General features: G+C 45.7%; 92 protein-coding genes, 3 tRNA genes and 1 riboswitch (2 of these 96 cut by a window edge). Of the genes, 52 read left to right on the top strand and 43 right to left on the bottom strand.

From position 1 onward, the window contains the following. The 5 genes from LDX50_RS17625 to LDX50_RS17605 all read left to right on the top strand — a co-directional run. Positions 1–1,080 carry the 3' portion of an exo-alpha-sialidase gene (locus tag LDX50_RS17625; protein WP_225698624.1) on the top strand. The gene continues 108 nt to the left of window position 1, outside the view, so only the last 1,080 of its 1,188 coding nucleotides appear in the window; the start codon falls outside the window, past its left edge; the stop codon is at positions 1,078–1,080. Between the two features lie 112 nt (positions 1,081–1,192). Next, the gene (locus tag LDX50_RS17620; protein ID WP_225698623.1) at positions 1,193–1,966 is read left to right on the top strand and encodes a hypothetical protein; all 774 of its coding nucleotides are present in this window, start codon (positions 1,193–1,195) and stop codon (positions 1,964–1,966) included. Positions 1,967–2,146: 180 nt separating this feature from the next. Further along, the gene (locus LDX50_RS17615; RefSeq protein ID WP_225698622.1) at positions 2,147–2,566 is read left to right on the top strand and encodes a hypothetical protein; all 420 of its coding nucleotides are present in this window, start codon (positions 2,147–2,149) and stop codon (positions 2,564–2,566) included. Positions 2,567–2,640: 74 nt separating this feature from the next. Then, a complete protein-coding gene (locus LDX50_RS17610; RefSeq protein ID WP_225698621.1) occupies positions 2,641–4,455 on the top strand; it encodes a M13-type metalloendopeptidase in 1,815 nt (604 codons plus the stop codon). Between the two features lie 47 nt (positions 4,456–4,502). After that, entirely contained in the window at positions 4,503–5,387 is an 885-nt protein-coding gene (locus LDX50_RS17605; RefSeq protein WP_225698620.1) for a hypothetical protein, read from the top strand. Between the two features lie 216 nt (positions 5,388–5,603). Here the strand turns inward: LDX50_RS17605 and LDX50_RS17600 are convergent, their stop codons facing one another. The 4 genes from LDX50_RS17600 to LDX50_RS17585 are packed head-to-tail and all read right to left on the bottom strand — an operon-like array spanning position 5,604 to position 8,504. After that, positions 5,604–6,497 carry an SMP-30/gluconolactonase/LRE family protein gene (locus LDX50_RS17600; protein WP_225698619.1) on the bottom strand — a complete coding sequence of 298 codons (894 nt, stop codon included), beginning with the start codon at positions 6,495–6,497 and terminating at the stop codon, positions 5,604–5,606. Positions 6,498–6,556: 59 nt separating this feature from the next. After that, positions 6,557–7,171 carry a hypothetical protein gene (locus LDX50_RS17595; RefSeq protein WP_225698618.1) on the bottom strand — a complete coding sequence of 205 codons (615 nt, stop codon included), beginning with the start codon at positions 7,169–7,171 and terminating at the stop codon, positions 6,557–6,559. Further along, entirely contained in the window at positions 7,164–7,616 is a 453-nt protein-coding gene (locus LDX50_RS17590) for an RNA polymerase sigma factor (RefSeq protein WP_225698617.1), read from the bottom strand. Before LDX50_RS17590 ends, LDX50_RS17595 begins: the two co-directional genes overlap by 8 nt. 27 nt (positions 7,617–7,643) lie before the next feature. Next, positions 7,644–8,504 carry a TraB/GumN family protein gene (locus LDX50_RS17585; protein WP_225698616.1) on the bottom strand — a complete coding sequence of 287 codons (861 nt, stop codon included), beginning with the start codon at positions 8,502–8,504 and terminating at the stop codon, positions 7,644–7,646. 163 nt (positions 8,505–8,667) lie between these two features. On the opposite strand from LDX50_RS17585, the gene LDX50_RS17580 reads away from it, so the two are divergent. From LDX50_RS17580 to LDX50_RS17565, 4 genes are all read left to right on the top strand, one after another. Further along, complete coding sequence (locus LDX50_RS17580; RefSeq protein WP_225698615.1) at positions 8,668–9,372, top strand: porin family protein; 705 nt, start codon at positions 8,668–8,670, stop codon at positions 9,370–9,372. Between the two features lie 80 nt (positions 9,373–9,452). After that, positions 9,453–10,073 carry a hypothetical protein gene (locus tag LDX50_RS17575; RefSeq protein WP_225698614.1) on the top strand — a complete coding sequence of 207 codons (621 nt, stop codon included), beginning with the start codon at positions 9,453–9,455 and terminating at the stop codon, positions 10,071–10,073. Between the two features lie 125 nt (positions 10,074–10,198). Beyond that, the gene (bglX, locus tag LDX50_RS17570) at positions 10,199–12,478 is read left to right on the top strand and encodes a beta-glucosidase BglX (protein ID WP_225698613.1); all 2,280 of its coding nucleotides are present in this window, start codon (positions 10,199–10,201) and stop codon (positions 12,476–12,478) included. A 30-nt stretch (positions 12,479–12,508) separates the two neighbouring features. After that, positions 12,509–13,153: a DUF2461 domain-containing protein gene (locus LDX50_RS17565; protein ID WP_225698612.1), complete on the top strand. Its 645-nt coding sequence runs from the start codon at positions 12,509–12,511 to the stop codon at positions 13,151–13,153. Positions 13,154–13,155: 2 nt separating this feature from the next. On the opposite strand, the gene LDX50_RS17560 is transcribed toward LDX50_RS17565, so the two are convergent. From LDX50_RS17560 to LDX50_RS17550, 3 genes are read right to left on the bottom strand one after another with little or no spacing between them, the layout of a single operon-like run. Then, positions 13,156–14,730 (bottom strand): amidohydrolase family protein, encoded by a 1,575-nt coding sequence (locus LDX50_RS17560; protein WP_225698611.1) that lies wholly within the window; start codon positions 14,728–14,730, stop codon positions 13,156–13,158. 50 nt (positions 14,731–14,780) lie between these two features. After that, positions 14,781–15,377, bottom strand: a complete 597-nt coding sequence (locus LDX50_RS17555) for a hypothetical protein (RefSeq protein WP_225698610.1) — start codon at positions 15,375–15,377, stop codon at positions 14,781–14,783. A gap of 35 nt (positions 15,378–15,412) precedes the next feature. Further along, positions 15,413–17,641 (bottom strand): TonB-dependent receptor, encoded by a 2,229-nt coding sequence (locus LDX50_RS17550; protein WP_225698609.1) that lies wholly within the window; start codon positions 17,639–17,641, stop codon positions 15,413–15,415. A 104-nt stretch (positions 17,642–17,745) separates the two neighbouring features. Continuing rightward, a riboswitch (cobalamin riboswitch) is annotated at positions 17,746–17,931 on the top strand. Positions 17,932–18,016: 85 nt separating this feature from the next. On the opposite strand from LDX50_RS17550, the gene LDX50_RS17545 reads away from it, so the two are divergent. Then, positions 18,017–19,885, top strand: a complete 1,869-nt coding sequence (locus LDX50_RS17545) for a TonB-dependent receptor plug domain-containing protein (protein ID WP_225698608.1) — start codon at positions 18,017–18,019, stop codon at positions 19,883–19,885. Between the two features lie 374 nt (positions 19,886–20,259). On the opposite strand, the gene LDX50_RS17540 is transcribed toward LDX50_RS17545, so the two are convergent. Next, positions 20,260–21,816: an aryl-sulfate sulfotransferase gene (locus LDX50_RS17540; RefSeq protein WP_225698607.1), complete on the bottom strand. Its 1,557-nt coding sequence runs from the start codon at positions 21,814–21,816 to the stop codon at positions 20,260–20,262. A 171-nt stretch (positions 21,817–21,987) separates the two neighbouring features. Between LDX50_RS17540 and LDX50_RS17535 the strand changes: the two genes are divergently transcribed. From LDX50_RS17535 to LDX50_RS17520, 4 genes are read left to right on the top strand one after another with little or no spacing between them, the layout of a single operon-like run. Further along, positions 21,988–24,264 carry a patatin-like phospholipase family protein gene (locus tag LDX50_RS17535; RefSeq protein WP_225698606.1) on the top strand — a complete coding sequence of 759 codons (2,277 nt, stop codon included), beginning with the start codon at positions 21,988–21,990 and terminating at the stop codon, positions 24,262–24,264. A 34-nt stretch (positions 24,265–24,298) separates the two neighbouring features. Then, positions 24,299–26,719, top strand: coding sequence for a mechanosensitive ion channel family protein (locus LDX50_RS17530; protein ID WP_225698605.1), 2,421 nt, complete (start codon positions 24,299–24,301; stop codon positions 26,717–26,719). A gap of 37 nt (positions 26,720–26,756) precedes the next feature. Next, positions 26,757–29,141: a TonB-dependent receptor gene (locus LDX50_RS17525; RefSeq protein WP_225698604.1), complete on the top strand. Its 2,385-nt coding sequence runs from the start codon at positions 26,757–26,759 to the stop codon at positions 29,139–29,141. A gap of 54 nt (positions 29,142–29,195) precedes the next feature. Continuing rightward, positions 29,196–29,789 carry a hypothetical protein gene (locus LDX50_RS17520; RefSeq protein WP_225698603.1) on the top strand — a complete coding sequence of 198 codons (594 nt, stop codon included), beginning with the start codon at positions 29,196–29,198 and terminating at the stop codon, positions 29,787–29,789. A gap of 127 nt (positions 29,790–29,916) precedes the next feature. Here LDX50_RS17520 and LDX50_RS17515 read toward each other — a convergent pair whose 3' ends face one another. Then, on the bottom strand, positions 29,917–30,321 hold the full coding sequence (locus LDX50_RS17515; protein ID WP_225698602.1) for a hypothetical protein: 405 nt from the start codon (positions 30,319–30,321) through the stop codon (positions 29,917–29,919). A 2-nt stretch (positions 30,322–30,323) separates the two neighbouring features. On the opposite strand from LDX50_RS17515, the gene LDX50_RS17510 reads away from it, so the two are divergent. Continuing rightward, positions 30,324–31,133: a 5'-nucleotidase, lipoprotein e(P4) family gene (locus tag LDX50_RS17510; RefSeq protein ID WP_225698601.1), complete on the top strand. Its 810-nt coding sequence runs from the start codon at positions 30,324–30,326 to the stop codon at positions 31,131–31,133. Positions 31,134–31,636: 503 nt separating this feature from the next. Here LDX50_RS17510 and LDX50_RS17505 read toward each other — a convergent pair. Further along, positions 31,637–32,077 carry a cytochrome B gene (locus LDX50_RS17505; RefSeq protein WP_225698600.1) on the bottom strand — a complete coding sequence of 147 codons (441 nt, stop codon included), beginning with the start codon at positions 32,075–32,077 and terminating at the stop codon, positions 31,637–31,639. A gap of 29 nt (positions 32,078–32,106) precedes the next feature. Further along, positions 32,107–33,747 carry a S8 family peptidase gene (locus tag LDX50_RS17500; RefSeq protein WP_225698599.1) on the bottom strand — a complete coding sequence of 547 codons (1,641 nt, stop codon included), beginning with the start codon at positions 33,745–33,747 and terminating at the stop codon, positions 32,107–32,109. 418 nt (positions 33,748–34,165) lie between these two features. Between LDX50_RS17500 and egtB the strand changes: the two genes are divergently transcribed. The 6 genes from egtB to LDX50_RS17470 all read left to right on the top strand — a co-directional run bounded on the left by egtB (position 34,166) and on the right by LDX50_RS17470 (position 38,560). Then, positions 34,166–35,413 (top strand): ergothioneine biosynthesis protein EgtB, encoded by a 1,248-nt coding sequence (egtB, locus tag LDX50_RS17495; RefSeq protein WP_225698598.1) that lies wholly within the window; start codon positions 34,166–34,168, stop codon positions 35,411–35,413. 9 nt (positions 35,414–35,422) lie between these two features. Beyond that, positions 35,423–36,358: an L-histidine N(alpha)-methyltransferase gene (gene egtD / locus LDX50_RS17490; RefSeq protein WP_225698597.1), complete on the top strand. Its 936-nt coding sequence runs from the start codon at positions 35,423–35,425 to the stop codon at positions 36,356–36,358. 61 nt (positions 36,359–36,419) lie between these two features. After that, a tRNA-Leu gene (locus tag LDX50_RS17485) sits at positions 36,420–36,504 on the top strand. Positions 36,505–36,655: 151 nt separating this feature from the next. Then, positions 36,656–37,798, top strand: coding sequence for a hypothetical protein (locus tag LDX50_RS17480; protein ID WP_225698596.1), 1,143 nt, complete (start codon positions 36,656–36,658; stop codon positions 37,796–37,798). A 103-nt stretch (positions 37,799–37,901) separates the two neighbouring features. Then, positions 37,902–37,983: transfer RNA gene (locus LDX50_RS17475), tRNA-Leu, on the top strand. 106 nt (positions 37,984–38,089) lie between these two features. Beyond that, entirely contained in the window at positions 38,090–38,560 is a 471-nt protein-coding gene (locus LDX50_RS17470) for an Lrp/AsnC family transcriptional regulator (protein WP_225698595.1), read from the top strand. Here LDX50_RS17470 and LDX50_RS17465 read toward each other — a convergent pair whose 3' ends face one another. The 10 genes from LDX50_RS17465 to LDX50_RS17420 all read right to left on the bottom strand — a co-directional run bounded on the left by LDX50_RS17465 (position 38,561) and on the right by LDX50_RS17420 (position 51,350). Beyond that, positions 38,561–40,969, bottom strand: a complete 2,409-nt coding sequence (locus LDX50_RS17465) for a penicillin-binding protein 1A (protein WP_225698594.1) — start codon at positions 40,967–40,969, stop codon at positions 38,561–38,563. It abuts the gene before it with no gap. After that, positions 40,969–43,377, bottom strand: coding sequence for a leucine-rich repeat domain-containing protein (locus LDX50_RS17460; protein WP_225698593.1), 2,409 nt, complete (start codon positions 43,375–43,377; stop codon positions 40,969–40,971). Before LDX50_RS17460 ends, LDX50_RS17465 begins: the two co-directional genes overlap by 1 nt. Further along, positions 43,367–44,119, bottom strand: coding sequence for a hypothetical protein (locus LDX50_RS17455; protein ID WP_225698592.1), 753 nt, complete (start codon positions 44,117–44,119; stop codon positions 43,367–43,369). The genes LDX50_RS17460 and LDX50_RS17455 overlap by 11 nt, the downstream gene beginning before the upstream one ends. Before the next feature lie 65 nt (positions 44,120–44,184). Then, a complete protein-coding gene (locus tag LDX50_RS17450) occupies positions 44,185–44,760 on the bottom strand; it encodes a hypothetical protein (protein ID WP_225698591.1) in 576 nt (191 codons plus the stop codon). A 14-nt stretch (positions 44,761–44,774) separates the two neighbouring features. Beyond that, on the bottom strand, positions 44,775–45,317 hold the full coding sequence (locus LDX50_RS17445) for a nucleoid-structuring protein H-NS (RefSeq protein ID WP_225698590.1): 543 nt from the start codon (positions 45,315–45,317) through the stop codon (positions 44,775–44,777). A gap of 192 nt (positions 45,318–45,509) precedes the next feature. Further along, positions 45,510–46,415: a Cbp1 family collagen-binding glycoprotein adhesin gene (locus tag LDX50_RS17440; RefSeq protein ID WP_225698589.1), complete on the bottom strand. Its 906-nt coding sequence runs from the start codon at positions 46,413–46,415 to the stop codon at positions 45,510–45,512. A 22-nt stretch (positions 46,416–46,437) separates the two neighbouring features. Next, the gene (locus LDX50_RS17435) at positions 46,438–46,911 is read right to left on the bottom strand and encodes a response regulator (protein ID WP_225698588.1); all 474 of its coding nucleotides are present in this window, start codon (positions 46,909–46,911) and stop codon (positions 46,438–46,440) included. 134 nt (positions 46,912–47,045) lie between these two features. Next, a complete protein-coding gene (locus LDX50_RS17430; protein ID WP_225698587.1) occupies positions 47,046–48,386 on the bottom strand; it encodes a sigma-54-dependent transcriptional regulator in 1,341 nt (446 codons plus the stop codon). A gap of 52 nt (positions 48,387–48,438) precedes the next feature. Next, positions 48,439–48,846, bottom strand: coding sequence for a response regulator (locus LDX50_RS17425; protein WP_225698586.1), 408 nt, complete (start codon positions 48,844–48,846; stop codon positions 48,439–48,441). Beyond that, positions 48,843–51,350 (bottom strand): ATP-binding protein, encoded by a 2,508-nt coding sequence (locus LDX50_RS17420; RefSeq protein WP_225698585.1) that lies wholly within the window; start codon positions 51,348–51,350, stop codon positions 48,843–48,845. Before LDX50_RS17420 ends, LDX50_RS17425 begins: the two co-directional genes overlap by 4 nt. A gap of 132 nt (positions 51,351–51,482) precedes the next feature. On the opposite strand from LDX50_RS17420, the gene LDX50_RS17415 reads away from it, so the two are divergent. Then, positions 51,483–52,532 carry a M42 family metallopeptidase gene (locus LDX50_RS17415; RefSeq protein WP_225698584.1) on the top strand — a complete coding sequence of 350 codons (1,050 nt, stop codon included), beginning with the start codon at positions 51,483–51,485 and terminating at the stop codon, positions 52,530–52,532. A gap of 6 nt (positions 52,533–52,538) precedes the next feature. Further along, entirely contained in the window at positions 52,539–53,138 is a 600-nt protein-coding gene (locus LDX50_RS17410) for a carboxypeptidase-like regulatory domain-containing protein (RefSeq protein WP_225698583.1), read from the top strand. Here LDX50_RS17410 and crcB read toward each other — a convergent pair whose 3' ends face one another. From crcB to LDX50_RS17370, 8 genes are all read right to left on the bottom strand, one after another. Next, the gene (gene crcB / locus LDX50_RS17405) at positions 53,139–53,510 is read right to left on the bottom strand and encodes a fluoride efflux transporter CrcB (protein ID WP_225698582.1); all 372 of its coding nucleotides are present in this window, start codon (positions 53,508–53,510) and stop codon (positions 53,139–53,141) included. It abuts the gene before it with no gap. A 2-nt stretch (positions 53,511–53,512) separates the two neighbouring features. Continuing rightward, positions 53,513–53,959 carry a hypothetical protein gene (locus LDX50_RS17400; RefSeq protein ID WP_225698581.1) on the bottom strand — a complete coding sequence of 149 codons (447 nt, stop codon included), beginning with the start codon at positions 53,957–53,959 and terminating at the stop codon, positions 53,513–53,515. 33 nt (positions 53,960–53,992) lie between these two features. Continuing rightward, positions 53,993–55,009, bottom strand: a complete 1,017-nt coding sequence (locus LDX50_RS17395; protein WP_225698580.1) for a hypothetical protein — start codon at positions 55,007–55,009, stop codon at positions 53,993–53,995. A gap of 90 nt (positions 55,010–55,099) precedes the next feature. Beyond that, positions 55,100–56,122, bottom strand: coding sequence for a glutamine synthetase beta-grasp domain-containing protein (locus LDX50_RS17390; protein WP_225698579.1), 1,023 nt, complete (start codon positions 56,120–56,122; stop codon positions 55,100–55,102). A 135-nt stretch (positions 56,123–56,257) separates the two neighbouring features. Next, on the bottom strand, positions 56,258–57,295 hold the full coding sequence (locus LDX50_RS17385) for an outer membrane beta-barrel protein (RefSeq protein ID WP_225698578.1): 1,038 nt from the start codon (positions 57,293–57,295) through the stop codon (positions 56,258–56,260). 84 nt (positions 57,296–57,379) lie between these two features. Continuing rightward, positions 57,380–58,573 (bottom strand): ammonium transporter, encoded by a 1,194-nt coding sequence (locus tag LDX50_RS17380; RefSeq protein ID WP_420828565.1) that lies wholly within the window; start codon positions 58,571–58,573, stop codon positions 57,380–57,382. 525 nt (positions 58,574–59,098) lie between these two features. Continuing rightward, positions 59,099–59,485: a hypothetical protein gene (locus LDX50_RS17375; protein ID WP_225698576.1), complete on the bottom strand. Its 387-nt coding sequence runs from the start codon at positions 59,483–59,485 to the stop codon at positions 59,099–59,101. A 78-nt stretch (positions 59,486–59,563) separates the two neighbouring features. Continuing rightward, a complete protein-coding gene (locus LDX50_RS17370; protein WP_225698575.1) occupies positions 59,564–61,147 on the bottom strand; it encodes a hypothetical protein in 1,584 nt (527 codons plus the stop codon). Positions 61,148–61,287: 140 nt separating this feature from the next. Here LDX50_RS17370 and LDX50_RS17365 point away from each other — a divergent pair, with 140 nt between their 5' ends. From LDX50_RS17365 to LDX50_RS17290, 16 genes are all read left to right on the top strand, one after another. Then, complete coding sequence (locus tag LDX50_RS17365; protein WP_225698574.1) at positions 61,288–62,451, top strand: 2-isopropylmalate synthase; 1,164 nt, start codon at positions 61,288–61,290, stop codon at positions 62,449–62,451. Positions 62,452–62,454: 3 nt separating this feature from the next. Beyond that, positions 62,455–63,855 (top strand): 3-isopropylmalate dehydratase large subunit, encoded by a 1,401-nt coding sequence (gene leuC, locus LDX50_RS17360; protein WP_225698573.1) that lies wholly within the window; start codon positions 62,455–62,457, stop codon positions 63,853–63,855. After that, positions 63,848–64,435: a 3-isopropylmalate dehydratase small subunit gene (gene leuD, locus LDX50_RS17355; RefSeq protein ID WP_225698572.1), complete on the top strand. Its 588-nt coding sequence runs from the start codon at positions 63,848–63,850 to the stop codon at positions 64,433–64,435. Before leuC ends, leuD begins: the two co-directional genes overlap by 8 nt. Continuing rightward, entirely contained in the window at positions 64,432–65,514 is a 1,083-nt protein-coding gene (leuB, locus tag LDX50_RS17350) for a 3-isopropylmalate dehydrogenase (protein ID WP_225698571.1), read from the top strand. The genes leuD and leuB overlap by 4 nt, the downstream gene beginning before the upstream one ends. Before the next feature lie 201 nt (positions 65,515–65,715). Next, complete coding sequence (locus tag LDX50_RS17345; RefSeq protein WP_225698570.1) at positions 65,716–66,606, top strand: branched-chain amino acid transaminase; 891 nt, start codon at positions 65,716–65,718, stop codon at positions 66,604–66,606. Beyond that, positions 66,606–68,282, top strand: coding sequence for a dihydroxy-acid dehydratase (gene ilvD, locus LDX50_RS17340; protein WP_225698569.1), 1,677 nt, complete (start codon positions 66,606–66,608; stop codon positions 68,280–68,282). Before LDX50_RS17345 ends, ilvD begins: the two co-directional genes overlap by 1 nt. Further along, positions 68,275–70,008 carry a biosynthetic-type acetolactate synthase large subunit gene (gene ilvB, locus LDX50_RS17335; RefSeq protein WP_225698568.1) on the top strand — a complete coding sequence of 578 codons (1,734 nt, stop codon included), beginning with the start codon at positions 68,275–68,277 and terminating at the stop codon, positions 70,006–70,008. Before ilvD ends, ilvB begins: the two co-directional genes overlap by 8 nt. A gap of 16 nt (positions 70,009–70,024) precedes the next feature. After that, entirely contained in the window at positions 70,025–70,570 is a 546-nt protein-coding gene (gene ilvN / locus LDX50_RS17330) for an acetolactate synthase small subunit (protein WP_225698567.1), read from the top strand. Between the two features lie 42 nt (positions 70,571–70,612). Further along, positions 70,613–71,662, top strand: coding sequence for a ketol-acid reductoisomerase (ilvC, locus tag LDX50_RS17325; protein ID WP_225698566.1), 1,050 nt, complete (start codon positions 70,613–70,615; stop codon positions 71,660–71,662). Between the two features lie 3 nt (positions 71,663–71,665). Then, on the top strand, positions 71,666–72,928 hold the full coding sequence (gene ilvA, locus LDX50_RS17320; protein ID WP_225698565.1) for a threonine ammonia-lyase IlvA: 1,263 nt from the start codon (positions 71,666–71,668) through the stop codon (positions 72,926–72,928). A gap of 199 nt (positions 72,929–73,127) precedes the next feature. Further along, complete coding sequence (locus tag LDX50_RS17315) at positions 73,128–74,426, top strand: OmpA family protein (RefSeq protein WP_225698564.1); 1,299 nt, start codon at positions 73,128–73,130, stop codon at positions 74,424–74,426. Positions 74,427–74,490: 64 nt separating this feature from the next. Continuing rightward, positions 74,491–75,720, top strand: coding sequence for an OmpA family protein (locus LDX50_RS17310; protein ID WP_225698563.1), 1,230 nt, complete (start codon positions 74,491–74,493; stop codon positions 75,718–75,720). Then, positions 75,720–75,881, top strand: a complete 162-nt coding sequence (locus LDX50_RS17305) for a hypothetical protein (RefSeq protein ID WP_225698562.1) — start codon at positions 75,720–75,722, stop codon at positions 75,879–75,881. Before LDX50_RS17310 ends, LDX50_RS17305 begins: the two co-directional genes overlap by 1 nt. Before the next feature lie 90 nt (positions 75,882–75,971). After that, a complete protein-coding gene (locus LDX50_RS17300; protein ID WP_225698561.1) occupies positions 75,972–78,374 on the top strand; it encodes an ABC transporter permease in 2,403 nt (800 codons plus the stop codon). 295 nt (positions 78,375–78,669) lie between these two features. Beyond that, entirely contained in the window at positions 78,670–79,197 is a 528-nt protein-coding gene (locus LDX50_RS17295; protein ID WP_225698560.1) for a hypothetical protein, read from the top strand. 129 nt (positions 79,198–79,326) lie between these two features. Further along, the gene (locus LDX50_RS17290; RefSeq protein WP_225698559.1) at positions 79,327–80,448 is read left to right on the top strand and encodes a glycoside hydrolase family 16 protein; all 1,122 of its coding nucleotides are present in this window, start codon (positions 79,327–79,329) and stop codon (positions 80,446–80,448) included. 3 nt (positions 80,449–80,451) lie between these two features. Here the strand turns inward: LDX50_RS17290 and asnB are convergent, their stop codons facing one another. Both asnB and LDX50_RS17280 read right to left on the bottom strand, forming a co-directional pair. Beyond that, positions 80,452–82,353 (bottom strand): asparagine synthase (glutamine-hydrolyzing), encoded by a 1,902-nt coding sequence (gene asnB, locus LDX50_RS17285; RefSeq protein WP_225698558.1) that lies wholly within the window; start codon positions 82,351–82,353, stop codon positions 80,452–80,454. A gap of 4 nt (positions 82,354–82,357) precedes the next feature. Then, positions 82,358–85,282 carry an FAD-binding and (Fe-S)-binding domain-containing protein gene (locus tag LDX50_RS17280; protein WP_225698557.1) on the bottom strand — a complete coding sequence of 975 codons (2,925 nt, stop codon included), beginning with the start codon at positions 85,280–85,282 and terminating at the stop codon, positions 82,358–82,360. A gap of 111 nt (positions 85,283–85,393) precedes the next feature. On the opposite strand from LDX50_RS17280, the gene LDX50_RS17275 reads away from it, so the two are divergent. Next, a complete protein-coding gene (locus tag LDX50_RS17275; protein ID WP_225698556.1) occupies positions 85,394–85,864 on the top strand; it encodes a C40 family peptidase in 471 nt (156 codons plus the stop codon). On the opposite strand, the gene LDX50_RS17270 is transcribed toward LDX50_RS17275, so the two are convergent. Next, a complete protein-coding gene (locus tag LDX50_RS17270; RefSeq protein ID WP_225698555.1) occupies positions 85,861–87,540 on the bottom strand; it encodes a PQQ-dependent sugar dehydrogenase in 1,680 nt (559 codons plus the stop codon). The two genes, LDX50_RS17275 and LDX50_RS17270, sit on opposite strands and share 4 nt — an antisense overlap. A 132-nt stretch (positions 87,541–87,672) precedes the next feature. On the opposite strand from LDX50_RS17270, the gene LDX50_RS17265 reads away from it, so the two are divergent. The 5 genes from LDX50_RS17265 to LDX50_RS17245 all read left to right on the top strand — a co-directional run bounded on the left by LDX50_RS17265 (position 87,673) and on the right by LDX50_RS17245 (position 91,145). Beyond that, positions 87,673–89,061: an FAD-binding oxidoreductase gene (locus LDX50_RS17265; protein ID WP_225698554.1), complete on the top strand. Its 1,389-nt coding sequence runs from the start codon at positions 87,673–87,675 to the stop codon at positions 89,059–89,061. A gap of 35 nt (positions 89,062–89,096) precedes the next feature. Continuing rightward, on the top strand, positions 89,097–89,915 hold the full coding sequence (locus LDX50_RS17260; RefSeq protein ID WP_225698553.1) for a class II glutamine amidotransferase: 819 nt from the start codon (positions 89,097–89,099) through the stop codon (positions 89,913–89,915). Between the two features lie 64 nt (positions 89,916–89,979). Continuing rightward, positions 89,980–90,053: transfer RNA gene (locus tag LDX50_RS17255), tRNA-Ala, on the top strand. A gap of 432 nt (positions 90,054–90,485) precedes the next feature. Next, on the top strand, positions 90,486–90,752 hold the full coding sequence (locus LDX50_RS31095) for a GIY-YIG nuclease family protein (protein WP_420828563.1): 267 nt from the start codon (positions 90,486–90,488) through the stop codon (positions 90,750–90,752). A gap of 27 nt (positions 90,753–90,779) precedes the next feature. Continuing rightward, entirely contained in the window at positions 90,780–91,145 is a 366-nt protein-coding gene (locus LDX50_RS17245; RefSeq protein ID WP_225698552.1) for an energy transducer TonB, read from the top strand. 7 nt (positions 91,146–91,152) lie between these two features. Here LDX50_RS17245 and LDX50_RS17240 read toward each other — a convergent pair whose 3' ends face one another. Further along, a complete protein-coding gene (locus LDX50_RS17240; RefSeq protein WP_225698551.1) occupies positions 91,153–92,253 on the bottom strand; it encodes an acyltransferase family protein in 1,101 nt (366 codons plus the stop codon). 151 nt (positions 92,254–92,404) lie between these two features. Here LDX50_RS17240 and LDX50_RS17235 point away from each other — a divergent pair, with 151 nt between their 5' ends. Continuing rightward, on the top strand, positions 92,405–93,997 hold the full coding sequence (locus tag LDX50_RS17235; protein WP_225698550.1) for a sulfatase: 1,593 nt from the start codon (positions 92,405–92,407) through the stop codon (positions 93,995–93,997). Between the two features lie 39 nt (positions 93,998–94,036). Here the strand turns inward: LDX50_RS17235 and LDX50_RS17230 are convergent, their stop codons facing one another. The 3 genes from LDX50_RS17230 to LDX50_RS17220 all read right to left on the bottom strand — a co-directional run bounded on the left by LDX50_RS17230 (position 94,037) and on the right by LDX50_RS17220 (position 97,314). Further along, positions 94,037–94,891 (bottom strand): hypothetical protein, encoded by an 855-nt coding sequence (locus LDX50_RS17230; protein ID WP_225698549.1) that lies wholly within the window; start codon positions 94,889–94,891, stop codon positions 94,037–94,039. A gap of 113 nt (positions 94,892–95,004) precedes the next feature. After that, positions 95,005–96,276, bottom strand: coding sequence for a cation:proton antiporter (locus LDX50_RS17225; protein WP_225698548.1), 1,272 nt, complete (start codon positions 96,274–96,276; stop codon positions 95,005–95,007). A 111-nt stretch (positions 96,277–96,387) separates the two neighbouring features. After that, positions 96,388–97,314, bottom strand: a complete 927-nt coding sequence (locus LDX50_RS17220) for a DUF3078 domain-containing protein (RefSeq protein ID WP_225698547.1) — start codon at positions 97,312–97,314, stop codon at positions 96,388–96,390. 181 nt (positions 97,315–97,495) lie between these two features. Here LDX50_RS17220 and LDX50_RS17215 point away from each other — a divergent pair, with 181 nt between their 5' ends. Together LDX50_RS17215 and LDX50_RS17210 are read left to right on the top strand one after the other, a co-directional pair. Next, complete coding sequence (locus LDX50_RS17215) at positions 97,496–99,184, top strand: DUF885 family protein (protein WP_225698546.1); 1,689 nt, start codon at positions 97,496–97,498, stop codon at positions 99,182–99,184. Continuing rightward, positions 99,177–100,169: a ligand-gated ion channel gene (locus LDX50_RS17210; protein ID WP_225698545.1), complete on the top strand. Its 993-nt coding sequence runs from the start codon at positions 99,177–99,179 to the stop codon at positions 100,167–100,169. Before LDX50_RS17215 ends, LDX50_RS17210 begins: the two co-directional genes overlap by 8 nt. Before the next feature lie 4 nt (positions 100,170–100,173). Here the strand turns inward: LDX50_RS17210 and LDX50_RS17205 are convergent, their stop codons facing one another. The 4 genes from LDX50_RS17205 to LDX50_RS17190 form a co-directional block, all read right to left on the bottom strand. Further along, positions 100,174–101,262 (bottom strand): Sb-PDE family phosphodiesterase, encoded by a 1,089-nt coding sequence (locus LDX50_RS17205; protein ID WP_225698544.1) that lies wholly within the window; start codon positions 101,260–101,262, stop codon positions 100,174–100,176. A gap of 74 nt (positions 101,263–101,336) precedes the next feature. Continuing rightward, positions 101,337–102,281: a fatty acid desaturase family protein gene (locus LDX50_RS17200; protein ID WP_225698543.1), complete on the bottom strand. Its 945-nt coding sequence runs from the start codon at positions 102,279–102,281 to the stop codon at positions 101,337–101,339. 253 nt (positions 102,282–102,534) lie between these two features. Continuing rightward, complete coding sequence (locus LDX50_RS17195) at positions 102,535–103,632, bottom strand: Gfo/Idh/MocA family protein (protein WP_225698542.1); 1,098 nt, start codon at positions 103,630–103,632, stop codon at positions 102,535–102,537. Between the two features lie 10 nt (positions 103,633–103,642). Beyond that, entirely contained in the window at positions 103,643–105,256 is a 1,614-nt protein-coding gene (locus tag LDX50_RS17190; protein ID WP_225698541.1) for a sulfatase family protein, read from the bottom strand. 86 nt (positions 105,257–105,342) lie between these two features. On the opposite strand from LDX50_RS17190, the gene LDX50_RS17185 reads away from it, so the two are divergent. Both LDX50_RS17185 and LDX50_RS17180 read left to right on the top strand, forming a co-directional pair. Continuing rightward, positions 105,343–107,571, top strand: a complete 2,229-nt coding sequence (locus tag LDX50_RS17185) for a molybdopterin-containing oxidoreductase family protein (protein ID WP_225698540.1) — start codon at positions 105,343–105,345, stop codon at positions 107,569–107,571. Continuing rightward, a complete protein-coding gene (locus LDX50_RS17180) occupies positions 107,571–108,629 on the top strand; it encodes an SDR family NAD(P)-dependent oxidoreductase (RefSeq protein WP_225698539.1) in 1,059 nt (352 codons plus the stop codon). Before LDX50_RS17185 ends, LDX50_RS17180 begins: the two co-directional genes overlap by 1 nt. A gap of 1 nt (position 108,630) precedes the next feature. On the opposite strand, the gene LDX50_RS17175 is transcribed toward LDX50_RS17180, so the two are convergent. Further along, a complete protein-coding gene (locus tag LDX50_RS17175; RefSeq protein WP_225698538.1) occupies positions 108,631–108,837 on the bottom strand; it encodes a YgaP family membrane protein in 207 nt (68 codons plus the stop codon). Between the two features lie 267 nt (positions 108,838–109,104). On the opposite strand from LDX50_RS17175, the gene LDX50_RS17170 reads away from it, so the two are divergent. After that, positions 109,105–109,731 (top strand): NADPH-dependent F420 reductase, encoded by a 627-nt coding sequence (locus LDX50_RS17170; protein ID WP_338030004.1) that lies wholly within the window; start codon positions 109,105–109,107, stop codon positions 109,729–109,731. On the opposite strand, the gene LDX50_RS17165 is transcribed toward LDX50_RS17170, so the two are convergent. After that, positions 109,714–110,724, bottom strand: coding sequence for a Gfo/Idh/MocA family protein (locus tag LDX50_RS17165; protein ID WP_225698536.1), 1,011 nt, complete (start codon positions 110,722–110,724; stop codon positions 109,714–109,716). The genes LDX50_RS17170 and LDX50_RS17165 overlap by 18 nt on opposite strands. 100 nt (positions 110,725–110,824) lie before the next feature. Between LDX50_RS17165 and LDX50_RS17160 the strand changes: the two genes are divergently transcribed. Beyond that, complete coding sequence (locus LDX50_RS17160; RefSeq protein WP_225698535.1) at positions 110,825–111,889, top strand: AI-2E family transporter; 1,065 nt, start codon at positions 110,825–110,827, stop codon at positions 111,887–111,889. Here the strand turns inward: LDX50_RS17160 and LDX50_RS17155 are convergent. Further along, positions 111,886–115,343, bottom strand: the 3' portion of a protein-coding gene (locus tag LDX50_RS17155; protein WP_225698534.1) for an AsmA family protein. Its footprint extends 61 nt past the window's final position; only the last 3,458 of its 3,519 coding nucleotides appear in the window; its start codon lies beyond the right edge, outside the window; its stop codon occupies positions 111,886–111,888. The two genes, LDX50_RS17160 and LDX50_RS17155, sit on opposite strands and share 4 nt — an antisense overlap.

The following is a 115,343-nucleotide window of genomic DNA, read 5'->3' as shown; positions in this document are numbered from 1 at the left end:
TCCGACTCTCCCAGTGAGGCTCCCAACCTGTTTACTGATATCAGCGGTAATACGTTTCTATCCTGGACAACCACCCGTGGTGAAATTGCACAACTTCGGTATACACGTTACCTGGGCAACAAGCAATGGTCGGAAATACAGACTATTGCCGAAGGTGCTGACTGGTTTGTGAACTGGGCTGATTTTCCTTCCCTGGTTACGAGCCAGGGTGAGATTATTTTCGCGCATTATCTTCAGAAGACTGATCCGGGAACATATAATTACGATATATACCTGCGCAGATCGGCTGACGGTGGTATCAGCTGGAGCACCCCGTTCACGCTGAACGAAGATGGCGTCCCTGCAGAACACGGATTTGTTTCGATGGTACCCTCCGGTACTGATGTGTTCATCTCCTGGCTTGATGGACGAAATACTACAGGTTCCCACGGTGAAGGAGCAATGACACTCCGTGCAGCCATCCTGGGAAGTGATGGTACCAGAAAGGGCGAATGGGAATTGGATAATCGTGTTTGTGATTGCTGCCAGACGGCCGCTGCCATTACTGCCCGTGGTCCGGTAGTGGTCTATCGTGACCGTTCAGAAAATGAATTTCGTGACATGGCTATCGTTCGGTTTGTTAATAACAAATGGACAGATCCGGTTTTGATTTATCGTGACGGGTGGATGGTTGAGGGGTGTCCCGTAAATGGTCCGCAGATCAGTGCGCTTGAAAATACAGTGGCAATTGCCTGGTTCACCGCGGCCAATGACAAGCCTGAAGTGAAGCTTATTTTTTCGAACGATGGAGGTCAATCCTTTAATGCCCCCGTTCGAATCAATGAAAATTCTCCGATAGGGCGGGTTGATATTGAACTGATCGATTCTACCCGTGCCTTCGTAACCTGGATGGAAGGCGCGGCCATCAGGGGAGCCATAGTAACCGCTGATGGCTATGTGCAATCCCGCTATCTGATTGCTTCTTCTTCAGAATCACGAAGCAGTGGCTTCCCGCGCATTACCCGCCGAGCTGAAGAGATCATTATCGCCTGGACGGATCCGGATGACAACGTGATCAGAAGTGCGTTCATCCCTCTTTAAGGCGTTTCGTCGTTATTTTTTTAATTCTTGCGTCCGGTATGGTAGGAAAATCACCTGTCAGACGGTTTCATTATCAAACAGATTAAAAATTAAAATCAAAATGATAGTGAAGATGAGAAATATTGTAATGACACTGTTGGTAATCGCGATGCTGGTTTCTGCATGTGATGGAAATAACGATCCTGCACTGCCCTTCGCACAACTTGATCTTCAGATGAAGGCTGTTGCAGCGAATGGAAAGGTTAACGCTTCTGGCAGGGCAGCGGATGAGATTACCTTCAATGAGATTCTTATTGGCGTAACTGAAATTGAATTTGAACTGGTCGACAGTGACTGGGATGATGACGATGACAGTGATGATGATGATGACAGTGATGATGATTCAGATGATGACAACTCTTCCAACGATGATTCTGACGATAACGACGATGATTCCGATGATTATGAGGATGAAATAGAGTTTGAGGGAGCGTTTATTGTGGATCTGATCAATGGAACCAGTACTCCTGATTTTGGAGTGGCGGATGTAATTCCGGGCCGTTATGAAGAAATCGAAATGGAGGTTGCTCCGATTATGGAAGGTAACAGATCGGTATTTATTGCACTTACCTATAAAGACGCGAATGATGAGCAGTGGGATGTCGAATTTTCTACAGGAGCGTCTTTTGAAATTGAATTTGAAGATGAGGACGGACTTCAGCTGGACGGAAATTCATTGAACAGCGTGCTGGTATTATTTGATCTGGATCAATTGTTCGAAGGGGTGGATTTTTCCCAGGCGATCAAAGATGAAGATGGAGTAATTCGCATCAATGAAAATTCAAATACAGCCCTGGCTGTCCAGATACGCAATAATTTTGTTAAATCATTTGATTGCAATGACTGAGACGTTGGATTGAGCGTGGAGATAAGCCCGGCCATATGGCCGGGCTTTTTTTATGGCCCGCGTGACGATTTACCCCTTTTTGGGGATTGTAAATTATCAGTTTGTCGAGTAATATGCCTGCTTCATCGAGAATCTTTAAAATAGTATACCTTTCAGGCTTGCACCTGACGTTCTTAAAGTATGGCAAAGGCATATCATTTCAATTGCAGGCAATGTTCGTTTTCATATACTGGCCCTCTTGGTCATAAGCATGCATCACGGGACCAGGTCATTTCAGTGATTTGTCCGTCATGCCAGGTAGTCGAAGCCCGCAGGCTTAACTGGACGCAGATCCCCCCTGAGGCAAAGTATATCTCCGATAACCTGGAGGAGATTGTCATGAATCCTGAAATTTCCCAACTACAAAAGACAGAGCATCACAAAATGGAGAGTATGATCCGGGCGGTTGATAAAAATATTGAATGGCACGATTATTCACTCTATGCTGAGGATGTATTTAAGTGCTGGTCCTGTGAAGAAGAAATGTTTGTTTGGGATACCGCTGTATGCCCCTGCTGTGGCGATAAACTTCAGCGGGAGTTTGGTATAGATATGGATTAAGGTTTTGGGGGAAAAGTATTATTTTTTGTGTAAATGATTATATATTGAATTCTTAATTTTTCAATATTACGTCTATGAGGGCTTTTACAACTTTCTTCCTCGCCCTTTTGCTTGCTGCCTGCTCCACATCTGAAAATAAACCCGCATTGTATGTAAATACTACCATACTTCCGGGTAATGATTTCTATCACTTTGTAAATGGCAACTGGCAAGTTGATTCCTCTAAGGAGGTAGAAACTGTTAACCTTGAAATGCGGCACCGACTTCAGAAGGAATTGCTGGAGCTGTTGAAGGAGAATCACGAAACTGAGATGTATTCTAAAATCTACGATTTTTATCACAGCCTGGCCGATCCGATTAATGATAACGATGAAGGGGCATCATTGACAGCAGAGCTGGCCTTATTGGACAGCTTTCAATTGGAAAAGGATGTAATCCCCATGATGGCAGCTATGTTCAGGCGGGGTTATGGCGGACCCATTTCAGGAGAATTCTACGCAAGGTATGATCAGTCATATGTTTTACAACTCAAGCCTGGAAGTGTTCAGTTTGATCCTGTATCTCGTTCCGGTCCGAATTACAATATCTTTCTAAATGAGATAACCGAAGAGGTTCAGAAATTATTGGGCAGCAGTTGGACAGAAAAGGAATCGGGAGAAGTTGCTTCGATCTATCATAAGATTAATAAGATTGAACAGCAATACGGTAAGCCTTATAAACGTGCAGACAGTGCCTTTTATCACCAAATTCCTCATATCGGTGCGTTGCTCGGAGAACTCGGTTTGACCGACCATGAATACATTGAGCTGCCTGCCAATCCGCTGTCCTTTCAGATGGATAGCCTGATCGCCGAATATCCTCTATCGTCATGGAAAATTTTTTACACCTATACAATCATTAAGGAGAACGATAGACTGTTTCGGGTCTCGGATCAATATGCATTTGAGATTTTAATGAAATACTGCAATGATGCATTGATCAGGCTCCACAAGCAATATCACTATGATTCCAAAAAGGAGGCGGGAATCAAAGTTATGGCCGAAAATATACGCCGTGCGATGATAAGTAATTTAAGGCAGGCAGATTGGCTCGACGATCCAACAAGAGATCGATTATCCGTTTTATTCGATACTACACGAATTGAGGTTTCGTATCCTTCATTTTACGAAGACTATTCGTCACTTGTTATAAAAAAGAGCGATCCGGTAGGTAATTACCGAAGGGCCCGGGAATTTCAGATTTCGAAGGATATCGGATATCTGGGCGCGGGGAAAATTCCACCGGGAAAATGGCGGATTAATACCCTAGATGATAGTCCGACGAGCATCAAGAGCATGAATACAGTCTATCTTCCAATTGCTTTCAATCAGTACCCGCTCTACAGCCAGTCCTTTGATGAAGCCTATAATTACGGCGGACTGGGATTTTACATTGGTCATGAGATGGCGCATCTGGTGGATTTCAATTCCGAAAAAATACAGGATGTTAAGTTCTTTAATGAACTGGAGCAGAAACTAATTTCACAATATGGGAGCTATCTGACGACGGCCGGAGATACGTTGAACGGCCGGCAAACCATCAATGAAAATTTCTCCGACATTATGGGTCTTAGCGCTGCCTATAAAGCGTTTTCTGAATTGCCATCTTTCAATGATAGAAGAGACGGATATACCGGGGCTCAGCGATTTTTCATGGCATTTGCGAATTCGCAACGTGAATACCGAAATGATGTAAAATCCAGGGAATTCATCTCAAAATTCGAGCATTCCCTTTATTACCTTCGTGTAAACGGGGCGGTTAGAAATCTGGATGCTTTTTATGAGGCATTCGACGTGACCGAACAGGACTCCCTGTACCTGGTGCCGGATGCACGAATTCGGATTTGGTGATGGTATGTTCTCTGAATTTCGTAATTTCCATATCTAATTATTGAAGTATGAAGATTACCCCTGTCCTTATAATTTTTACTTTGTGCATTGCTACCGTGTCGGCACAAAATACCGATCGCATTAAACCCGGTGTACTTTATAAATCGGGTGAAACCATCAATTCACCCAAATATGGATTTACGGCCACCATACCTCAGGAATGGTCGGGTTTCCTGCCGCAGGGTACTGAAGTATTCGCGTTGGCGAAGAACGACGGCACGAGCGGTGAAGTTGTGCTTCTGGCCCGGGAGAACAGTAACCTTGAAACCCTCGAGGCAGCATGGGAACAGGGTGGTAATCTTACCGATGGCATCAGGATCAAAGCTGCTGATGTTCAAAAGGAGGGTGATATGATCTTTTCGGAAGTGACAGCGGAAGGTGAGAATATTAATAAATCCTACCGTGGATTTATCATTGGAAAATGCGGGGGATTCGGTCCGTGCGTTTCCCTTTTCATGATTACGCCTTCCCAGTTTTTTGAAGGGATCCGGGATGAGATGCTTTCGCTGATGCGATCGGGTCAGTTCTCGGAGCCGGGAGAAGCCAATATATATTCGGATTTTGACTGGCAGCGATTTCTGGCGAACAAAACGCTCGTAGCCTTTGAACTGATGGAGTTTTCCAAGAAACAGAATACGATCGACTTGTGTGTAAACGGAACTTTCCGATCGCAGGTAAAACAATCGGGGTGGTTCAAGCAGAATGGCAGTGACTACAAAGGCAAAAATGGAGGTACCTGGTCTGTCCGGGGAAAAGGTCCGCAAACGATTCTCAGGCTGGAATTCAACGACAAAAAACTATTGCCTCTGGAGATTGTCCTGCGCATCGAAGAGGAAAAAATCTATGCAAATGATGAGCGCTACTATGCTGGCTATTCCTTGCGCTGCAACTAATTTACCTGTATGGAAAATCACCCAATTTGGGTGATGTAAAGGGGTAAATATCTCTCTATATTGTTACATGCATTGGTGGAATCTCATCGGATTGAATGAATTGCTGCTCTTAGCCGTCCTGGCAGGGGTCATATTGGTTGCCATTCGCCATTTTGGCAGCAAAGAAAATACTACCCACTGATTGCCATTAACCACGGAAATAATCCTGCAGACCCCTTAATAATTGAGCCGATAAGCAACAACCTTGTTTTTGAAAAACGTTGGGACCAGAATAACATTCTGATCCGGAATGAATCCGATATCAGCCGTGTTAGCCTGCTGGGCTTTGGTATCCAGCAATAAATATTCGTGACCGTCTTTAATGAGGTAGATTTCACCCTGCCATCGGCTCGCTATATACGTGTTGGCATCCAGTACAATCAAGCCATCGCCACCTGTAACACCATCGTTGATCATAACGGGAGCTTCCTGAGCATATCTTCTCAATCCTTCGGCATCAAGGCCGATCAAAACACCATTTGTATCGATCGCTAGTCCGTTGATGCTTTCGAGCCCTTCAAGAACAGTGTCAACCATCCCATTTTCAAGCGAGTGTACTTTCCCGGTACTCATGTCTGAGAAATATATGATACCATTATGGGTGGTTACATCATTCAGGAATTCAGCACCTTCCACAGCATAGGTATTTACAATTTTCCCGCTGGCAAGTTCTATTTCTACAAGCGCATCGATATCGGTAACGTATAGTCTATTGCCCGTAATTGCCATTCCTTTGGGTGCATTAAGGCCTTTTACCCATTCCAATTCGATTATATCACCTGATTTCGACAATTTGGTTATAAACCCGATTCCGTCTTTTTCAGTAGGATTCCCGGAGATGTTGCTGGCATAAAGGATTTCGCTGCCCGGATCGAACAGAACAGATTCAACGGTAGTGAGTACAGTATCCGTTTCCCAAACCATTGTGAGGGAAGGTGAGAGGGGAACATCAATTTCCGATGTTATTTCTTCTGAATTATTAATTTCTTCCTGGTTTTCCTGTTTATCCGGGTTTCCGCAACCGGTAATGAACGCGATGAATATGCAAAATGTTAGTATGCCCTTTGTCATAATACTTTTAAGTAAAAATGGAACTGTTCACCGAAATTAACACATCAAATCATAACATGTTAGGTTGAGGTATCTAATTGTTGAATATTCTCTTCCAGCCGGTTGAGCAACTTCTTGAATGTGATCCTGTTCATCCATTTGGTAAGCCAGTGGCAAAGCGGGGTTAAGATGGCAATAACAACAAAAAAGATCACCCACTCATGCCATTCATTAAAGAAGGGATCAATATCAGGATCTGCATTCACACCTATTATGAAACCCGCCGAGGCCGAGAGCGGATACATTGTAAGGCCTATCATCTCTTCATAATGTATAACCCGGCGGATTCTTGCCGAGAATCGTGTCATAACATCCCTGGGGTTGGCAGTGATATCGATATCTTTTTTCAGTTCTTTATGTTCCTTATAGAAGAAAAATACACCGGCAAGCATGGCCAGTTCTACCACAGTCAGCAAAATGATTACGGCAAAATCGTCTGAAAGTATGATGAATGGAATCAGCAGCGCAAATGAGAAAACAGAGAACCACATTTTGTATAATACCGATTTGCGTAATTTATCCATAACGCCTCCGGATTTCCGTTTGATTGCTTCGTGAACGATTTCCCGGCTGATGATATCTTCAGTTCCGTGTCGCTCCTTGGCCGTTTCCCAAAGTAATTTCAGATCAGACATTTGAGAGTTGTTTTTCAAGTTGTTGCCTGATCCGGTGCAGTTTTACAGCGACGTGATTCTTGCTGATACCCAGGATTTCTGTTATTTCATCGTTGGAGTAATCCTCGAGATGCAAACTGATCAGTGTTTTATCGATATCTCCCAACTTCTTTATGGCGTTCCAAAGGAGATCTGATTTGTCACTTGGTTCAGGATAAAGGACAGATTGTTCATGAGATTCATTCATGGGTTCTTTTTTTAAACGACTGTTCTTGCGTTTGTGAGTCAGCACAGTATTCAGCGACAGACGGTACAGCCAGGTCGAGAATTTCGAATTCCCCTTAAACCTGTCGATTGATTTCCAGGCCTGATACAGGATTTCCTGGTGCAGGTCTGCCTGATCTTCAGGATTATCCGCGTACAGATACAGGATCTTGCGGATAATCCCGGAGTGTTGCTGAATCATTAAAAGAAACTGTGCTTCTTCCAATGTTTATTCGGTGATTGGGGTGACAGTATAACCTGCTTTCCGCAATAATTTGATCACGCCTTCCTCACCTCCAAGGTGGCCGGCACCTACGGCAAAGAATGTGCTTTTCTCTGAAGCAATCGCCGGGATACGATCGATCCAACGCTTGTTGCGATTGACCAGCATGATCTCATTGAAGTCCTCCATGCCCGATTCAGCGACTTGTTCATTCATGAATTCGAGCAATAATTCGGGGTCCTGTTTTTTGTAAGCAGCTACCATTTGTCCGAAATCCGCTTTCATATCATCGATATCAACGATGTATTCCATCAGCATATCTGCCATCTCATCCTGTGAAAATGAATCAATGGCGTCCATTTGCTCTTCTACCGTTTCCAATCCGATTACTTCCTGTTCGTTCTCTTTTGCGAGGCCAACAAGTGTCTGCTCATAGGAAGCCGGGGGGCATTCGAGCACCACGGGCATGATCATGCTCATCAGCATGAATGGTTTGATCTTTACCAGGTTGTCTGCCGGCATACCCATCCGTTCGGTAAAGAAAGATTTAAAGGCAATCATTTCCTCCTCTGTAAGCATATCGGCTAATGACTGATCGTCTTCAAGCATAATATACTTCTGGATATCTGCATACATGTTCGGGTCGTCGAAATCGAGCTCAAGGACCAGCTGTTCTGATGTGGCCAGGGATTGCTTTACCGTTTCCGGAAGGTAGAAATCATCCTGACAAAGCAGGTGTATGGTGCCGAAAAGGTAGGAATCCTTGATGTCCTTGCCTGTGATTTTCCATAAAAGTGATGTTTCCTGTGCGTGAAGGACGCTTCCGGCAAATGCCAGCAATATGCTGAATATTATTCTTCGTTTCATAAGGGTAGTTTTTTCTGATTAGTATCGAATGGGTTTCTGAAATTACAATTTCCCCAATTTTTTTTACCTGCCCACATTTATATGTGGTTGAAAGCCGGATATGGCATTTCTAACTTGAGTCCCATCTATCGACAATTCTTTTGATAACCAAAACAAGAAAACCATGAAAAGGATTATACTACTTACAATCGTGTTGGCACCAATACTGGCATTTTCGCAATTCCGTATCGGAGCGCGCCTGGGACCCAGCCTTGCCAACTTCACAGGAAGTGAAGTAAAAGAGTGGGGTGAGGCCAATGTAGACCCTACAGCCCAGATCAAATTTCACCTGGGTCTCTATCTGGATTATTATCTCCTTGATAATCTCAGCATTCAGCCCGGTATATTCTATTCTGCCAAGGGACCGAAGTATGAGGGACAAACTGAAATCTATGACTTTCAGACGAATGAGATCATGATGGCAGATATTACCTATAAAAAGAAGCTGGGCTATATCGACATACCCGTGTTAGTCCACTTTCACATCAATGGATCGATCTCCGTATTTGCCGGACCGCAATTCTCTTTCCTGCTGAGCGCCAAGGTTAAGAATGATGCCACGCAGGAAGTTCTTGATGCCCTCGGACTGGAGGAAGATGAGGATGTAAAGGATTTCTATCGTGGGTTCGATCTGGCACTTCCGATTGGAGTGGCCTATGAACTGGCCAATGGCATAAATCTCCAACTGGGCTATGATATAGGACTTATCGACATCGCCAAAGGATATGATTACGACGGTGGAGATGGAAATGACAAGTATTACAAGGTGAAAAATGGTGTTCTTAAGCTTTCCGTGGGATATGTGATTAAGGATAACAGGGACGACTGATCACTATATCGATTGGGCGAATTTTTGCTCGAATATCCGCCAAATCACCCAGCCATTGTTCATAATTAAACCCGAACACCATGAAAAAGATTTATCTTATCCTGCCAGCCATGGCATTGATCACGCTATTCACAATTGAAGCATGTAACGAAGACGATACACTCAACCTGACGCTGTTCGCCTTTGAATGGCAAACAGAGCAGGCTGGAGTAAATCTCAATGACCTTCAAAGCCAGCTGTGGAATCCATCTTCAACCATTACTTCCGGAGCACTGGAATTTAATAATGTATCCCCCGATCCAACCATTACCCTCAACAATGCGAACAACATTAATGTCTATGGAGCACCCCCGGGTAACATAGATATTTATATCACACGGGACCCGCAGCCAGCCGAGCAGAATGCACGCGCATTTCGGCTGTACCTTGTCGATGATTTGGAAGAAGGCAGGACTTACAGCAGCAAAGACAGTCCGCAAAACTATGCCGAAATGGTATTTGGCACGCAGATAGGCAGTGGCAATACTGTATTTTCAACACGGCCTGGCGGTGATACCTATTTTGAGTTAAAGATCACGCGGCTCAATACTGATACTCGCCGGATAGCGGGAGAATTCATTTTCGCATTGCGAAATGAGGATGATCCGAATTCGTCAAATTCAGTCATAGGCTTCAACGGGTCTTTCGACTGGATTTATTAGGCTATTCTTCAATTTGGTTTAGTTAGGAAGCCGGCGCATATGTGCCGGCTTTTTTATGTTGATGATTATCATTCCCAATTAAGGGGTGATTTCACTATATTGCTGCCTTCATCATCAGAAACAACATGATACCCGTAAAACGCACATTACTCACAGGCAGCCTGGTGTTCACATTGCTGATTGGCATTGTTGGATGTACAGGAGATTCGGCTCAGTCAGACACTGAAAAAAGTGCCAGAACCCAAAAGATAGATTCCCTGATCACAGTTATGACCCTTGAGGAAAAAGCAGGTCAGTTAAACCTCTATGTAGGGGATATGTTCAATACGGGGCCGACCCGCCGTACTGTGGAATCCGAGAGATTTGACAGCCTGGTTCGAAATGGAAGCATTACAGGTCTTTTTAATATTCACGGTGCCGCGTATACCGCAAGACTACAGCGCATCGCTGTTGAGGAATCACGACTGGGCATTCCGCTCGTTTTCGGTGCCGATGTGATTCATGGTTTCCAAACGGTGTTCCCTATTCCTCTTGCCTCTGCAGCGAGCTGGGACATGGAAGCAATTGAAACCGCAGAACGTATTTCTGCCATTGAGTCAACCGCAGTAGGCATTAATTTCAATTTTGCCCCGATGGTTGACATTACACGCGATGCCCGCTGGGGCAGGGTTGCGGAAGGGGCCGGCGAAGATCCATACCTGGGAGCCCAGGTAACCAAAGCCCGTGTGCGCGGTTTGCAGGGGACATCACTCGACGATGCCAGAACGATGGCTGCGTGTATCAAGCACTTTGCTGCTTACGGTGCGCCCGATGGGGGGAAGGAATACAATACCGTTGATATGTCGGAACGAAAAATGCGTGAGATATACCTGCCTCCCTACAAGGCCGGGATTGAAGCGGGAGCCGCAACCATTATGACTGCATTCAATGATGTGAACGGCATTCCTGCCACGGGAAATAAGAAATTATTGCGCCAGATTCTTCGAAGTGAGTGGGGTTTTGATGGAATGATTGTTTCCGACTGGAACTCTATCGGGGAATTGGTTGATCACGGCTATGCGGTAAATCCTGAACAGGCCACTGTGCAGGCAATTGAAGCGGGTGTCGACATGGATATGATGAGTGATTACTATAAGTTGTTCATTCCGGCACTTGTGCGTGAGGGACGTTTGGATGGAAAGCTGGTAGATCAGGCAGTTCGCCGGGTACTGGAACTGAAATGGGATCTCGGGCTCTTTGAAGATCCGTACAAGTATTCGCAAATTGAACGGGAGAAAAATGAGATTCGTACCCCTGAGCATCTGGCGGCTGCACGTGATGCAGGCAGAAAATCCATTGTACTCCTGAAAAATGAAAATAATCTGCTTCCGCTGCCAAAAACCGGTAAAAAGATTGCGGTCATTGGCCCGTTGGCCGATAGCCATGCCGATATGAATGGTACCTGGTCGTTCTTTGGAGAGCAAGAACATTCAGTGACCTTCCTCGACGGGATCAAGGAAGTGGCAGGAGAAAATAACGTAATCTATGCCGAAGGCTGCGGAATGTATGACGATTCAAAAGCCGGATATTCTTCAGCAATGAGTGCCGCCCGTCGTTCGGATGTTGTTGTAATGGTATTGGGTGAGAGTGCGGTGATGAATGGTGAAGCGGCATCACGGACGAATATAAAAATCCCGGACAATCAGCTTGCCCTGCTTGAAGAGGTTACAAAGACCGGTAAACCAATTGTTGTGATGGTGATGACAGGAAGACCCCTCGATCTTTCATGGCTCGATGAGAATATACCTTCAATCCTTTGTGTATGGACGCTGGGATCAGAATCCGGACATGCTGCAGCTGATGTCCTGTTTGGTGACTATAATCCTTCGGGCAAATTACCGATCACTTTTCCAAGAAATGTCGGACAAGTGCCGATTTATTACAATCACCCCCATACGGGAAGACCTTATTTGGGCGATTACTCTGAACCACCTACAGAGCGTATTTATCTGTCAAAATACAGGGATGTGGAGAATTCCCCGCTGTATCCGTTTGGATACGGACTCAGCTACACACAATTCGAGTACTCTGGAATTTCAGTAAGTGATGATACAGTACGGAGTGGAAACCATATAACTGTAAGTGTGATGCTCACCAACAAGGGTGACCGTGACGGTACTGAGATCGCACAGTTATATATTCGCGATCTGAAGGCGAGCATTGTACGGCCAATCAAAGAATTAAAAGGGTTTAAGAAAGTTACCCTGGCTCCTGGTGAAAGTAAGGAGGTAACGTTTGATATAACGCCTCAGATGCTGGCATTTTTTCATGCGAACCTTGAGAAAAAGGCAGAAAAGGGTGAATTCCGGGTGTTTATCGGCGGTAATTCAGATGTTGAGGAATTCGCAACGTTCTTTTTTGACTAGAAACTTTTTACAATCGGGGGCGTTCAGATCATGATGAAAGATCTGTATATATTCCTGGAAAAACTCCGGGTGAATAATAATAAGACCTGGATGGATGAGCATCGTGCTGAATACAATCAGGTTCGCGATGCATATATTCTATGGCTGGATGACCTGGATGCGCGGCTGGCGGAAATTGATCCGTCCTATGATCATACGGAGGGGAAACGCGCCATCCATCGCATCAATAATAACCTGATGTTCCATCCCGACCGGCCCACTTATAAGGAACACATTGGGGCAACCATGGATCGGGTTAAGGAGAAAAGTGACTTTTATATCCATATCGGACCGGAGGAGTCCTTTGTTGCCGGAGGCTACTACCATCCTCCTTCATCCATCCTGTCAAAAATTCGGGAGGCCATTGATTACGACGGAGATGTGCTCCAATCCATACTGGATGAGAAACGCTTTAAGGCAAATTTTGTGCTTGAACAGGATCTGTTAAAGACTTCTCCAAAAGGGTTTACGCAGGATCATCCGCACATCAAACTTTTGCGTTACAAAAGTTTCGCGGTGATGCATACAGTTACCCGGCAAGAGGTTTGCCATCCCGATTTTCAGGATAAAGTTGTGGAATTGTATAAGGTAATGATGCCGTTCAGGGATTACCTGAACCGTGCGGTATTATACTGAGTTCAGAAGCCAGGCTGTTTAATCTCAAAACCTTCTTCTTCCTTCGATGCATCCACAAGCTCTTTTACATCCTGAAGCAGCTTTTTGGCGTCATAGATAATACCATCCTTGATCGTGTATTTTACACCACCCACACGAACTACGTCGTTTTCATCTGTTAGCTTTATGGCACCAGTTCCATACAATACCTTCAGGTTTTGAAGTGGATTTTCTTCGACAATGACAAAATCTGCCAGTTTGCCAACTTCCACTGTGCCCAGATCCTTGTCAAGACCAAGCGCTTCGGCGCCATTCAGCGTAGCGGAGCGAATGACTTCCAAAGGATGAAATCCAGCTTCGCGCAGTAATTCCAGTTCGCGGATATAGGCAAATCCATATAGTTGAAAAATAAAACCGCTGTCAGATCCGGCCGTTACCCTGCCACCCCGGTTTTTATATTCATTGATGAAGGTCATCCAGAGTCGATAATTTTCTTTCCAGGCTACTTCTTCCTCGGTGCCCCAGAAATGCCAGTAGGACCCATGTGATATTTTACTTGGCTGATAGAAACGCCATAAACTGGGCAGGGTGTAGTCTTCATGCCATTCTGCACGGCGAGCACGCATCAGATCCCGGCTCGCCTCATAAATGTTAAAAGTAGGATCCAGCGTGAAATCCAGTTCCAGTAATTCATTCATTACGGCATTCCATTTTTCGGTATATGGCGCTGCGGCCTGTTGCCAAAGACGCCCTGCCTCGCCGAAACGATGCTGCTCGTTATTGTAATTATAATCCAGCGGATAGTTCTGTACCGTCCGGTCGGTAAACAATGCCTCCGGCAAGCCATACCAATGTTCCATGGAGGTAAGTCCCGCGCGGGCGGAATTCAGTACGTTCCATCGCGCGACATCCATCTGCGCGTGGTGACATGCAGAACGCAATCCCAGTTTTTTGTTTTCCATCAATGCCGCTTCCATGATATCCGGGGCAGCACCAAAGAATTTAATCCCGTCGGCACCGTTTTTTGCATTATTCTGCACCCATTCGCGCGCCATTTCCGGTGTACTGATTGGAGAGGTACTTCCCTGTCCGAACGATGTATAAGCCAGTATTCGCGGCGCAGTAATTGTATTTTTCTGACTCTTTTGTTTATGGTCAAGAACCCAGTCGAGTCCGTTTCCCGCTGATGGATCCCGGATCGTGGTGATGCCGTGCGCCATCCAAAGTTTGAAAACATATTCTGCAGGTGTTCCCTGTGCTGACCCTCCGATATGGCCGTGCATATCGATGAAGCCCGGCATGAGATACATACCTGTTGCATCCAGTTCCTTGCCTCCCTTTTCCAGCTTGGGCCGGCGATCGGGGTCGATCGCAACCCCGGGATACCCAACAATTCGAATTTGTTCAATGCGATTATTGCGAACGACAATATCCACTGGCCCGGTGGGTGGAGCGCCGTCTCCTTTAATCATCATTACGCCCCGAATGATTAGCTGTGGCCACGGACCTTCTCCCTCCGTCCGCTCCGGTGCGTCTGTCACCTGGCCGAACGTGAGAAATGGTAGAATTAATAATGCAATTAATGAAAATGCCTTCATAAGATGTTTTTTGGGAATTTACAAAATGACGAATTGATACTAAGGGATTATTATTTGGCCGGCGGATCGAATTGCGAATCACGGTCTGGATTTTCCAGAAATTCGATGATCATCCTTGACTTCAGCCACAGAAATTTCTCCAGTTCATAATAGTCGAAAGCTTGCAGGTCATAGGTTGAGGAAAAATGATCTGTTACGATCTTAAAATCCGAATAGCTCAGTACTGATGTTGGATGCCCGTTGTTTTGAATATGCTGGGTGTAAAGCCCCATTATTTTTTCTGCAATATCCGATTGTACCGGATAAACATCCGGAAAATGAAAATTGCAGTACGTTGAAGCCAGTTTTCTGAATTCGTAAGGCTTATCCGGGAGTAATGCCGAAATGCGCGGAACGATTTCAAGTTCACTGTTTTGAAGATATGGATCTATATGCAATGATTGGATGTGCTTAGCCATCGAGGGCACATAGTGCAGGTCGATAATGCCGTTGTTCATGGCACTGATCTTCTCATTGATAACTAACAGATCTGTATTTTCCGGATTGGCTTCAATAAATTTGAAACAGCGATTATCATTGTAAAAGTAAAGTTCATCCCGCTTGATATCGCGAATCAATTCTTTTATTGTCTCCTTGAGTGTAGCCATGGGCAACGATTTTTTAGCCACATAAGGTAGAAAAATTATTTGAAGAGACTCCAGTTAATTCCTACAAAAAATTCCCTGCCGTGAATAGGGGCATACGAATAGGCGGTATCAAAAAAATTGCTGAAACCCGGATTGGAATAAGGATCATTCAGTCCCGATAAGGGTGAAACCGGTTGAGTGAAATTAAAAATATTACTCACACCCCCATATAGTCTGAGGTTCTTCCAGGATTTGGTGATCTGAATATTATGAATCTGAAAAGGAGAGGAGGTTCTGGGTCTTGGATCAGCCATTGGCTGACCCTGTTCATCGAGATCAAAAACCTCAGGAAGCAACATAGAACCGGTAAAGGTGGCCGACCAGGCAAAGATCCAGTTGGAACGAGGAATGGTATAACTGATATTCAGCAGGGCCGACCATTCAGGGGCGAATGGCAGATTTTCCTTGATGCCCTCTTCGCCGGTCTCTGTCGACCGCAGCAAGGTGCCTGCTGCCATCACCTGAAGGGGAAATATGAATTCCTGTGTCCAGCTGAAACTCACCCCACCGGTTTGGGCATGACCAGCGGTATTGTCATAAATAATTTTCCCGGGATCTGAATAATCAGGAATTATCTTATTGGTAAAGTGCGTGTAAAACACATCAAAATCCACGCTGGCCTGACTGCTGCCCATCGTGAGGATATGATTCAGGTTGAGTGAAATATTGGCGGAACGTTCGGGTTTCAGCTCTTCCCTGATTTCAATGCTCCGCTGCCCGGTTACAAAGGCATGGTCTTCGGTGAATAAGTTTACAAGTCTGAATCCTGTGCCTGAATTGACCCGCAAAGTAGTCCAGTCACCTGCTTTCCATTTCGCATTAAACCTTGGCGAAAAGATTAGTCCGTGTTTTTCATAATAATCTGTGCGCAGGCCACCCAGGAAGGTAAGGGAAGGTGAAAGAGCAAGTTCATCCTGGATAAATATTCCCGGAATGAATTGTTTGTCGGCACCCCCGGGTGTCGCTACCGTATTGTCGTCATAATACTGATAGCGAGAAGTTACACCGGCCAGGATAGCATGCCGACCGGATTCCAGTCTTCTGTAGGCATTGATGAAACCAATCTGTTGCTTTGCCTCATACAGGTCACTGCCGTAGAAACTGTTCTGGTCATGAATACTGAAGGAGTAATCGATTTTATATCCATGGTTGCCGGTAAAGCTTCCGAATAATTCGAACCGTTCTGTCTGGATACTCTCGCCATAAATTGTATCGTTGCCTCGTAATGAATTATGGTTCTCCAGAAAGGATTGAACGCCATTCCTTCGGTCTTCTGTCATGAACTTTGCCGACACGCTTAATTTCTGATCTTTCGGCAACTGTGCCTCCCATTTGCTGAAAATCGCGATGCGGTCCATGTTAATAATATCCCCGAACCCGTCCCTGTTTTCATCAATATACTGGTGCATCCCACTGTAGCTGAGTCCGGAATAGGTTGAAATTTTTTTCAGTTTACCAGACACGGCCGTATTAAAGAACATTTCCCCATGGGTAGTGCCCATAACGTCTGCCGTGAGTATTGGCTGCTTAGCAGGATCTCTTGTAATGATATTGATCACTCCCGCCAGGGCCTCTGAACCATACAGCGTTGAACCCGGGCCTTTAACCACTTCCACCCGATCTACCATGATACCCGGGATACCATTCAGGCCATAGACAGACGCCAGGTTGCCGTACATGGGGGTTCCGTCGATGAGAATCGAGGTATACTGACCCGGAAGTCCGTTAATACTCAAACTATTCGTAAAACATACCCCGCAGGAAACTACCTCCTGGACGCCATTCACCATCGACATGGCGTCTACCAGGTTGTTGGAAGCAGAAGGCATAAACGTATTAAAATGTTTGGTGGTGAGTACTTCGGTTTTAATCGCCGACTGGGATACGAATACGGGCTGGAGTGTACCGGTAATGACCACCTCATCAAGCCCCAGAGAACTTTCCTCAAGCAATATTTTTATTTTTTCATCTGATGCCGGGAGAATTTCCTTGAGGACTGACTTATACCCAAGGGAGCGAATTTCTATACGAATGATATTCTGATCGGCAATTTCCAACCGGAACTTTCCCAGGCTATCTGTGACGGTCATTCCCCCATCCGGCAACTGTCGGATTGTTGCTCCCGGTACGGGACCTTCTTTTCCCTCTACACTGCCCCGTAAGATTTGCTGGGAGAATCCGGACAGCGTGGTTATGAGAAGAAAGAATAAGAAAATAAACCGCATTTCGATTTGACGTAAAATAATATAATAACAAAACTAAAAAATAAATTAGATAAGTCTAAAAAATATTTAAAAAACTCTGAAATACACGGGAGGAAATATTTTACGTATACTTGCACCGTCATGGTGTCCACAATGGTGGACTTAAAAGGGAATACCGGTGAGAATCCGGAGCAGTTCCCGCTACTGTAATCCCATGGATGGCTGATATCCACATTGCCATTGTCCGTTTCGGATGAGAAGGCGGTATCAGTCGGGAGAGCCAGGAGACCTGCCCTGACGATGTTTATTCAATGCTTCGGGTAAAAGCGTGTGAATGGAATCGACTGTTCCCATTCCCCTCTTTTACTCCTTTTGTTTCATTTAACCATTATTGCAATGAAAAAGGAGTTAAAGGTTTGGGCAATAACCTGTATTGCCTTTTGGTGGCTGACGCCAAACATCATTTACGGTCAGCATGACACATTACGCACGGATGAGCTTCGTGAAGTGGTTATTACCGCAAGTAAATTTCCTAAAGCCTCTTCGCAAACCGGTAAAGTAATAAATGTGATCACAAAGGATCAGATAGAAAATGCCGGTGCGCGGGATCTGGGTCAGCTACTACACGAGCAGACCGGATTGTTTGTAAACGGTGCCAATAGTAATCCCGGGAAAGACCGGGGCATATATCTTAGGGGTGCTTCTGCGCAATACACCCTCATTTTACTTGATGGTGTACCAGTTTATGATCCCTCAGGTGTTAATGGCGTATTTGATCTGCGGCTTCTGTCGCTGAACAACATAGAACGGATCGAAATTTTGAAGGGGTCACAATCGACTTTGTACGGGTCTGATGCTATGGCGGGAGTGATCAATATCATTACCAAAACCCCGGAAAGGGCAATTGAACCTTCAGTTTTACTTTCATATGGCACCTATGGGCAATTCCTCGGGGATGTAAGCCTGTTGGGAAGCAAAGGCAAGTTCAGGTATTCAGCCGGATACAGCCGGCGACAGAGTGAAGGATTTTCAGAAGCACGGGATACTACGGGCACAGACGCATTTGAAAAGGATCCGTTTAATCAGAATTCGGCAAATGTGAAAGCAGGGGTTGAGTTGACCAGTAAGACCCGCCTGGAAGGGTTTTTTCAGTTTACCGACATGAAGGGTGATTATGATGCCGGCGCCTTTACCGACTCGGATGTGAATCTTTATGAGGCGCGCAACATGCGCTACGGTATTACTGCCACCAGTCGGGGTGAACGGGGTGATCTCCAGGTTCAGGTTGCCCGGAATGAAACGGATCGTGTTTTTGATACGGATTTCGGAAAGTTTGAATACGCTGCCATTTTTGATCACCTCGAAGGATTCTATCATTACAGAATTTCCGACAGATGGCAGATTCTTCCGGGGGTTTCATTTCAGCGCCAGGAAATTACCAATGAAGAATTTGAAGATGCCAGCCTGTTTGCTCCCTACGCTACGGCTACCTATCAGGCAAACGGTTTTTCCCTGGAAGGGGGTATTCGGTTCAACCGGCATTCTCAATTCGGAAATTTTACTACCTACAGTATCAATCCGAGCTGGTTGATCACTCCGGTATGGAAGGTTTTCGCCAATTATACCACAGGCTTTAAGGCACCTACATTAAATCAGCTTTTTGGGCAGTTTGGAGCAAATCCCAATTTAAAGCCCGAACAAAGCCGCAGCATGGAGGCAGGATTTCAGCGAGCTGATCAGAAGTCTGATATACGTATTGCTGTTTTCAACAGGCGTATTGAGAACATCATCATCTATATCATGGATTATCAGAACAGCGATCGTCAGGATGTAACGGGTGCAGAGGTAGAGGCCGGATATCGAATCACGCCTGAACTGGAGTTCAAGGCGGGATATACCTGGCTCAATGGTGAAATGCAAATGAGTCAGGAGGATAGTGTTTTTAATGGAATTCTCCGTCAGCCGGAACATGCTTTGCGCACTTCGCTTTCCTATTCACCGGTTGCGGGTCTTGAATTGCGGGCCGCCTGGCAGTTATTTGGGTCGCGCAAGGATGTTTATTTTAATCTCCGGGATTTCGCAGTCGAGCAGGTGAATCTTGACGCGTATTCATTACTGGACCTGATGGTTTCCTATTCATTCCCAAAGGCGAAAATGCGTATGTTCGCTGACATTCGTAATTTATTGAATACCGATTATTACGAGGTGTATGGCTATAATGTAATGGGAAGAAATATTCAACTTGGGGTTCACTGGACCCCCTGAGTTTACATAATATAAGGGGAATGCAGGTGCAGAATATTGTCGTTGTTGTCGTTATTTTCGTTGTCTCCGTGATATTATGCGACCACCCGCTGCGCAGGGGTCGGATTAACAAATGCGATCTGTCTCACATATGCGACCACCCGCTCAGGGGTGGAACTATGGTCTGCAGAGTTTCTATTATTTTGCTTTTTGAGAGATGTTTGTGGATGACCCCTGCGATGGCGGGGGTCAAATAAGTGAGCACATTGGCAGAATAAAGAACGACCCCTGCTTTAGCGGGGGTCGCATAAGAACTAATGGCTTGATATACCCGATTAATGAATGATTTGGTGTATGCGTTCTTTGAATTTTTATGCTTGAATTTCCAGCATTCGTTACATCGGAGGCTTCTGCGTGGCTGGTTGTGGATCAATAGGCTGAAGTTCCTTACCTGCGACTGCCGGATGATCTACCGGAATGTGTGTAGCCCTGAAAATGGCATACATGAACGGTCCTACCGGCTGAGGTGGTGTCCCGTCGGGCAGTTTCCACTGTCCGATATAGGGTGACCAGTAGTCCCAGACAACCTCACCGTCTTCCGTAATTTCCTGCAGCCGGCCCTGCGGCCCGAAGTTCATCAGCGTATGACCATTTTTCATACGGTGGGCACTGGAAATAAACATTGCAAGATAGTCACCCTCATTATTTGCTGTATAGGTCCAGGTAGGTTTTTCAGGTCCGATTGGCCCGCTTTCAGGAATAATATATTTCCCATCGGCATCCATGGGTGGCGTAATTTGAGTTACCTGTGAATGAGTTTCACCATCGGCATCCTTGAAGTTATTATTAAAGATGGTAAGGTCACCTTCACCCGGATAGCCGGGAAGGATCCAACGCACATCATGTTCGAATCCAAGGTATTGATCCGTGGTATCCCCGCGGTTATATTCCTGCGGATTTCCCCATCGGTACAAGAGGTCGCCGCCTTTACCAGATTTTCCGCCGGTACTGCCCGATGCTTCCTCCGTAGTTGTAGAATGATCAATAATCCAGATTTCAGAAAAATCGGGTATACTAAGTACTATTTGATCGAGTTCAGGATTGTAGTCGATCGCATTGGTATGGAACATATCCGAGCCCATGTTATCAATGGTCGCATTAGCAGCATACTGACCCTGCGCCTTGCCCCGTTCAAATTCCTCCGGGTCGGGCTGGCGGATAGTATCACCATTGTTGATATTGATCCGCTCCGGGTGATCGCTTAATTTTCCGTAATTCGGGAGATCAGGGTTTACATCCTGAATCATATGGTCCCATGCGTACCATTCCCAAACGATTTCACCTCCACTTGGTTTGGTGGGTTTGACTTCGATTATTTTATCGGGCCACACACCGGCTTTCGGGATCAGGTGTGGCATTCTGCCAGCCGCCATCGCTTCCTCCGGCGTTTTGCTTTCCCAGACAATGAGCAGGATATTTCCATTGGGCATTACGGCAAAATCGTGGTGCATCAGATTGTCCTGATTCGCCAGTTTGTATTCCCATAGTAACTCCCCATCCCAGCTAAACTCCTGAACACGACCTGCCATACCCCCGCCGGAAAATACAACCGCTTCGGGATCCCGACTGTGCACATATAAACGGCCATCTTCCATCAGATAATGGGAACCGAGTCCAAAGTTCGTTTTCCATTCATGGACTACCTTGCCATCCAGATCGATAAGATATACGTCGGAACTGGTAAGGGAGGAAAATAATATATAGCCTGGCGTTGCATTTTCTGTTTTCAGGCGGAGTCCCCTTTCCTGATCCAATGCCGCCATTTTCACCATTTCCGGGGGAATCCCGCCTTCCGGGGGTGCTTCCGCGACGTCGGACTGTTGATCCTGCTGACCACAGGAAAAGCAAAATGTAAGTAAAAGTAAAGTGAACAGTCGTTTAGAAGTGTACATGACAAGATATGATGGTTGGGGAGTTTTGAAAATTTTCAGAAGAACATAAGAATTAATGGTAAAAACAAGCCTCTTTCATGAATTGGTTGAATTTTTGGAAGAATCACTCAACCTGAATGAAATTATTATGTTTAGTGATTGTATCTTACTAGTCCAAAATATTTTGATGTTATGAAATTTATGTCTTTCCTGATCCTGCTTACCCTCACTGTCGGCGGGTTATTTGCTCAGTCTGCAGAAAGACCAAAAATCGGGTTGGTGTTGAGTGGGGGTGGCGCCAAGGGAATGGCCCATATTGGCATACTTAAAGAACTTGAAAGCCTGGGTATCAGGCCGGATTATATAACGGGGACGAGCATGGGAAGTGTGGTTGGTGGTTTGTATGCTGCTGGTTATACGGCCTCTGAAATTGAGGAAATTGCCCTTGCCATCAACTGGGATGAGTTGCTGAGCAATAATACCTCGATGAATCAGATCAATTATCAGGAAAAGGCCTATTACGAGCGTTACCTGATTGAACTGGGATTAAAAAAGGGGAAGATCGAGTTACCGCAGGGACTGATCGACGGTCAGCGTTTGTCTGAGCTGCTGTCCAAACTCACACGCCATGTGCATCATATCAACGATTTTAATGAACTTCCTATTCCCTTTGCGTGCGTGGGTACCGACATTGCTACCGGACAACCTGTTGTGATGCGCAGCGGATCCCTTCCGATGGCTATTAGGGCTAGTATGGCCATTCCTTCGATATTCACCCCGGTTGAACGGAATGATACCTTGTTGGTTGATGGGGGACTGGTTCGCAATTTTCCCGTTCCGGAGTGCCAGGAAATGGGAGCAGATATTATCATTGGTGTTTTTGTAAGTGGAGGTCTTCTGAAGAAGGAAGAACTTAAATCTGCGGTGGACGTCCTTTCTCAATCCGCCTTTGTTATGAGCGCACTGGATTCTGAGGAGCAAATGAAAAAGTGCGACCTGTTGATTGAACCTGATATTTCATCATTCAGCACTATGGGATTTGAAGATACGCCGGCCATTATCCGGAGCGGTGAAGCCGCGGCAGAAGCAGCCCGGCCGGCACTCAGGGCCCTGGCGGATTCGCTCGGACTCGTTCCATTCGATGTTAATGAACTGATTCCTGTCCGACCAGATTCGTTCAGGATAGCAAATATTATCATTCGAAATAATATCCATACACCCGACAGCTATGTAAAAGGAAGACTGCGGATTGACGAAGGCTCAACTGTATCAATTGGTTATATTGATGATCGTGTAGACGTCCTGTTCGGATCCAGGAATTTTGATAAAGTGGTCTATGAAATGATGCCCAACGGAGATGAGTATGATTTAATACTTACCGTGGAAGAGGCACCACAGGCGCAGATCAAACTGGCCCTCCATTATGACAATGAAAATGGGGCGGGAATCAATCTGAATTTTACAAAGCGGAACCTTCTGCCTGCGAGTCGGCTTGTGCTCGAGTTTGATTTGGCTGAAAATCCCCGCGGTGATGCCAACTTCCTGAAGTATATGGGGGCACGGCAAAACTGGATTGCTAAGGCCGGAATAAATTACCGCAGCAGTGACGTGCCCATCGTAGATTCAGACGACCGTCAGGAGGGCATTTTCCGGAATCGTTACCTGAATCCCTATTTTACAATAATAAATTCCAAACGACGAAATTATCAATGGGGCGGTCTCTTTCAGTACGAATCCTCCCTCCTCAAGCCGGAAGTAGCCGGAGAGGAACTGCGTTTTTTGAACAGATTTGACTGGCGCAGTTATAGCGTACAGACTTTTGCTGACTACAATTCGTTGAATGCCCGGTATTTTCCAACAAAAGGTGCTGTCTATGGTGGATATATAAAATACTCTTTTCCAAAACGATACAACATTGAATTAAGTGATTCGCTGGGAACAGTGGAACTTCCACTTGATATAGAAAATTTCCTGACATTCGAAATTCATCAGGAAAATCACTGGCTTCTTTCCTCCAAATTTTCAATTGGACTTAAGAATGCGATGGTCATGAATTTTATCGACAGGTCGAACCCCCTTATAGGTATAATTCCTTTCATTAACGACCAGCAATTCGTAGGTGGATTCCGTCCGCAGCTTCGAAACAGCTGGCAGCTTTGGGGCTCCGAACAGCTTATGTATATAAGTGATCACATGTATTACAACGAGATTTCCATACAGTATCAACCCATCTCTAATTTATATCTGCAGGTGGTTAGTCAGTATGCCAACGCGCTCTATCCCATGAAATGGTTCTACGGCGATACGGAGGACGGCAATTATGATTTTCCGGATGGTAAGCATGAAATATGGAGTTACGGTGTGATGGCATCCTACGTCACAATTCTGGGTCCGGTATCAGCAGGAATCGCCCATGTTAATGGTTCAAATTCCTGGAATAGTTTTGTAAGTATTGGCTTTTACTTCTAAACCATGTAATTTGAACGGACATCACGATTTACCTATGCGGGCAATAATACTCATTGTTCTTTCTCTGTTCTTTCTATTTCAAAATTCGTTTTCTCAAAAAGCGGATTCGCTTTCCAGTGTTCCCGGACCGAAGACAGCTTCGGATTTAATTATTGCATATGAAGAAGGCTCCCAGAAGCTGCGTGAAATAAGCAGGGCCCTAGCCTCTGATTTCAAGACAGAACGTATCCGGCAGGATTTCAACATTCTACACGAACAGCTTAACAAATATTTTACCATTGACAGCGCCTCTGTAACCGAATTGAGTCTTAGTAGAGTTAATGATCTGATCATCATTTTTGAACGGCGGCACAATGAACTGAATACCTGGCAGAATCAACTCACTGCCCTAACAAAACAGTTGAGTAATTACAAGATCGATATTGCCAGGATGAAAAAGCAGATGGCGGTGAATGTTACAGGGCTGAATCAGCGGGAACTTGATTATTACAACAACCGGTTTGTTCCTATTATTGACAAGGCTGATAGCCTAAGTGAACGGGTTGATCAAAAGCTGGAAGAAATTCTGAACCTGGAATATACGGTTTCCCAGGATTATGCAAAAACATTGAATCGGATTGAGTCTCTTCGGTTGTACCTGCGTGAGTATTGGAGTAATGTGACGAAAAGAGAATCAGGTACATGGAAGTTTTCATTATCGGGTGAAGGATCTCAGAATATGTCCTCCACGGTGCGTAACACCGTCTGGAGGATTGTTGGATTCTTTCGGGATAATAGTTCGAGGACCGGAATTCTGATTATCTGCCTGGTTATTATATGGTACTCAATACGAAAAATCAGAAGCGTAGAAAGAAAGGAAGATGCAGAGGATGAATTCACAAGTTTGTATTTAAGTCCGCTTGCCACGGCAGCAGTATTTGGTGGAGCGCTTTTTCCCGTGATTATGCCACCGACAACGACACTTATGTATGACTTTGTCATTCTGTCAACATATTTTCCTTTCCTGTTTTTGTTAAGAAAAACAATGGAGCGGGATATGCTGAGGCGCTACCTGGTATTTTTTCTTGCTTTTCTAATTCTCAAGTTTCAAAACCTCCTGTTGCCAGTTTCCGGATATTCAAGTTTTATTCTGATATTTTGTTCGGGGGTATTTACCTATGTTCTTCTCACGAGTTCGGTAAGAAAGTACTTTCAAATCCGATGGAACTGGATAAAAGTATTTAACTGGATCCTGAGCTGCATATCTGTATCGGGATTGGTTTTTGTTTTCATCAACAGGCCCACATTAGGAAGGATCCTGATAAATGGTGTGGGTGAGACCCTGGCTATTGCAATGGTATTGATTTATTTGGCCAGCTGGATGGATCAGCTTATTGAATTTCTTCGAAGACGACCCTATTTCCAGCGTCTTTCAAGTGACACGGCGAAGCTGAATGACTTCTGGGAAAAATGGCATAACCGTATTTATTTCTTACTATTCATATTATTTATAATTGCCTTCCTGCGTAATTTTAATGTTTACGCGGACATTAAGGCGAGTATTGAGCTATTTCTCACTACAGATCGGACAATTGGTGAACTGACATTTACCGTAGGTGGTATTGCCCTGTTCGTTATTGTCCTTCTGATTTCCACAAATTTATCTTCCACAATAAAATTCCTATCTGAAGATAAGTCGTTTTACCGAAGTCAGAAAAGAACGGCCAACCTTTCAGTTATACTTCGGTTTTTCATCATAACACTTGGCTTTTTGCTGGCACTTGCGGTGTCCGGCATTCCATTGGATAAAATTACAATCATTCTGGGAGCACTGAGTGTTGGTATTGGATTCGGTCTGCAAAATATAGTTAATAACCTCATTTCTGGTCTGATTCTCATTTTCGAACGTCCCATTCAGTCGGGAGATATTGTGGAGGTTCAGCAGACGATGGGAATAGTGAAGGACATCGGTATTCGTTCCAGTGTGATCAAAACTTATGACGGAGCAGAGGTCATTGTCCCTAATGGGGATTTGATTTCCAATTCGGTCGTGAACTGGACACTAAGCAATAAACATCGACGTGCAGAAGTACGTGTAGGTGTGGCATATGGTTCAGATGCCACAAAAACTATTGAAGTACTGGCCGCAGTGGTGGCAGATCATGATAAAATTTTAAAACTTCCGAAACCAATGGTTCTCTTTGATGGATTTGGAGATAGTTCGCTTGATTTCAGGGTTTTATTCTGGACTTCCGATATTGATAGCTGGCTTGCAACGCGGAGCGAAATTTTAACCGAAGTCTACGATGCACTTGCCAAAGCAAAAATTGAAATCCCATTCCCGCAACGGGATCTGCATATCCGATCCTGGGAACCGGGTGCCGGACCTGACCAAAAGAAACCAGCCCCGGTAAAACCTGCTCAGAAGCCCCGCTCGAAACCTGAATCAACCGACGATCGAAAATCAAAAAAATAGTAATGCAACACAGTTGCACAATTGCTATTTTTGCACCATGCGGTTCATCATACTGTTGTGTTTGCTATTGAATGTTGCCTCTGCCATTGCACAGGATAAGTGTGATTATGTGGTGGAGGGTACCGTTTATGACCTTTCTTCGCGTGAACCGCTTCCATTTGCCAACGTACATATTGATGGCACAAATAAGGGAGCCTCAACAAACGAGAAAGGATATTTCAGGATTGAAAATATTTGTAAAACCGAATTCGATCTGATTTTTACCTATGTGGGGTATAAACAAGTGATTCATCATCATGATGTTCATCATGAGCTTCCTGAGATATTTCTGGCTCCTGATGCGTATACCCTCCAAAGTGTGGTTGTTGAAGCTGATAAACTGGAGGAATATGTGCAATCCATTTCCTCACAGTCCATCGATGGGCGGGATTATGAAGAATTGAATACAGGTAACCTGGCGGATCTCACGGCAAACATCAGCGGGGTTAGCAGCATTTCCACGGGTCAGAATATTTCAAAGCCCATGATACACGGACTCCATAGTAACAGGGTTGTAATCATTAATAATGGCGTCCGCCACGAATTCCAGAATTGGGGGCAGGAACATGCCCCGGAAATTGACCCTGAACTGGCGACAAGCGTTTCTGTTGTAAAAGGTGCCGGAACCGTTCGTTATGGTCCGGAAGCATTGGGAGGAGTAATTCTCCTAAACGGACCGACCATGGAACTCCATGAGAAATTAAAGGGTAAGATTGGGATGCAGTATCAGTCCAATGGAAGGGGAGTGGAAGCCAATGGGGAGATCAGACAGGGTGGTGAACGTATTTCATGGATGGCGCAGGGAGGTTATACGCTGCAAGGTGACCGGAGAGCACCGGACTACATGCTCACCAATACCGGTAAGCGGGAATGGACCGCAGCTGGAGGGATTCGCTATCACCGTCCGAATTTTGATTTACGCCTGCTTTACAGTCACTTCAGCCAGGAGCTGGGCGTATTACGGAGCTCCGTTACTGGTAGCCTGGAAGATTTGAACAATGCTATCGAGAGTGATGTCCCCCTGATTGTAGATCCCTTCTCCTATGAGATTAACAACCCGAGGCAGCGTGTCGACCATGATATGGTGAAGCTCAATGGCCAGATCCACGGGAAGGACCAACTCCTCGAAATTACGTACGCTTTTCAGCGGAACCTCCGCCAGGAATATGATGTAAGAAGGGGAGTATTGAATGAACGTCCGTCCATCGACCTGGAACTTTTTAGCAATAGCCTGGATATCGACTGGCTGCACCCGTCGGTAGGTGCCTTTGAGGGACGGATGGGTATGCAATGGACATACCAGGATAATAATAACATTCCGGGCACGAATACCGTGAACTTTATACCGAATTACAACCTGAACAGATTCGGAATTTATCTGATTGAATCATTGTCGAAGGGGCAAAATGAATTTGATTTTGGCATTCGCTATGACTACCAGTACGTTTCGGTTCGGGGAAGGGAACAGGATAATTCGGTTTATGCAAGTACGCTGAGTTTCCAGAATTTTTCTGCCACCGCGGGGTGGTACCGAAAGCTCAGTAGTAACTGGAATTTCAGGAGTAATATTGGAACTGCCTGGCGCCCCCCCAATGTCTTTGAGTTATATGTTTTTGGTAAGCATCAGGCAAGTATTGAATACGGCCTATTCCGATATGAGAGACAGGAAGACGGGACCATCGATACAGACGTGATCCTGGATGAAAATGAAAAGGATATTTTTTCTGAGATCGGTTACAAATGGGTAAATACCTTCACGCGTTCTAAAGGTTCTACCGAAATGGAGATTACTGGTTACGTGAATTATATCCGAAATTTTATTTATGCCACACCGGCCGGGATCACCCTGACGGTTCGAGGCGCCTTCCCGTTTTTTGTTTATGAACAAACCGACGCCATGCTGGCAGGTATCGATTTTACCACTCGGTTTACTCATAGCAGTGAATGGATGAGCGAGGCGAAAGGTAGTTTTCTTTATGCGAGGGACGTTTCGAAACAGGATTATTTTGTGGAGATGCCGCCGGTACGTATTGATTACAACCTGGTTTATTCACCCTCATTCGGGAGTGAGCATGACCTGAAGTTCAAAGCCGGATTTACCTATTTGTTCCGGCAGTTCATGGCGCCGGATGTTATCCCGGTAAGTGATTTTCTGGAGGGAAATCCTCCCGAAGTTTCCGAAGGCAATTTTGATTTTACAGAAACGCCGGATGGGGTAATGCTTGTGAGTGCGGGTATCTTCGGAAAATGGAACCGATTCGATTACTCCCTTCAGGTTCAGAATCTGCTGAACCAGTCCTACAGGCTCAATACAGATTCATTTCGATACTTTGCCGACCAGGCCGGAATAAACCTGCACATTAAATTGACATATAATTTTTAATTCTACTTGCAACAATGTTGCATATTGAATAGTTTTGTCAAAAATTTAAAAACTATGACAAGACTCATTTCATTTTTCGTACTCTCAGTTATGTTGTTTGCATTCACCGGCTGTGGCGACGATGATGTTCCGCCAGTGGAAAACGTAGAGGAAGAGATCACCCAGGTATTGCTTACCTTCACTAATACCCAGGATGCGGGTGATGTGGTAACGGCGGAATGGCTGGATGCAGATGGCGAAGGTGGAAATGCACCTACGGTGGATGATGTTGTCCTGGATGCTTCAAAGTCATATTCGCTTTCAATCGAGTTTTTCAATACCCTCGAGACACCTGCTGAGGATATCACAGAGGAGGTAAGCGAAGAAGCGGATGAACACATGATCTTCTTTGGATTCTCAGAAACCGTGTTCGCAAACCCTGATGGCAATGGTAACATCGACAGCAGAGCGGATGCCGTTAATTATGATGATGAGGATACCAATGGCCTTCCACTGGGACTTCTAACCTCATGGACGACCAGTGATGTTGCATCGACAGGAACATTCCGGGTTGTGTTGAAGCACCAGCCCGGGTTGAAAACCGCCACCAGCACATCGGCTGATGGTGAGACGGATGTGGATGTGACCTTTCCCCTGATTTTGCAATAGTCATTTCTGACAGTTGAAACTGTTGATTTCCCAGCCCCGGTTCTTCCGGGGCTTTTTTTGTTATTCAGATAGACGTCATACCAACGATTCCCTTTAGCAGCTTGCCCATCTTTTTCTGCAGTAATTGCTACCCGGGTTTACCCGTAAAAGGGGAATGGTTCTTCAGAAACTGCCCGTTATAATATTCAAGTATATCGCGGGTCTCCAGCATCTCGTCCCAGGTGGTACGCTGTATGTCTGTGAAGAGAACCGATTCAGATTCATTGATGACGGCAATAATGTAACCCGACTGGCCATCACAGCTGTAGTAGTAAAGTGATCTGGGTGACCGGTACCGCGAAATGTTGATGCGCTGTACATAACGGAATGTTCTTGACGTAATTTCCGAAATAAGTTCATCCGGAGTCTTATCTTCGTTTTTGATAAGGTGACAATCGGTGTTTTCAGGATCCATTTTGAAATTATGTTCAACCTGGCTAAACCCTTGAATTCCCAGAAGCACCAACAGCATCAAAAGACTAATCCGAATCATACATGAAAGTTACAAATTTACCTTCGATTATCCTTTTTGCGAGTATTGTGTTCTTTTCGTGCGGGAGCAGCAAGGTCGCCACATCATCTGATCCCTATGAGCAGGCACTGGCCGAACAGGGCATGGGAGCCACATTATGGTTTCAGACATCTGCAGAGATGAGAGCCGCGTATTACCAGGCATATCAATATGGCCGGATGATCCTCGAAAAGAAACTGGCCCTTCAGAATTATGACAATCCGGCAATCGTATTTGATATTGATGAAACACTGCTGGATAACAGTCCGTACCAGGCCTGGCTCATTCATAATGGCAGGACGTATTCCTCCTCCACCTGGAAGGACTGGACAGATCAGGCCAGGGCAGAGGCCCTTCCCGGAGCCCTGGAGTTTGTTGCGTTTGTGAGGAGCAAGGGCATTGATGTCTTTTATATTTCCAACCGAAAAACAACTGAGCAGAAGTCAACAATGGAGAACCTGAAAGAACTGGGTTTTCCGCAGGTTACGGATGAACACGTACTTCTCCGGTCGGCCAGCTCCGATAAGACTGAACGTCGGAAACGGGTACAGGACTCCCATGAAATATTGCTGTATGTGGGCGATAATCTTACCGATTTCAACCAGGTATTTGATGCACGGGGAGCTGATTACGGGAAGGGCCTGGTGGATCAGTACCGCCAGGAATTGCTCAATAGCTTTGTCATGTTGCCCAATCCGATGTATGGTGAATGGGAGAGGGCCGTACTTAGGAATGAAACCGGACTTTCCTCTCAGGAACAAGCGGCACGGCGAAAAGCTGCTTTGAAAGAATGAATAATTGAAGGGTTGCAGGTTTTTTATGCGACCGCCCGCTCCGCAGGGGTCGATTGACTGAATGCCATATATCTCACATATGTGACCCACGCTCACGCATGGGTCAATTACCACGGTTGGCATTAGACTCTTGACCGTTTTATTCTTTCAAATCCACTCCTCTAGTTCAGGGGTCGGTTTAATTTATGCAACGCGACACACAGATGTGGCCCACCCGTGACTATGTGTTATCTCAGAAATTCCAACATTATTTTGGTGCAATACAAGTCGACCCCTGTAAAACGGGGGTCGAATATGTGAGCAAATGATCATAAAACAGAACGACCCCTGTGGAACGGGGGTCGCATAAGTGAGTAAATCATCGTAAAGCAAAACGACCCCTGCGATAGCGGGGGTCGCATATGTGAGAAAATGACCGTCCTATAGAACGACCCCTGTAAAACGGGGGTCGCATAAGTGATTCGATTATAAAAAAAGGCCACCCTTGTGGGGTAGCCTTTTCTTTAAAACCATGCGGTACCATAATCCTGGAATGGCCATGGGATCCCTGCGAGAATCAACAGCAAACCAAGAAGATAAAATACCAGTATATTCCGGAATTTCTTGCCTTCATCGATGGCGCGTTTCGACCTGCTGTAACCGATGGTTATCAGCAGGACGGCGAGGATCATAATGAATATATGCTCGACCAGGAAAAATCTGAGTATGTCATTACTCATTGATTCAACCGAGAACACAACTTTAGGGCTGATGAAGTAAAGAATCAGGCCAAGCACCAATTGCAGGTGTGTGAAAACGAGTGCCATTAATGACAGCCTTTTATCACTTCGCAGGAATGGTCTGTTTCCATTGGTCTTTCCAATTGCATTACCAATTGCGATCAAAAGGGTGATAAGAACGATCCACCTGAGTCCTGAATGGGTATGCGTTAAAATTGAATACATAGTTTACCTTTTAGGTTACAATATACAAATTAATCCTTCTTGCCAATGGTAAGCGTTTCCGCCATTTTAACGGCCTCATACGCATTGATAAGACCACCGCTGATGGAAAGTTCAGAAAAGTCCACCAATTCCTCGGAACCGGGTCTTTTCACTTTCAGGTTATCAAATTTTCTGGAGGATTTGTTCAGAATATCACGAACCTGTGTTGCAGTGAGGTCAGGATAGTATGACATCAGCATTGCTGCTACACCCGCTGTGGAAGGAGCGGCCATACTGGTTCCATTATAACTTTCATAAGAATTATCGGGGGTAGTGGAATAAATATTTACACCGGGTGCAAATACATCCATGGTCTTCTTTCCGAAATTCGAAAAATTACCCACAAAATCACTGTTGTCCCCGGCAGCCGATGCACCAATCTCCAGCCAGTTTCCGGCCGACTTTCCATCATTAAAATTCCGCGACGGGTAATTGTCCGATTTATCAATATTTTTCGAGCTGTTCCCTGCTGCATGAACCATCAGTACTCCCTTCGATTCGGCATATTTGATTGCTGCATCCACCACTTCCTTCTGAGGGGAATAAGATTTCCCAAAACTCATATTGATGATACTGGCACCGTTGTCTACCGCATACCGGATGGCATTTGCAACGTCCTTGTCCCGCTCGTCGCCATCTGGTACTGCGCGAACCACCATAATTTTTGCATTCTCCGCGATACCCTGGATTCCCAGATCATTATCACGGTTGGCCGCGATGATGCCTGAAACGTGCGTACCATGGCTGGGATCATGACCTTTTACATCGTTATTGCCGTAAATGCGCTCGTTCGGGTCTGAATAATTATCACCTACGATCGTGCGCGGATCAAAGTCGGTATTGTAAGCATAGTTTACCTGATCACCGAAATATTTTACAGCACCTTCAAGTTCAACAGCGATGTCTTCGAAGTTTACATCTTCGCCAACCTGCTGGAAGATCATCCCAACCAGGTTTCTTGCCTCCAAAATCGTGGAATCCTGAGACCGGATGCCTCTCAGGTCATTCAGACTCAATGTATCAACGTCGAGATAGGCTTTCAACAGGTTATTGTAACGCACTACGTTCTTATACAATCCATTGTAAAAAGCATATTGTGATGCAGCCTTTTCATATGTTTCTTCAAAGTCCTTCTTTACCTTGAGAAAATAATCATACTCTGCGCGGTCTTTCTTCTTTACAGATTTTTCATCGATATCACCGAATTTTTCAGAGAGGCGTACATATTCACGAGTCATTTCATGCGTATCCTGCTCCACATTTCCGTCGGCACCGCCAATGAAATTCCAGCCATACCGGTCATCAATGTAACCATTGTTATCGTCATCGATTCCGTTCCCTTCAATTTCATCCTCATTGATCCATATCTTTCCCTGCAGATCTTCATGATCAATATCCACACCTGAATCAATTACTGCTACAATCACAGATTTTGACTCGCGCTTTTTTTCTTTCAGGAAACTATAAGCTTCATCCACACTCAATCCCTGAACCTTATCCTTCGCAGGATCCAGTACAAACCAGTTTTGCGGGGTACCGCCTTCAGAATACTGTTCCTGCGACATTCCTGTGGTAGAAACTGATATGAAAATCAGCAGGCTAACCACCACTTTCATTAAATTACTTCTCATTTTAAACGTTTAAATTTTTTCCAAAAATTTTCCCAAATATACGTTTTCCGCCATTACTAACACGTAACATGCTGTGAACGGTTCGGCTGAAGAAAGAAATCCTTCAAATTTGCTCAACATCTTACAAATGTGGTACCATAGTCAAACTAAAACCGGAAAAAAAATGTTTTCTTAGTATCTTCATGAACTAACTTAGTTGTATGATCTGATAACAATTCTAACCGTTAAAGTGATGTTTCTCATAGCAATAGTGTCGATGGCGATTTTTTTTGGGGTATTCTTCTATGCCGCTGTGAAGGCACATCAACGTTCACATACCGTTGAGATCGCGAAACATCACTGAGTCAATCATAAAGTTTCCTTATTTCTGTTTAAACAAACTGCTGGTTCTTAACTTTATAAAGTAACAGGACCAATTATGTTAGCAGTTGATTCATCTCCCTTTACCAAGTTCCTTCTCGTGCGGCAACGTTCCGAGGAAATTTGCAAGCCGCTTGAAGCTGAGGATCATGTCGTGCAGCCTATTGTCGATGTGAGTCCGCCTAAATGGCACCTGGGTCATACCACATGGTTCTTTGAAGCATTCATACTTCAACCACTCAAGTCGGATTACCAGGTTTACGATGATACCTACGCTTTTGTATTTAATAGTTATTATGAGGGAAAAGGAGCCAGAATTATTCGAACGAATCGCGGAAATCTCACGCGTCCGACAGTGGATGAGGTTCTAGATTACCGTCACTATGTGGATGAACAAATGGCCGCGCTTCTCGAGGCAGATCCCGGTCCGGAGTTACTCAAACTGCTTGCGCTGGGTCTGAACCATGAACAGCAGCATCAGGAATTACTTCTGTATGACATAAAATATATTCTTGGTACGAATCCATTATTCCCTGCGTACCGGGAGTTCAGAAGTTATGAACTTCAGACAAGTCCTGAAATGAAATGGCTTGACATCGATGAGGGATTACACATGATCGGGCATGAGAATGAAGGATTCAGCTTTGACAATGAACATGGCAGGCATCAGGTTTTCCTTCATGGGGCACGAATTGCAGACAGACTGGTGACAAATGGTGAATACCTGCAATTCATGGCCGACGGCGGGTACACCAACTACCGTCACTGGCTTTCAGATGGGTGGGATTGGGTAAATGCAAACCAGGTACGGGCACCGTTCCATTGGCATATAACCGATGAGGGATGGATGAATTATTCACTTAACGGAGGGTTGCTTCCGGTTGACATGAATGCCCCCGTACAACATGTCAATTATTTTGAGGCCGATGCTTTTGCCAAATGGGCGGGATACCGGCTGCCTACAGAATTTGAATGGGAAGTGGCCTGTCGTTCGCACGGGGATGCCGGCGTGGGTAATTTTTTCGAATCCAATTATCTTCAGACCATGGTAGTCGGGCAGTCCGGCCATCAATTCTACGGAGACGTTTGGGAATGGACGTCAAGTGCCTATCTTCCATATCCGTATTACAAGGCACCGGAAGGAGCCGTAGGGGAATATAATGGTAAGTTTATGGTAAATCAGATGGTACTGAGGGGCGGTTCATATGCTACCCCAGGCGACCATATCAGGGCAACCTACCGGAATTTTTTTCAACCGCAGCATCGATGGCTATTTTCCGGTGTTCGACTCGCTGCCTATCAATAACAGGAATTAATGATACAACAGTTTGAAAAGGACGTCATAGCCGGCCTTTCTTCCAAGCCAAAACAACTTGCTTCCCGCTACTTTTATGATTCAAAGGGTGACCGGCTCTTTCAGCAGATCATGGGGTTGGATGAATATTACCTGACCCGCAGTGAATATGAAGTGCTGGATACCAATAAGGCGCAAATATGCAGGTCAATCAGGGTAGATGAATCTCCTTTTAATCTGCTTGAATTTGGAGCCGGGGATGGGTTCAAAACAAAAGTGCTGTTACGGCAGCTGGTTGAGCAAGACGCCCGTTTTACGTACCGTCCGATCGATATTTCGGATAATGCGATTTCCAGTCTTACCGAAAATCTTTTGAAAGAATTGCCCGGGCTTCATGTTGCAGGAATCCGCAATGAGTATTTCAGTGCGATTAAAGCGCTGGAGAATGCATCAACGCGAAATGTTGTTTTGTTCCTGGGGTCAAATATTGGAAATTTCACAGATGATCGTGCCGTGGTGTTTCTTTCTGAATTGAATGAAGCCCTTCATCCCGGCGATATGGTCCTCATAGGTTTTGATCTAAAAAAAGATCCGCGAAAAATCCTGGCGGCTTATGATGATTCCAGCGGAGTTACGGCCGCTTTTAATTTGAATTTACTGGACCGCATAAACCGCGAGCTTGGGGGAAATTTTGATCTGGATGCATTTTCACACTATCCCGTTTATGATCCCATTTCGGGGCAGGCGAGGAGTTACCTGATTAGCCGGAAGCAACAAACGGTACAAATTGGAGAGCATTCATTTGAATTCAGGCCATGGGAACCCATACATATGGAAATCTCAAGAAAATTTGATCCCTATGAAACGGATGCACTTGCTGCCGCATCGGGATTTACCGTCGTGGAACACTTTTTTGATTCAGAACGTAATTTTCTGGATACGCTCTGGAAGAAATGAAAACTATTGGTATTAATATTTTTTCGTATTAGTTTTGCCACCCTGAAAACAAGATCTACCTGCGCACGTGGCGGAACTGGTAGACGCGCCAGGTTGAGGGCCTGGTGGCCATTGCGGCCGTGGAGGTTCGATTCCTCTCGTGCGCACGACCCTGTAGCATACGCTACGGGGTTTTTTTGTGGCCGGGAATGAAGATCATTTTGCGATTCAATTGATTCATTCTTATTGAGGAATATCATAAGATTTCCGGGATCATTTTCTTAAATTCTGATCCGTTAGCAATCAACGCCCCTTTTTATGAGAGTTTGGCCTTTCATTCTACTATTCATTCTTGGCTTTAGCCTGCCGTGTTCCGTAAATGCACAAAGCAGGAAGGAGAAAAGACTTCAGGAGAGTCAGCGAAAGCAATTTGAGCTAAACAACAATTATATCGCCATGAATATGCATGAGCTGCTTACGGTGTATTCGAAGCGTATTGAATGGAAGATTGACAGTTTAATTGAAGATGAGCCCTCATCAGAAATGCGCATGAACCAGATCGCATTGAAATCCTTGTTGCTGGGTTCGATCGCCGAAACAAGCATTCATCCTGATCCGCTGGCTGCAGCCATTGATAGTTGGGTACTCTGTTATCAGCTGATTGATTATTTTGAATCTGAGCAATGCAGCAAAATTTACGGGTTGGCCTGTCCTGAAATGCAATCCTTATTCACTGAGTATGTAACCAGCTATATAAACGGATTAAGCAAGTATATTTCTGATGAAGACAGGGCAAGCTTACGAACATATGCCTCCCGGTATCCTGTACAGGATGATTATCTGAGCCGTCGTTCCATCATTTTTGAAATTTCAAATTGGATCAGTTCCGATCAGTTGGGTATCAAGGGAGGAATCTTATCAATGCCGGACCTGATGCGGTATATGGGAAATCAGCTCGAATATTTTTCAGCAAATATGCCTAAACAGGTGGTCTGGCAAATGGATAAAAGACTTAGTGCACTGCAGGCCGACAGCATGATGACCCTGCTGACTGATATGCAGCGAATGCTGGATGCCAGTGCCAGTCTGCTTGAAAATACTGAAGACATTATACAAGAAAACCGGGATACACTTCTTGCAAACCTGGACTATCAGCGTCGCGTAACTTTATACATGATCCGGCAGGAACGCATAGAGACATTAAAGGCTCTGACCCAGGAACGCATCGAAATTTTAAATGCAGTTCGACAGGAACGGCTGGGTATTCAAAATTTTGTGGAAGACCAGCGTGTGGCGATCACTACGGATGTATCCTCAGGTTCAACAGGCATGATGAATCAGTCCGGTGAGATGGTCAGGGAATTGATCGACTATATGTTTATACGGGTATTGATCCTCGGCGGACTTTTTGCCGGTGTGATCTTCCTTGCGATCTGGTTCTATAAAAAACAGTCGGCATAAAGATTCGGGTCTGATTGTTTCCTGCATATCCCAGAAAGAAATAAAGCGGCGGGTTTTACTTTTTGGTATTAATTACACTATTTTTGCAACGTCTTACAAAAACGCGCACGTGGCGGAATTGGTAGACGCGCTGTCTTCAGGCGGCAGTGCCTTCGGGTGTGAAGGTTCGACTCCTTTCGTGCGCACAAACCCTGTAGTATTCACTACAGGGTTTTTTTATTCGTATTAGAGTCTTTATATATACCAAAATTCTTTACTATCTTGTCATGCTCAACAACGAATACAGCTTAAATGGCTAAGAAACTCGATAAAGTAGATCTTAAAATCCTTTCAGAACTCTCGAAGGATGCCCAAATGCCCTATACTGAAGTGGCCAAAAAAGCAGGTGTTTCAAGCGGTACCGTTCACTTGCGTATGAAGAAAATGATGGATGCAGGAATGGTAACGGGCACCACCCTAAGTATGGATTACGCTAAAATGGGATGGACTGTATCCGCTTTTGTTGGAATTCATCTCGACGAGACCAGCAAGTTTGATGCTGTATTTGAAAAACTGGAACTGATCCCGGAAGTAGTAAAAATACATTATACCACCGGCAAATTTAATATGTTCATCAAGGTGCATGCCCGTGATAATATGCACCTGAAAACCATCCTGCATGATCAGGTGGAGACCATAAGCCACATTAAGCGTACGGAAACATTCTTAACGTTACATGAGATGCTGAATCGTCATATTTTATTTGACGAGTCGACGATCTGATCAGTTCTTGCGCTTCTTCTTTTTATTTTCCTTGAAGATATCTCCGATCTTATCAAAGAATGTACGCTCGCGCTGAACCTGAGGTTTTTCACCAAAGGATCGTTCCCGCTGTTCAGATGAGGTTTGTTCCTGGCCAAAAAGGCGTTCGGCAAGCGAAAGATCCTCTTTGATAGGTGGACAACTGATCATGCGCATTACGCGGTTTGAAGGAGGGGGAAATTTCATGCGCGTTTCCTGACGGAATGCTTCATCCTTATTCAATTGCTGGAAAAGTGATGCAAATATTGGCAGCGCTGTATTAGCCCCCTGGCCGAGTGCTGTTGATCTGAATCGAATCGCCGGATCATCCGCACCTACCCATGCCCCGACCACGAGGCGCCTGGTGAATCCGATAAACCAGCCATCGGCATTGGACTGCGTGGTTCCCGTTTTACCTGCAAAATCATTTTGAAGACCATATTTCCATCGGAGCCTGGAGGCGGTGCCGCCTTCATTGGTAACCGTCTTCATCAATTCGATCATGATGGCAGATGTTTCCTGCGACATCACACGATCTTTATTGTTGCGTTTATAAGGAAATTCAGCCAGCAGGTTATCATCCTGATCCCTGATCTCGAGAAGATATCGGGGTTCAACTTTTCTGCCGCCATTAGCAAATGAACAGTATGCCGTCACCATTTCGAGCAATGAAATATCTGCTGTACCAAGAGCGATGGAAGGTACGTTCGGCAGCGGGGATTCAATGCCCATACTTTTAGCCAGCTCGATCGTATTGTCGATTCCTGCAGCCTCCAGTACTTTCACACTCACGGTATTCACCGATTTGGATAAGGCACCAGCGAAACTGTATTTATTTTCGTCTTCACTGGGATCCGCATTTCCGGGAGTCCAGTTGGCAAGGTTGGTATATTGGATTTGCTCTCCTGAAATGTAGGTGCAAGGGTCAATCCCTTCTTCAAGAGCCGTTGCATAAACGAACGGCTTGAATGTAGAGCCTACCTGACGTCGCGTATTAACATTTACGTGATCGTATTTGAAATATTCAAAATTTATTCCACCAACCCATGCTCGCAAGTCCCCTTTATTCGGGTCCATGGCGAGCAATCCTGTTTGAAGAAAATTCAGGTAGTGCTTTACCGAATCGATCGATGAGAATTCTACTTCCTTTTCACCATCCCAGGTAAATATTTTCATGGGCCGTTTTTCAGTCATTGCCTGAATTGCTTCCTGGGATGACATTCCCTGCTTCCGGAAATTCTTGTAGGGATAGGAGCGCATCAAAGCGGCATCCAGAACGCTCACGTTATTTTTCCACGGCTTTCCATTCCAGTGCTCATCAAATACTGATTGCAATGATTTCATTTGTGTTGAAACCGCATTTTCGGCGTAACGCTGCATTTTTGAGTCGATGGTCGTATAGATTTTCAGACCATCGGTATACAGATTATAAGGAGACCCGTCGGGTTTTTCATTGTTGGCACACCATTCTTCCAGCTGGGGCCGGAGAAATTCACGGAAGTAAGTCGCCAGTCCGGTATTATGGGTGATCCTGTAGTAGTTCAGCTCGATGGGCAGTGGAGCCAGTTTGTCATAGGTAAGCTGATCGATATATCCGTATTTCACCATTTGCGCCAGCACCACATTACGTCGTTCCAATGCACGTTCAGGATAAAGCCGCGGATTGTAGGAGTGATTCGCCTTAAGCATGCCAACCAGTACAGCGGCTTCCTGCAAGGCAAGGCTCCTTGCCGGCTTATTAAAGAACCGGCGTGATGCCATTTCAATTCCGTAAACATTGTCTCCGAAGGGGACTGTATTCAGGTACAGGGTGAGGATCTCCTCCTTGGAATAAATATCTTCCAGCCGGTGTGCGATAATCGCCTCCTTGATTTTAATGACCGGCATATACCACCGTCCGCGGTTGCTGCGGGGAAACAGGTTTTTGGCTAATTGCTGACTTATCGTACTTCCACCGCCGCTGCTCTGGTCCTGCAGGAGGATCGTACGTATTCCCACGCGGAACAGGCTTCGGTAATCAACCCCATCGTGTTCAAAGAACCGCACATCCTCCGTTGCAATGAGCGCGTTAATGACATTTTCGGAGATCTCATCGTAATCATTCAGCGTTCGTTCCTGTATGTAGTATCTGCCCAGAAGTACCTTATCTGCACTGTATACTTCGGTGGCCTGATAGTTATCGACTTTGCTAAGCGCATCCCGTGTGGGCAACTTCCCAAACGCGCCCGACCAGACCAGAAATACCAGTCCGCCAACAGCCAGTATGCCAAGAAAAAATACAGCAAGCGTGAATTTTAGCAGGGTTACTTTCCAGTTTTTCCTCCTTGTGCTACCTGCTGGTCTTTTTCTCCTTTTTCGTTTTTGTGCCGGTGTAAGCTTACGTTTTGCCATCAATAAAAACTAACGTCACATTCGGGATTCAATTGTTTGAATTCATCAATCCTTTTACTGGAAATACGGGTATTGTAGCAATTCAGTATCTCCAGTCCAAGATTGTAGACAGGATCCAGTTTCTTAACCGAGGTATTGGAACAATCCAGGTTGTTCAGCGCGCTGAGCCGTTCCAATCCGTCCAGCCCTTTGATCTGTGTGCCGGAACAGTTGAGCACTTCAATTCTGTACAGGGAGGATAGTATCCTTAAATCATCTACCGGCGTATTGGAAATATCGAGCTTATGAAGATTACTCAGACTTTTTATGCCAGTGATGTCTTCCAGCGGGTTTCTGGAAACATCCAGTGATTCCAAGGACGACAGGAACGATAAAGGGGATAAACTACGAATCCGTGTGCCTGAAACTTTGAGTTCTTTCAGCCGGATAAACTCCTTCAATGGATGAATATCTGCAATTGAGGCATCTGAAATTTTAATTGAATGCAGGCTGATCAGCCGGTGTAATTCCTCCGTGTCAGGTGTTGCTGACATAGTCATCTGACTGGAAAAGATTTGTTTCCATTCGTCGTTCAGCTGGGACCACCAGGTCTCCAGCCTGCGGGTTTTGTAAATGATCAGGGTTTCCGGACGCATCCGTGCCATCGTGATCATTGCAGTATCAGAAATCCCGGTCTCATCCACATTGATCAGTTCAAGTTGTGGAAGTGTTCGTACCAGACCTAGCTCCGAAACATTCGTTTTAGAAGCCCTGATAATGGACAGGTTAATAAGATCCTCGAGCGGGGAAAGATCTGTGATCTGTGTTCCTGATATGTCGATGTAATGTAAATCCTTCTTTCCTGAAAGCGGAGAAAGACTGTTTACAGCGGTGTTGGCTGCATTGAGATATTCCAGTTTGATAAGTCGGCTCAAAGGCTCAAAGGATTGGATATACATATTGTCGGAAATATCCAGACTATCGAGGCGAACCATGTTGGCAAGCTCTTCCTTCTCGGCATTTTCGCCGATGGATACATAGGAAATAAAGACATCCTTCCATTCCGGGGGGAGTTGATCCCACCAGGTAATGAGGTCTTCCGATTCGAAAACCACCAGGACCTTTGGATTTTTATCCATGAATGACCGGGCCTCTGTAAGGGTCACTCCCGAATAATCGCAGTAAACGCGTTTAAGACTTTTTAGATCCGACAGGGATCCCAGATCATTCACCCCTGTGTGATTAACCGATAAGACAGCCAGTTTTTTCAATGCAGAAAGCGGCGACAATGAAGTTATCAGCGTGCTGTCGGCATATAATTCATTCAAATTCTGAAGGCCAGAAAGATCCGCGGCTGAGACCAGGTCGGTGCCGTTTATATTGAGTGTCTCAAGTGACGTTAGGGAATTCAGTGAGCTGAAGTCACTCAATTCTGTGTAAGCGCATGTCAGATGTTTTAGTTTTACCGCACTTGCAATCGGGGAAAAGTCTGTAACGAATGTTCCGTTCATCGTAAGCGTTTCAAGTGCTGGCATTCGTCCAATGACTTCGATATCCTGAACTGGTGTATGATCAAGATGAAACGTTATCAGCGAGCGGGCATATTTCAGTGCATCAATGGATGAAACACCAGTATGGGATATATCCAGGCTTTGAAGCTTATTCAGATTCCTGATGGGCGATATGTCTGTTACCTGGGTATGGGAAAGGTTAATGTTTTTCAGCTGACTGATACGGCTCAGTGGCTCCACATCCACGATAAAACGGTTCCCTTCCAGGTCTAATTCCTCGATGTTTGCGAGTTTTTTGATCTGGCTGAGTTCGAGATCATCAATGCTGCCGGTTTCACGCTTAAAGATGGACTGCCATTCCAGCGAGAGATTATCCCACCAGTTCATCCATACGTCATCCTGGTTCAGTTCATTTGTGTATATACTGGCAATACGAAGGTCCTGCGCATCTGTATTCAGGTTGATTTCGACAAAACGGGGGAGGGTCTGATTAATGGTATCACCCGTGACGCTTATTGCCTGAAGGTTCCTGAGAAGCGAAACTTTATAGTAAGTTTCGCCCTGCTCATTTTCACTCACTTCCATATCCTGCCATTCGAAATCGAAGCGTGCGGTCTTGAAAAAAAAGTTTACATCCTTCAGGTATGCCTGAACATCCTTATTTGTGACTACGTCCCTGTTCTCATCAAGGTCATCCTCTACCTGAACAGTACCGTCACGGAATATTTTGGAATAACTTTCCGTTACGATCACGTCCTTGTCACGCGCACTGGTCTGGGGGTCACCCAGCGTATTGAGCATATATTCAAGGAAACTAACGATATCCCTGATTTTCTGCTCTTCCTCTTCCTGTGCCATGATGGGGGTGAGAGGACCTATCAGCAGCATGAATGCCAGCAATAGAAATTTATTTTTCATGATAGATATACTTGCGCATAATGTCCTTGTCACGGTCTTCAACTTTTACCAGGTCTGAAATGAGCCAGCCTGTATTGTAGCCGGTACGGTTAAATTCAGAAATCTGAAAATACCAGTCCTTCACCTGGAAGAAGTGAAATTTTACTTCCTTTACTGTTTTAAAGGTGAGATTGCCCTTTTTGATTTCATACAGGAATAATGTGAGATAATCAGGCTGGTATTCCTTTTTCACGAACTGGCTTACACTGTCCCGGTCGATCATTGCCTTTCGTAAATTCATGAAGTCAAGTTCATGACTCATCGGGTGAAGAAACTTACCAATACCTGTGGTATCCCTTTCCATGTAATTCTCAAACATTTCCGACCAGACGCGGGTGATCACCCATTTATATCCCAGGCCGTCTTTTTCCAATGCCATGAAAAGTTTGAATTCCTTGAGCTGATTATTAAGAGTGAAAAGTGTTGTGACTTCAGCAAACCACTCTTTATTATGAAAATCCAGGAATACAGGGTCATTGTCACTGATCACGTCCCTTGCAAACTCTATTTTCCGATCCCGGGGAATTCCCGCGTTGCTCGCATCAAAGAGGATGCCCAGGTATTTCTGACGAAGTTCAGGAGAACGGTATTGCCTGTCTTTGGGGTAGTACCGTTCTCCTTTTTCATCTTCTTCACCATTGAAACGCCGAAAAAACTGGTTTACCTGTTTGGTTTCAGCATATAATTTGCTTTCGTCTGCCATTGGGTCACCGATTTGTGCACCCGCAGGAAAAAAATAAAGCAAAGACACTAAAAAAATGATGTATTTCATGCAGTGGTTTCAGTCACACGAATATCTCCTAAAAGAACGTCCCAGAACTCAATAACGCGTCCCTGAATCTGGGTTTTTTTACGTTCCACATAAATGGTAATATCTTTTTTCGTGGTGTCCTTGTAGGATAGTCCGTCATCAGACTCACCTTCAAATCGCTGATAAACGGTAACTACACCAACATAACGGCCGTCAGGCTGTCGTTCCAGGTCGCTGATATAATGGATATCATACCACTTGATATTCACCCGGTCGTAGTTCAGAGCCATTAGACGCTCAAAATAGCGGCGGATCTTGTAGTAATTGATCTCCTGCGTGGTGAGCGAGGAAACGCCAATTTCACTGTCATCGGCAAATAACTCTTCAGCCCGGTCCATCACGCGCTGGGCTTCTGAGAAAGGAGTTTCCTTATTGCCGATGATGCTGATATACTTACTGAGGTCACGAACTTTTTCAAGTGCAAGGGAGTCGATTGCCTGCTTTCGCTGTGGGCTGATATCGGCGGTCTGGGCCTGAAGACCAGCAGAAACAGTGAGCAGACAAATGAATGAGAAGACGAATAGTTTATTCATGATAGTCGGGTTCATTAAAGTTCTTTGATTAATTCCAGTTCGGTAATTTTACCGGCGGCATCGTATTTTACCTCGAAGATCCGGTTAACGTTGTTCTTTGTATCCTTAAGGTAATTCAGGTATTCCTTGATGGTAGTCGGACGGTCATAATCTTTCTGACCTCCGTCTTCGCTGATCACAATGAGTACCGGAGTTTCAGGAGATGCAAAGAGAGACATGGCTTCCTGCATGCTTTTGCTGGATGATCCGGTTCCGGATGCGATGGCGTCGAAGTATTTTTCAAGTCGGCGTTCCGGCGAGTTTTCAGCGGCAGCGGCGCGCTCGCGCTCTGCAGCGAGTCGTTCTTCCTCTGCTTTTCTGCGGGCGGCTTCTTCTGCTTCTGCACGACGTTTTTCTTCCATTTCGCGCTCAATTCGCGCTTTCTCTTCAGCGGCTGCAGCTGCTTCTGCTGCCTTCTTCTTGCTTTTACAACCGGAACCTCCCACCAGGGCAATTGCGATTATGCCAAGCATCAGATATCGTAAAGATCGTTGGATGATGGATGAGTGTTTTTGCATTTTCTGTTGTGGTTTTGTATGGATAATGTACGGATACAGAGGATAGTTAAAAAATTTCTGCAGCCAAACAAAAGTAAGATATCTTACAGTGCTTTAAAAAGGACTTCAGCGTATTTATTTTAACGGTAATTTATGCAAAGAAGGGCACTTTCGTGCCCTTCCCGCGTATATGAATCACTTCAATCAACAGATCTACTCAACCATCACTACCAGGTATTTCGAAGATGCCCAGAATTTCTCGGGATCAAGGATTACCAACTTCTCTATTTTCTCTTCCGCGTTCATTTCGAATTCATATGATCCTGCAGGGTGAATGGAAACCAACTCAACCTTTTTTGCAAGAACAGGAATGCTTCTTACTTCTGTGATATCAATCTTGCTGAATGCCTCAGTGTTGATCTTATCATTTAGTTTCTCGGTGCTTCCAAGGCCGAGTACACCACCTTCTTTAACTACAACCTGCTCATCACGCAGATCTTTGTAAGATCCGATCGCAACATAGGCAGTATTCATGGCTTCAGTCTGATTCTCAATCTTCGACTTTTGCTCCTGGATAGTAGCCAGCTGCTGTTCTTTTTCCTGTGAAAGGGTGTCAATTCGTGAAGTTAACGTCACCACATTTTTAGCAAGTTGCTCTTTCTCAATGTTCAGCGTTTCAAGATCAGTTTTAAGGGCAACAATTTCCTCATCTTTCTGCTTTATGCGGTAGTTAAGGTTTGAAACCATCTTCTTGAATTCTGAATTCGAGCTTTCAAGTTTGTCCTGAAGACTTGCGATCTTTTCCTTATTCTCTGCCATCAATGTGTTGATCGCCTGTACATCAGATACAATAGCCTGCTTGCTATCCTTGTTCTGATACTCTACGTTATCAGAAGTTGCCGTGTTGATGTTTTCCTCACGGGCTTTGATCTCCTGAAGGTTCGCTTCAATCTCATTGAAGGTCTTCATGTATTCTTCCAGTTCCTTGTTCAGGTTCTGGGTCTGTGTTGCAAGTTCCTGATTTTCACTGCTCAGCTGATCAATCTTGTCCTGGTTACAGGCTACAAATGCGGGGGCTGCCAGTACGGCAACGGCGATGAATTTATGTATTCTTTTCATGGTTTATGGATTTTGCTTTTAATTAATTCATTTGTTCTGATCCTGACTTGGCATCCAGGATCATGATGCGCTCCAACAGAATGTCTCCGATAATCTTTCGAAGTACTGTTGTAATTTTTTCAGTGGCATTCCGGTCTTTATGGATGAACTCATAAATGCCGTTATCAAATAATGACATGGTGAGTGCAGGATCCGATGAGGCCGAAACAACGATGGTCTTACAATTCGGACAGTAATTCTTTATGGCCTTTAAAAGATCCATACCTGCCAGGGGAATTTCTCCCAGATCATTTTCCAGGTAATAATCCATGATTACAATGTCGGTGTCTTTTTCAAGATGCTGCAGGGCAGACTCTGCCAGCTGAAATATCTTGACATCGTAATTCAGGCCAATCTCCTCACGTGTCATATGATTCTTCAGGTTCTTTTCCAGAATAGCGGCATAATAAATGTCGTCTTCTATGATCAGTACCTTTAAACTCTTTGTAAGCTCCATATCGGTGTTATTCACTATGCCAACTGATATGCAACTGATATACCAATAAGTTAATTGATTGATAGTGAGGGTATAACGAAATTTTAGAGGGCAGTAAATTTTTGCAAAATGAAAATTTTTTGCAAAATGAAAGGTTATTCCTCCTTTTTCAGGATCCTGTAAATGGTGGAATAGCTGATGTCAAGTTCGCGTGCAGCTTCCTTGATATTGTCGTCGTGCTTTTTCAGGTAGAGCTTGATAATGTTAAATGTGTGTTCACGCAATGTGAGTCCTTCCATCGGCGGTTCGTACAGTTCATCATTTTTCCGAAAGTTGATGTCATCGGCCAGAATCTGTTGCCCGTCAGACATAACCGTGGCCAGCTCCATCACAGATCTGAGTTCACGAACGTTTCCAGGGTAATTATGACTCATTAGCTTTTTCTTAGCCTCCGGGTGAATTGCGGGGACGGGTTTTCCGTTGTTTTTACTGAATTGATTCACAAAATATTCTGCCAGAAGAATGATATCCTTATCGCGGTTCCTCAGCGGGGGCATTTCTATGGTAAGTCCGAACAGCCTGTAATAAAGATCTTCCCTGAACCGTCCTTCTTTTACCTCTTTGAACAAGTCCCTGTGTGTAGCAACTATAATTCGACAGTCGATAGCTACGGGTTTGTTACTGCCGATTCGCACGATCTCCTTTTCCTGCAAAACTCTCAGCAACTTGACCTGCAGATTTGGATCCATTTCTCCAATTTCATCCAGGAAAAGGGTTCCTTTATCGGCTTCCTCAAACTTTCCAACCCTTCTGAAGCTGGCCCCGGTAAATGCTCCTTTTTCATGGCCGAACAATTCACTTTCGATGAGCTCTGCAGGAATGGCGCCCATGTTCACTGCGACAAACGGATGGCCGGCCCTGTTGGAATTATAATGAATGGCCTTCGCTGCTAATTCCTTTCCAGTACCCGTTTCACCGGTAATGGTTACCGTAATATTACTGTCTACAGCCTTGGTGAGCAGTTTGAATATATGCTTGATGGGCTCACTGTCGCCAATTATTGCTGTGCCAAAATCGTATTTCTTCTGAACTTCCTGTTCGAGTGTGGCTACCCGTCGTTTCAGCGAGGAATGATTACGGATATGCTGAATTGTATTGAGAAGACGGTCACGGATATCCCGGGTTTTTACAATATAATCATAGGCTCCCATTGTCAGGAGCTCCACGGCCGTTTCTATTTTATCCTGTTCTGAAATAATGATCACTTCGGCTTCCGGACAAAGCTGACGTGTCCTTTTTAACAATTCATTTCCCTCCATATCCGGCAAACGGTAATCCAGGGTAACCACATCCGGACAATTTGCCAGGGATTTCAGAAAATCTGTGGCATTACTGAATTTACGGACGGTAAAATCAGGATTCAGCGAAAGTGTATGCGCGAGAAGTTCGCGATACCATTCATCATCTTCAACCACATAAATAGTAAAGGCAGCCATGCGATGCTAAAATAGTGAATAATCTGAATTACCCCCTAAGGGTTGAGCAACCCTATTTTAGCCGGTCTGTCAGAAGTACAGTCAGATTGTCTTCCAGGTCCCGGTCCTTTTGCAGGAATTCGCTGGCGCCCGATGAAATAAGGTCCTGCTTAAACATGGACCAGTCTTCCTGCTGGGAAACGATCAGGATGTACGCATCCGGAACCGTTTTATGAATATCCGAGAGGAGGTCATAAGCTGTGGATGTGATATCATTGCATGAATCAAGGTAGAAATCCAGTAAAATAACGGATGGATTCAGATGAAGATGCGCCATACACGCTTCCCCGCTTTCGAACGATTGAATCGTAACAGGTATCTGAGCTTTTGTTGAAATTCTCTTTACGAAAGCAGTTAATAATCCATTGAAATATGCGTCGTCATCAACGACAAAGATCAGATTGTTTTTGGTTGGAATCATAATGCCGAACTTGCCTGTCGCTCCGTGAATTTACGTAATTCCTCTTCAACAAGCGGATACATCTGATCCATTTCCCTGCATAGTTTTTTATGATCTGTTAAAACATCCTCCATCTGTTCGTCTTCTGCCGCGTGTTCCATATGACGAAGCAATTCAACAATTTCAACAAAGCCCAGGTGCCTGCAGGGAGGGATCATTTTATGGGTGAGCGATCTGATGTGTTTCAGATCCGTATTCTCGACTGCTTCTTGCAGCTGCGCAAAATCCGAACGGCTATTCTTGAGAAAAATACCGAGCATATTGATCACGAATGAATCATCCCCGTTGGCGAGGTTGATGAGATCTGTCATGTCCAGATGAGGGGATGCGTCTGGAATGGGCCCTTCCGGAGTATTGTTCAGATACCGGGAGAGCGTGTTGTACATATCTTTTTGTGTAAACGGTTTGAGCAACATACCGTTCATGCCAGCACCTTCACTGGCCTGTTGTTCCTTCGGTGATGCGCCGGCTGTGAGTGCGATGATGGGCGTATCCCTGTTGAGGCTGTTAGAATTTCTTATGTTAGCGGCGGCTTCAAGTCCGGTCATCCCGGGCATTTGTATATCCATCAATATCAGGTCAAAATATTCCTTCGAAGCAAGGTGCACGGCTTCCGTACCATCTGAAGCAAGCGTCACAGAAAGGTTCCATTTTTGTAGGATGGTTTCGACCAGTTCCCGGTTGAACTCCTGGTCATCAACCGCGAGAATATGCTGACCGCCGAAGGAAGGAATGATATCCTGTTGTTTTTGTTCCGGTATGTCTTTTTGATCTCCTTTTCGGTAGTGCAGGGTGATCGTAAAAGTTGTGCCTTCCCCGGGTTTTGATGCCACATGGATATTTCCATCGTGTGCTGCCGTGATTTTTCTTACAATAGATAATCCCAGACCGGTTCCTCCATATTCCCGGGCTGTGGAGGTGTCGGCCTGTGCAAATTCCTTAAAGATCTGGTTGATCTTGTCCTGCGGAATTCCCACCCCTGTATCTGTTACCTCCAGGATTACTTTTACACTCTCATTCCCATTCCCATTCCCATTCCCATTCTCATTCTCATTCTCATTCTCATTCTCATTCTCATTCTCCTTCTCCTTCTCAGCAAGTAACCGAATTTCAATGCCGCCTTCACGCGTGAATTTCAATGCGTTGCTTACCAGGTTAATAATGATCTGATTAAACCGGACAGGATCCCCGATGAGCACCGGCGGAAAATCAGGAGCAATGGTTGCTTTCAGATATAACTTTTTATCCTTTGCCTGCTGCATGAAAAGATCCGCAATTTCCTGGGTCTCTCTGGCCGGATTAAAGCCCACCTGTTCAAGTCTCACTTCACCGGATTCAAGTTTAGCGTAATCCAGGATGTCGTTTAAGAGCTGCAGTAAATGCTGACCGGATCGCTGGATTTTATTCACATGGTTTTTTTGAGTCGGGTTGAGCGGGGAAGCTTCCAGTTGCTCGGTAAACCCAATCACGGCATTAAGCGGAGTCCTGATCTCATGGCTCATATTAGACAAAAAGTCTTCTTTCACGCGTGCCAGCTTTTCTGCCTTGTCCTTTGCCCGGGCAAGCTCTTCGCGATTTCGCTGATTTCGGCTAATATCGTTGAAAATGATTAGTAAAAGTCCGGCAAATACGATCAATGCCAGGACCATGATGGTACTGATCGTTGTCTTTGCATTTTCTGAAGCCGTTGTCAGAAGCTGTGTGCGGTCTGCGGTCAGTCCGAGATCAATTTTCTCAAATTCATCAACTACCGAACGGATTTCATCCATCACACGGTTGTCCCTGCGGGTTAAAGATTGTTCCCGTTGTTTGCGAAGCTGCGCTGTCTGATAGGCTTCCTGGCTGATTCTTGTCAATGCCTCATCGACCTGTTCGGAACTAAGATCCTGCCGCACGGTATCTCCGAACAGGGAATCGCTCGGAGTTGTATTATTACGGTTGTTGCCAAACAGTTTCTTCCAGATACTGGAATTGTTTTCGCTCTCAGGGTCCAGATCGCGAATGGTGCTTAGCTCTTCCGGGACTTCTTTTTTCTTCAAAATCTCGATATCGGCACGCACACGTTGAAGTACACTGCTGTCCTTTCCTGTCTCCTTGATTTCTATGAGTTGGCGAAGAATGTCAAATTTATTTTCGATCAGGGAATCAAGCTCTTCCAGTAAAAGGATCTGACTGCTATCGGCGGTCAGGGTTCTTAATTCAATCAGCTTGCTGTCAATATTGTATGCAGCATCACCGAATGAAGACAGGGAATTTCGGTTTTCTGTGATGGTATAGGTGCGAACACTGCTTTCAGCATCAAGCAGATCCTGAAAAACTTCTTTGAGTACATTCAGCTTACGGTTCGGTTCGGAAGCCTCTTCTATTGATCTGATGGAATTATTGATGGAAGTCCGCCCCAGTATTCCAACGACTACCAGCGTAACGAGTGCCAGGACAAATAAAAGGAGGACTTTTCGTTTCATAAATTCCGATTCACAATTCGTTCACAAATATCTTCATGATATTAACGATTTCATTGCATTTCATTGTCCGCGATCGGCGAAAAACAAGTAATTTTCAGGACAGATGTAATGTATTAAAATGAAATCTCTGATATGGCAATAAACGTAAAATTGCTCAAAAAAATTTGCGAGGCACCGGGAGTGCCGGGATATGAGCAGCGAATCCGAAGGATGATTATCGATGAAGTAACACCGCTGGTCGATGAGTGTCATGTGGACAATATGGGTAACATTATCACTATTAAAAAGGGTAAGTCCTCAGACAAGCGCGCAATGGTTGCGGCCCATATGGATGAGATAGGCTTCATGGTGACTCATATCGATGATAAAGGGTTTGTAAGGTTTACTACGCTGGGGGGCTTTGATCCCAAAACCCTGACCGCACAGCGCGTGATCATACATGGGAAGAAGGATGTGATTGGAGTGATGGGCACTAAACCGATCCATGTTATGTCGGCCGAGGAGCGTACCAAGATGCCAAAAACCACCGATTTTTACATTGATCTGGGAATGGAAAAGAAGGATGTGGAAAAGGTGGTTTCCATTGGTGATCCAATTACGCGCGAACGGGAACTTATTGAGATGGGAGATTGTGTTAATTGTAAGTCGATCGATAACCGTGTTTCTGTTTTTGTGCTGATCGAAACGCTCAGAAAAATAAAAACTACGCCGTTCGATGTTTATGGTGTTTTTACCGTGCAGGAAGAAGTAGGAATCAGAGGTGCCAATGTTGCCGCCCATACGATCAATCCGGATTTTGGGTTTGGTTTAGATACCACGATAGCCTTTGATCTGCCCGGTGCACAGCCCCATGAAAAAGTAACATCACTAGGGCATGGTACGGCCATCAAGCTGATGGATGCCAGTGCCATATGTGATTACAGGATGGTGGACTACATGAAGAAAACGGCCGACAAGAATAAGATTAAGTGGCAGCCTGAAGTGCTTACAGCAGGGGGAACGGATACGGCAGGTGTTCAGCGAATGGGTAAGAACGGTTCAATTTCCGGAGCAATTTCAATTCCAACCCGGCACCTGCACCAGGTAATTGAAATGGCTCATAAAAAGGATATTGAAAGCAGTATCAAGCTATTGGGTAAGTGTCTGGAATCACTGGATACCTATGATTGGGAGCATAAATAGAAGATAATGAATTGGCGATTTGCACTGGTAGTAATTTTCGTTCTGGGCAGCGTAGAGCTCAATGCCCAGCGTGTAGGAAATCCGATATTGCTAACCGGGGTTGTGATGGATGCCGATCAGCAAAAAGCATTGCCGTACGTGAATATCCAGCTTGGAGGTACGGTTTACGGAACTGCCAGTGATTCCAACGGCTATTTTTCAATTTTTATTAATCCGGGTGATACACTGCGATTCACTTCAATCGGATATCGCCCGGCCTATTTTGTCATGCCTTATGAGGTTTCGAATAAGCGGTATTCGTTGATCCAGTTAATGTGGCAGGAATCGATTCTGCTTCCGGAAGTGGTGGTTTTTCCATGGCCAACGCTGGATCATTTCAAGGATGCTTTTCTGGATGCGGAATTGCCTGTAACGCAGGATGATATTGTTCGTGAATTTCAAGCGGATGTGCGGCAGGAGGTAAAAGCGAATCAGCTCACTGAATATGAAGCGGATCAGCAACGGTATCAGCGATTGTATGAGCTGAATCTGATATTTCCGCCCAATAATTTTCTTAACCCCATGCGCTGGTCTAATTTCATCAGGGATGTGGGTAAGAAAGAGTAATCAGATTGCCTTTCCAATCACAATGCCGCCAAAAATCATCAGTATGCCGATGGCAAAACTGGCGACAGTATAGCCGGCCAGCTGCAGATATTCCTGGTTGTTGAACATATTCCAGTTCTCCAGCGCAAACGTTGAAAAAGTGGTAAAGCTTCCACAAAATCCGACTGCGAAAAACAACCGCGCAATATTCGTTTCCGCACCTCTTATCAGGAAATATCCAATGAAAATCCCCAGGACAAAGCTTCCCAACATGTTTACCGTGAAGGTTGCCAATGGCATATTCCGTTCTTTTTCCAGCCATATATAAAATAAATACCGGCAGATACTGCCAGCAAAACCACCCAGGCCAACAACGAGTAAATTTTTAATCATAGTTAAATTCGGATTTGTTTACCGGCGCATTTGGATTTCAGGTATTTGAGGGTCTCTTTGTACCTGGAATGTTCCTGCATCGAGATATCAAGTGTCTTGTGTGTTGAATGTTTGATCTGAAGTTCACGGTAAGTGCCGGAAGCCGTTTTAATTGATTCCTCCTTCCAGGAAATGATCTCTTTCACTGAAAATTCGGTGTGCCTCATTCTAACCGGGTAATGCACGTGTATTTTACCTTTTCCTATGCTGATCCTTTTATAGGACCAGAGCGTTCTGATTAATATGGCAGTTCCAAGTGGTAAAAACAGAATGGCCAGGACATACTTGTACCACGCGGCATGTACATCGTTGATGAGTCCGAATAAACCATAGATGCCACCGGCCATCGATATCAGGACAAACAATCCGATTGATATCAGCGTGCTTGATTTGGGTTTTACCAAAATCATAGTTAAAGGTACATTTTTCCCCTGAATTCTTTTTTAAAGTACAGTGAGTAAGCTTTGGCGAACTAAGGCGCCCATGCTTTCGCATTTAAGAAATTCCTTGTTCCGGTAATGTTGTGCAAGGTCCTTGCGCAATGACTTTACATTTTCAGGCGGGGCCAGCGTATCCGCGGTCATCACATCGAGCAGCTCGTCGATCACTTCGCGACCTGCTTTCAGCCTGTTAGCAATGAGTGAACGTTCTTCTTTCTGGTATTGCTTCACTGTTTCGGGGGTCAGGCAATGAAGACCTACCTCGATCAACGCATTATTCTGCTTAAAATATTGGGGCAGGTAGATGGATTTTCTTCCTTCATAGGACTGCTGGTCAAAGTCAATCGCCCGGATCCGATATACCACATCTTCAAAATCCGGTGTGATGTCCACGACGAAATTACTCGAATGCATATCGCCCAGCAGTCGGATAAAACAACGCTCGTTAAATTTTACAAATTCCTTGCTCAGTCGGGTGGCATTCAGATGCTGGTCGTTCAGATAGGTCTTAATGAACTGGTCTCCGGGAATTCCAATGATATGTTCCTCTATCAGCGTATTCTCATGCACGAGATAGCTGATCCTGTTCGGGGATAGCAGGTGTTCGAGTTCCAGGCCATAAATACGGGAAGCATCGGCATTTTTGATATAGAAGTAATCAAAGTTGTCATTGATGCGGTTTACCACCCGAACCCGGAAGGGCTGTGTGTTTCCATAAATACACAGGTCGATGCGGTCAATAAAAAGGTGCTCCATAACCGACATATCTCCGTCGGCCTTCAAAAGGGCGTAAATCTTTTTTACGCTGTTATGGATTGCCTTCATGTCATCCTGTGAGTAGATAACCGTTTCCCACAGGGTATCATGGTCATTCTTGTCTATTAATGGTAGCGAATTATCGTACCGGAGAAGATCGGTATAGGTAATGGGCAAATCGGCTTCCCGTCCATTATGGATGAGATAACCGCGGAGACCCCGGCTGATCGGATAGGGTATTTTCTTTTTGGAGATAACGGCCATGTGACATAAATACAAAAATCCGGCCGCATTGTAAAGTGTCGGGGAATGAATAGGGCGGAGGTTTGTGTTCGCCCCCGCCCTGAGAAACTGTTATTGCATTACTGCGACTTCGGCAGTTTTTACGGTCTTGATAATGCGACCCGCAACTTTGTACGGGTCTGCATTGGACGCAGGACGCCGATCTTCCAGCCATCCCCTCCAGCCGTTTTCAACCGTTCCGATTGGAATCCGGATGGAGGCGCCACGGTCTGAAACCCCATAGCTGAACTTGTCTATGGATTGCGTTTCATGCGCTCCGGTAAGACGCTGGTGGTTGTCTGCACCATATACCTCAATATGCTCGTGCTTAACGGGCTCAAATGCCTGGCAGATTACGTCATATACATCCTTTGAGCCGGCTTCACGTAATGTGGAATTCGAGAAATTGGCGTGCATGCCCGATCCATTCCAGTCACCTTTTACAGGTTTCGGGTGCCAGTTCACCGACAGACCGTATTTTTCTGCAGTCCTTTCCAGCAGGTAACGTGCAATCCATACCTGGTCACCGGCACTCTTTGCACCTTTTGAAAAAACCTGGAATTCCCATTGTCCAGTTGCCACTTCCGCATTGATTCCCTCAACGTTGATACCGGCTTCAAGGCAAAGGTCCAGGTGTTCTTCAATGATTTCCCTGCCGTATGCGTTGGTTGCTCCAACTGAACAGTAGTAAGGACCCTGCGGACGGGGATATCCTGCTTCAGGAAATCCAAAGGGCAGATTTGCGGATGGGTTCCAGAGGAAATATTCCTGTTCAAATCCAAACCAGAAATCATTATCATCATCATCAATGAGGGCACGACCATTGGTGATGTGGGGCGTGCCATCCGGATTCAGAACCTCGGTCATCACCAGGTAGCCATTGGTGCGTGCCGGGTCCGGAAAACAAGCAACAGGCTTCAGCAGACAATCTGATGAATGGCCTTCTGCCTGTTGGGTGGAGCTTCCATCGAAACACCACATCGGGCAATCTTCTACGTTGCCACTGAAATTTGAAACGATTTTTGTTTTGCTGCGAAGTCCCTGGGTTGGCGCGGTGCCATCAAGCCAGATGTACTCAAGTTTTGATTTTATCATGATTTAAGATGTTAGTGGTTCAAATTTTACCCCAAAAATAATATTTAGATATATAAATTTTAATTATAGGGTAAAAAAATAACCTGTTATATAAAATTACGATATGTAAACTGTCAATTAAGGTCATTTTCGATCTTAGAATGCGTAAACAGCGGCTAATGTAATTTGTGAAGCCTGTGCAACGGCCGCTTCATTGGAATCCATAAAAGCATCGAAGGATACGTTATCAAGTCGGACTTCCCCGATAAAGCGGAAATTTTTGTAGGAATAATTCGCGGTAACGGTACTCGCAAATACACTTTCGGATTCCGAGATAACCGTACCGGATTCGGTGGTTGCTTCCTTATAGGAGAAGAACTCTTCACGTAATCCAATCGAAAACGCTTCACTTATTGAGAACTGGGGATACAGGGCGACGCCGGTGTATCCGCCTTTTTCATCACCGGCAATTGAATAGTCCGCCGCATTCAGTCCGAGGTAAAACTTCTCGCTGATCTGGAAGCCGGTGGTGAGATCAAAGATTGTTCCTGAAGGAGAGCCCGTAACCATATTCAGGTAGACCGACCAGCCCTCGACCGGCTGGATAAAGATCTGCGCTCCAAAATCACTAACACCGTTTTCGTCGTTGTATACATTCCAGTCATTGAATATACCCACCATGATCGCGAAATTATCGCTGATGGTGATATCGGCCTTCAGACCGGAATTCTGGAACGGACCGTTTGTAAAAAGGTAGGAAGTTGAGTAGTTAAAGTTGCCCACAGGTGAAATCACTTCATAGCCAACAAATGTTCCCATGTAGCCGGCCGTAAGAGAAAGCACATCATTGAATGCGTAGCTTACATACAGGTTTTGGATGCCCACAATGGCTCTTTCTTCGTCGCCCAGATCAAAAAGCGGGATCGATTTAAAACTTCTGGGTCCAAACGACAGTTCTCCGACAAAGCTGGCCTTTCCTAGTGTCTGACTGAGGGCCACGTCAACCATTCCAATCGAAATTGAGTTGCGATCATCGGCAAAGGAAGTTCCGATATTATCCTGTCCGGAAAAATCGTAGGTATAGTAGGTATCTACGGAGCCGGAAATGGTGAGCGAGTCTTTTTTATCCTGACCGAAGGAAGAGAGAAAGGTAAAAGTCAGGCACAGGGTGAGTAGTAAATGTACATTTTTCATGTAATTTTGGGTTAAGGTTAATGAAGAGTTAACTGCAGGCTCGCCGGAAGATGTTGCAGCAGTTCCGGTGAGCCTTATTTTTTCTTATTGATCGTAGGTGATTGTATAACCACGGATTCCATGTTCGTGTGAATCGAGTCCTTCGCGTTCATGCTGTTCAGACACCCGGATTCCGATGGTATATTTCAGAATGGTAAAAATGATGTAAGCCGATATGAATGCAGCGGCTCCACAGACGAGTACACCTTTCAGCTGAGGCCAGAACGCCATGTCATTTCCGTCACCGTCGATGCCGAAAATTCCTACTGCCAGCGTTCCCCATATTCCGCATGTCAGGTGTACCGAAACTGCTCCGACGCAATCATCCAGTTTGAATTTGTCAAGGGTAATCGCGGAGAGTACGACAAGGATGCCTGCTACCAGGCCCACAAAACAGGCCCATCCAGGACTGATCACATCGGCACCAGCGGTAATCCCCACAAGTCCGGCCAGAATCCCATTCAGTACCATGCCCAGGTCAAGGCGTTTAAATACAACGTATCCGGTAATGAAACCGCCCAAAGCCCCGGTACAGGCCGCCAGACAGGTTGTTACGAGTACATAGGATACAATAGCCGGATCAGCGCTGAGCACGGATCCACCGTTAAATCCAAACCATCCAAACCACAGGAGGAATACCCCGATCACGGCCAAAGGAACACTGGAGCCGGGTTTGTCGATGACTTTTCCGTCGACATATTTGCCCAGTCGCGGACCGATGATCATGATGCCTGCCAGGGCACCCCAGCCACCTACCGAATGCACAAGTGTTGATCCGGCAAAATCATAGAATCCGGCTGCATCCAGTGCGCCCGCACCCCATTTCCAGCTTCCGATAACCGGATAAACCAACCCAACAAATATGATGGTGAAGATGAGGTATGCTGATATCTTAATGCGCTCTGCTACCGCACCCGATACGATGGTCGCCGCAGTAGCGGCAAACATGGCCTGAAAGAGGAAGTCGGTCCAGTACGTATAACCCGCTGAGGCATATTCCACCGTATTTCCATTTTCCGGAAGACTTAACGGGAACCCGCCAAATCCGAACCAGCCCGGCTCTGCAAATCCCGGATACATCAGGCTGAAGCCAATCAGGTAATACGTGAGAATTCCAATGATTGGGGTTAACGTGTTTTTAAAGAGTACGTTTACGGTATTTTTAGCTTGGGTGAAGCCAGCTTCGACACCAGCAAAGCCCAGGTGCATAATGAATACAAGGGCGGTAGCCAGCATCATCCATACGTTGTTGGCAGTAAACAACGCCTGTGTTCCATCACTGATGGTCTGACTCACTTCCGCTGTTTCCAGAACAGCAGCTGTTCCTGCATCTCCAAGGATACCGGATAATTGTACACTAAGATCGAGTGTAAATAGTTCTCTCATAATATTTTATTTCTTGTTAGTGGTATAAGGCAGAATAAAATATGCCTGAATCTGCGGGCAAGAAAATAATGTTTTGAGAGATAAGGAAATTATTGATGATAAAAAATAACCCTGTTTCTTGAAAAATTTACAATTTATTATGCTTATAGGTTAATTAAATGCCATTATACTTCAGATAATTGTAATGATATTCCAATATAGGGTATAAAATGACCCTCGTTTGTGAAAAATTAATAATTTTTTGAAAATAATTTCGCATTGAAACAATTGTCCTAAAATTTTGTTTTCGCCTAAAAAAAAATACCCATTTGTTACATGGGCATTCAATTTTATAGAGGTGTGGGTTAAAAAATACCCGGTTCTGTGAATTAATCAGTCTTATTGAACTGCTTTGCTTTCATTAATAGCTGTAAGCATTTTTTCCTTTACTTCGTTAATCCGGATCAATTCTTCACGGTAATAGTTTATCTGTGCATCGGGATCCTCGCTGAATTTATCGCGGTCGAATGAACGCATCCATTCCATCATGGATTCGTCTGCTGAATTCAGGTTGCTGATTGTTTCACGCAGCATGATAATACGGGCGGAATCATTCTCAGAATTGATCATTTCCTGAATACGGCCCTTTTCTTTCATGATATCGTCCATTTTGGGCATGACCTCATCATGAACGGCCATTACTTCGTTAAACAAATCTTCAGACGGATTACTGCATCCGGAAAACAGGACCAAAGAAATAAAAAGTAATATGTATTGTGTTCGCATGGGAAATGACTTTTGATCAAAATTACCTAATAAATGCTGTAGTCGCGTAACGAAAGTTACAATCCTTGCCGGCCTTCGTTACAAAGTCTGGTTCTCGCTCGCCATGGTTCGTTGCCGGGCTATTCTCCGCATTGCTTTCTGGTGGATGATCTCTCCAACTTTATGATTATTGCTTTTTGATTCCAGCCATGAAATAATATCGAAATACATGAATGCCCTTCGTTCGTAGGGGTTATGCTGCAGGGGAACCAGCTGGTCGCGCAGTTCATTGAATGCTTCCATTAATTCTTCTTCGGATAAGTGGGCATCCAATTTTTTCAGAAAACTGAGGATATACTTTTGAAAGGAGTACAGGTCCTTCTTTCGAAGCAGGAAGCGGTATGTCGACCGGATGTAATAATCTATGACATCTGTATTGCCCAGTTCATAGTGACTGATCAGACTTAATATCCGCGCGAAAGAGTGAATATCTTCACGCAGATCAATATTTTCGGAAGTGAAAATCCGGTTCAGCCAACGGATGCAGTTCCCATATTTCTGATCCCCGAAATAAAGACAGGCCACCTTGTAAAAAAGTATGATGCGTGAATGATTGTCTAGTTGCCTGATAAAAGGCTCAAGGAGCGGTTCAATTTTTTCGATCAAAGAAACACCATGGCCGAAATCGCCCAGCATAAAGATTCGGTTGAATTCATGCACGTACGTATATTTATACAGGCGCATCCGGATGTTTTCATTCATTGTATGCCTTGGATAATGGCGGATTTCCCTGAGCCTTCTGCTGGTTTCAACAAAATCATCGTAGGAATACATCTTGTACTGGGCAATCATCAGTGTATTGATCGCACTCAGGTAATCATTGGTCCGTGAGTAGCGGATCTCCTTATGCTCATCGAAAAGATCAAGCCACTTGCGGGCGTATTTGAGTCCGCTGTCAAAATCCTGGATAAATGAATAATACCCGGAAAGTAATTGATAAAGGCTTAGTTTTTCCGTAAGCGAGAGTTCTTGCTCAATAAAATCAGGCAGTTCCTTTTCAAAAAGTCGTTGGATGTGATTATAATCACTCTGATTTCGGATAAATCCGATTCTGTAATAGATTGCGTTCAGTCGGGCAGCCAGGTTGGTGAACTTGTTTACATTGTTGATACGTTCATTCACCTGCTGAACCTCCCGCACGATGCGGTTCACCCGCTGCTCATTACCGGCACCAACCGTTTGGGTAAGTATATTCTTTTCCCACTTAAGAATTTCGAGCTGCAACTCCAGGTTGTCGATGCTGCCAACCTTTTTACGGGCTTTTTTTAATATCTGAACACATTGGTCGTATAAACCCCGGTTAAAGAGGATCTGCACATGATCGATCATCTCGCGTATCTGGATCTCAAGTGAGTGGGACTGACTGTACTGACGCATACACTGAAGTACACGCTGATACAGATGAGCCTTGAGGTTGGAGATCTGTGTTGGAGAAATATCCGGAATAGAATTCAGAAGTGCTTCCTCATCGTACTCAGTTTGTTCAGAAAGCCCGTTAAATAAAAGAATGAATTTCTTTTCCGAAGACCCGTTGCGCGAAGCCCACACATTGAAATATCTTCTTTCAGCTGGTTTCATGGTTTGAACAAGCGAATGCAATGCTGTGGATTTTGATCTTGCCATCGTAATAAATATGACGAAAAATATCTTTTAAGCCGTATAATAATCAATATTATTGATTCAGGAATCGTAAATATAATACTTTTTGGCATTTACTTCCGTTGCGGGTAACCATACCTTTGATTTTGACCAAATTAGTAAGTATGGCTACAGAGAACAGAATTTACATTTTTGATACCACGTTGCGGGATGGTGAACAGGTGCCCGGGTGCGGACTCACCAAGAAGGAAAAGGTACGTCTTGCCCAGGCACTGGAGGATTTAGGGGTAGACATAATTGAGGCGGGTTTTCCGATAAGCAGTCCGGGAGATTTCGAAGCTGTGAAGTCTGTTGCCGAAGTGATTCGTAATTCATCTGTTTGTGCCTTATCGAGGGCAGTTGAGCAGGACATTGTTACTGCAGCCAGGGCGATTGAAAATGCGGTTCGTCCACGTATCCATACAGGAATCGGTACTTCCGATCAGCATGTTTTTACCAAGCTTCGTACAACCCGCGACCGGATCCTTGAAAAGGCGCATTTCTGTGTTAGCACGGCTAAAAAGTATGTGGATGACGTTGAATTTTATGCGGAAGATGCCGGCAGAACAGAGAACAGCTTTTTGGCCCAGGTGATTCAGGAGGCCGTGAATGCTGGTGCTACAGTAGTAAACATTCCTGATACGACGGGCTACTGCCTGCCTTCGGAATACGGTCAAAAAATTAAATACCTGATTGATCATGTGAAGGGCATCGAGAATGTGATTATATCTACACATTGCCACAATGATCTCGGACTTTCTACTGCCAACAGTGTGGAGGCCATACAGCAGGGTGCCCGTCAGGTGGAATGTACCATCAACGGAATTGGTGAAAGGGCTGGAAACACTTCGCTCGAGGAGGTTGTAATGATCCTCAAAAAACACAATTGGCTCAACTACACCACCGGAATTCACACAGAAAAGCTTTATTCCATGAGCCGGCTAATCTCGGAAACCATGAATATGCCGGTTCAGCCTAATAAGGCAATCGTCGGAGCAAATGCATTTGCGCACTCTTCCGGGATTCATCAGGACGGTGTCATTAAAAACAGGGATAATTATGAAATCATCGATCCTGCAGAAGTAGGAGTTAATAAATCTTCCATCATACTTACCGCGCGGAGTGGTCGTGCCGCCCTGAATTTCCGCCTCGGTCAACTGGGTATCCAGCTTGCCCGCCCGGAGCTTGAATCTGCCTATGAAGAATTTTTGGCTGTCGCAGACCAGGTTTCTGTGGTTGAAGACGAGCATTTGCAGGAAATCGTAGCGAAACTTCAAGACGTAGCCTGATTTATGGGAAAGACACTTTTTGACAAGGTGTGGGACCGTCATGTTGTGGAGGTTATTCCCGACGGCCCGCAAGTCGTATATATCGATACGCATTTTATCCATGAAGTAACGAGTCCGCAAGCCTTTGCCGGATTACGAAAACGGGGAATCGGCGTTTTTCGTCCGAAACAAACCGTCGCAACCGCTGATCACAATGTTCCTACGATCGACCAGCATTTGCCGATTCGCGATGCCTTATCCAGGCATCAGGTTGACACCCTTATAAAGAACTGTGAAGCATTTGGGGTTGAATTATACGGGCTCGGGCATCCTTACCAGGGAATCGTGCATGTTATCGGACCTGAACTGGGAATCACACAACCCGGAATGACTATCGTTTGCGGAGACAGCCATACGTCTACGCATGGGGCATTTGGAAATATTGCATTTGGAATCGGAACAAGTGAGGTGGAACAGGTACTGGCAACCCAGTGCATTCTCCAAACAAAGCCAAAGAAAATGAAGATCGAAGTAAACGGATCACTGCGCTCCGGTGTACTGTCGAAGGATATCATACTTCATATCATTTCGAAAATCAGTACCAGCGGCTGTACGGGTCATTTTGTGGAATTTGCCGGATCAGCGATCCGCAGCCTTTCCATGGAAGCGCGTATGACCATCTGTAATATGAGCATTGAAATGGGTGCCCGGGGTGGTATGATCGCTCCGGATGAAACAACCTTTGAGTATATGAAGGGACGAACATTCGCACCGAAGGGCGCAGAGTGGGACCGCAAAGTAGCGGAGTGGCGCGAGCTGTTTACAGATGACGATGCTGTTTTCGACAAGGTTCACACATTTAATGCCGGCGAAATCGAACCCATGATCACCTATGGTACAAACCCGGCCATGGGAATCGGCATTACCCAGCGAATTCCGGAAATGGAAGGAAATAAGGAAGATACCACCCTGAAAAAGGCGCTGAAATACATGGATTTATCAGCCGGAGCACCCTTACTCGGACAGCGAATTGATTACGTATTTATTGGAAGCTGTACGAACTCCCGGATTGAAGATCTTCGCCTGGTGGCAGACCTGGTTAAAGGGCGTAAAAAGGCGGATCACGTGACAGCATTGATCATACCAGGTTCGAGACAGGTAGAGGAACAGGCGAAAAGCGAGGGCCTTGACAAGGTACTTGAGTCGGCGGGGTTCGAACTCCGTCAGCCGGGATGTTCGGCCTGTTTGGGCATGAATGAGGACAAGGTTCCGGACGGGAAATATTGCGTTTCCACGTCAAACAGAAATTTTGAGGGCCGGCAGGGTCCTGGTGCGCGTACCATGCTGGCGAGTCCGCTCACAGCTGCAGCAGCTGCACTCAATGGATATATTTCGGATGTGAGAGAATTAATGACTAATGGATAAGTTCAGGAAAATAGAATCTACCGTTGTTCCGTTGCCGCTGGAGAATGTTGATACGGATCAGATAATTCCCGCAAGGTTTTTAAAAGCCACAACACGGGAAGGTTTTGGCGATAATCTTTTCCGAGACTGGCGGTACAAATCAGATGGAACGCCGAATCAGGATTTTATTCTGAACCAGGATAATATCAAAGGAGAAATACTGGTAGCGGGAAAGAATTTCGGATGTGGCAGCAGCAGGGAGCACGCGGCCTGGGCTATCTATGATCATGGCTTCAAGGTGGTGGTTTCAAGTTTCTTTGCAGATATATTCAGAAATAATGCATTGAACAACGGACTTCTTCCCGTGCAGGTTTCAGAAGAATTCCTGGACAGGATCTTCCTGGAAAGGGAACGGGATGAAGACCTGAGGGTCACGGTAAACCTCGAAGAACAACTGATCACACTGGAATCAACAGGTGAAAGCGAGGAATTCGATGTGAATCCCTATAAGAGATACTGCCTCATTAACGGATATGATGATATCGATTATTTGCTCAGCAAACGGGAAGCAATTGAGGAATTTGAAAAGAACAGATCATGAATAAGAAAATAGCCGTGTTGTCGGGTGATGGTATCGGTCCGGAAGTAACTCACCAGGCCGTTCAGGTACTGGAATCGGTTGCCGACAGATTTGGCCATCAATTTATTTTTGAAGAGGCCCTCATTGGCGCATGTGCCATTGACCAGACCGGGGATCCATTCCCACAAGATACAGAACAGGTTTGCCGTAATGCTGATGCCATTTTGTTCGGTGCGATCGGCCATCCTAAATACGATAATGATCCCTCCGCAAAGGTACGCCCCGAACAGGGTTTGCTGGCGATGCGTAAAAAATTAGGATTATATGCCAATGTAAGACCTGTCACCAGCTATGAAGCGCTGGAGGACAAGTCTCCATTGAAAAATGAAATTGTGCACGGGACAGATTTTGTGGTCTTTCGTGAACTTACCGGAGGCATTTATTTCGGTGAGCCGCGTGGACGTACAGAAAATGGCGCAACAGCTTTTGATACCTGTGTTTACAGTCGTCACGAGATCGAGCGCATTGCACATCAGGCATTTCAGGCGGCTCAGAAAAGAGGTAAGCATCTGACCCTGGTGGATAAAGCAAATGTACTCGCAACCTCGAGACTATGGCGGGAAGTCGTGAAATCTATGGCAGCCGGGTATCCTGATGTTGAGCTTGACTTTATGTTTGTTGATAATGCGGCGATGAAAATTATTCTGAATCCGGGATTCTTCGACGTGATTCTTACCGAGAATATGTTTGGAGATATCATCACAGACGAAGCCAGTGTTCTTGCGGGTTCGTTGGGCATGCTTCCTTCAGCAAGCACAGGTGACTCCTATGCATTGTACGAACCGATTCATGGTTCCTACCCTGAGGCAGCCGGAAAGAATATAGCGAACCCTGTAGGCGCGATCCTGTCGGCAGCCATGTTACTGGAATATTCATTTGATATGCTGGAAGAAAGTGCTGCAATTCGCGAGGCTGTAGCCGCTTCTATTACTGAAGGAATCGTCACTTCGGATATCGATGCGTCTTCCACGTATGGCACAACAGAGGTTGGTGCGCATATTATTTCACTGCTGAAATCTTCAGTTTCCCTTAAATCCTAGAAATATGCAGCATTTAGTTTGTTTTAACCGGGATTTATTCACTACATTTAAAAAAACTAATGAGAAACCTGTTCATCATATCACTGGTCATTATTAACGTCATTCGATTGAATGCTGACCGGGATTGGTGAATCTGAAATAAGATAAACATTGAAAAGCGCCATCCCCCGGGATGGCGCTTTTTTTTTAACCCCATGACATATGTATTACAATAAGAATACCATCGTATTTAAAGACGGCCGAATGATTCCGGCGGCTGAAGCCATGTCCAGTGATTATACACAAACGCTGCATTATGGCAATGGTGTATTTGAGGGAATGCGATCCTACGAGAATGCAGAGGGATGCAATATTTTCCGTGCCAGGGAACATTTCGACCGCCTCGCCTATTCAGCGGATCGGATGCAGTTAAAAATGCCTTATTCCCCTGAAGAAATGGTGCAGATCGCATACCAGCTTCTTGATGAGAACCATCTGCACAATGCCTATATCCGGCCGCTGGTATACGGCGGTATGAATATGAGCCTGGAGCCTTCCGATGAGTGTCACGTTTTCATGGCAGCCTGGAACTGGGGAAAATATCTGGGTAATGATCCGCTGAGCGTAATGGTTTCATCCTATCAGCGACCTAATCCGAAATCAACAATTATTGATGCCAAGATCGTTGGACATTATACCAATAGCATTCTAGCCACATCCGAAGCCAGGAAGTTGGGTTATGATGAAGCTTTGCTGCTTGATATGCATGGCAATGTTGCTGAAGGTCCGGGAGCCAATTTCTTTTTTGAAAAGGAAGGTATCCTCTATACACCCCCCGCTGGTCACATACTTCCGGGCATTACCCGCAGGACGGTCATGGAGCTTGCGCAGGAGCTGGGCATCCGCGTGGTGGAGAAATTCTTCGAAGTGGAGGAGGTATATGATGCAGACACTGCTTTTTTCGTAGGAACTGCTGTAGAAATTGCACCAATCGCCGCGATCAATGGTGAAAAACTGAAGGGAACCTGGGAAGATTCAGCGGGACACCAGCTTTATCTGATGTACCGTCAGAAGGTTCGGTTTAATGAATACCAGGGATTAACGATTGTTTAATGAGTTCTGCGCCAAATAAATACAGCCGTGTTGTAACACAGGACCCCACTCAGCCTGCCGCACAGGCCATGCTTCACGCCATTGGTCTCACTGATTCCGACCTGAAGAAAGCACAGGTAGGGATTGTGAGTACGGGTTTTGAGGGTAATCCATGTAACATGCATTTGAATGACCTTGCCAGGGATGTAAAGGGCGGAGTTACCTCCGCTGATCTGGTAGGTCTGATATTCAATACGATCGGAGTAAGCGACGGAATTTCAATGGGAACACCGGGTATGCGGTACTCACTTCCATCGCGCGATATTATTGCCGATAGTATTGAAACAGTAGTAAATGCACAGGCATATGACGCCCTGGTTGCGGTTGTTGGCTGTGATAAAAATATGCCAGGGGCTATGATTGCCATTGGCCGTTTGAACAGACCTGCTATTCTTGTTTATGGAGGCACGATCGCCCCGGGCTGCTATGCCAACAAAAAACTGGATGTGGTTTCAGCGTTTGAGGCGCTCGGGCAAAAAATGGCCGGGACCATTTCAGAAGAAGATTTTAAAGGTGTGGTTCATCATGCCTGTCCGGGTCCGGGCGCATGTGGCGGGATGTACACAGCCAATACGATGGCTTCTGCGATTGAAGCACTCGGATTAAGCTTACCCTACAGTTCATCGAATCCGGCCAGGGATCAATCCAAACAAATAGAATGCAGAAAAGCAGGTGAACAAATGAGACACCTCGTGGAGATGGACCTGAAGCCACGGGATATCGTTACGAAAAGATCATTTGAAAATGCGATTTCACTCATTACAGTGCTGGGAGGATCAACCAATGCGGTTCTTCATTTACTGGCGATGGCCCATGCATTCGGCATTGACCTGACATTACAGGACTTCAGTTCCATCAGTGCACGTACGCCTTTCCTGGCAGATTTGAAACCCAGCGGTCAGTTCGTTATGGAAGATTTACACGAAGCAGGCGGTATTCCGGGCGTGATGAAACTTATGCTGAAGGAGTCACTACTCGACGGAAATTGCATGACCGTAACCGGCAAGACAATTGGGGAAAATATTGAAGAAGCAGCGCTTGCCGACGGACAAACGGTGATCCACCCTGTTGCGGATCCCATAAAATCATCCGGGCATTTGCGCATCCTGTACGGGAATTTAAGTCCGGATGGTGCCGTAGCCAAAATCACTGGAAAGGAGGGTGAATTTTTTGAAGGTCCGGCCCGTGTATTCGAGAGTGAATTCGAGGCCAACGATGAACTTCTCGCCGGAAAGGTGCAGGCAGGAGATGTCATTGTGATCCGATACGAAGGTCCGAAAGGGGGCCCGGGAATGCCTGAGATGCTGAAGCCCACTTCGGCGATCATGGGTGCCGGACTGGGTAAGGAAGTGGCTCTTATTACCGATGGCCGGTTTTCCGGCGGAACACATGGTTTTGTGGTGGGGCATATTACACCCGAAGCACAGGATGGCGGACCGATTGCCCTGGTTCAGAATGGTGACAGAATACGTATTGATGCCCGGGAGAACAGGCTGGATATTCTGGTCGACGAGGAGGAAATGGCCCGAAGGAGGAAAAGCTGGAAGGCACCGGATTTGAAAAAGACTTCCGGGATCTTATACAAATATGCCAGGATGGTGTCAACCGCATCAGAAGGCTGCATAACAGATGGATAATATGGAATTACAGGCAAATAAAACGCTTACAACTACGGAAACGATCAGCGGGGCAGAGGCGGTAATACGATCGCTGCTGGCCGAGGGTGTTGATACCATGTTCGGTTATCCCGGTGGCGCCATTATGCCGGTTTATGATGCGCTTTATGATTATCAGGAAGAGCTCAGGCATATCCTGGTGCGTCATGAACAGGGAGCAGTACATGCCGCGCAGGGATATGCACGAGCCAGCGGTAAGGTGGGGGTTTGCCTGGCAACAAGCGGCCCGGGTGCTACCAATCTTATTACAGGTTTGGCAGATGCGATGATCGATTCTACGCCTGTTGTGTGTATCACGGGGCAGGTTGCTTCCCATTTACTGGGAACCGATGCATTCCAGGAAACAGATGTGGTTGGCGTTTCGATGCCGGTAACAAAATGGAATATTCAGATCACCAAATCAGAAGATATACCCCAGGCTCTTGCCAAAGCGTTTTTTATTGCACGATCGGGAAGGCCTGGTCCGGTGGTGGTAGATATCACAAAAAATGCACAGTTCGGAAAACTCGAATTTGCCTATGCTCCTTGTGAAATGCTCAGGAGCTATATCCCCCGTCCGGCGATTGATCCGGTACAATTAAATGCCGCGGCAACACTGATCAACAATGCAAAAAAGCCCTTTCTTCTGGTTGGCCAGGGTGTAATTCTTTCAGGTGCTGAAAATATTCTGACTGAGTTTGTAGAAAAGACGGGCATCCCTTACGCCTGGACATTACTGGGACTTTCAGCAATGCCAACGGATCATTACCTCAATACCGGAATGCTGGGCATGCACGGGAATTATGGGCCAAATGTAAAAACCAACGAATGTGATGTCCTTATCGCTGTGGGCATGCGTTTTGATGACCGGGTAACCGGTGATGTCGATCGCTATGCCAGACAGGCCAAGGTGATTCATATAGAAATTGATCCGGCGGAAATCGATAAAAATGTAAATGCCGATGTACCGCTGATCGGAGACGCAAAGGAAGTGCTTGAAAAACTGATTGATCTGGTGGATCCTGCCGGTCATGAGGAATGGATAGAGGAATTCAGGGTTTGCAGTAACCTGGAGTTTCAGAAAGTAATTGAGAAATCACTGCATCCGGGAGATGAACATGGTCTTCTGATGGGCGAGGTAATCGCCAATGTATCGGCACGGCTGAAGGGTGATGCAATCCTGGTAACCGATGTTGGTCAGCATCAGATGGCGGCCTCACGTTATTTCAATTTCCGTCAGAGCCGCAGCAATATTACCTCGGGCGGACTGGGGACAATGGGATTTGCGCTGCCGGCCGGACTGGGCGCGAAACTGGGGGCTCCGGATCGTGATGTGGTCATCGTTGTTGGCGACGGTGGCATACAGATGAATATCCAGGAACTCGCTACCATTTTTCAGTATGGTGTGAATGTTAAAATTCTGCTGCTGAATAATAATTTCCTGGGCATGGTGCGTCAATGGCAGCAACTGTTTTTCGACCGCCGCTATTCCTTTACCGAGATGGTAAATCCTGATTTTGTAAAAGTGGCAGAAGGCTTTGGCCTCACTGCTAAGAAACTCACAGACCGCAAGGATTTGGATGCGAGTATTGAAGAAATGCTCAATTCAGAATCACATTTTCTTCTCGAAGTGGTAGTGGAAAAGGAGGAAAATGTATTTCCAATGATCCCGACTGGTTCGTGTGTATCAGAAATACGTCTTGAATGACGATAACAATTGAAATATGAAAAAGCATAAATATACGATCACAATTTTCACTGAAAATTTCATCGGGTTGCTTAGCCGGATCACCCTGATCTTTACACGGCGGCATATCAACATCGAAAGCATTACCGTATCAGAATCTGAAGTGAAGGGGGTTCATCGCTATACGGTTGTCGTCAAGATCACTGAAGAGCAGGTAAAGCGTGTGGTGAAACAAATTGAAAAGCAGGTAGAAGCGCTGAAAGCATTCTACTACCGCGATGACGAAACGATCCACCAGGAAATTGCCTTATACAAGGTTTCAACAAAATTCCTTGACGGAAAGCATAACCTTGAGTTTGTGATCCGAACACACCAGGCGCGGATACTCTCGGTGGAAAATAAATATATGGTCATTGAGAAAACCGGTCACAAGAGCGAAACTCAGGAGTTGCTTGAGTTGCTTCAGCCATTCGGGGTTCTGGAATTCGTCCGTTCCGGACGGGTATCCATTTCAAAGCCTATGAAGGAATTGAGCGAATATCTCAATGAGATGGAGGAGGAGCTGCAGTCGCAGCGTGCATAAATTAACAAATGAATTAACTAACCAAATCAACAAAATAAAAAGATGGCAAAGATCAATTTTGGAGGAGTAGAAGAAGAAGTCGTAACACGCGAAGAGTTTTCACTGGATAAAGCCAGGGAGGTATTAAAGAACGAAACCATTGCCGTATTGGGTTATGGTGTTCAGGGACCTGGTCAGGCATTGAATTTAAAAGATAATGGATTCAACGTAATCGTTGGTCAGCGTAAAAATTCCAAGACATGGGATAAGGCAATTGCCGACGGATGGGTGCCGGGCGAAGATTTATTCGAGCTTGAGGAAGCATGCGAGCGCGGAACCATCATCCAGTTTTTACTTTCAGACGCAGGACAGATCAAACTTTGGCCAACGGTGAAGAAACATCTCACACCGGGTAAGGCATTATACTTTTCACACGGCTTTGGTGTGACCTATAATGAGCGCACCGGAATTATTCCGCCAGATGATGTTGATGTCATCCTCATTGCACCAAAAGGATCGGGAACGTCATTGCGCAGAATGTTTCTTGAAGGGCGTGGCTTGAATTCAAGCTATGCGATTTACAAGGATGCTACAGGCAAAGCCAAGGAGCGTGTTGTTGCACTCGGGATTGGCGTAGGATCGGGATACCTGTTCCCAACTACTTTTAAGAAGGAAGTTTACAGCGATCTTACCGGTGAACGCGGAACGCTCATGGGAGCAATCCAGGGAATTTTTGCAGCGCAATATGAGGTGCTTCGTGAAAACGGACATACTCCGTCTGAGGCCTTCAATGAAACAGTGGAGGAACTTACCCAGTCACTGATGCCGCTTGTCGCTGAAAATGGGATGGACTGGATGTATGCGAATTGTTCGACCACTGCACAGCGCGGCGCACTTGACTGGTGGAAGAAATTTAAGGATGCGACAAAACCAGTATTCTCTGATTTATACAAAGAGGTAGCTGCCGGTGAGGAAGCCCAGAAGTCGATCGATTCGAACTCCAAGGAAGATTACCGTGCGAAGCTGGAAGAGGAACTTACTGAATTGCGTGAATCTGAAATGTGGAGAGCGGGCAAGGCAGTTCGTGAATTGCGGCCTGAGCGGGCAAAATAGCCGATGGAAAATATTACGACACAGACAGTTACCGTAAACGGAATCCTGACAGCATCTGAAGTACTGAAGGATGTCATCGTCAGGACTCCGTTGTTGCGTCATGAAGGGTTAAGTGAGAAGCTCGATGCAAACATCCTTTTGAAGCGTGAGGATCTTCAGGTAGTTCGTTCCTATAAGATACGGGGTGCTTACAATAAGATCCATAACACCAATCCGGGAAAACTGGACAACGGGATCGTATGTGCCAGCGCCGGCAATCATGCGCAGGGTGTGGCACTGGCGTGTCGTAAAAAACAAATTCAGGGGAGGATCTATATGCCTGTTCCTACACCGGATCAAAAGGTGAAACAGGTTACGTTTTTCGGAAGGGAGTTTGTTGAGGTAGTGCTTACCGGGGATACCTTTGATGATGCCTATCATGAAGCCCGGAAATACGGAGAGGAGCACGGTGCCGAGTTTATCCACCCCTTTGATGACCCGCTGATCATTGAAGGACAGGGAACTGTCGGGAAAGAGATCCTGGAAGACAGTGAATACCCGATTGACTATCTGATTGTGCCCATCGGCGGCGGCGGACTTGCGGCCGGTGTGAGTACTTATATAAAATCATTGAGTCCGAATACCCGGATAATTGGCGTTGAGCCTGCCGGAGCGCCGGCGATGAAGAAGTCGCTGGAAAAAGATGAATTGGTTACTCTTGATCGCATCGATAAGTTTGTCGATGGTGCCGCGGTAAAGCGTGTGGGTGAAATGACATTCCAGATTTGCCGTGAGCTGATTGATGAGGTCATCACCGTTCCGGAAGGTAAGGTGTGCAGCGAAATCCTGCGCCTGTATAATGAAGATGCCATTGTTGTGGAACCGGCGGGCGCATTAACGATTGCAGCCCTGGATATGCTGGCAGAACGCATCAGGGGAAAAAATGTGGTGGCCGTTGTGAGCGGAAGCAACAACGACATTACACGTACCAGTGAAATTAAAGAGCGGTCAATGCTTTTTGAAGGACTGAAACACTACTTTATCATTAATTTTCCACAGCGAGCCGGAGCTCTTCGTGAATTTTTGATCGATGTACTTGGCCCCAATGACGATATAAGTCATTTTGAATATTACAAAAAGAATAATCGTGAGAAAGGTCCGGCACTGATTGGAATAGAACTGAAAAATCATGCGGATTTGGAGGGATTGATCGATCGTATGGATGAAAAGAAAATCAGGTACGAATACGTAAATGATCAGCCACATTTATTTCATTACCTGATATAAGATATTACATTTTCCATTCAAAAATTGCCCTGATAATGAGCTAAATAGCTCAGAATTAGTGCATAAGTGCAAAAAAACTTACCCTTGCTTGGTCAAAAGTAAAACGAATTATACCTTGGAACCATAATTCGGCGCGTTTTATGTGCTGACTTATATTTTTTAAACGAGTAAGTAACATCATTTTTTAAGCATTAGCGTTATGTTACGAATAACAACTTTTACCAGGGTTGTCATGATATTCATGGCAAGTCTGATTACGATTACGGGTAATTCGGTTCCGGACAGGGATCCGGATCCTATACCTGGAAATTCAAACTATGTAGTTATCGGAGCGTTTGCATTCATCAGAAATGCAGAGCGTTTCACCAAATATGCGCAGGAAGAAAAGGACTTTGATGCCAAATTTGCCATTAATCCTCTTCGGAATCTGTACTACGTGTACATGTACAGCTCAGATGAACGAAAGGATGCTGTGGATGTCGTTCTGAAAGTACGCGCAGACCATCCTGACCTTTGGGATGCCTGGGTTTTTTCCGGTTCGCTGGGAGCCCTGGATGAAGGTGAGATGGTAACGCCGGTATTGAGTGAAAGTAATGAGCCCCAGGAGTACACCGAGGCCGAAAATGCGGAGTGGGAAGCGATGATGTCGGAGCGTGAGGCCGTAGTGGAGCAGGCTCAGGAAGAGATGGCCCCGGTGAATGAAGCCCTGGCTGTTTCGGCAGAAGTGGAAGAAACGCCGGTTGTTGAACCTGAAAAACCAGCCAACCTGGAACCCAAGGAGGGCTATTATTACCTCTACTTCAATACGATCAATAAAAAGACCATGAAGGAGGTAAAAGGACGGGTTCGCGTAATTGATGCGGAGCGATTTAAAGAATTGGAAATTGTTGAATCACAGGAATTAATTGAATTAAAGGATCCTAATAATGGAACCAACCGATTGAAGGCAGCAACCCAGATATTCGGTTTTAAGGAGGTAGATCATGTGATTAACCTCGATCAGCCGTTAACAGATTCAACAGCATCATTTGTAAAGGTTGTTGGTGATTCAATCATTATGGATTTTGAGCTTGAGCGATTCAAGAAAGGCGACATCCTGGTAATGTACAATGTATATTTCTTCAAGGATGCGGCGGTCATGAAGCCTGAATCAAAATATGAATTACTCAGCCTGCTTGATATGCTGGAAGAAAACGACAAACTCAAAGTTCGTATTCATGGTCACACCAACGGAAATGCAAAAGGAAAGATTATTCATCTGGATGATGAGGAAAAGAATTTCTTCAGCCTGCGCGCAGACCAGGAGGAGGATTTTGGAAGTGCGAAAGCATTAAGTACATATCGCGCCGAGACCATTCAGGACTGGCTAATCTCGGAGGGCATCCCAGCAGACAGGATGTCCATCAAAGGATGGGGTGGCAAGAAAATGATATACGATAAGCATGATACACAGGCGCATAAGAATGTGCGTGTTGAAATAGAAATTGTGGAAGATTAATGTTGGTTTCAATTGGCCGCCCTCTCTGCAGGTGAGCACCTAAGGATGGGCGGCTTTTTAAACTATGAAAAATAATATGCGGAATTGGTGGTTCATTCTGATGGCCTGCATGGGTTTTACCCTGCAGGCCTTTGGGCAATCTGGAGAAGTAGCGGGTGAAGGGTACTATGTGGTGATCAATGCATATGCTCAGAGCAAAGAAGACTATGCCCGCAGGTACTATGAGAAAATTCAGGGAGATGGCGACGAGGTGCACTATGCCTATGTCCCGGGAAAGAAGATGTACTTTGTATATCGCCAGTTTCATACAGATTACCGTTCTGCAATAGAACAAATGAGGGAATCACGAAAGGACCCCCGGTTTCCCGATGCATGGGTTTTTGTATCAGGGGAGGTTGTTGAGGACATGTCCGACAGGAAGAATTCAACGAATAAGAATCAAACCGAAGAGGCTGAGATCGAAGAGAACGAAAAAACTCCTGTTATTTCAACGCCTGAAACTGTCGCAGAAATTGATTCGGTAAGCGAAAATGGCGAATTGAATGAAAATGCCCTGGAAGAGCTGAATGACCGCCTCGAGCCGCCGGCAAATGTTAAACAGGTTGTGTTTATCCTGAGCAACGCCAGAAATAACGAAGAAGTCACAGGTGACGTTCAGATCATCGATACGGAACGGTCAAAACTGATCAATGTTCAAAATTCAGGGGAGATCGCGACTATAGCCGACCCGGAAAATGGAACCGGGAATCTTACCATGATCTGTGATGTATTCGGTTATCGGAAGGATCAGAAAGAACTGAACTATCAGACTTTTGCCGAGAATGAAGATGTTCAGATGGTTAATGATTACTACGTGGTGTTCTTCGACCTTGTGCGTTACCACAAGGGGGATATTGCCACCATGTACAATGTGTATTTCTACAATGATGCCGCCGTCATGCGGCCGGAATCCCGTTATGAGGTCAATAGCCTCCTGAATATGATGCGGGAAAATCCCAACTATAAAATCCGGATTCACGGACATACCAATGGAAACCGTTCCGGAACGATTATCTCCATGGGCGATTCAAAGAATTTCTTCGGACTCGACGATCAGAATAAGGACGGTTCCGGATCCGCAAAGATGCTGTCGAAAAGAAGAGCGGAGGTGATTAAATCCTATCTGGTATCGCAGGGAATCGAGGAAGGCAGAATGGAGATCAAGGCCTGGGGCGGACGCCGGATGCTTTATGACAAAAACAGCTCCCTTGCCAAAAAGAATGTTCGTGTTGAAATAGAAATTCTCGAAGAATAATGCTGCTTTCCGAGTTCTTCACGTATTGTCAGTGGCTCTTCTATCTGCTGCTGGAGCTTCTTGTTGTCCGGTTTGTCGTCAACAGGATCGATATCAATCCTCAGAAAATTCTGCAGACCAGGGACCGGTTTTATCACTGGTCCATTTCATGCCTTGGCTAAACACCTTATTGGCAAGGCACCGTTTGTGTAAAAACATGAAACCGCGAAGCAGAGCGTAGCGTATATTGAAGTAACTCAAAATACAACACCATGCTTCGTAATTACCTGAAGGTCGCAATTCGCGGCCTGCGCCGGAATTCAGGTGCCTCCATCATTAATATTCTTGGATTATCCATAGGTCTGGCCTGCTATATTCTCATCATGATCTACGTGGTAAATGAGACCGGTTATGACCGGTTTCATTCAAAAGCCGATCGTATTTTCAGGCTTACAACGATCGACGAGGCCCTGGGGGTAACCAGCAACAATGTTGCGATCACAAATCCGCGAATGCCCGCCGCAGCCCGTGAGGAAGTGGCTGAGGTATTGGATGCAACCCGTGTTCTTGAGCAAGGCAGAGTGCGTATCGAAAAAGGAGATGATTTTTTCTATTCGGAAAATGCCAAGTCTGTTGAGCAGAACTTCTTTTCAATTTTTGATTATTCTGTAGAGCCGGCAAATGCGATAGAAAGGTTTCATCAACCCCTGAAGATGATCCTTACCGAGGAAATGGCACAGACCACTTTCGGCCGCAGTGATGCCGTTGGTGAACTTTTGAGTATTAATGACCAGGATTGGGAAATAGTGGGGATCATCAGAGATACACCAAAAAATTCACACCTGGGTCTTGATGTTTTGATGTCCTTATATCCAACGGAAGCGGATTCGTCAACTGCACAATATCTTGATGCCTGGGGCGGACTGGGTATGATCGGATATGTTGAATTGGATGATCGCTCTTCGGAAGCAAGTGTGGAAAGCCAGTTGGGTGAAATCGCCTGGTCCAATGATGTTCCTGAATTTTGGGTGCCACAGCTGCAGCCACTTACCGATATTCATCTTGGGTCTTCCGAAATATTGTTTGATTACTATCACATCAATAAAGGCGATAAGGTATATGTTTATTCCCTTTCCGCCGTTGCCATTTTTGTCCTGTTGATCGCCGCTTTCAATTTCATGAATCTTGCCACGGCAAAATCATCCTCACGGGCGAAAGAGGTGGGTATCCGCAAAGTTTTAGGTGGAGCCCGAAGGCATTTAGTGCGCCAGCACCTCGGGGAGTCGGTGCTGCTCGTTTTATTGGCTACTTTCATTGCCATAATCCTTGTGATCATTGCCAGCCCGATGCTTAACCTTGGATTGTATGAGCCTGTTCAGACGTTTCTTTTCAATCGCCCCGGATTACTGGGAGTCATTTTCCTTTCATCCATCATTATTGGATTATTGTCCGGTCTTTACCCGGCATTTGTGCTGTCCGGCTTTCAGACCGCGTCGATCTTACGTGGAAAATTCAGTGGCAGCAAAAGCGGCGTAGGCTTACGGAAGGCATTGGTGATTCTGCAGTTCACGGCATCAATTACTATGATCATCGGAACGGTCTTTATTTATCGCCAGATCGACTATGTAAAAAATAAGGATTTGGGATTTTCGAAAGACCAGATCGTTACTTTTCAGATGACCGATCCCGGTATGGGCGAAAATCTGGTCGCCTTCAGGGACAGGCTTATGACATATGAAGGTGTTGAAAAGGCATCCCTGTCAAATAATATGCCGGGTCGCACCTTTGGCAGAACGGGAATTACACCGGAAGGGTATGATCCCGAATCGAATGAGGATACGTGGATCGTGAGTGTTTTATCGTTTGATGAACATTACATCGATATGATGAGTATGGAGGTCGTGAATGGCAGGGCATTTGACGCTGCATCCGGAACGGATCAGAATGAGGCGGTGATGGTGAATGAGTCTTTCATAGAACAGGTAGGGTGGGAAGATCCTGTTGGAATGAAGGTAATAATGGGGAATAATACCGAACGTACCATCATCGGAGTTGTAAAGAACTTTCATTTCGCTGATATGAAGCACTCCATCGAACCTATCATCATGTTTTACAATCCGGGGCCTAACGGGAATCTTTCCTTCCGGCTGAATAGTGAAAATATCCGTGAGTCGATGGCAACTGCTGAGAAGCTATGGGATGAGTTTTATCCCGAATACCCGTTTGAGTATCAATTCTTTGATGAGGAATTCAACCAGGTTTTTGCCGCTGATGAGCGCTTTTCCAAACTCGTTGTAAGCTTCACCTGGCTGGCCATATTTATCGCGTGCCTGGGACTGCTTGGTCTTTCGGCTTTTATGGCCGATCAACGCAGGAAGGAAATTGGAGTAAGGAAGGTTATGGGATCCTCCGTAGGTCAAGTAATGGTGCTGCTGTCGAAGGAATTCATCATTCTCATCGGAATCTCCATGGTCCTTGCCTGGCCGCTGGCTTACCTGGCAGTCAACAACTGGTTGGGTGAATTTCAATATCGGATCGATCTGCTCACTCCCCTGAACCTAATTATTTTCCTGGCTGCGGGACTGGCCGCTCTGGCCATTGGCCTCCTTACCGTCAGTTACCAGGCACGTGCTGCAGCGGTCGTAAATCCGGTTAATTCGCTGAAGGAAGAGTGAGTTGTAGTCAGTAGTCAGCGCCGAAGGGGCGTCCCTTTGGGATAGTCAATAGTCAGTAGTGGTACAAATAGGGAGTAAGGAGTAGGTAATTGGAAGCTAGCCTGCACTCCTTGCCGTCATCACGGCGGTACTCCCGGCTCAAGGCCGGGAGATTATACCGGGATGACGTGCGAAAAAGGGGTTGCGGCTCAAGGTCGGGAGATTACACCGGCCTGCCTGCCGGAAGGCAGGGATGACGTGTGAAAGAAGGGTTGCCCTGGAATACGATACTCACTATTTCTTCGTTTATTTAAGAATGAAATTTCAACTTGCAGCAACATTCATTTTTCTTGCCGTTACCTCGGTATTCTCCCAGAATGTTCGTCTTGAATCGCTGCTGATCAATGGCCAAATTCCCGTTTACTGCAATCGCAGCGATCTTGAGAAAACATTCCGGATCGACAGCGTCGTTGCTCTTGATATTTATGAGAATTCGACATTGTCGGATTCTGTGATCTATATTGGCGAAACGGATTTCGACTATTTTTCTGGTAATAATACCCAATCCCGGGGGCTTGAAACAGATTGTGTTCTCCGGTCAGTTGTTTTTGATGAACAGGTCACCACTTTCAATATTGGTATTTTTGAAATTACCGGAAGTACGACCATTGCTGATATTGCAAGGTTGTTTCCCGAATTCTGTGCAGATCCCCAGCCGATTTCAGTTTACGGAGATCCTCGACCGCACCTCGTTTGTGCAATCGATACAGATACTGAATATCGCATTCTTGTCTTTTTCAGGGAAGGAAAAGTAGTCATGCTTCATTTGTGGCAGGCCGACTGATGTTTTATCACTGAATATCAAATATTTCCATAGTTATGTTTATCTTAAAAGGCTAAAACCTGAAGGAATATGAGACATCATTGCTTGTGTATAGAAATCAGGTACGTCTATTAAAAAAATATCAATACAATGCAGATACGTCAATTTTCAAAGGGTATGTTTACCATGTCACTGATTATTACCGGATTGTTTTTTGCTTCCTGTGGAGGTGATGACGGTTCAGATAATGCAATGCCGCCGTCGAACCTGACAGTAAGCATTACTCCAAATCCGGATACTCCGGGCCTGATCCAGGTGGTCGCAACCGCGACGAATGCCAGTTATTATAAATTCAATTTCGGGGATTCACCATCGATCGTTCAGAACTCAACCGGTACTATTGAGCATACTTATATCAGCTCAGGGGATTTCGAAGTAACGGTTCAGGCACATTCATCAGAATCATCCTTCATCTCCACAACCAGGGATGTCTCCATTACCTTACCTGACCCGACAGAGCTGGGATATGAATCTCCCGAAAGCTATGATGGCTATACCCTTGTATGGCGTGATGAATTCAACGGAGATGCGCTTTCAGATGACTGGACCTATGATATTGGGGATGGATGCCCTGATCTCTGTGGCTGGGGCAATAATGAGCTGGAATATTATAAGAGCGAAAATACGCTGGTGGCCGACGGATTCCTACGGATCACTGCAAAGCAGGAATCATTCGGAGGAAAGAATTATACCTCATCAAAAATTATTACCAAAGACGCACAAACATTTCAGTACGGCCGAATCGATATTCGCGCGGTACTTCCCAGAGGCCAGGGAATGTGGCCCGCACTCTGGATGCTCGGAACCAATATCGATGACGTAGGCTGGCCTTCCTGTGGCGAGATCGATATCATGGAAATGGTAGGCGGCGGTGCCGGTAAAGACAATACTGTTCACGGAACGGTTCACTGGGATAATAATGGCAATTATGCCAATTACGGAGGGGAAGTAAGCCTGTCCAGCGGGGTCTTTGCAGATCAGTTCCATGTTTTTTCCATCACCTGGGATGAAACTTTCATCCGTTGGTATCTCGACGGAGTGGAATATCATGTGATTGATATTTCACCATCAGGATTAAGCGAACTGAAAGGTGAGTTTTACATGATCTTCAATGTGGCAGTTGGCGGAAACTGGCCCGGATCACCGAATGCGTCCACACAATTTCCACAAGAGATGATCGTCGATTATGTGCGCTATTTCCAGGCGAACTGATCTTTAGATAAAATATCGCTTATACCACCATTGAAAAACCACCAGGCCCCAGATACGCGCATGCGTATCACCGGGGTCTGATGAGTATAGTTTCTTTCTCAGCTTATGAACCTTCTCCGGGTTGAAAATGCCCTGCTCCCTGAGCCAGGAATCTGCAAGGAGGTCATCTTCAATGATGGATCGCATATCCGTTCGAAGCCACTTCAGTAATGGTACCTCAAATCCCTTTTTAGGCCGGTTATATAATTCTTCCGGCAGTATTTCCCTGAAAGTATCCTGTACGATCCGCTTTCGTATCCCTCCGTTTATTTTTGATGAAACAGGAAGACTGTTGGCAAATTCAACAACACGATGATCCAGAAACGGCACGCGAACCTCCAATGCATGCGCCATTGACATCCGGTCAACCTTGGTTAACATATCATCCGGCAGCACCAGCCGCAGGTCTGCATAGAGGAAGTCGTTAAGTGTGGCGTTGTGCCCCGGGATATTTTCAAGTAATGCTGATCGTAATTTATTGTAATTGTCCGCGTCGAATTTTTCCTTTGAATTAGCAGAAAGCAAAGCAAATGCCTCGCTTTCCCGTGCATAGCCAGCCCAACGCCAATAACGGTCTTTTGGTGAGAGCTTCATGCCTTCGCCGAGTCTGTCCAGTTGTCGGAAAAGGTTGGTGAGTTTGTTATTTCTCGATTTTGGGAGGATATGCCAGAGTGGCTCCAGGGCTGCTGCTGCTCTTACTGCCCCGCCACCTTCGATTATCCGTTGAAAGGCGGCGTGTTTATTGTATCCGCCGAATAGCTCGTCAGCCCCATCGCCCGACAAGGCTACGGTAGCATGCTTTCGGGTCTCTCGTGAAAGTATGTTTACAGCAATCGCAGATGAATCGGCGAAGGGTTCATCGATGCCATCCAGAATTTCGTGAACGTGCCGGTAGAGGTCACTGTTGGTAAGGGAGAAAACATGGTGCTGACTTCCTATTTTTTTAGCCACCAGCTGCGCATAATTGGTTTCATCGAAAAATGGCTCATCCCTGTACCCGATGGAAAATGTATGCAGCCCGGGTTTGTGCCGTGCAGCGAATGTGGCGATTACCGAGCTGTCAATCCCACCACTCAGGAAAGACCCGAGCGGAACATCCGACACGAGGCGTTTCAGTACAGCATCTTCGAGTAACGTAGCCAGCTGTTTCTGCTGGTCCTCATAACCTTCCGATGCAGGCTTTTCATTATAGCGGGGAGGTGTATACCATATTTTCTTTTCAAAGATATTCGCATCGATGTAAATGGATTCCCCGGGGAGCATTTTTTTCACGCCTTTCATAATGGTTCGTGGCGCAGGAATGTAATTCAGCTGAAGGTAGGTATGCAGCGCCTCGAAATCCAGTTGCTTTTCGATCCCATAGGCCAGGATGGATTTCATTTCCGACGCGAAGAGAAACCTGTCATTGTCGGAAAAATAATACAGCGGCTTGATGCCCATGCGGTCGCGGGCCATGAATATGGATTTCTGCCGGCGGTCGTAAAGGGCAAAGGCGAAAAAGCCATTGAGTTTATTCAGTGCTTCACTTCCCTCCAGGATCAGCAGATGAAGCAATACCTCCGTATCACTGAGACTTCTGAAGGTTATACCCCGGGCCTCCAGCTCCTGACGAAGCTGACTGAAATTGAAGATTTCGCCATTAAAAATCAGGGTATACCGGCCGCTTGGATCCGTCATGGGCTGATTGGCATCAGGCGTTGTGTCAATGATGGAAAGTCTTCGGTGACCCAGGCCAACAGCTTCATCATGCACGGTATTCTGGAAGTCGGGTCCGCGGTGATCCAGCACTTGTGTGGCTTTCGCAAGATGGATCATGCTTACCCTGCCTATCATGTTAAACGCGTAAATTCCGGTAATACCGCACATAGAATTATTTTTTCAGGGCTTCGTAAAGAACTTCTACCGGATGTTTGGCTGATCTGCCCGTACCGTCCATGATTTGGTGGCGGCAGCTGGTTCCCGGTGCTGCAATGATCGTCGTAGATTCTTCCGCACGAACTGCAGGGAAGAGAACAAGCTCGCCAATCTGCATTGAAACGTCATAGTGCTCCTTTTCGTATCCGAATGATCCTGCCATCCCGCAACAGCCTGAAGGGATCATCAATACTTCGTAATTTACTGGCAGCGATAAAATTTTCTTCGTCGGCACGACCGATGACAGGGCTTTCTGATGGCAATGGCCGTGGAGGCGAATGCGCGCCTTCTCTGTGGTGAACTGATCCGACTGAATCCGTCCTGCCGCAATTTCCTCAGCAAGGAATTCATCGATCATAAAACTGCATTCTGCTAAAATTTTAGCGCGTGCCTGAAGGGATTCACCAACGATTTCAGGATATTCATCGCGGAATGAGAGGATCGCCGAGGGTTCAATACCAATGAGCGGCACCTTATCCGAAATGAGCTCGGAGAACAGGCGTACATTTTCTACAGCAATGGCTTTGGCCTCATCAAGCATACCCTTGGAAAAGAACGTCCGGCCGCTTTCCTCATGATCTGCCATTTTAACCGCGTACCCCAGCTCCGTGAGTAATTTAATGGCTGTAATTCCAATGGGAGTATCATTATAATCGGTGAATTCATCGCAAAACAGGTAAACCGTTCTTTTCGGATGTTTCGGCTGCAGCTGTGCCAGATTCTTTTCTGCCCATTTTCGCAGGGTGACCTTGTGAAGCTTTGGCATCGAACGCTGAGGTGCAATTCCCATAATTGATTTAGCCAGCTTTCCGGTGAGTCCGCCCGCTACAAACGTGTTATATAATCCCGCTACTTTGGAAGCTTTACGATTATTTGACGTGAATTGGGCGATCATTTTTGTGCGAAATGGAATACCGTGGCTCTTGTAGTACTGGTACTGCCATTCAGCTTTCATCTTTCCGATATCGACGTTCGACGGGCATTCCGACTTGCATCCTTTGCAGGAAAGACAAAGATCCATAACGGCCTTGATCTCCTCACTGTCGAAGGGGTTTTCACGCTTTGAATTCGTTAAAACCTCCCGGAGAATATTGGCCCGTGCCCGTGTTGTATCCATTTCATTTTTTGTGGCCATGTAGGACGGGCACATGGTCCCCCCGCTCAGGTGCGTCTTCCGGCAATCACCGGAACCATTGCACAGCTCTGCTGAACGAACGATCCCATGATAGGTGTCGAAATTAAAAATAGTATGAAACTCGGGCGTCAGCTGACCAGGCGTATAACGAAGCTGTTCATTCATGGCAGGGGTATGCACGATCTTGCCCGGATTAAAAATGTTTTTAGGATCCCAGGCAGCCTTGATATCTTTCAGTAGGGCAAAATTTGCATCCCCGATCATAAACGGAATAAATTCACCCCGAAGCCTGCCGTCGCCGTGCTCTCCGCTAAGGGAGCCCTTGTATTTTTTTACGAGCGCCGCAATTTCTTCCAGTATCACACGGAACATGCGATTGCCTTCCTGGGTCTTCAGATCCAGGATCGGGCGTAAATGAAGTTCCCCGGAACCGGCATGCGCATAGTGAACGCAAAAGAGATTGTATTTTTTCAGCGTTTCATTAAACTCGTCGATATAGGCCGGCAGGTCCTGAACATCCACGGCAGTATCCTCGATGACGGGAACAGGTTTGGCATCGCCCGGAATATTGCTCAGCAGTCCGAGTCCGGCTTTCCGGAGTGACCATACCCTTTTCGTGTCTTCACCCGTCACCAGCGGAAAGTGATAGCCCAGGTTTTTCGCCTTCAGATCTGCGACAAGCCCAGCCGCTTTTTTCTCCACTTCTTCGAGCGTGGACCCGCGCAGCTCCACCACCAGGATCGCTTTCGGGTCGCCCTGCAGGAAGAACCGGTTCTGCCGGTACTGGATATTACCCTTGGTGCATTCCAGGATATAGTGATCCATCAGTTCAGAAGCATAGGGCTCGTAGCGGATTGCTTCCAGGTTTCCAAGCAAGGCGTCATGAATGGATTCAAAATGCGCGCACAGAAGCCCTGAAACCGGGGGAGGCAAGGGATTGATACGCAGTTTGGCCTCGGTAATGAACATGAGGGTTCCTTCGGAGCCGGCGATGAGTTTGCAAAAGTTGAATTTTCCCCCGTTCTCTATGAACGGCTCAAGGTCCTTCAGCATATCAATGGCATAGCCGGTGTTCCGCCTGTGGATCGTCGGCTTGGGATAGTTACTGTCAATGTTCGCCCGGTTTTCAGGGTTGCTCAGCATATCCCGTATCTGGCGGTAAATTTCTCCCTCCAGTGTTTTCAGACTGCATTTTTCACTGAATTCATCGAGTGTCAGTTCACCGAATACCACTTCAGAGCCATCACTGAGAAATCCGTGAACCTCCATCAAGTGGTCCCGTGTACTTCCATAGACGATGCTGTTGGATCCGCATGAATTATTCCCGATCATGCCGCCGATCATGGCACGGTTGGCTGTTGAGGTTTCCGGTCCGAACAGAAACCCATGAGACTCGAGATACATGTTGAGTTCGTCACGGATCACCCCGGGCTGAACCCGTACCCACTGTTCCACGCTGTTATGTTCGACGATTTTGGTAAAGTTTTTTGAAACATCCACCACAATACCGTTGCCCACGACCTGTCCGGCCAGTGATGTACCTGCTGTGCGCGGGATCAGGCTGGTTTTTGCTTCGATTGCGTAGCTGATTAGCTGCCGGATATCTTCTGCATTTTCAGGGATCGCAACCGCCAGTGGCAGTTCCCTGTATGCCGAGGCATCGGTTGCGTACAGTTTCCGCATGGTGTCGTCATAATACAATTGGCCCTGCAGACGTTCTCCTAATGATTCCAGTGTTATTGACAAAGCGGGATGGTTCTAATGTGAAGTGGAAAATTAAATTCTTTTTGACATTGTTAAAAAGATAATGGTAATTTAAATACGCGTTTCATGATCGTATTTTTTAATTCTAACACCATGCACCGAATAGGATGGTATTTTTTACTGATCGCATCGCTGATTTCCTCGTGCGCATCTTCGAAAAAAACAGCAAAAACCGATACCCGGGTGGATACCGTTATCCAAACAGCCCGGAGTTACACAGGCACGCCCTATAAATGGGGAGGTACCACACGATCGGGAATGGATTGCAGCGGTTTGTTATGCAATGCTTTCGCGAGTATTGACTATCAGTTGCCGCGCACTTCTGCGGCGCAGAGTGAAGTGGGCCAGAAAGTGAAAAAAGAGGACATTAAACCAGGCGACCTCGTATTTTTTGCCACGGGTCGCAGCCGAAAGAAGGTGACGCATGTCGGACTGGTAACTACCATTAAAAAGGGTGAAGTCTGGTTTATTCACAGCAGTTCCTCTTTGGGTGTGATCGAAAGCAGCCTGGGGACGTCATATTACGCCAAACGATTCCTTCACGCCCGAAGACCCATCGATTAAATTGATTTTTTAATTCCTGTGATCTGATACACCTTCCCGTCGGCCTTTGTGAGGATGTATAATTCACCGGCGGCATCCATGCCGAACCGCAGATCTACCCTGGCCTTGCCCAGGCGCTCACGGAATGAGGAAATATTTCCGTCATCAAATTGAAGCTGAACCTCGGAAACCGCTGACTGCTTACCCTGCTTAAAATCAGACGCATCGGATAAAAATACGCGTCCGTTTATAATGCCTCCAAAAAGATAGTATCCCTCAATTTCCGGAATCTGCTTACCGTAATAAATGTATCCGCTGGAGATGGCGGCAATTTCGTCGTGGTCAACCTGAATCACTGGGTAGGTGAATCCAAAACCGGCATCGTCGGTCTCAAGTGAATATACCTTATCCATGCTTTCATTTTTAAACAGGCGGAAGGTTCCTTCCCGTTCCGGCCAGCCATAATTCCTTCCTTTTTCAATGATGTTGAGCTCTTCGATATTGGTATGCCCGATGTCGGAAGCCAGCATCCTGCCGTCAGCATCCCAGAAGATCCGGTGCGGATTGCGAAATCCCAGTGCATAAACCTCTGATTTATCTGGGTTAGAAGAAGGAATGCCATAATGCCCATTCATACTGTTATTACCTGCGGGATCAATTCGAAGGATGGTGCCCCACGGCTGCTGCTGATTTTGAACCAGGAATGCATACCCGTTTTCAACTGCGCCGCCATCGCCAATTCCGATGTACATCAAACCATAGTCTTGATCGCCCGGATTGGCATGGGGATTAAAGGCGATTTCCTGCATTCCGTGGATCTGGCTCACCATATCAATGCGCATAAGCTCTCCGTGTGTGCCACTAAAAACAGAGGATGTTGGATCATCGTGTTTCCATTCGTCGAGCACCCAACGCACTGTTCTCGGAATGGTATCTGTATAACTGAAATCAGCGGGTGCAGATGTCTTCGGATCCTCGGTATGACTGGTATAGAAGATTCCGTTTTGGTCATATTCAGGGTGAAAGGCAAAGCTTCCCAGGCCGGTGGCCAGTCCGGGCTGGGCAATGAAATGTTCGAAGTAATCCTCCATCTTCAGGAACGGAATCCATTGCTGGTCCTTTATTTCATACAGAATTCCATTCAGGTCGGAAATGAACTGCCGGCCTGATTCCGGGATCATTTTATTGATGCGCGCCACGGGTGGATTTTTGGCTGTTGGAGGAGCCGTAAGTACTTCTTTCAAAATGAGAATAATACCGGATTCCGGAATTTTTTGAGGAATGGGATCGTCCAGGGGCTGAAGACCAGCAGCTGCTGTTGAATTCGGCTTATCCGGATAAGTGTGCATATAGGCCAGGATGGCTTTCAGGTCGGCATCCGATAGGGTCTCAAAAGACGGCATGTAGGTATTAAATTTTTCAAATGCGGCAACGGCCCGGTTATCCCCGCCGGAGATCATCCTGGCCGGATTCCGGATGAAGCGTTGAAGCCATTCGTCCGATACTACTGTCGTTATACCGCCAAGGGCGGGTCCAATTCCGGTTTGTCGGAAGTTGTGACAGGACGCGCATTGCATTTCGAAAAGTTTTCTTCCTTTTGCGATTGTTTCCGGATCGTTGGTATACGCGCTTCTTTGGTTGCAGGCGACCAGAAGAATGCCTGAAAGTACAAATGCAACAAGTGTGTAAAATCTCATTCCTGATAAATCTAATAAAAAGAATTCTTTAAACATGGAAGACTCCTGTTTGTGGAAGTTTCAGGGTTGCTTTTGCCGGTTACTTGACGCATGAATTGCGTATATTTAGGTGCAGAAACAAGCGATCATGAAATGAGCGATCTTAAGGAAGAATATCTGTCAGGATGGGGAAATATTCCGATGGTGCGGGGTAAAATTGCCTTTGCTCATGATGAAGGTGATGTTTCCCGTGCGTTGAAAAACGGTTCGCTGATTTCACGGGGGAAGGGGAGGAGTTATGCAGATCAGGCTACCAATAACGGTGAGCTGGTGCTGAAGATGGAGAAAATGAACCGGTTCATTTCTTTTGATCCTGGAACCGGTATTCTTACAGCGCAGGCTGGTGTCACACTTGCTGAAATAATTAATGTCTTTGCCCCCCGGGGATGGTTTACAATGATCAATCCGGGAACGAAATATGTGACACTGGGCGGGGCTATTGCCAATGATATTCACGGGAAGGCGCATCATGCTGACGGATCATTTGTAAATAGTGTGATTGAGTTCACGATCATGCTGGCCGACGGGCGGGTTCTTACGGCCAGCCGCGAGGAAAATGACGACCTTTTCTGGGCTAATTTCGGCGGACTGGGTCTGTTGGGTGCGATTCTGACGGTAACGTTGAAACTTCGGAAAGTTGAAACCACATATTTTTCACAGAAGGCGATTGTAGCAAGAAATCTTGAGGAGATGATGGATGCGCTTGACGAGACGGAGCAAACGTACCGTCATTCGGTCGCCTGGATCGATTCACTGGCGAAGGGAAAAAACCTGGGGCGGGGTGTGCTTACGGTGGGGAATGAAGCCCGGTTTGATGAATTGCCTCCAAAGCTTCAAAAAGATCCCCTTGCAGTGGGAGCCAAACCAAAAATTACGGTGCCGGTTTATTTACCTTCTTTTACCCTGAATAAACTTACCATCAGTGTTTTGAACAGTGTACTGCATTATTTGCAGAGCCATGGAAAGCCCTTTACCCATTACGACAGCTTCCTGTTTCCGCTGGACGCGATCAATGAATGGAACAAAGGGTATGGAAAACGTGGGTTTATTCAGTACCAGTTTGTCGTTCCTGAGGAGGGCGGACGCGAAAGTGTGCGCCGGATCATGAAAGAGATCACTGAAAGCGACTGCAAGCCATTTTTAAACGTTTTGAAGAAGTTTGGGGAGGCTTCCGGGGGTCCGCTTTCGTTCCCAATGAAAGGTTATACATTCGCTATTGATTTTCCTATAACCGATCAGCTTGAGCCTTTTACGAAACGCCTGGACGAGATGGTACTGGACGCAGGAGGCAGGATTTACCTGGGCAAGGATGCGTTTCTTGATATGGATATGTTCAGAAAAATGTATCCAAATTACGGGGAATGGATGAAGGTAAAACAGAAGTACGATCCGGAATGGCATTTCAATTCAGATATAGGCCGGCGCCTGTTGCATACTGAGCATATACCCTTGGATGATACCGGAATGAAATCAACGATTTAGTTTGATTCAAAGCGCTATTTTTTCTAGATTCAGCTATGTGTCGATGGTTAGGCTATACTGGCAGTCCGATTTTACTGGATGATCTTTTATTCAAACCGACCAACTCCCTTATTCATCAAAGTTTACTATCCAAGGAAGGAGCTGAGCCTACGAATGGTGACGGTTTTGGCGTTGGGTGGTACGACGATCAGCCGGAGCCCGGAGTGTTTAAGTCTATAGAGCCTGCATGGAATGATCATAATTTGGCAGTCCTGAGCCGGCATATCAAGTCCCCCCTTTTTTTAGCCCATGTGCGTGCCACCACCGGCACCCCGATTCAGAAGACCAATTGTCATCCGTTTCACTACAAGAACTGGATGATGGTTCATAATGGTGTGATCTATGGGTTTGAAAAACTTAAAAGGGATATGGCATTTACCATTGATCCGGATCTGTATTATCTCATTCATGGCACAACCGATTCGGAGCTGTTGTTTTACCTGGCGATAACCTTTGGTTTGGAAAAGAATCCCAAGCAGGCACTACAGGTGATGGCCGGTTTTGCAGAGGACCTGGGCCGAAGGAACGGGCAGGGCAAGACTATTCAGATGACCCTGGGGATCAGTGACGGAGAGCGGCTGATGGCGGTGCGGTATTCCAGTGAGCGTAAGTCAAGAAGCCTCTACCACAGCACGAGCATTGAGGCGATGAAAAAGATCAACCCCGACCTGGCGCGCTTTTCAGATGACGCGCGTGCGATTGTATCCGAACCGCTGGGTGACTTGCGGGAATTCTGGGAGGAAATCCCCGAATCGAGTTTTGTGATGATCGATAAGGGAAGAGTTACCGTTGAGGATTTCCGGCCGGAAATCTGAGTCGTAAAATTGTAGGTTTCCGATTATTTTATGGAGGTTTATTTTATATATTTGCAATCCCTTTGGGGCTATAGCTCAGCTGGCTAGAGTGCTTGACTGGCAGTCAAGAGGTCGTGGGTTCGACTCCCACTAGCTCCACCTCCGCCCGCCGAAGCTCCGAAAGGAGCGAAGGCGGGCTTTCTTATGTCTGCACGTCGCTTCTTCGGGCTACGGCGGAGGGACTCCACTGTTAATGCTCCTTTCATATGCTTCGATAGAAGCGAAGGCGGGCATTTTCATTTGTACCCTTCATAACATTTTACTTTTATTAGCAGGCGGGCTTTCATCGTCGCTAAAGCTATGATGAACGAAGGCGGTGGAGGGACTCCACTGTTAATGTTCCTTTCATATGCTTGATAGAAGCGAAGGCGGGCATTTTCATTTCTACCTACCATAACATTCTGCTTTTATCAGCAGGCGGGCTTTCATTGTCGCTAAAGCTATGATGAACGAAGGCGGCGGAGGGACTCCACTGTTAATGCTCCTTTCATATGCTTCGATAGAAGCGAAGGCGGGCTTTTTCATGTCCGAATGAAGGTTTTACTTTACCAAATGACTGGCTTTTTTCATGTTTATATACTGAAGTGTTACGACGGTATTTATTATGTTGGGCGAACGAATGATTTATACAGAAGAATCAAGAAACATAATAACGGAGAGGTGGAATATACGCAATCACGCAGACCGGTACGAATGATTTACTATTGCTCTTTTGAAAACCAATTTTTGGCGATTCAATTTGAGAAATATTTAAAATCGGGAAGCGGAAGGGCATTTATGAAGAGGCACCTTATTTAGTTTTATCAATTTAAACTAATTTATACCATGACCATCATAAAATATCTTTCCGTGTGTTTCTGTGTTATCTCAATCAGCTGTTCTGCACAGACACTGGATGAGCCGGAGATAAGTGCAGTGATGTATGGTTCATATGACAGTCTTTTGTCAGTTACTCAAGCGATCCGAAAAATTGTTGAAAAAGAGAATAATTGCCACCCTGGAAAAGTATATGTGCAGATGGAAATTGATACCTCCGGAAATGTACGCCAGCCTAAAATCGTCAGATCATTGTGCCCCGCAGCAGATTCAATCGCTATGATTATCGCTAAACAACTCAAATTTCATCCTGCATGGCAAAATCAAACCAAGGTTAAATCAAATAAGATCATCACTATTCCCTTCCAACAATAACCACACCCTACACCTTCACAAACGTCTTGTTCCGGTACATATACCAAAGGATCAGGTAGAGGATCAGGAACCCCCCGAATACCTCCAGGGCACCATAATATGGGCCTGTATATTGTTCGGTACCGAAGAGGATAAACCCGGCAATCGTTGAAAAACGTATCACGTGCGACAATACATAGGCGGTGATAGCATTCATCCCGATCACCTTCAAAGGGAATGCCCATCGCCGGATCCCTTTCATATCGATAAGCCAGTAGAAAAACGCCAGGATCAGGTAACAAACGCCCGATGAAGCCAGCACGAAAGAGGAAGTCCAAAGCTTCTTGATGATCGGGTGCCAGATACCCATCAGTAAACCGGCCGCCAGTCCGATTACGCCGGCGAGCAATAAATTTCTCAGAACCTTTGGCTGACTCATGCCCGACTTGATCCACTCGCCCGCAAACATGCCTGAGAGGGTGGTGGCGACAAACCCGAAACTGCTGAGCAGCCAGGTGTACTGTGTCTGATCCTCAAACCGGTCGAATACAAGCCTGTCGAAATACAACGCGATATTTTCATCCGGCAGCAGCAGTCCGGCTTCACTACCCGGAACACTGATGGTGAGCAGTATCAGGGTAAAGGCGACCAGGCAGAATGTAAAAACCGCATACTGCCCTTTTTTGCTGAGGTGCATGTAGCAAAGACAGCTCACGACATATCCCACGGCAATCGCCTGCAGCGTATTGCTGAAAATATAAAACCTGTCAATATCCAGCTCGAGCAAATTTCCCTGTACAATCCAGCCCAGTACAAACAGGATTAAAAACCTCCGGCCTATTTTTAAATAGATATCCCTGTTTGAATTTGTTTCCCGGATTCTTTTGGATAGGGAAAACGGAATAACGGCGCCCACAGTAAAAAGGAAAAGGGGCATAATGATGTCGTATATGGTATTGCCGGTCCAGTCTGGGTGATCAAACTGATGCGCCATAAATTGCGTAAATGGCGTGTCGACGCCGCTGTAGAGCGCCCAGAAAAACTGGTCCAGGAGTATGATCCCAAGCATATCAAGTCCGCGTACGACATCGATGGATTCAATTCTGGCAGTGGATATATTGGCGTTCATGCTGATATGCGGGTTTCGACCACGACTCCAAAATATAAATTATACTTATGTGATCATACATTTTAAAATTATCATTCTGCTTGTTCTTTCCGAAGTATTCTTCGGACAGGTCTTTTTTGAATAAATATGTATCTTGAATTAAATCTGATCTATGAAAAATTTTCGAAGTTTTGATCTGATCTGTCTCCTGATAGTATTCCTTACGGCAGCGGGATGTTCGGAACAATCGGGAAATGCACCCAACATCATTTTCATTCTTGCAGATGACTTTGGAAATCACGATTTAGGATATACAGGAAGCAGTTTTTATCAAACACCCAATTTGGATCAGCTGGCATCGGAATCCATGATTTTCACCAACGGCTATGCGGCATGCCAGGTCTGCAGTCCGTCCCGCGCCAGTATCATGTCGGGAAAATTTCCTGCCCGCCATGGGATTACCGACTGGATCGGCGCACCGTTCGGGGAGGACTGGCGACGAATGAACCGGTATAACAAACTTTTGCCGCCTGATTACAAGCATCAGCTGGATACTGCCTACATCACCCTCCCGGAGGCATTAAGGGAAGGAGGGTATTCGACATTCTTTGCCGGGAAGTGGCACCTGGGAAGCAAGGGTTCCTGGCCCACCGATCATGGATTTGATCACAATATCGGCGGCTGGGACGCCGGCAGTCCGCGGGGCGGCTATTTTTCACCATATGAAAATCCGAATCTAGCCGACGGCCCTGCCGGAGAAAACCTTTCAATGCGCCTCGCTCGTGAAACTGTTAATTTTATACAGTCCCACCAGCAAAGTGAGAGTGATAAACCCTTCTTTGCTTTTCTGTCCTTTTATGCTGTTCACGGACCCATTCAGACCACTAAGGAAAAATGGAAAAAATACCGTGACCTGGCAGTGCATAATGGTATTGCTGATCACGGATATGAAATGGGAAAATTTTTACCCATTCGCCAGGTACAGGATAATCCGGTTTATGCCGGGTTGGTTGAACAAATGGATGATGCCATCGGGGAAGTACTCGCAGCCTTGCGGGAAATGAATCTTGATGAGAATACCATTGTAGTATTCACTTCGGATAATGGGGGTGTAGCCGCCGGAGACGCCTATTCCACCTCTAATTTGCCCTTGCGTGCGGGAAAGGGGTATCAGTATGAAGGCGGAATCAGGGAGCCTTATTTCATTAAGGTACCCTGGATGAATACGGGCGGACGAACTTCTGATATACCTGTGACCGGAACTGATTTTTATCCGACCCTGCTCGAACTGGCAGGTCTGCCCTTGCGAACTTCGGAACATTCTGATGGAGTAAGCCTGGTGAATGTATTAAAAGGGGATTCGATTGAAACACGACTGCTGATTTGGCATTATCCGCATTACGGAAATCAGGGAGGAGAGCCTTCGTCGATCATTCGGAGGGGTGACTGGAAGTTGATTTACTATTACGAAGACGGGCGAACCGAATTGTTTGATTTAGAGAAAGATCCGGGGGAACAGTCAGATGTTTCCGCTGATAATCCGCAAATCGTTGAGCGGCTACTCGATGAACTATTTAATTTCCTTCGGCAGGTGAATGCTAAAAGGCCTGTTCCGGATCCCGGGTATTCCCCGGAGTTGGAGCAAGAACACCTGGAAAGAGTAAAGAACGAAGTGTTACCCAGGTTGGAACAGCAAAGGCTTCAATTCCTCTCAGAGGACTTTGATCCGAATAATGACTGGTGGGGTTCTGCAGTAAAAGACTGAAGTTCACGTATTCAATCTTCGTCGGAGGGTTAGATTTAATTATTTTCTGCCCTGTGCAAGCCGGGCAGTCAGGAACAGGTTAAATCCTCCAAACCCAAATATTACTCTTCCTGTAAACTTGTCACTAAGTGGTAAATTTCTGATCTGATACGTATTACTTGAATAGGCAACCCCCAAACCAACTTGCTTAAAAATGAAATACTGAAGCGAAACATTGGTCTCAAGAACATTGATCTTAATATCGCTAACGTCGACGTAAAAATATTCCAGTGAATACCGGGCCAGCAGTCGGGGTCTCATATATCCGGCCCCATGAACACCCAGTAGTATAGCCGGGGCGATAAATTTTTCGCTTTCGGCATAACTCCGGTTATTCAGGCTCGCCGACATCCCCATATTAAAACGTACAGCACGAAGACCGAATGATAATCCCGCATTCCAGTTTCTTTCGCTGAAGAAGGAGTACCGCCAGGTGGCCCCGAAATAGTTGACATCGAATTTGATATTTGCAGACGCTCCGGCATAAAAGATGGTATCGTTGAATTCAATATCCTTTTCCAGTGTCAGGGAATTTGACCTGGCCATGCGCGTAAAGGTAAGGTTCATCTGCGATCTCTTACTCAACAAAAGAAGTCCGTCGATCCGAAATACATTCAGGTTCTGGTCCAGTTTCAGATCATCCTCGAAATTAATCTCTGTACCAAGTCCAAAATCCGAATCAAAGCGTACACGTGTTGTCATTTTTGGGAAATAATATCCCATCGACATATATAGTTTGGGCGAGAGCGAATCCTGTTCTTCATTGATATAGCTCTGTGAGAAAGCAAGGCTGCTAACAAGACTTAGAGCGAATAAAAAGGCGATGAACCTGAATCCTCTTGTTCCGGGGATCATGAATTTTGTATTCTTTTTTTGAAAATAATCCACAGATTTGATCACTTACCGATATCTGTAAGTTGGCCCGAATTAGACTTTAATCCAAGCATAAAATCAAGAGATTTGGGTGCTTACTGATCTTCCTGAAGGTCAGCCTTTTCGGTCTTTACTGAAACCCGTCGCACCAGATTTCCAACGGTCAGCCCCTGGACCAGAATACTGAATACAACAATCACGTAGGTCATCACCAGAAACAGCTCCCGGTTCATTTCCTGGGACAGGCTTAGTGCCAGGGCTATGGATATTCCTCCCCTGAGTCCGCCCCAGGTCATGACCAGGCTGGTACCAGGTACGAATTCAAGGCGTTTCTGAAAAAAAGAAATGGGCGGTAATAAGGATAGGTAGCGGCACAGCAACACAAGCGGAATGGCAATCAGGCCGGCCACCAGGTAATTCATTTCAATCGTCAACACAAGAATTTCCATGCCGATCAAAACGAACAGGATCGTGTTCAGGAGAATATCCAGCAATTCCCAGAACTTGTCGACATAGGTCTCGGTAATTTTGGACATCGACGAAGCCCGCATCGTATCATTTCCCACGATAAGTCCGGCAGTCACCATGGCAAGCGGTGCAGAGAGATGAAATCGTTGTGCCACCACGGTTCCGCCCATCACGGCAGCCAGGGTTATGATGACTTCGGTGTCATAATCATCGATAGACCGTAGCATACGATAGGTTAAAAAACCAAGGATTAATCCCAGTACAATGCCTCCCAGCACTTCGAGTCCGAATAATTCGGCGATCATCACCGGATCAATCGCCTGGCCGGGGGAGGAGGCAATGTGATAAATCGTTATGAAAACAACGACTCCCACGCCGTCATTAAAGAGGGATTCACCTACAATTTTGGTTTCGAGTTTTTTTGGCGCATCGGCCTGCTTGAGAATTCCCAATACGGCAATGGGATCAGTCGGGGAGATAAGTGCACCGAAAAGCAGGCAATAGATAAATGCCACATCCATGCCCAACAGCATCAGGAGAAGGTAGGTAACAATTCCAACGAGGAAGGTCGACAGTAAAACCCCAAGCGTCGAGAATGCCAGTATAGGGCCGCGCTGAATACGAAGCTGTTCGAAATTGGTATGAAGGGCACCCGCAAAAAGGAGAAAGCTCAGCATGCTGTCCAGCAGCAGTTCCTCGAAATCGATATTGGAAATTATTTCTTTTTCCGCCTCCAGGATGGTATCATCAAATTGGGCAATCCCGAGTACGATCAGTGTGAACACAATGGTAATGAGCATCAACCCGATGGTCGTGGGGAGCTTAAGGAAGCGCTCATTTACATAGCCGAAAATCGCGGCAAGTACTATCAGGATTGTGCTGATCAGAAAAATATCCATGGCTTTCAGGTTGTCCGTTGAAAATACTAATATTTTTTATCTATGGCATAATGAAAAAAGGACCGGCTAAACAAGCCGGTCCTTTTTTCCTGATATCTATCCTGCAAACTGTTAGAAATCATAGGTGATTCCAAACAGCCAGTAGGTCTGAAGTTTGTTGTCAATATTGTCGAATGTCGCATCCGGAAGCTCCAGAGTTTCACGCGCATAATTGAGTGCTTCCTGCTTGTTATCACGCAGGCCGAATTCAAGACCCATCCCGATATTCTTCCATACTTTATAGGAAAAAGCATTGGTCCACGTCCAGTTGGAAAGGTTACTGCTCTTGTAGCTGATAAAAGATGAGAGGTTCGACTTCAATGAGAAGTTCCCGAATTTTCTGCCATAGTTGGCCACGATCTTGGTACCGGCAGATGATTCAAATACATCATCAGTACTGCTGAAAACGAAATTATAGTTGAGCGGGTGAATAACCACTACAAGATCAGCCACAGGCTTCCAGGTAATACCAACCCCCACATCGAGATATCCGGGATCGTTAAAGTTGTTGATCAGTGTAGTCCGGTATTCCATCAGGAATGATGCCGCTATCTTTTTAGAAAGGTTATAGCCGAAGAGTGACTGAATGTTGAATACATCTGTAGTTGCCCGGAATCCCGCCTCGTCATCCGGATCATCTTTGTCATCCAGTTTTACCCAGCCAAGGTTGATCTGACCCGCATTGTACCAGAAGTATTTATCACGGTCCAGTCGCGCATAAGGGTTGATGGTAATGCCTATCTTTCCCGATGCGTTATTCGGTATTCCCTGGGCATACCAGTTATTGAATTCTGAAAAACTTGCCCCAATGGTTCCGAAAGCACCTGTTTTCCATCCCGGGAATGCGTCAATCTGCTTCTGCAGCGCATCAACCCGTCCCTGGATCGCACTGATGGAATCTTCCTTTGTTTTTTTAATCGCTTTTAATTCATCGATCGTTTGTCCGTATGAATACAAGCCAGCCAATAGAAAAATAATAGTCGTAAATAGTTTATTCATAGCATGTTGAGTTGAAGTGCCAAATTTAGAACATCCTTGGTTTTGACCTTCTTAAATTCAATATTTTTTAATCAATTCTGTTCAGAATTCAACAGGGTCTTTTCCAGCTATAAGAAACAGTAGTCGCATACAAATGTTTAAACTGACCATATTTTGATACTTTTTTGCATATTGTGGAAATATGAACCTGAAAAGAATTACTCCGATTTTCCTGATCATCCTTTTGATCAGCGCCTGTACTCAGCAAGAGCAAGATTCTGTTGCCGTGCCGGAAGAAATTAAAAATGTCCCTGCCACCTATCAGGAGCTCCAGGCTTTCTTTCTGGAATGGCGTGAATTTCTCAGGCCCGATGAGGTGAATGGCATTCCGGATTACAGTGATGAGGCGATGGCACAACAGTATGATGAACTATCCGATTGGAAAAATCGGCTGGACGCGATTGATACGGCGGGCTGGCCAGTGGCACACCAGGTGGATTGGTTCCTGGTTTGGGCAGAGATGAACGGACTTGAATTCGCCCATCGGGTGAAAAAACCCTGGAAAAGGGACCCGTCCTTCTATGTCTGGTTCTTTTCCTATCCGACCGACGTACCAGAGCGAGAGGCCTCCAATGCGTGGGGTGCAGTGGAATATGACTATTACCCCAAACCCTTATCAGCTGAAGATGCGGATAAAATCAGCCATCAATTGCGTAAGGCACCGGCTCTCTGGGAGCAGGCCAGGAAAAATCTGACAGGTAACGCCCGTGATTTATGGGTATTGAGTGAAAGGAGCTTCCGGGATCAAAGTGCCGATCTTGAACAGTTCTCAGCTTTGATGCAGTCTGAACATCCGGATCTCGCTGCCGCAGCACTGGAAGTTCGTGATGCTTCGGAGGATTTTGCTGATTGGATTGCATCCCAAAGTTCACAGAAGACAGGCCAGTCCGGCGTGGGTAAGGCCAATTATTCATGGAATTTGAAGAAGGTTCACCTGTTGCCCTACACATGGGAGGAAGAGCTCACACTCATTGAGCGGGAGCTGTCCCGGGCGCATTCCTCGCTCAGGTTGGAGGAAAACCGAAACCGCAATCTGCCGGGGTGGGAAAAGATCGATTCCCCGGAAGCATACGATAAGGCTGTGAAGGAGGCAATTGATGATATGATGAGCTTCTTTGAAAAGGAAGAGATCCTGACTATTGTGCCCAATATGGATCCGGCATTACGTGAAAGAGCAGGAACATTCGTGGAATCAGACGGCCTTCGCGGTTTTTTTGACGAAGTGATTTACCGCGATCCGATGACCATGCGGGCACACCATTATCACTGGCTCGACCTGGCACGAATGAGGGATGAACCACATCCGAGCATTATTCGAAGTACACCATTGCAGTTTAATATTTTCGATGGCAGGGCCGAAGGAATGGCCACTGGCGCGGAGGAAATGTTCATGCATGCGGGATTGTATGAAGGCCGGCCGCGCGGACGTGAATTAGTGTGGGTAATGCTTGCCCAGCGTGCGGCACGGGCATTGGGAGCGTTGCATCAGCATGGTTTATTAACTGATTTTGATGGCGCAACACAAATCGCATCAAAATACACGCCCTGGGGATTATTGCCTGCAGACGGGGGAACAATTCAGGTGGAGGAGCATTTTTACCTGACCCAGCCCGCCTACGGAACGAGCTACGTGATCGGAAAGATCGAAATAGAAAAATTACTTGCCGAATATGCGCGGCAGCGTGAAGGCCAGTATTCACTCCGGGAATTTTTTGATGAATTTAATTCTAAAGGTGTGATCCCTGTTTCATTAATCTATTGGGAGATGACCGGTGACCGGTCGATGCTGGATAAGGCACTAACAGAAAGTAAACTGGAAGACCTTGAGTGATATAAAGACTATAGTCTTGCCCCTTATCTTGCTCCTGCTATGTTTTTCAGGTATCTGCCTGGCACAAAATCCCGGTACACCCGGGCAAAAGGAGGAAGTGAAGGTTGGATTTGTGTTGCTGGACCTCTTCAATATAGATAATGTTAAAGGTACTGTGAGCGGAGAATTTGTGTTTACTTTGAGCTGGACGGATACCTCACTGGTTAGACCCGGACAAACAGCTCCCATCATTCTGCCATATGATTCGGTAAACCCTCCGCAAATTCAGATCCGGAATGTGATTGACTACAGATCATTCCGTGAGCGATCGGTAACGGTCCTTCCGAATGGCGAGGTAAATTCCCGGCATCGGCTCACAGGTATCTTAAATACGAAATTTAATTTTCGAAAATTCCCATTTGACCGGCAGACGCTCGGTATTAGTATTTTTGATACCAGTGTTGAGCAGGATGTGAGGCTAATCCCGGATGATCGTTACCAGGGCATCTTCAAACCGGATAGTCTCAGCATACCGAATTGGAAGGTCATGTACAACGGGATGAGAACCTATTCAGATGTTGAATATGGCATACCATTTCAGTCAATCGTATTCAGCTATTCGCTTGTCCGAATTTCAGAGTTTTATATCTGGAAAGTGGTTTTTCCGATGGTGCTGGTGGTATTGATGTCGTGGTCGGTTTTCTGGATCGACCCGAAAAATATTTCTGCACAACTCACTGTTTCAGTTACGGCCATTCTTACCTTAATTGTATTCCAGTTTTCAGTGGCACAAACGTTACCTGAACTGCCTTATCTTACTTCGCTCGATAAATATGTTATCGGTACTGATATTTTTGTGTTCATGGCTTTCCTGGAAACGCTCATTACCAGCTATCATGAGGACAGGGGAAAGAAAGAGCTTTCAGCGCTAATCGACCGTACTTCGCGAATACTGTTTCCTGCCGTTTTTGTTTTGTTTATTTTACTAACGCTGATAATTTTTTAGAAACCTAATACTCAACTTTCAGAATAATCTCCGGATGGGTCTTTGGGGCAGTAACCGCGTTTAGGACCCGAAATCTGAGCTCGAATTGGTCCTTGAAGTCAATCGTTTTTACATCGATTAAATTTTCACCAGGATGAATCTCAATTACATCCGAATGTGAATGAAATGTATATTCAGAGAGGTTCTCCAGAATAAAAGTTACCCCGGTTTTATTATTGATCTGTACTCTTGCAACCTGTTCATTATATTGAAGTTTACCGGTCTCGAGGGAGGCGTTAAGAAGAGGCAGAATATTCTCCTCCTTGCCTACCAGCAGATCATTAAACCAAACGGCGGTTCTGCCTGCTTTCAGGGCTGCTTTTATTTCAGATTCCGACCGGTCCTTTGTAAATAACAGGGTAAGCGGACGATGACCGCCTTCCGGTATGTCAAATTCCCAGTCGACAAGACCGTGGATATCCGACGTCCCTAATATGGTAAGATTATTATCCAGTGCAATCTGCAGCGCCTCATCGGAAAACATGTGTTCATTAACCACTTCAATTCCATGCAGCAGACCTTCTGAAATCAGCGTTCTGTGAAGATCAGTGAGTTTCGCGACCCCGTCTTTATAATGGTAGGCCCACATGGGATGGTTCCAGAACGTAAAGGCGCCTTGCCGGTTGGCCTCACGGAAGACTTCCAGTACATCGTCTTTCAGCAATTTATTGGCATCCTGAATGAAAATGGCATTGCTGTGCCCGGGAGGCATCGATCGGGTGATTTCAGATCCCGGAACAACGATCAGGTTTTCTTTTGCCGCGATTTTTGAAGCAATTTCGTAAGAACGGTTGCGATCGGGATGCGGAATATCATCTTCATGTGGCTGATATTCGAGATGTTCTGTCATGGCGATCAGGTCCAACCCCTCACGAACCGCTTCATACACCCGGATATCCGGCCATACGCTGCCATCTGAAAAAACGGTATGCATATGCAGATCAACCTTCAGTGTTTCATAGCCCGGTACATCCGGGAAATTGGAATCGTTTTCCTGTGCCAGCAGGTTCACAGATAAGCCGGCCATTAGCATGATAGTCGCAATCTTTTTCATTGGGGGCATACGTATTTTCTTCAAGATAAAAAGAATCCTGAATTTTATGGTGTTGAAGATACCGAGGTTAATTGTTACTGCCTGCCCAACTGCTTCAGCCAGGAAGCGTGGTCGGCCACAGCACCTACGAAGGTTTTTTTGGAATAATAGGGCAATCCGAATTCCCGCGCGGTTCGTTCCACGATGGTAGAAACCTGCGGGTAATGTACATGACTGATGTTCGGCATCAAATGGTGTTCCACCTGGTAATTAAGACCCCCGATAAACCAGTTTAAGAGTCGATTTTTCGGAGCGAAATTACTGGTAGTTGCCAGCTGATGGATTGTCCAGTTATTAGCAATGAGACCAGTTTCATCGGGTAACGGGAAATCCGTTGACGGCACTACATGTGCTGCCTGAAATACAATCGTGATACTCAGCCCTGTAAGGAAATGCATCGATAAAAAGGCCAGAACGATCAGCCACGGCGAAAGTGGAATCATAATCAATGGAATGATCAGTGTGATCGAAATATGAACAATCTTCCATGCAATGATCTTGGCGAGTTCCTTATACACCTCATTTTTGCCCTTGAAATACCCCATTTTGTGATATTTGATCAGGCGGACATAATCTTTTGCGGCAAACCATGAAAGTGTTGATAACCCATAGAAGAACCAGACATAAAGATGCTGATACCGGTGTACCCAGTAGCGCTTTGCGTGAGGAGAGAAGCGTAAAAAGAACGGCGCATTGATGTCGTCATCATGCTCCTGAATATTCGTATACGTATGATGCAGGATATTATGCTGCACTTTCCAGACATTCGCATTCGCACCAAGAAGGTTCATGGAATACCCTATGATTTTATTTACACGGCGGTTCTTTGAATAGGAGCCATGAAGTGCATCATGCATGATACCCATACCAACACCCGCCATGCCGATACCGGCCAGCAGATACAATGCGAACATGAGCCAAACACTGCTCACAATACCCAGACATAGAACAATCAGCGGACCCAGAAATATGGACAGCATAAAAATGGTTTTGAACACCATTTTGCCATTTCCCTGACGTTGAATACCGTTCGATTTAAAATAATGATTAACCCGTTCGTTGAGCGTTTTTGTGAACTCCGAACCGGTTTCGGTAGAAAATTTGAGATTTTTGATGATAATGAATTTTGATGATGTTTCTACAAAGGTAGGATAGTTTCCTGATACCCGGTATTAAATTATACATTTAGACCTAATATCCTTTAAACGGTAGAAATTTAACTTACGTTCCATTTTAGTCTTTATTCAGAACTATCGATTTCCCGCTTTGTGCCGAATTCATTGCCGCCTGAAGAATTTCCATGACGATCATATTGTTTTCAAGCGATGAGGGATTATAAGGTTCTGGTTGAATTTCACCGTTCAGCACTGCTGCGAAATAGGCAAAAGGATCATCCGCCGGTGAATTCAACGGTGCAGCTTTATGCATTTGCCATTTCTCGTCTCCAGGAAGCCTGATACGCATATTGGATCCGTCATCAGCAATAGCATATCCAACAGCGCCATACACTTCCATATCCTTTCGGTTGAAAGGCCAGTTCCATGATGCCTGAATAATGACCTGCGCCCCGGGATATGTTACAAGAATAGTTGCTTCATCATCCACCTTAGGGTATTTGTCGGGCTTCATCTGTTGTGTAAACGCGAATACCTCTATTGGCCGCTCACCCTGCATGAACCACGTACTCAGATTCGCGCCATAACATCCGAAATCGGTGAGCGCACCGGCACCATTCCAATGAGGATCTGTGAGCCACTCTAAAAATTCCTTGTTCACACCAATCTCTTCCGGGCCCTGGTGCCCGTCATGAATAACCATTTTGCGAATATCTCCCAGTCTATTTTCCTTCACGGCCAGGTCAAATATCGCGTGATTCGAACCATACCAGGTGGTTTCATAATTCGTTAGCAGCCAAATATTGTGCTTCACAGCCAGTGCCTCCATTTGCTTCGCATGGTCCAGGCTAACTGCCAGTGGCTTTTCCACCATTACATGTATGCCACGCGGTGCACATTTTTCAACTACCTGAAGATGATCGTAAATCGTATTGAAGGCAAAAACAGCATCCGGTTTCACCTCCTCAAGCATGGTATCCAGGTCACTGTACACAATATCCATTGAAAAATTATGCTGAACTGAATAACGACGGGCCAAATCCGTATTACTTTCCTGAATCCCAACAATTTCAATGTCGCCGCGGTCCTCCCGGCCCAGAATCCAGTGAACGTGCGTATGTACCAGGCCCACGACTGCAACGCGCAGGGGTTTTTCAGTCTGACTATAACTGGTGAGAGAAATAAGCAGTGCGAATATTACGAGTAATCTGCGCATGTGATTGGCGCTATTCATCAAAATAATGTTCCTTTCCATTAACGTCGGTATAGTGATAATAGATCATGGACGGCCAGGCAGCACTCCGATTTAATGCCGACCATTCTTTAAAAGCAGCAACCAGGGAATCAATTACAGGAGGTTTTTCAGCATACCGGTCTGTGAATTCAAAAGGATCCTCTTTGATAAAATAGAGTGACGAATCGCCGTTATCCTCATTCCAGGTAAGTTTCCATCGTGCATTACGTACCGCCCGGTTGTCACCCATCTGAAAAAAAACATACTCATGCGCGGGTTGTGCTTTCAATACCGACTCCAGAAGGTTGGCACCGTCATAAATACGATCACCTGACAGTGAAGCGCCTGCAGCATTCGCAGATGTCATGAAAAGATCGGTTGCATGTGTAAGTTGGTCATAGGTGCTATTTTCAGGGATAACGCCCGGCCAGGACATGAGCATCGGCACTTTTACACCGCCCTCGAAATTGGTGATCTTTCCTCCCTGGTAATCTCCATTGTCGGTAGTTAGATTATACTCTGCACCGCCATTATCACTGATGAACATCACAAGCGTATTTTGTGCCAGCCCGGTTTCATCCAGGTAATCCAACAGTCGCCCGATGTTGTCGTCGAGTGATTTGATCATCGCATAATGTACCCGCTTGTATGGATCTTCGACACCTGCAAATTCGTTCACATACTCATCCGGTGCCTGTAGCGGTGTATGCGGTGCGTTATAGGCAGCTACACAATAAAATGGGTTGTCATTGTTTTTGCTGATAAATTCAATTGCTTCGTCGGTGATGGCATCAGTCAGGTATCTTGATTCACTGATCTCCTGGCCATTTTTCCGGATCGCGTGCAAGCCTTCCCGCTGCCCCTCCCAGATGTATTCATCGGTGAAGTCCTCCGGGATCTTCTGGTCGGTGAAACCCGGTGTTCCCTCAGGCACATAAAGACTGTGTGAAGCCATGAATCCGTAGAATTCATTAAAACCAAAGGCCAGCGGTGAATTCGATTCAAGTTTTCCCACATGCCATTTTCCAATGTATGCGCTCGAATAACCCTGTTTTTTTACTATTTCTGCAAGGCTGATTTCCGATAAAGGCAATCCCATTTCAGCGATGACCTGTTCATCCGGAACTTCTGTCTGGTACTGAGGCTCCCAGGGATAACTGTCAATCAGGTATTTGAAGGCATAGTATTCAATCCGGTTCGAAAGGTAACGCTCGTGCAGCTGATGTTCAAAACCAAAACGCTGATTGTACCTTCCTGTGAGGATGGAGGCACGCGAAGGACTGCAAACCGGTGAGGAAACATAGGCATTCGTGAACTTTACTCCGCGTTTTGCCAGGCGTATCAGGTTGGGCACATGAACAGGCCCATCGGTATACAGGTCTGTATCTGCGATACTAAGGTCATCTACGATAAGCCAGAGAATATTTGTTTTTGATGAATCGGCCAAACCACCGGGTTTATTTAAATATTCTTCTTTACCATTTAATAGCCTGGTATCCGGCTCAAGGTTGTATGAACCTTTGTCCATGGGTATGAACATATAGATCAGCAAGCTTGGAATAATGATGATGGAAGGGACGAAAAGATTTTTAATTTTCTTTTTCAATGAATTTCCGGTTATTTTCAGCCACAAAATATAAGACTATCTACGAAGGTAAAAAATCGTCATCGAAATTTTAGGGCGGACAGAAAATGAAAAAACACCATACTTTTTGCAGGATTTGTGAGTCATTATGCGGATTGGAGGTTGTGACGGACGGAGATAAGGTTGTCTCTGTTGCACCCGATCCGAACCATGTGGCGACGGAAGGATTTTCATGTGTAAAAGGATTGCGGCAGCACGAAATGTACCAGTCCCCTGATCGTCTCAAATATCCCTTGAAACGGATGGATGATGGAAATTATGAGCGGATATCGTGGGAACAGGCTATTTCGGAGATTGGGGCGAAAGTGAGAAAGCTTCGATCTGATGACGGTCCTGATTCAATTGGAATGTATGTAGGTACTGCCGCCGGGTTTGGTGTGCTGCACCCGGTATTTGCGCAGGGATTTATGACCGGTATTGGCTCTAAAAGCATGTATGCATCGGCAACGCAGGACTGCTCCAACAAATTTGCCGTATCAAGACACATGTACGGTTTCCCGTTTACACTTCCGTTTCCGGATCTTGAGAATACCGAATGCCTGATTGTGGTTGGGGCAAATCCGGTCATTTCAAAATGGTCCTTCCTGCAGGTTCCAAATCCGATTGAAAAGCTGCGGCAACTGGAGCGTAGAGGAGCAAAGTTGTACTTTGTAGATCCCCGCAAAACCGAATCTGCGCAGGTGGCCGGGAGTCACGTATTTATTCGTCCGGGCACTGATGTCTTCTTTTATCTGTCATTTCTCCATGAGTTGATAGAGCAGGGAGGCGTAGACAGGGATCAGGTGTCTTCATGGACAGAAGGTTTTGATTCGCTGAAGGAACTCGCAACCAACTGGCCGGCAAACCGGACTGAAGCGGTTACAGGCATTCCAGCAGATGTACTCAGCAGGATGGTGGCCGACTATATCAGCGCGGATGGGGCAGCGCTCTACTGTTCCACCGGCGTGAATATGGGCGGTAACGGAACCCTGGCGTTCTGGATTCAGGAGTCTATCAATGCCATTTCCGGCAACCTGGACCGGAAGGGTGGAACACTTGTGGGAAAGGGGATCATAGATTTCATAAAATTCGGGGTGAAAAATGGGGTTCTCATGCGGGATGATACCTCCCGGGTGGGCAATTTCTCTGCTGTAAATGATGCATTTCCCGGCGGTATCATGGCCGATGAGATTCTCACGCCGGGTGATCGGCAGTTGAAGGCGCTTTTTGTAACCGGAGGAAATCCACTTATCACCATGGCAAATTCAGGCCGGCTCAGGAAAGCCTTCCGAAAACTGGAATTACTTGTCACGCTTGATATCTATCAGAACGAAACAAGTTCGGAGGCGCACTATGTGCTTCCTTGCACAGACCCATTGCAGCGGCCGGACCTGCCTTTTATTTTTCCACTCATGCTGGGATTACAAATGAAACCCTATCTCCAGGCTACCCGTGCCATTGTTCCCCCGGAAGGGGAGCAGCGTGATGAAGCGTCTATTTACCTGGATCTCGCACGTGCATCCGGCGTTTCAATCTTTGATTCGGCAGTGGCACAGCGGTTCTTTGAGTTCACAGCTGCGTTTCATTCGCGGGTAAAGGGGAAGAAAATTCGGGGGATACCCCAGGAATCATATCTTAACGGACTCCTTCGCCTGTCGCGCCAGAAGTCCTTTAAAAATCTCTTAAAGCATCAGCACGGCATCGAGCGTGAGCCGCATAAGCCCGGATCATTCCTCAGGAAACGTGTAATGACCCCTGATGGAAAGATTCAGCTCGCCCCTGAGATTCTTCTTTCCTATGCCAGCAAACTGGAAACAGATTTTAAGGCGGAAGAAAAGATGGCAGGAGAATTTAAACTGATTACAAAAAGGGCAGTAACGACCCATAATTCATGGACCCACAACATACCCCGTATGATCGCAAAAGGCAGAGATACGAATTATGCGTATTTCAACCCACTGGACATGGATGCACTGGGGGTTGAAGAGCTGGACCTGGTGGATATCAGCACCGATGCGGCAACCATACGAATTCAGGCAAAAGCTCTCGATACGCTCATGCCGAAGACAGTTGCCGTTCCTCACGGATGGGGACATCAGCATGCCAGGGGGTTGTCGGTTGCGAATAAGACCAGGGGTGTAAATGTGAACTTACTGGCAAAGGATGGTCCGGATAATATTGACAGGGTATCGGGTATGGCACATCTTACAGGCATACCTGTACGCATCAGAAAATCTGATGGAGATTTTCAGCCGACATGGTCAGGCATTAATTCAAAAATTGAACACGAAGAATAGTGGCACACGGAAGATTTGATAACCCCGTTATTGCAGCATTAGCCGGGGTAAAGGACTTTTTTAGAAAACAGGATCTTACAGATCGCCTCAAAGAAACCGACAGGGCTGATGGTAAAACCGTACTGATTACGGGTGCTAATTCCGGTCTGGGCTTCGGGATGGCCGTTGCATTTGCCAAACGTGGTGCCCACGTGATTATGGCCTGCCGGCGTCAGATCCCGGAGGCCGGTGAAGAAGTAAAAAGGCTCAGTGGCTCCGATAAGATTGAGATGCGGTATGTGGATTTCAGTAAAATCGGGACTATTCATGATTTTGCCGATGCACTTGAAAAGGACGGTATTCACATCGATATCCTAGTTTTGAATGCGGGGGTGGCACTGCCCGAATCCCGGCCAACCGAAAGCGGTCTGGAAGAGATGTTCCTGGTGAATTACATGTCGAACGTAATACTTGTTTCAAGATTGCTCGCGTCAGGAGTTGTTCGAAATAAGGCCATAGCGGGAAATGCCGTTGCAGGCGAGGTTCCCCGCCTCCTGTTTATCTCCTCAGATTCACATCAGGGTTCATCCTATATCGATCATGAACAATTCGGGACCTATGAAAAATACGGGGTAACCAAAGGCATGAATTACTATAGTTACTACAAGCTTGTGCTGAATACGTATGCTACTGAGCTTTCCAGAAGACTTAATCACGAGGGAGATATTGATGTAATCGTGAATGTCATGTGTCCCGGCCCTGTTGATTCAAAGATCATCAAGGAGGCACCCTGGTTGCTGCGGAAGATCCTGGGTGGCATATTTTCAATTGTATTCAAATCTCCTGAAGATGCTGCCCAGCCGGCTGTTTATATGTGTATCTCGGAGGATTACGCAGGAAAGACCAATGAATACCTGCATATGTTCAATGTGAAGAAAATGGACGAGAAGATCTATATTCCGGAAGAAGGTAAAAAATTATGGGATCATACGTACCAGGTATGGCAGCAATATGATCCCATGGCAATAAATTATCTGATTCTTGCAGAATCCCATACTTCGGAGAATCCTTCTGCTTAAATCATTCCTTCACTTTGCACGTTGAAATCCCGAAGGGTGCATAGAGCGGACAAAAACTTACGAAACTGGTGAGTACAAACACACCGGCCAGTACGAGTAAGACAATTCCAAGCGTTCCGCTAATCACATTGGCGTAGAACAGAACGGCGATCACGCCAGCAATCAGCAAACGGATGATCCTGTCGGCGCTTCCCATGTTTTTTTTCATGATTACATAGTTTTAGGTTACAAAATATTCCACAAGCAGCACAATTCCGGTAATGATTGCCAGGCAGATCATGCAGACCAGCAAAAACCGTATAACCTTATTACTTGTCACAGGGCTAATATAGCAGGTATAAAAGGGTATTTAAGTGATGTTCGTCAGGAAACAGACTAATATTTATTCGCAATATCAATATAATGGCCAGAAATTTGGTGGCAGACCCAACCTATTGGCGGCTCTTGAAGTTTAAGTAAACAGTATCATCTACTTTTGAATATGAAGATAGCCATCATCGGAACAGGGAATGTAGGAGGTACACTTGCCAAAGCATTCAACAGCGCCGGTCACACTGTGATCCTTGGGGTTCGTAACCCCGACAGCTACAAAGGAAAAGAAACACTGGAAGCAGCCGGACTGAAAGCCCTGGAAATACACCGGGCTGTGGAAGGCGCAGATTTGTTGGTTTTAGCCACTCCTGCCACCTCTGCCATAGAGGTCGCAAAGAGTCTGGGTGATACAACAGGAAAGATCATTATCGATACCATGAACGTAGTTATGGGAAGGGGGCCTGAAGGATATTCAAATACTACTGATGCGATATTGTCAAATACCACGGCAACAGATGTCGTAAAATGCTTTAATACTACCGGCTTTGAAAACATGGCCGATCCTGTTTACCAGGGCAAAGGCATCGACATGTTTGTTGCCGGTAGCAGTGATCGGGGGAAAAAGGCAGCCTCACAACTAGCCCGGGATATTGGTTTTGGCGCCGTCCATGACATGGGAGGAAATGACAAATTTTTTCTCATTGAGCAGCTGGCTAATGCCTGGATTAATCTGGCGATCTTTCAAGGCGAGGGCCGGGATATGGCGTTTCGGTTAGTGCGAAGATCCTGATGGAATATTTTCCATCCGAAGGGATTCTGCACTTTTGAATATCGCTTCAATAACTTTCATATTGTTATATGCATCTTCCAATGGCGTGGGCACTTCCGTTTGGTCCAGAATGGAGCGGGAGAAGTAGTCCGCCTGCAAGGTATAGTGATCGGAGGCCACAACTTCGATGATTTCTGTGCCATTTTCATTTTCCACATCGATGGTGCAATTCATATCCGAAGGAACGTTCACCGGCCGGTTGACGCGAATCCTGCCGTGATTTCCGATTATCTCCACGTACTGATCAGGAAAGCTTTGGGTTCCGCAGGTAAATGAGGAAAATCTGCCTTCACCAAAATCAAGAATGGCATTGGCAAGAATATCGACATGCCATTGGGGGTGATTTCTAAGGCTTCCGAATGCCCGCAAAGGTTCATGATTGAAAAGCCAGCGTGCAATGGAAACACAATAGCAACCGATATCCATGAGCCCGCCTCCACCTTTTTCAGGATCCGTCCGGATATTGGAGGGATCGTCCTTGAAGTAGGTAAAAAGGCTGTTTACCTGGTTAATATGGCCGATTGAACCACTATCTACCAGACTTCTGACCATCTGCCATTGCGGATGGAAGCGGTACATGAATGCTTCCATTACAAGGATATCCGGCTTTGTTTTTGCGTGCTGTAATAACTGTTCCGCCTGGCGTGCATTTAACGCTATAGGCTTTTCACAGAGAACATGCTTACCCAGATCCATCGAACGGATTGTCCATGGAACGTGCATGTCATTGGGAAGCGGGTTGTAAACCGCATCAATTTCCGGATCGTCGAGGAGTTCCTCATAACTGCCGTAAGCACGCCCGATGCCGAGTTCACTGGCAGTATTCTCAGCTTTTTCCATGGATCGGCTGGCGATGGCGACCACATCGCCGAACTGACTTTTCTGAACGGCTGGAATAAATTTTTCACGTGCAATTTTAGCAGTACTCAGGACTCCCCATCGAATTTTTTTCATCGGACTCATTTTTTTAAGAATCGGAATTTACGAAAAATACCCTTGGGGTACCAAGGAGTCTTTGACAAAGCCGTATAATTTTAACTATCTTTCATTTGTCATGGTAAATGAGTTTAAATCAGATCGTGTTGTGCGCGCAACTGCGTGGTTATTGTTGATTGGTCTTTCGTTGGCTATGATGATCCTGGGTCAGCAGTTGTTTATCCCGCTGACGTGGTCTCTGCTGTTTGCTTTTATTCTGTTTCCATTTTGTGACTGGATGGAAGGAAAAAAAATTGGACGAACCTGGTCATCACTGATCGCTACACTATTATTTACCATTCTGAGTGGTGTTGTGTTGTTTTACCTTGTTTATCAGTCAGTTCGGATTCTTCAGCAGGAAGGGGCTGTTTATGATACCATTTCACAGGCTTATGAAAATATGCGTATGTGGTTCTATGATAAGCTCGGACTAGAGATTTTTCATCCAAAGGAAGGGGCCCAGTTCGGGTCAGATTCACTCGGCCGTGTAATTAATTTTGCGGCCCGTGAAATCAGTTCGATCGGAAAGAATATTGTGACGATTACGCTGATTCCCATGTTTTTGTTTTTTCTGTTGCTATACCGCGGACTAGCATGGAAATTCACCCGTACCAGATATGAGGGCAAGCAACTAGAACAGCTCGAGACCTTTTATACGAAAAGTCAGTATTCAATACAGAATTACCTTTGGGGCACACTGATCTTAACTGGTGTGACAGCTGCGATGGCTTTTGTGATATTACTTTTATTCGGGATCAAGTATGCCTTCTTCTTCAGCATATTTATCGGGATCCTGAATCTAATTCCGTACATAGGCAATCTTGCTGCGTTTGTTGTGGTACTGCTTTTCGTTTATGTTACCAAACATGATATCGGACTCACCATATTTTGTGGATTAGCACTTTACAGTGCAAATCTGATGCAGGAAAATTTTCTTCGGCCAAAGCTTGTAGGTGATAAGATGAAAATGAACGCAATGGTTGTTTTTACTGCAGTGATACTGGGTGGAATGATATGGGGTTTTTCCGGGATGGTGTTGTTTATTCCATTGCTGGGTGTGCTTAAATCCCTGTTTGAAAGTCATCCTGATCTGAAAGTCTATGGAATCTTTTTTGAAACGGGAGATGAGCCTGATTCAGATTAATCTGAAACATTGGATGCGCTTTTTCCTTTTCTGACGGCAGCCATTGCACCATGAATGGCACATTTCACCCAATAATTTATCGGGCCTTTAAACGTTATACGCTCCTGTTCAAATGTTCCGATGGCATCGGTCTTCGAATGTTTCAGAATGATGCCATCTGCCAGAGCGGTAAGCAGGGAAGAACCAAAGTTTTTTACGTCAGGGGAATGCTTCTTGAAAATTTCAATGTGCAGGTCTTCATAGGTCATCAGTGCCTGGCCAGTGGCAATGGAATCATTCGCGGTAACAGAAAGATCGTATTCCTTAAGATACCCCGACTTCAGTCGTACAGCTTCAAGCGGGTCGATCATGTGGTTCAGCGAATCAAGCACCATGTCGGTAAGACGTACTTCAAGATCAAAATGATTTGAATCTATTCTTGAATAGTTAAAAGCCATTAAACCCGAATCGTATAACTTGGCTGTACCTGTCAGTACGTTTTCAGATTCGGTTTTTGGCTTTCTGAGATTCATTTTAAAATCAATATCATTCAATACGATATAACCTTCCTGTCCTGTTTTTTCTCCAACTTCCCGATAGGTGAGAACTCCATCAGTAGCCTTGATGCCCAGCAGTTGAAATTTTTCTGAAAGTGGCAGGAGCTCCCTCAGCAAATAGGGTTTATTAACTGCCTCCGGGTCGGGCAGCGTTTTATCCCGCCGCAGTCTCACATTGAACCCCTCGATCTGAAGCTGTTCCGAAATAAATTGATTTTTCCTGAGAAGTGAGTCCCAAACAACCCCGTTAAAGACAAGATGATCGAAATTTCCGGATATCACATCGTTCTCAATTTCCATTTTCTCAACGAATTCCGGTTTTGCATCGATGCGTACGTCATAAATATGAAGCTGCTCCCCGGTATTCTTTATTTCACCAATATTAAAGGTTGAAGATGGCGTATCGAAACGGAGGTCACCCATATCTATTGCCACTTTGTTATCAGCTGTTCGTATGCTGATGTCGCCAAAAGCAATGAGTTGATCATTGATGGCCACTGTCCCCGGTGATATTTTTAGCACGTCAAACAAGGATAATGGTGCTATTGCCTTTTTCGTTTGTTTCGTTTGAGATGCATCTGATTTTTTTACTGATGTGGAATCAACCGGCTTTTTCTTTATTTGCATGAACGGTTTGTAAACTCCAATTTCCCCGACATGTGGCAGCGCTGACGGGCTCCAGGTGATATTTTCCAGGGATATGCTGTCTAATGTTGAATTCAGTGTATTTTCTGACTGAATAAATGATACCTGGTTAACACTGGCCATTTCAATATGCCATACTGAATCTGATTTTATTATTTCATTCAATGATATCTTCTGTAACTGAAGATTATCACCGGATGCCAGGGATAGGGAAACGCCGCTTATTTCAGATTGTTCTTTTGTAGCGATGTTCACGTCGTCAACACTGATATTGATCTTGTCGGAGGAATGCTTCAGCTGGTGCATTTGAGCCTGTATTTCACCAAATGTTGAAGCCTTGCCTGCTACCAATACTTCCTTGACCTTTAAATTGTCTGAAATAAAAGACAATTGGCTATTCTGAGAAAGTTCAAGGTTGGCTGTAATCCGGTCAAGCATGATACTTTCAAAAAAGAATTCCTGGACCGGTTTATCGGCTGTGTTTTTCTGTGTTGTATCTGGTTGAGGCAATGAACCGCTGATATCAATTTCGCTGATATGGAGGGTATTCCAGACGTGGTAAAATGGCTTGTTCGGATTAAAGTTCTCCGGTGTGGCCGTAAACCCCTTCAGGGTTAGGTTAATGTCTTTGAACGAACCTTGAACCGAAGATATCTCAAAGCGCTTTGGTTCAAAAAAAACGCCGGTGAGTGATGCCCGGATATCATTCTTACCGCTTGTGAAGGTTACGGAAGGTGATTTGAAATATCGCAGATCATAGGTCGTTCCATCTTCTATCACAAGATTTTCAGTAACCGCATTCAGATTTTGTATTTGGGCGTTGGTTTCGAGGTAATCGTAAATAATATTAATACTGTCCAGGACAACCTTGCCTAAATGAACAGTGGAACGTTCCCTTGCCGGCTTTGGAGGCCTGGAGCCGGAAGTATGTACAATATCACCCGTGGCTTCAAATAAGGTTAGGTTTCCACCTTTCATGAGGACCGAATCGGCAGACAGGTCATTTGTGTAAATAAAATTGAAGATATTAAAATTGTAGAGGGCCAAAGACTCACTTCTCAGGAGTTCTGCATTGATATCGGTATCAGTAAGGACAATGTCCTTGATATCCACATTATAGGTCTTATCGTAGACCATTTCCGAAAATTTTACAGCCAGTCCATTTCCCATATCCAGCTCAGTAGCGCTCAATGACAACCTGAGTTTCTCTATCATGAGTGTACTGCTGTCTTCAGTCACCACAAAGTTTGAGGTTTTCAATGTCATTTCGGGGAGCAGGAGACGTACAGTATCATTGGGCCGCATGATGTTGAGGTGTACTTCAGCCTTATTGATCTCTCCATTTCTAATCAGTAATTCCCGTAAATTCTTTTTGAGGAGGTCAGATACCGGCTGACGGCTCTTTATTTTTGAGGGATCTGCCTCATGCGGGAAGATATTCGCTGTAACGACAGGCTGATTGATTTGCAGTAAATCAAAGATATATTCCTCATCGAGAAGTTTTTCATAATCCATATCCTGGATTACCACGGAAGCGCCATCAAGTATGAGAACGGTTCGGTCCAGTGAATCCTTCTGTGTGAATGAATAGTTATCGATCTCAAGCTTGTGATCATCGTAGCTCCAGGTGATGGCATCAAAGGAAAATGAACTGGTTTCAAAGTCAATGCCTTGTTTGCCCAGCATAATTTTAAATTGTGCATCATCAGATAGATCGCGCATGTTCCAGTTGGCAATGAGCAGATCCAGCAACTGAACTTCTATGATCAGATCAGACTTGTTCAGCTGAAGGTCCGCCCTGTCGATCCGGAAGTCTTCAATGTCGAAGTTGTCCAGAATTGCCCTGATACCCGGATAAAAACTCACGATCTCATGGGCAATGTTTACGGGTTCCTTTTTATCCGTTGGTTCGTCGGGCTGCTGTGCGCTTACCCGTGCCAGCGGTTCTATGATTCTGAATAATTCAATCCTAAGCTGACCACTACCAAGCAGATCGAAAAAAGATCCCAGGTTTACTTCGATTTCCGGAATCCTGATGCCTAACAGCCCTGTGGAATCAGATTTGTCCACCTTGGCGATGTCCACACCCGACAGAGCGAAATCCAGTTCAAGATAATCTATTTTAGTGTTTCCAATCGTGAGTGCATACGTACCGTTGCTTTGTTTGTCGACCAGATCGATGAGCGTTTTTTTGAAGCCTTGTACTTTAAAGTATATCAGTCCGATGCAAACTGCCCCCAAAAGGAGAAAAGACAAAGCAATCAGAATTTTCC

The organism is Fulvivirga sedimenti (assembly GCF_020328055.1).
The sequence above is the reverse complement of the archived record's forward strand: the minus strand, read 5'-3'. Positions and strand labels throughout refer to the sequence as shown.

Excerpts from the sequence above, each read along its gene's own strand:
- LDX50_RS17620 (WP_225698623.1), top strand. The coding sequence starts at position 1,193 with ATGAGAAATATTGTAATGACACTGTTGGTAATCGCGATGCTGGTTTCT.
- LDX50_RS17615 (WP_225698622.1), top strand. The coding sequence starts at position 2,147 with ATGGCAAAGGCATATCATTTCAATTGCAGGCAATGTTCGTTTTCATAT.
- LDX50_RS17610 (WP_225698621.1), top strand. The coding sequence starts at position 2,641 with ATGAGGGCTTTTACAACTTTCTTCCTCGCCCTTTTGCTTGCTGCCTGC.
- LDX50_RS17605 (WP_225698620.1), top strand. The coding sequence starts at position 4,503 with ATGAAGATTACCCCTGTCCTTATAATTTTTACTTTGTGCATTGCTACC.
- LDX50_RS17600 (WP_225698619.1), bottom strand. The coding sequence starts at position 6,497 with ATGACAAAGGGCATACTAACATTTTGCATATTCATCGCGTTCATTACC.
- LDX50_RS17595 (WP_225698618.1), bottom strand. The coding sequence starts at position 7,171 with ATGTCTGATCTGAAATTACTTTGGGAAACGGCCAAGGAGCGACACGGA.
- LDX50_RS17590 (WP_225698617.1), bottom strand. The coding sequence starts at position 7,616 with ATGATTCAGCAACACTCCGGGATTATCCGCAAGATCCTGTATCTGTAC.
- LDX50_RS17585 (WP_225698616.1), bottom strand. The coding sequence starts at position 8,504 with ATGAAACGAAGAATAATATTCAGCATATTGCTGGCATTTGCCGGAAGC.
- LDX50_RS17580 (WP_225698615.1), top strand. The coding sequence starts at position 8,668 with ATGAAAAGGATTATACTACTTACAATCGTGTTGGCACCAATACTGGCA.
- LDX50_RS17575 (WP_225698614.1), top strand. The coding sequence starts at position 9,453 with ATGAAAAAGATTTATCTTATCCTGCCAGCCATGGCATTGATCACGCTA.
- bglX (WP_225698613.1), top strand. The coding sequence starts at position 10,199 with ATGATACCCGTAAAACGCACATTACTCACAGGCAGCCTGGTGTTCACA.
- LDX50_RS17565 (WP_225698612.1), top strand. The coding sequence starts at position 12,509 with ATGATGAAAGATCTGTATATATTCCTGGAAAAACTCCGGGTGAATAAT.
- LDX50_RS17560 (WP_225698611.1), bottom strand. The coding sequence starts at position 14,730 with ATGAAGGCATTTTCATTAATTGCATTATTAATTCTACCATTTCTCACG.
- LDX50_RS17555 (WP_225698610.1), bottom strand. The coding sequence starts at position 15,377 with ATGGCTACACTCAAGGAGACAATAAAAGAATTGATTCGCGATATCAAG.
- LDX50_RS17550 (WP_225698609.1), bottom strand. The coding sequence starts at position 17,641 with ATGCGGTTTATTTTCTTATTCTTTCTTCTCATAACCACGCTGTCCGGA.
- LDX50_RS17545 (WP_225698608.1), top strand. The coding sequence starts at position 18,017 with ATGAAAAAGGAGTTAAAGGTTTGGGCAATAACCTGTATTGCCTTTTGG.
- LDX50_RS17540 (WP_225698607.1), bottom strand. The coding sequence starts at position 21,816 with ATGTACACTTCTAAACGACTGTTCACTTTACTTTTACTTACATTTTGC.
- LDX50_RS17535 (WP_225698606.1), top strand. The coding sequence starts at position 21,988 with ATGAAATTTATGTCTTTCCTGATCCTGCTTACCCTCACTGTCGGCGGG.
- LDX50_RS17530 (WP_225698605.1), top strand. The coding sequence starts at position 24,299 with ATGCGGGCAATAATACTCATTGTTCTTTCTCTGTTCTTTCTATTTCAA.
- LDX50_RS17525 (WP_225698604.1), top strand. The coding sequence starts at position 26,757 with ATGCGGTTCATCATACTGTTGTGTTTGCTATTGAATGTTGCCTCTGCC.
- LDX50_RS17520 (WP_225698603.1), top strand. The coding sequence starts at position 29,196 with ATGACAAGACTCATTTCATTTTTCGTACTCTCAGTTATGTTGTTTGCA.
- LDX50_RS17515 (WP_225698602.1), bottom strand. The coding sequence starts at position 30,321 with ATGATTCGGATTAGTCTTTTGATGCTGTTGGTGCTTCTGGGAATTCAA.
- LDX50_RS17510 (WP_225698601.1), top strand. The coding sequence starts at position 30,324 with ATGAAAGTTACAAATTTACCTTCGATTATCCTTTTTGCGAGTATTGTG.
- LDX50_RS17505 (WP_225698600.1), bottom strand. The coding sequence starts at position 32,077 with ATGTATTCAATTTTAACGCATACCCATTCAGGACTCAGGTGGATCGTT.
- LDX50_RS17500 (WP_225698599.1), bottom strand. The coding sequence starts at position 33,747 with ATGAGAAGTAATTTAATGAAAGTGGTGGTTAGCCTGCTGATTTTCATA.
- egtB (WP_225698598.1), top strand. The coding sequence starts at position 34,166 with ATGTTAGCAGTTGATTCATCTCCCTTTACCAAGTTCCTTCTCGTGCGG.
- egtD (WP_225698597.1), top strand. The coding sequence starts at position 35,423 with ATGATACAACAGTTTGAAAAGGACGTCATAGCCGGCCTTTCTTCCAAG.
- LDX50_RS17480 (WP_225698596.1), top strand. The coding sequence starts at position 36,656 with ATGAGAGTTTGGCCTTTCATTCTACTATTCATTCTTGGCTTTAGCCTG.
- LDX50_RS17470 (WP_225698595.1), top strand. The coding sequence starts at position 38,090 with ATGGCTAAGAAACTCGATAAAGTAGATCTTAAAATCCTTTCAGAACTC.
- LDX50_RS17465 (WP_225698594.1), bottom strand. The coding sequence starts at position 40,969 with ATGGCAAAACGTAAGCTTACACCGGCACAAAAACGAAAAAGGAGAAAA.
- LDX50_RS17460 (WP_225698593.1), bottom strand. The coding sequence starts at position 43,377 with ATGAAAAATAAATTTCTATTGCTGGCATTCATGCTGCTGATAGGTCCT.
- LDX50_RS17455 (WP_225698592.1), bottom strand. The coding sequence starts at position 44,119 with ATGGCAGACGAAAGCAAATTATATGCTGAAACCAAACAGGTAAACCAG.
- LDX50_RS17450 (WP_225698591.1), bottom strand. The coding sequence starts at position 44,760 with ATGAATAAACTATTCGTCTTCTCATTCATTTGTCTGCTCACTGTTTCT.
- LDX50_RS17445 (WP_225698590.1), bottom strand. The coding sequence starts at position 45,317 with ATGCAAAAACACTCATCCATCATCCAACGATCTTTACGATATCTGATG.
- LDX50_RS17440 (WP_225698589.1), bottom strand. The coding sequence starts at position 46,415 with ATGAAAAGAATACATAAATTCATCGCCGTTGCCGTACTGGCAGCCCCC.
- LDX50_RS17435 (WP_225698588.1), bottom strand. The coding sequence starts at position 46,911 with ATGGAGCTTACAAAGAGTTTAAAGGTACTGATCATAGAAGACGACATT.
- LDX50_RS17430 (WP_225698587.1), bottom strand. The coding sequence starts at position 48,386 with ATGGCTGCCTTTACTATTTATGTGGTTGAAGATGATGAATGGTATCGC.
- LDX50_RS17425 (WP_225698586.1), bottom strand. The coding sequence starts at position 48,846 with ATGATTCCAACCAAAAACAATCTGATCTTTGTCGTTGATGACGACGCA.
- LDX50_RS17420 (WP_225698585.1), bottom strand. The coding sequence starts at position 51,350 with ATGAAACGAAAAGTCCTCCTTTTATTTGTCCTGGCACTCGTTACGCTG.
- LDX50_RS17415 (WP_225698584.1), top strand. The coding sequence starts at position 51,483 with ATGGCAATAAACGTAAAATTGCTCAAAAAAATTTGCGAGGCACCGGGA.
- LDX50_RS17410 (WP_225698583.1), top strand. The coding sequence starts at position 52,539 with ATGAATTGGCGATTTGCACTGGTAGTAATTTTCGTTCTGGGCAGCGTA.
- crcB (WP_225698582.1), bottom strand. The coding sequence starts at position 53,510 with ATGATTAAAAATTTACTCGTTGTTGGCCTGGGTGGTTTTGCTGGCAGT.
- LDX50_RS17400 (WP_225698581.1), bottom strand. The coding sequence starts at position 53,959 with ATGATTTTGGTAAAACCCAAATCAAGCACGCTGATATCAATCGGATTG.
- LDX50_RS17395 (WP_225698580.1), bottom strand. The coding sequence starts at position 55,009 with ATGGCCGTTATCTCCAAAAAGAAAATACCCTATCCGATCAGCCGGGGT.
- LDX50_RS17390 (WP_225698579.1), bottom strand. The coding sequence starts at position 56,122 with ATGATAAAATCAAAACTTGAGTACATCTGGCTTGATGGCACCGCGCCA.
- LDX50_RS17385 (WP_225698578.1), bottom strand. The coding sequence starts at position 57,295 with ATGAAAAATGTACATTTACTACTCACCCTGTGCCTGACTTTTACCTTT.
- LDX50_RS17380 (WP_420828565.1), bottom strand. The coding sequence starts at position 58,573 with ATGATGCTGGCTACCGCCCTTGTATTCATTATGCACCTGGGCTTTGCT.
- LDX50_RS17375 (WP_225698576.1), bottom strand. The coding sequence starts at position 59,485 with ATGCGAACACAATACATATTACTTTTTATTTCTTTGGTCCTGTTTTCC.
- LDX50_RS17370 (WP_225698575.1), bottom strand. The coding sequence starts at position 61,147 with ATGGCAAGATCAAAATCCACAGCATTGCATTCGCTTGTTCAAACCATG.
- LDX50_RS17365 (WP_225698574.1), top strand. The coding sequence starts at position 61,288 with ATGGCTACAGAGAACAGAATTTACATTTTTGATACCACGTTGCGGGAT.
- leuC (WP_225698573.1), top strand. The coding sequence starts at position 62,455 with ATGGGAAAGACACTTTTTGACAAGGTGTGGGACCGTCATGTTGTGGAG.
- leuD (WP_225698572.1), top strand. The coding sequence starts at position 63,848 with ATGGATAAGTTCAGGAAAATAGAATCTACCGTTGTTCCGTTGCCGCTG.
- leuB (WP_225698571.1), top strand. The coding sequence starts at position 64,432 with ATGAATAAGAAAATAGCCGTGTTGTCGGGTGATGGTATCGGTCCGGAA.
- LDX50_RS17345 (WP_225698570.1), top strand. The coding sequence starts at position 65,716 with ATGTATTACAATAAGAATACCATCGTATTTAAAGACGGCCGAATGATT.
- ilvD (WP_225698569.1), top strand. The coding sequence starts at position 66,606 with ATGAGTTCTGCGCCAAATAAATACAGCCGTGTTGTAACACAGGACCCC.
- ilvB (WP_225698568.1), top strand. The coding sequence starts at position 68,275 with ATGGATAATATGGAATTACAGGCAAATAAAACGCTTACAACTACGGAA.
- ilvN (WP_225698567.1), top strand. The coding sequence starts at position 70,025 with ATGAAAAAGCATAAATATACGATCACAATTTTCACTGAAAATTTCATC.
- ilvC (WP_225698566.1), top strand. The coding sequence starts at position 70,613 with ATGGCAAAGATCAATTTTGGAGGAGTAGAAGAAGAAGTCGTAACACGC.
- ilvA (WP_225698565.1), top strand. The coding sequence starts at position 71,666 with ATGGAAAATATTACGACACAGACAGTTACCGTAAACGGAATCCTGACA.
- LDX50_RS17315 (WP_225698564.1), top strand. The coding sequence starts at position 73,128 with ATGTTACGAATAACAACTTTTACCAGGGTTGTCATGATATTCATGGCA.
- LDX50_RS17310 (WP_225698563.1), top strand. The coding sequence starts at position 74,491 with ATGAAAAATAATATGCGGAATTGGTGGTTCATTCTGATGGCCTGCATG.
- LDX50_RS17305 (WP_225698562.1), top strand. The coding sequence starts at position 75,720 with ATGCTGCTTTCCGAGTTCTTCACGTATTGTCAGTGGCTCTTCTATCTG.
- LDX50_RS17300 (WP_225698561.1), top strand. The coding sequence starts at position 75,972 with ATGCTTCGTAATTACCTGAAGGTCGCAATTCGCGGCCTGCGCCGGAAT.
- LDX50_RS17295 (WP_225698560.1), top strand. The coding sequence starts at position 78,670 with ATGAAATTTCAACTTGCAGCAACATTCATTTTTCTTGCCGTTACCTCG.
- LDX50_RS17290 (WP_225698559.1), top strand. The coding sequence starts at position 79,327 with ATGCAGATACGTCAATTTTCAAAGGGTATGTTTACCATGTCACTGATT.
- asnB (WP_225698558.1), bottom strand. The coding sequence starts at position 82,353 with ATGTGCGGTATTACCGGAATTTACGCGTTTAACATGATAGGCAGGGTA.
- LDX50_RS17275 (WP_225698556.1), top strand. The coding sequence starts at position 85,394 with ATGCACCGAATAGGATGGTATTTTTTACTGATCGCATCGCTGATTTCC.
- LDX50_RS17270 (WP_225698555.1), bottom strand. The coding sequence starts at position 87,540 with ATGAGATTTTACACACTTGTTGCATTTGTACTTTCAGGCATTCTTCTG.
- LDX50_RS17265 (WP_225698554.1), top strand. The coding sequence starts at position 87,673 with ATGAGCGATCTTAAGGAAGAATATCTGTCAGGATGGGGAAATATTCCG.
- LDX50_RS17260 (WP_225698553.1), top strand. The coding sequence starts at position 89,097 with ATGTGTCGATGGTTAGGCTATACTGGCAGTCCGATTTTACTGGATGAT.
- LDX50_RS31095 (WP_420828563.1), top strand. The coding sequence starts at position 90,486 with ATGAAGGTTTTACTTTACCAAATGACTGGCTTTTTTCATGTTTATATA.
- LDX50_RS17245 (WP_225698552.1), top strand. The coding sequence starts at position 90,780 with ATGACCATCATAAAATATCTTTCCGTGTGTTTCTGTGTTATCTCAATC.
- LDX50_RS17240 (WP_225698551.1), bottom strand. The coding sequence starts at position 92,253 with ATGAACGCCAATATATCCACTGCCAGAATTGAATCCATCGATGTCGTA.
- LDX50_RS17235 (WP_225698550.1), top strand. The coding sequence starts at position 92,405 with ATGAAAAATTTTCGAAGTTTTGATCTGATCTGTCTCCTGATAGTATTC.
- LDX50_RS17230 (WP_225698549.1), bottom strand. The coding sequence starts at position 94,891 with ATGATCCCCGGAACAAGAGGATTCAGGTTCATCGCCTTTTTATTCGCT.
- LDX50_RS17225 (WP_225698548.1), bottom strand. The coding sequence starts at position 96,276 with ATGGATATTTTTCTGATCAGCACAATCCTGATAGTACTTGCCGCGATT.
- LDX50_RS17220 (WP_225698547.1), bottom strand. The coding sequence starts at position 97,314 with ATGAATAAACTATTTACGACTATTATTTTTCTATTGGCTGGCTTGTAT.
- LDX50_RS17215 (WP_225698546.1), top strand. The coding sequence starts at position 97,496 with ATGAACCTGAAAAGAATTACTCCGATTTTCCTGATCATCCTTTTGATC.
- LDX50_RS17205 (WP_225698544.1), bottom strand. The coding sequence starts at position 101,262 with ATGAAAAAGATTGCGACTATCATGCTAATGGCCGGCTTATCTGTGAAC.
- LDX50_RS17200 (WP_225698543.1), bottom strand. The coding sequence starts at position 102,281 with ATGCTGTCCATATTTCTGGGTCCGCTGATTGTTCTATGTCTGGGTATT.
- LDX50_RS17195 (WP_225698542.1), bottom strand. The coding sequence starts at position 103,632 with ATGCGCAGATTACTCGTAATATTCGCACTGCTTATTTCTCTCACCAGT.
- LDX50_RS17185 (WP_225698540.1), top strand. The coding sequence starts at position 105,343 with ATGAAAAAACACCATACTTTTTGCAGGATTTGTGAGTCATTATGCGGA.
- LDX50_RS17175 (WP_225698538.1), bottom strand. The coding sequence starts at position 108,837 with ATGAAAAAAAACATGGGAAGCGCCGACAGGATCATCCGTTTGCTGATT.
- LDX50_RS17165 (WP_225698536.1), bottom strand. The coding sequence starts at position 110,724 with ATGAAAAAAATTCGATGGGGAGTCCTGAGTACTGCTAAAATTGCACGT.
- LDX50_RS17160 (WP_225698535.1), top strand. The coding sequence starts at position 110,825 with ATGGTAAATGAGTTTAAATCAGATCGTGTTGTGCGCGCAACTGCGTGG.